Below are 113,384 nucleotides of genomic sequence, written 5' to 3'. Positions count from 1 at the left end.
CTCGCCAGCTGGAAGCCGGCGCCAAGCGTATCGAGCGACTGCAGCACCTTCAGCCGGCGGTCGGCCGTCGCCGTCAGTACCTTGTTCACAGGCAGGGTGAAGAGCGCGAAAGCGCGCACCTTCGAGCGGCCGACGCGGCCGCGCAGCTGATACAGCTGGGCAAGGCCGAACATATCGGCGCGGTGGACGATCAGCGTGTTGGCTGTCGGCACATCGAGGCCGGATTCGACGATGGTTGTCGACAGCAGCACATCGTAGCGGCCTTCATAGAAGGCGTTCATGATGTCTTCCAGTTCGCCGGCCGGCATCTGGCCATGGGCGACGGCAACCTTCAGCTCCGGCACGTCGGATTGCAGGAAGGCATGCACATCGGCGAGGTCGGCAAGCCTCGGGCAGACATAGAAGCTCTGGCCGCCGCGATAGTGCTCGCGCATCAGCGTCTCGCGGATGACAAGGCTGTCGAACGGCGAGATGAAGGTGCGCACCGCCATGCGGTCAACCGGCGGCGTGGTGATCAGCGACAGTTCGCGCACCCCGGTCATGGCAAGCTGCAGCGTGCGCGGGATGGGTGTCGCCGACAGCGTCAGCACGTGCACGTCGCTCTTCAGCTCCTTCAGCCGCTCCTTGTGCTTGACGCCGAAATGCTGCTCCTCGTCGATGACCAGCAGGCCGAGATTGGCGAATTTGATGCCGGCGCCGAGCAGCGCATGGGTGCCGACGACGATATCGGTCTTGCCTTCGGCCACTTCCTTCTTGGTCAGCGCCAGATCCTTGGCGCCGACAAGGCGGGAGGCCTGCTGGACACGCACCGGCAGGCCACGGAACCGCTCGGAAAAAGTCTTGAAATGCTGGCGGGCAAGCAAGGTCGTCGGCACGACGACGGCAACCTGGACGCCGTTCATCGCGGCGACGAAGGCGGCGCGCAGCGCCACCTCCGTCTTGCCGAAGCCGACGTCACCGCAGACCAGGCGATCCATCGGCCGGCCAGCGCCGAGATCGGAACGCACCGCGTCGATGGCATTGTCCTGGTCTTCGGTTTCGTCATAGGGGAAGCGGGCAGCAAACTCGTCGTAAAGCCCATCCGGGGTCGTCAGAACCGGCGCATGGCGAGTCAGGCGCTCGGCGGCGATGCGGATCAGTGCGTCCGCCATATCGAGCAGCCGCTTCTTGAGCTTGGCCTTGCGCATCTGCCAGGCGCCGCCGCCGAGCTTGTCGAGCTGGGCGTCGGTGCCCTCGCCGCCGTAGCGCGAGAGCAGATCGATGTTTTCGACCGGCAGGAAGAGTTTGGCCTCGTCGGCATATTGCAGTTCGAGGCAGGCATGCGGGGCGCCTGCCGCCTCTATGGTCTTCAGCCCGATGAAGCGGCCAATGCCATGTTCGGCATGGACGACGATCGAGCCTTCATCGAGGCCTGCGACCTCGGCAATGAAATCGGCGGCGCGCTTGCGGCGTTTGGAGCGGCGCACCATGCGGTCGCCGAGAATATCCTGCTCGCCGATGACGACGAGATCGCCGGCCTCGAAGCCGGATTCGAGATTGAGCACGGCCGCGGCCGCCTCGCCTTTGCCCAGCGTGGCGAGATCTTTCAGCGCCTCGACCGGCTTGACCTTTTCGAGGCCATGCTCGTTCAGCACCTGCAGCAGCCGCTCCAGCGAACCTTCGGTCCAGGCGGTGACCAGCACCTTCGCCCCGCCGGCGCGCCGGTCGGCGATGTGCTTGACGACGACGTCGAAAATATTGACGCGTTCGGCGTCACCGCCGCCTTCGGCATTCGAGCGGGCCCAGCGCTGGCCCTGGCGGGCCTCGATATTGACGACCCGCCTCGCCTCGCCCTCGATCTCGTTGAAGGGGCTGACGCGGATCGCGCGTAGCGCGTCGAGGGTTTTGGCGAAAAGCTTGCTGTCGAGATAGAGCTGGCCCGGCGTTACCGGCTTGTAGGGCGTCCCCTGCGCCATGTGGCCCTTGGCCGGCTGACCGGAATTCAGGCGGGCGTCGAAATAATCGAGGACGAGCTTGGAGCGCTCCTCCGCCGCCTCACGCACCGTGTGGTCGGTGACGACACGGAAACCGCTGAGATAATCGAAGACGGTATCGAGCTTCTCGTAGAAGAGCGGCAGCCAATGCTCCATGCCGGGATAACGGCGACCTTCGGAGACGGCGAGATAAAGCGCATCATCGCGCGTCGTCGCGCCGAAAGCCGAGAGGTAGTTCTTGCGGAAGCGGCTGATCGTATCCTGGGTCAGCGTCACCTCGCTCATCGGATTGAGATCGAGCGAGCGCACCTGGCCGGTGGTGCGCTGGCTCGCCGGATCGAAGCTGCGGATCGATTCCAGCGTGTCGCCGAAGAAATCGAGGCGGACCGGCTCTTCCGACCCTGGCACGAAGACGTCCAGGATGCCGCCGCGCACGGCATATTCGCCGACCTCGCGAACGGTCGCAACGCGGTCGAAGCCGTTGCGCTCCAGGCGCCCGGCCAAATCGTCCATGCGCAGCTGGTTGCCAGGACGGGCCGAAAAGCTCAGGCTTTCAATGACATCCTGCGGCGCCACCTTCTGCAGCATGGCATTGGCGGTGACAAGCACGACGGCCGCATGCGGCTTTTTGCGGTGGGCGATGAGGCCGCCGAGTGCGGCAAGCCGGCGGGCCGAGGTATCGGCGCTCGGCGAGACGCGGTCATAGGGCAGGCAGTCCCAGGCCGGTAGGGTGAGAACCGGAATGTCGGGGGCGACAAAACCCAGCATCTGCTCGAGATCGGCCATGCGGTGGCCGTCGGAGATGACGTAGGCGACCGGCTCTCCCGTGCGGGCGAGTTCGGCGAGCAGCAGCGGTTCGAGGCCGGCAGGCACATTGCCGATCGTCAGCGGCTCGGCAATGGCCGCAAGCTTCTTCGCATCGAAACCAGGGATCATTCCGGCGTCCTGAGGGGCTTGTCGAAATCGGGCGTATAGGCGGCAAGGCGGGCAAACATCGGTGTCTGAAAACGCTCAGGCACCGGCCAGGTTCCCATGATCCAGCGGACCAGGTCATTATCCTCTTCGGCCATGATCGTCTCGAACTCGTCGAGCTCGGCGTCCGAAAGCGTCGCGATCTCGGCTTCGGCGAACTGGCCGAAGACCAGATCCATCTCGCGGATGCCGCGATGCCAGCAGCGGAAAAGGATCCGGCGGCGGCGCGGGTCGAGACCGGCACTCGTGAGCGTGACACCTGTCATGGCATTACCTTCCTGTTGATGCGCCTCTATAGACCCTGGAAAGCGGCTTGTCAGCCTTGCCAAGGCCGCATTGTTCATCGCATTTTGACCGCATGCGCCCCGCCATTCTCGATCCGCTGTTTTCCTCCATTTCGGGCCTTCCGGGCGTCGGCCCGAAGATCGCCGAACTGCTGGTCAAGCTGCTCGGATGCGAGACGCCGGAGGATTGCCGGGTCATCGACCTTTTGTTTCACGCCCCCTTCTCACTGATCGACCGCCGCAACCAGCCGGGGATCGCCCAGGCGCCGCAGGGCGCGATCGTCACCATCACCGCACGTGTCGATCGGCATCAGGTGCCACCGCGCGGCAAAAGCAATGTCCCCTATCGGGTCTTCCTGCATGACGACACCGGCGAGCTGACGCTGGTCTTCTTCCGCGGCCAGGCGGCGTGGCTGGAAAAGCAGCTGCCCATCGATGCGGAGGTGACGGTCAGCGGCAAGATCGACTGGTTCAACGGCCGCGCCTCGATGGTGCATCCCGACTATATCGTCAGAGCGGAGGAAGCGGAGAACCTGCCGCTGGTCGAGCCGATCTATCCGCTGACGGCCGGGCTTTCGCCAAAAACGCTGCGCAAGATCATCGACGCCGCCTTGCCGCGCTTTCCGGAGATGCCGGAATGGATCGACCTGACGCTGACGCAGAAGCAGGGGCTGCCGTCGATCCGCGATAGCTTTCATATGCTGCATGAGCCGCGCGACCCCGCCGAAATCGACCCGCAGGCCCCTGCCCGCCGGCGGCTCGCCTATGACGAATTCCTGGCCGGCCAGCTATCGCTCAGCCTGGTGCGCCAGAGGCTTCGCAAAGTGGCGGGCCGGCCGGTGCATGCGACCGGCGCGGTCAGCAGCAAGATTATGAAGGCGTTGCCCTTTTCCCTCACATCAAGCCAGAACGATGCGATCGCCGAAATTCTGAAGGACATGGCCGGTCACGAGCGCATGCTGCGACTCCTGCAGGGCGATGTCGGCTCCGGCAAGACGCTGGTGGCGCTGATGGCGATGGCGGCGGTGATCGAGAGCGGCGGCCAGGCCGTGCTGATGGCGCCGACCGAAATCCTGGCGCGGCAGCACCACGCGACCATCTCGAAATTCGCCGCCTCCGCCGGCCTCGGCATCGAGGTGCTAACCGGGCGCACCAAAGGACGCGAGCGGGAAGACATCCTGGAGCGCATCGCCTCCGGTGCCGCGCAGATCATCATCGGCACGCATGCGCTGTTTCAGGAGATCGTCACTTACGCCAATCTGATGCTCGCCGTCGTCGACGAGCAGCACCGCTTCGGCGTTCACCAGCGCCTGCGGCTGACGGCCAAAGGCATCTCGCCGCATATGCTCGTGATGACCGCGACGCCGATCCCGCGCACCCTGGTGCTGGCCGCCTTCGGCGATATGGATGTTTCCAAGCTCACCGAGAAACCGGCCGGCCGCAAGCCGATCCAGACGATCACGGTGCCGATGGAGCGCACCGGCGAAATCGTCGGGCGGCTGCGCAGCGCAATCGCCGAGGGCAAGAAGGCCTACTGGATCTGCCCGCTGGTCGAAGAATCCGAGGAGCTCGATCTGATGTCGGCGGAAGAGCGGCATGCGACACTCGTCTCCTCGCTCGGGCCCGATATCGGTCTCATCCATGGCCGCATGGGCGGTGCCGAGAAGGATGCGGCGATGATGGCCTTCAAGAACGGTGAGACCCGGCTGCTCGTCGCCACCACCGTCGTCGAGGTCGGCGTCGACGTGCCGGACGCGACGATCATGGTGATCGAACATGCGGAACGCTTCGGCCTGGCGCAGCTGCACCAGCTGCGCGGCCGGGTCGGGCGCGGCGACGAGGCTTCGACCTGCATCCTGCTCTATAAGGGGCCGCTCGGCGAGACCGGTCATGCCAGACTGTCGATCATGCGGGAGACGGAGGATGGTTTCCGTATCGCCGAGGAGGACCTGAAGCTGCGCGGAGAAGGCGAATTGCTCGGCACCCGCCAGTCCGGCACGCCAGGCTTCCGCATCGCCAGCCTCGAGGCGCATGCCGACCTGCTCGAGATCGCCCGCAAGGATGCGGCCTATCTCATCGAGCGCGATCCGGAGCTGACCAGCGAAAGAGGACAGGCGATCCGCACCCTGCTCTATCTCTTCCGCCGCGATGAGGCGATCCGCTTCCTGAGGGCTGGTTAATCGGCTTTCGAAACGGCTACCGGCTTCGGCCGCGGCAAATGCTTCTGCTTCGGCTCGGACGGCTTATGCTCGGGAGCCACGAGGCCGCCTGATATCAGGTACTTGGCGGCATCTTCCGGGCTCATGTCGAGCATGACGATCTTTTCGCGCGGCACGAAAATGAGGAAACCGGCCGTCGGCACCGGCGTCGGCGGCAGGAAGACGGCCACCATGTCCTGACCCATGGCGTTGAACTTCGAGGCGATCTCGCCCTTGGCGTCGGTGGCGATGAAGACCAGCGCCCAGAGACCGGGACCCGGATATTCGATGAGGCCGACCTTCTTGAAGGAGTTCGCCTGCTCCTTCAGCACGGTTTCGAAAATCTGCTTCACGCTTTTATAGATCGTGCGCACCAGCGGCATGCGCTGGACGATCGACTCGCCGAAACGGACGATGCTCTGGCCGATGAGGTTTTTGCCGAGGAAGCCGACGACGGTGATCAGCACGACGGCGATCAGCAGGCCGAAACCGGGAATAGCGAAATTAAGATAGCTTTCGGGGTTCCAACGCGCCGGGATATAGGGCCTGACCCAGCTGTCCGACCAGTGGATGAAGGTCCAGGTCAGCCAGATGGTAATCGCAATCGGCGCGCAGATGATCAGGCCTGCGAGAAAATTGTTCCTCAGCCGGGTCGCTACCGGCATTCTGGGGGCGTTGTCGGCCATCGTTTCCTGATGAACTCCATCTCAGTCCTGGACGGGCCGGAACGCCGACCCTTCCCCCTTGTCCATTTGGTAAAATTGCCAGAATTCCAGGCGCCGCACAATATGTTTCGGCGCCGAGATCCGACCTTGCCGGCTTACTCCACAGTCACGGATTTCGCCAGATTGCGGGGCTGATCGACGTCGGTGCCCATGAAGACGGCGGTGTGATAGGCGAGCAGCTGGATCGGCAGCGAAAAGATCATCGGCGCGATGATTTCGTCGACGACAGGCAGAACAATCGTCGCCATGGTCGGCAGTTTGGAGGCCGCCGCACCCGCCTCGTCGGTGATGAAAATGATGCGGCCGCCGCGGGCTGCGACCTCCTGCATATTGGAAACGGTCTTTTCGAAGAAGCGGTCGTAGGGGGCAATGACGATAACCGGCATGTTCTCGTCGATCAGCGCGATCGGACCGTGCTTCAACTCACCGGCGGCATAGCCTTCAGCGTGGATATAGGAGATTTCCTTGAGCTTCAGCGCGCCTTCCATGGCAAGCGGGAAGCTGGTGCCGCGCCCGAGATAAAGGACGTCCTTGCACTTGGAGAGCTCACGCGACAGGCTTTCCATATGCGGCTGGATGAGGTTCAGCACCCGGCTCATGATACGCGGCATCTCGGCGAGATGGCGCACCAGCGCCCTCTCCTCCTCGACACTCACCGTGCCGCGCGCTTTGCCGGCGCCGATCGCCAGCGACGCCAGCACGGCGAGCTGGCACGTGAAGGCCTTGGTCGAGGCGACGCCGATTTCCGGGCCTGCCATGATCGGGAAGACGGCATCGGATTCGCGGGCGATCGTCGATTCGCGGACATTGACGACGGCGCCGATCTTCAGGCCGTTGTCGCGGCAATAACGCAGCGAGGCCAGCGTATCGGCGGTTTCGCCGGACTGCGAGATGAAGAGCGCTGCCTGCGAGGGCGAAAGCGGCATTTCGCGGTAGCGGAATTCCGACGCGACGTCGATCTCGACCGGCAGACGGGCATAACGCTCGAACCAGTATTTGCCGACGAGACCGGCGAGATAGGCGGTGCCGCAGGCCGAGATCGCCAAGCCGCTCACCGCCTTGAAATCGATCGCCGCGGCATTGGCGCCGATCGTGTTCTCGGCGAAATCGACATAATGGCTGAGCGCATGGGAGATGACCTCCGGCTGCTCGTAGATTTCTTTTTCCATGAAGTGTCGGTGATTGCCCTTGTCGACGACATAGGCGGTCGCCTGCGAGATCCGGCGGGCGCGCTTGACCGGTTTGCCGGCGAAATCGAGGACCGAGACGCTATCGCGGGTGATGACGGCGCAGTCGCCGTCGACGAGATAGGTGATCTCGTTGGTAAAGGGCGAAAGCGCGATGGCGTCCGAGCCGAGGAACATCTCGCCGCGGCCATGGCCGACGGCAAGCGGCGGGCCGGAACGGGCGGCCATGATCGTGCCCGGATCGGCCTTGAGCATGACGGCCAGCGCATAGGCGCCGGTCACCCGGTTCAGCATCTTCAGCATGGCGGCGCGCGGATCGAGGCCCTCGCGCAGATATTTCGCCATCAGCTGGGCGACGACCTCGGTGTCGGTCTGGGTTTCGAAGACCGAGCCCTCCTCGGTCAGTTCGTCGCGAAGCTCGGAGAAGTTTTCGATGATGCCATTATGGACGACGGCGACACCTTCGACGAAATGCGGATGGGCATTGGTCTCGTTCGGAACGCCATGCGTCGCCCAGCGCGTATGGGCGATGCCGACCAGACCCGGCAGCGGTTCTACATCCAGGCGCTTTTCCAGATTGAACAGCTTGCCTTCGGCGCGGCGGCGATCCATCACGCCCTCATGGATGGTGGCGACACCGGCGGAATCATAGCCGCGATATTCGAGACGCTTCAGCGCATCGACCAAGCGCCCGGCAACAGGCTGAGTTCCGACGATCCCCACAATTCCGCACATGCAATGTCCCCATGAGCCTCTGACAACGAGGCCAGTCCTAACGATTTTCGCTTATTTCTCAATCGCCTCGGCGGTCACTTTCAATTTCCGCCGGTTACGGAAAGCGGCCTCAAGCCTTGGCCTTCTTCGCCGCCTTGATGGCGAGCGCGCGTTCGCGCAGCAAGGATGCGCGGCCGGGCTTGATCTCCTGGCGGGCGCGGCCGAGCGCCAGCGCATCGGCCGGGACGTTGGCGGTGATGACGCTGCCGGAGCCGACATAGGCGCCGTCGCCGATCGTCACCGGCGCGACCAGCGACGAGTTGGAACCGATGAAGGCGTTTTCGCCGATCACCGTCTCGCTCTTGTTGACGCCGTCATAGTTGCAGGTGATCGTGCCGGCGCCGATATTGCTGCCGGCGCCGACGACGGCGTCACCGATATAGGTGAGATGGTTGACCTTGGCGCCCTCACCGATCCGGCCATTCTTGACCTCGCAGAAATTGCCGACCTTGGAACCATTGGCGAGTTCGGCCCCCGGCCGCAGCCGGGCGAAGGGACCGACGGTCGCGCCCTCGCTGACATGGGCGCCTTCGATATGCGAGAAGGCGTGAATGACTGCGCCGCTGTCGATCACCGCGCCGGGACCGAAGACCACGTTCGGCTCGATCAGCGCATCCTGGCCGATGACCGTATCGTAGGAGAGGAACACCGTTTCCGGTGCGATCATGGTGACGCCCGCCAGCATCATCTCGCGGCGGCGGCGCTCCTGCCAGAAGCGCTCGATGACGGCGAGTTCGGCGCGGTTGTTGCAGCCGGTCATCTCGATTTCAGGCGCATCGACGGCGGTGACGCGACCGCCGAGCGAGCGGGCGATCTCGACGAGATCGGTCAGATAGAATTCGCCCTTGGCATTGGAATTGCCGATGCGCGAGAGCAGGTCGAGCGCCTTGCGGCCGTTGATCGCCATCAGACCGCTGTTGCACCAGGTCACAGCCCGCTCGGCATCGGTCGCATCTTTCTCTTCGCGGATGGCGATGAGTTCGCCGTCCTTGACAAGCAGGCGGCCGTAACCGGTCGGGCGGTCGGTGTGGAAACCGATGACGACGATGTCGCTGCCATCGGCAAGACCCCGGCGGGCGGCTTTCAACGGGCCGTCGGTCTGCAGCGGCACATCGCCATAGGTGACGAGAATATCGTCATAACCCCTGCCGATCGCTTCGCGCGCCGCCAGCACGGCATGGCCGGTGCCGAGGCGCTGCTGCTGCAGATAGGATTCGACGCCGACACCGTCGATGCTTGCAGCCTTTGCCACCTCCTCGGCGTCGCGACCGACGACAAGGGCAACAGAGGAAATGCCGGCGGAGGCGACTGCCTCGACGACATGGGCGATCATCGGCCGCCCGGCGACCGGATGCAGCACCTTCGATTTCGAGGATTTCATCCGCGTGCTGTCACCGGCAGCTAGGATGACGGCAAGGCAAGTACGTTCCATGATCTGCTCCGCGAATCCGCGCCATGAGGCGGCTTTGTTGCCTCATACTGCATAATTCCTGAAATCGGAATCGATTTTCGGAAGCCGCGATGGAAGGATCGAAAGTGCGTTGGCGTGCTTTGCGCGTCTCCAAAGAAGGGCAAAGTCACAGCTCAGGCAAAGCCCTTACTTAGGTGAAATTTCCGGCGAAAGCGGCTCCATGACATCAGGAGAGCCGCTGGCCGCAAAGGATTCGCGCACATGATCGCGGCCGTCCAGGATGACGACTTCCATCGCCCGGCGCGCGGCGGCGCTGTCACCGGAAGCGATGGCATCGACGATGCGCATATGGGTCTCGGCAATATTGGCAAATCCGTTTTCGGAAGGCGGCGTGCTGATGCGGAACATGCCGACGAGAGCCGCCTCGATAAGGCTGCCGAGGGTGCGCATGAACGGATTGTGCGAGGCTTCGGCGAGCGCCAGGTGAAAGTGCAGGTCGGCGAGCGCCAGGCTGTCGGCCGTATGGTCTCTCGCCGCCATCTCCTCCGCCAGCCCGCGCAGCGTCTCGATTTCCTCGGCATTGGCCCGCTCGGCGACGAGGCCGGCGGCGAAGGGTTCGACGGCAAGGCGGATATCGTAAAGCTGCAACAGGAATTCTTCCGTCACACCATTGTCGAAGTGCCAGGCGATAATCTCACTGTCGAACATGTTCCAGAGGTTCTTCTCGGTCACACGCGTGCCGACGCGCGCCTTGGCGACGACCATGCCCTTGGCGGCGAGCGTCTTCATCGTCTCGCGCAAGACCGTGCGCGACACCTTGAAGCGTTGCGCCAGTTCCGTATCGCCCGGCAAGATCGAGCCGACGGGATAGGTGCCTGCGACGATCGCCTTGCCGAGCTCGTCGACCACCTGGGCATGGCTCGTCCGGGTCCGGCGCCCTGTCTTGCGTGTCTCGATCAATTTGTTGCGCAAGCGATCCGTCTCCTCCTCAGGCATACCTCTTGTTCAGACTGGAAAGGAACAGGATCGCCTTCTGCATCAGGATGAATGCAAACAGCAGAAGGCCGATCAGGATCTTCGTCCACCAACTCGACAGCGTGCCGTCGAAGGTGATGTAGGTCTGAATGAGCCCCTGGATCAGGATACCGATCAAGGTTCCCGCCACGAATCCAGCTCCTCCGGTCAGCAGCGTCCCTCCGATGACGACTGCCGCGATGGCGTCGAGTTCGACGCCGACCGCCGCAAGAGAATATCCAGCAGAGGTGTACAGCGAAAAAACGATTCCGGATAGGCCGGCGAGAAAACCCGACAGCGCATAGATCTGGATCGTCGTGCGGCCGACCGGTACGCCCATCAGCCGCGCCGTCTGCGGACCGCCGCCGAGCGCATAGACATTGGTGCCGAAGCGGGTGCGGTGGGCAATGAAAATGCCGGCGGCGAAGACGAGAAGCATGATGGCGCCGATCAGCGTCAGCCGCCCGCCTCCGGGCAGCCGCCAATAGAGGCTCGTCAGCGTCGAATAGTAGTCGTGGTTGATCGGAATGCTGTCGATCGAGAGCACGAAAGCGATGCCGCGCGCCAGAAACATGCCGGCAAGCGTGACGATGAAGGCCGGCATTTCGAGATAGTGGATGATCGCGCCCATGATGGCGCCGAAGGCGGTGGTGATGACGAGAACGAGCGCGAAAGCAAGAAGCGGATGGATCGAGGTGTTCTGCAGGATCACCGCGAGGAAGACGCCGGTGAAGGCGATGATCGAACCGATCGACAGGTCGATGCCGCCGGAAATGATGACGAAGGTCATGCCGACGGCGGCAATGCCGAGAAAGGCGTTGTCCGTCAGAAGATTGCCGATGACGCGCGTCGATAGCATGTTCGGATATTGCAGCGTGCAGCCGGCATAGGCGAGCACGAAGATGACGATGGTCGCAAGCAGCGGCAGATATTTGGAGTTCATTTCGGCTACTCCCTTCCGCCCTGCCGGCGGCTGGCGAAGATGGCGAGCGATTGCACCGCCGGCGACTGAATGACGAGGATCACGATGATGATGACCGCCTTGATGATCAGGTTGAACTCGGGCGGAAATCCGGAGGACAGGATGCCGGTGTTGACCGCCTGGATGATCATCGCGCCGATCAGCGACCCGACAATACTGAACCGTCCGCCGAGCAGCGAATTGCCGCCGACGACGACGGCGAGGATGGCATCAAGCTCCAGCCAGAGACCGGCATTATTGGCATCGGCGCCCTTGATGTCGGCCGCGACGATAATGCCCGCGATCGAGGCGCAGAGCCCGCTCAGCATATAGACGGCCATCAGAAGCACCGGCGTCTGAATGCCGGAGAGCGTGCTGGCACGGCGGTTGACGCCGACAGCCTCGAGCAGCATGCCGAGCGCCGTGCGGCGAACGAGCAGGATGACGAGCAGGCCGACGAGCAGCCAGATGACGACCGGCATCGGCAGGAGCGCCATGGAGCCGCTGCCGAAGAAGATCAAACCGTCATCGTTGAAGGTCAGGATGGCGCCCTCGGTGATGAGCTGGGCGATGCCGCGGCCGGCCACCATCAGCACCAGAGTGGCAATGATCGGCTGGATGTTGAGGATTGCCACCAGGAAGCCGTTCCAAACGCCGCAGGCAAGCCCGATCATTAACGTCAGGAGAACCGTATAAGCGACTGAATTTCCCGAAACAATCGAGGATGCGGCAACGGCACCGCAAATGGCGATGACCGCGCCGACGGAAAGATCGATGCCCTTGGTGGCAATCACCAGCGTCATGCCGATCGCCAATAAAGCCACCGGCGCGCCGCGATTGAGCACGTCGATCAGGCTGCCATAGAGGCGTCCGTTCTGAACCACCACATTAAAAAACTGCGGTGACGTTATGAAATTCAACAGAAGAATGACCAGGAGAGCGATCAACTGCGGCGCCAGGCGATAAGCCAGCGCATTCCGGGAGGATTTCATGCTTCCTCCTTGTGCTCGGCGGCGGCGATGGCATCGACGATAGCGGCGGCGGTGATGCGCTCGCCCGTGAGTTCAGCGATATGCTGCCTGTCGCGAAGCACGATGACACGTGAACTATAGGCGACAAGCTCTTCAAGTTCCGAGGAAATTACGATCAAAGACATGCCTTCGGCGCAGAGCTGTTCGATGAGCCGGATGATCTCGGCATGGGCGCCGACATCGATGCCGCGAGTTGGCTCGTCGAGGATGAGAAACTTCGGATTGGTTGCCAGCCAGCGGGCGAGGATCGCCTTCTGCTGGTTGCCGCCGGAGAGCAGCCGGATCGGCTTTTCGCGGTCGGTGGTGCGGATGTCGAGCGCCTTGATATAGCGGTCGGCGAGCGCATTCTGCTCGGCGCGCGACAGTGGTCGGGTCCAGCCGCGGCGAGCCTGCAGCGCCAGCGCGATATTTTCCCGGATCGACAGGTCGCCGACGATGCCATCGGTCTTGCGGTCCTCAGGGCAGAAGCCGAAACCCTTTTCGATTGCAGCGCGCGGGCTGGAAAGGGTGACGGGCTGGCCATCGATCGTCGCACTGCCGCTGTCGGCATGTTCGATGCCGAACAGCAATTCGGCGGTTTCGGTGCGCCCGGAACCGAGCAGACCGGCCACGCCAACCACCTCACCGGCGCGCACATCGAGATCGAAGGGCTTGACCTTGCCGCGTTTGCCGTAGCCGGAAAAACGATACCGGACCTCGCCGGCTGCGATGCTGCGCTCCCCGACCGTCTCTTCGGCCTGGGCGAGTTCCCGGCCGAGCATCATGGCAATCAGGCCCTGGCGCGGCAGTTCGGCAGCATCGCGGGTGCCGACGAGCTTGCCGTTGCGCAGCACAGTGATTCGGTCGCTGATCGCATAAACCTGCTCGAGGAAATGGGTAATGAAGACGATGCCGAGCCCGCGCTTCTTCAGGCCCTCAATGATCCGGAAGAGCAGCGCCACTTCCTGGTTGTCGAGGCTGGCCGTCGGTTCGTCGAGGATCAGCACCTTGCCGGAGAGATCGACGGCACGGGCGATGGCGACGACCTGCTGGACGGCGACGGAGAAACGTCCGAGTTCGGCGGTGACGTCAATATCGATGCCGTAGCCGGCGAGCAGTTCGCGCGCCTTGCGGTTCATCGCGCGCACGTCGGTCATACCGAACCGCCTCGGCTGGCGTCCGAGAAACAGGTTTTCGGCGACACTCAGATTGGTGAGGAGGTTGACCTCCTGATAGACGGTGCCGATACCCAGCTTCTGGGCGGCGAGCGTGTTGGCCGGATTGATTTCCTGGCCGTCAAGCACCATGCTGCCGCCGTCGCGATGATAGGCGCCTGTGATGCACTTGATCAGCGTTGATTTTCCGGCACCGTTCTCGCCGAGAAGCGCATGAACCTCACCGCGGCGCAGCGTGAAATCCACCTTGTCCAAGGCGACGGCGCCGGGAAAAAACTTGGATATGGCCGAGGCTGCGAGAATATTCTCGTTATTGTGAACCATGAGGGCTGCTGTGTCCTGATATTGCGCCGTGTGCCCGCGCCGAGACCGGGCATGACGCCCGATCCGGCACCGGCAGTTCCGCACCGGCCCATGATGGGCCAGTGCGGTTCCAGGTTCAAATCAGTAGCCCTGACCCTTCTTCTCTTCGTAGACCTTCATCGGCTCGTCGGAAGGCGTGTAGAGCTTGGACTCAGTCTGAATCCACTTCGGCGGAGCCTTCTTGTCCTTCAGATAGGCATCGAGCGCGTCGAAGGCCGGACCAGCCATGTTCGGCGTCAGCTCGACGGTGGCATTGGACTCGCCTTCGGACATCGCCTTGAAGATATCGGGCACGGCGTCGATGGAGACGACGAGGATATCCTTACCGGGCTTCAGGCCGGCTTCCTTGATCGCCTGAATGGCGCCGACGGCCATGTCGTCGTTATGGGCATAAAGAGCGCAGATATCCTTGCCGCCGTTCTCGGCCTTCAGGAAGCTTTCCATGACTTCCTTGCCCTTGGTGCGGGTGAAGTCACCGGTCTGGCTACGAACGATCTTGAGGTTGTCATGGCCGGCAAGAGCTTCTTCGAAACCCTTCTTGCGGGCGATCGCCGGCGACGAGCCGGTTGTGCCCTGCAGTTCGACGACGTTGCACTTCTTATCGCCGACAGTCTTCACCAGGAAGTCGCCTGCGACCTTGCCTTCGTGAACGAGATCCGACGTGACGGCCGTCAGGTACAGATCGTCGGGGGCCTTGATGGTGCGGTCGAGAAGGATGACCGGGATCTTGGCTTCCTTGGCTTCCTTCAGAACGTCGTCCCAGCCGGTTTCGACAACCGGAGCGATCAGAATGGCATCAACGCCCTGAGCAATGAAGGAGCGCAAAGCCTTGATCTGATTTTCCTGCTTCTGCTGCGCGTCGGCAAACTTCAGATCGATGCCGCGCTTCTTGGCCTGTTCCTTGGTGACAGTGGTTTCAGCCGCACGCCAGCCCGATTCCGAGCCGATCTGCGAGAAGCCGACCGTCAAGCCACCGGCCGAAGCCGAACCGAACATGCAGGCGACCAGAACCGTGGCACTCAAAAGTGCAGTCTTCAATTTCATGATATCCTCCCAATGCCGCTCCTTCGCGGCGCAGGGTCAAAAAATCATATAGTATTACTTTTGGCAATCACTTTTTTTAGCGTTACAGAAGAAAAAGGGCGCCCACCGGGACGCCCTTGAAAGTTGCAAAGCCTGCGGAATTATTGCGCCGGCAGCTTGTCGTCGACACCTTCGACATAGAAGTTCATGCCGAGCAGCGTGGCGTCATCTGCCTTCTCGCCGGCCTTCAGCCAAGGCGTGCCGTCCTGCTTGTTGATCGGGCCGGTAAAGGGATGCAGCTCGCCCGATTTGATCTTGGCTTCGGTTTCCTCGGCCATCTTTTTCACGTCGTCAGGCATGTTGGTATAGGGCGCCATCTTCAGGATGCCGTCTTTCAGGCCGTCCCAGCTCTGTTCCGACTTCCAGGTGCCGTCCAGCAGCGCGTGCACACGTTTGGAGTAGTAGGCGCCCCAGGTGTCGACGATCGCCGTCAGCTGCGCCTTCGGGCCGGCTGCGATCATGTCGGACGCCTGACCGAAGGCATGGATGCCGCGTTCTTCGGCAACCTGCATCGGCGCAGTTGTATCGGTGTGCTGCGTCAGGACGTCGACGCCCTGGTCGACCATTGCCTTGGCGGCATCGGCTTCCTTGCCGGGGTCGAACCAAGTGTTGACCCAGATGACCTTCAGCTTGAAGCTCGGGTCGATCGACTTCGCACCCTGCTCGAAGGAGTTGATGCCCATCACCACTTCGGGAATCGGGAAGGAAGCGATGTAGGCGGCGCCGTGGTTCTTCGAGGTCTTGGCGGCGATCTGGCCGAGGATATAGCGGCCCTCATAGAATCGCGAGTTGTAGGTCGCGAGATTCGGGCCAGTCTTGTAGCCGGTGCCATGCTCGAACTTGACCTTCGGGAACTTGGCGGCGACCTTCACAGTCGCATCCATGAAACCGAAGGAGGTCGTGAAGATCAGCTTGCAGCCGGAGCGGGCAAGGCGCTCGATGGCGCGCTCGGCGTCCGGGCCTTCCGGGACGTTTTCGAGGTATGGCGTTTCGATCTTGTCGCCGAATTCTGCCTGGACCTGCTGGCGGCCGAGGTCGTGGGCCTGCGAATAACCGCCGTCGGTGTGCGAACCGACATAGACGAAGCAGACCTTCGTCTTCTCGGCGGCCTGAGCGGCTGAGGAGACGCCGATAATGGCGGCTGCCGAAGCGGCAAGTGTGAGTGCGAACTTCTTCATGGTAACCCCTGTTGGTTTGAAGTTATTCCGGAAACCCGTCTGTTGTTGTTGCTTTATCGCTCCGGCACGAAAGCTTTTCCAAGCGATGCCGGCGTGTTGATCATCGTCGTGCGCCGATTATGAGAAATGATGATGAGAACCACAATAGTCGCGGCATAGGGCAGCATCGACAGAAACTGAGAGGGAATGCCGAGGCCGAAGGCCTGCGCGTGCAGCTGCAGGATGGTGACCGCGCCGAAGAGATACCCGCCGGCAAAGACCCGCCATGGCCGCCAGGAGGCGAAAACGACAAGCGCCAAGGTGATCCAGCCGCGGCCGGCGGACATGTTCTCCGCCCATTGCGGCGTATAGACGAGCGACAGCTGCGCGCCGGCAAGACCGGCGCAGGCGCCACCGAACATCACCGCCAGGTACCGCGTGCGGATGACACCGATGCCGAGCGCATGGGCCGACGTATGACTGTCGCCGATCGCTCTCAGTTTCAGCCCGGCCCGGCTGCGAAATAGGAACCAGCTGACGCCGATCACAAGCGCAATCGACAGGTAGAAGATCAGATCCTGCCTGAACAGCACATGGCCGATGACGGGAATATCCGACAGGACGGGAACGACGATCTCTTCGAGGCGAATGCCGGGAACGCTGACATAGGGCTCACCGAGCATGCCGGATGCGCCGAGGCCGAGAAGCGTAAGCGCCAGTCCCGTCGCCACCTGGTTGGCCACCAGCGTCAGCGTCAGGAAGGCGAACAGCAGCGAGAACAGCGCACCCGTCGCTATGCCGCAGATGATCCCGACATAGGGCGAGCCCGATAGCTGCGCGCCGGCAAAAGCGGCAACCGCGCCCATGATCATCATGCCTTCGACGCCGAGATTGAGAACGCCGGAGCGTTCCGCCACGAGTTCGCCGAGCGCGGCGATGACGAGCGGCGTCGAGGCGGTGATAACCGTCAGCAGAATGGCTTCGAAGATGCTCATACCCCCACGCCCCTGACCCGAGACCAGACAATGCGGATTTTGTAGTAGATCAGCGTGTCGCAGGAGAGCACAAAGAAAAGCAGCAGCCCCTGGAAAACACGCGTGACCTTGTCGGAGACGCCGAGCGACAGCTGCGCCGCCTCGCCGCCGAGATAGGTCAGCGCCAGCACCAGGCCGGACGCGATGATGCCGAGCGGATTGAGCCGGCCGAGGAAGGCGACGATGATGGCGGTGAAGCCGTATCCCGGCGAGATCGCCGGCTGCAGGTGGCCGATCGAACCGGAGACCTCTGATATCCCGGCAAGGCCAGCAAGCGCGCCCGAGAAGAGAAAGCTGAACCAGATCATCTTCTTCGACGAGAAGCCGGCAAAGCGCCCTGCCCGCTCCGACTGGCCGAGGACGACAATCTCGAAGCCTTTCAGCGTATAGCGCAGCATGAACCAGACGCCGATTGCCGCGATGATGGCAAAGATGAAAGCCCAGTGGGCCCGGCCGGATTCCTCCCAGATCGCCGGCAGCACGGCTTCGGGTGCGAAATCCCGCGAGACCGGAAAGTTGAATCCCTGCGGATCGCGCCAGGCGCCGCGCACCAGCCAGTCGAGGAAGAGCTGAGCGATATAGACCAGCATCAGCGATGTCAGGATCTCATTGGTGTTGAAATGGGCCTTCAACAGCGCCGGAATGGTGGCAAAAAGCGCGCCGCCGAGCGCTCCGAGCAGCAGCATCAGCGGCAGGACGAGCGGCGAATGCCAGTCGTAAAAGACGATCGGCAGATAGGAGCCGGTAATGGCGCCGATGGTGAACTGCCCCTCGGCGCCGATATTCCAGTTGTTCGAGCGGTAGCTGACGGCAAGGCCGACGGCGATCAGGATCAGCGGTGCTGCCTTGATCGCCAGCTCGTGCAGCGACCAGACCTCGAGCAGCGGCTCGACGAAGAATGCATCGAGCGCCTCGACGGGGTCTTTGCCGAGCATGGCAAACATGATGGCGCCGAAAGCGAGCGTCAGGGCAAGGGCCAGGAGCGGCGAGACGAAGGCGAAGAGCTTCGAGACGTCGGGACGTTTTTCCAGTTCAATGCGCATGGGCAGTCTCCGCGGCCGAGCTGCCCTCATGCAGGCCGCCCATCAGCAGGCCGATCTTTTCGCGGGTGAGTTCGCCGGCCGGATAGGGCCGTGAAAGGCGCCCCTCGGAGATGACGGCGATATCGGTTGCCACTTCGAAGATTTCGTCAAGGTCCTGGCTGATGACGACGACGGCGGAGCCGGCCTTTGCCAGATCGACGAGCGCCTGGCGAATGCGGCTTGCGGCTCCCGCATCGACGCCCCAGGTCGGCTGGTTGACGACGAGGACGGCCGGCTGGCGGTCGAGCTCGCGGCCGACGATGAATTTCTGCAGATTACCGCCGGAGAGCGAGCCGGCGGCGGGATCGTCACCGCTCTTGCGGACATCCATCGCTTCGGAAATGCGCCGCGCCGCAGACTTTACCGCGCCCTGTCTGATGATGCCGAGGACGCCCAGAAAGGCTTTGCGATCCGACTGGCTGCGGGCCAGCACCAGATTGTCGGACAGCTTCATGGCGGAAACGGCCGCGTGCCCGTGCCGCTCCTCCGGCACGAAACCGGCGCCGAGCAGGCGACGGGCGGTAATGCCCTGAGTGCCTATGGGCTTCTTGCGGATGACGATCGCTTCGGCGGAGGCAACCGGATACTCGCCCGACAGCGCGTCGAACAGCTCGCTCTGGCCGTTGCCCGCCACACCGGCAATAGCCAGGATCTCACCCGAACACACCGTCATGGAGACGTCGCGCAAGGGCATGGCAAAGGGCGTGCGCGCGGCAACCGACAGATTCGAAACGGCAAGCTGCACCTCGCCCCTGTCGCTGCGCTCGGGATGGGTGACGGTCGCCACTTCGCTGCCGACCATCATGCGGGCGAGCGAAGCAGGGGTTTCCTGCCTGGGATCACAGGCGCCGGTCACCCGGCCATGGCGCAGCACGGTGGCGCGATCGCAGATGCGCTGCACCTCCTCCAGGCGATGGCTGATATAAAGAACCGAACGGCCCTCGGCGCGCAGCTTGAACAGCGTCTCGAACAGCTTGTCGGCTTCCTGCGGCGTCAGCACCGAGGTCGGCTCGTCGAGAATAATCAGCTTCGGGTTCTGCAGCAGCGCCCGGACGATCTCGATGCGCTGGCGCTCGCCGACGGAGAGATCGGCGACATGGGCATGCGGATCGAGCGGCAGGCCGTAGGCGTGCGACAGCGCCCTCGCCTCCGCGGCGATCCTGTCGATCGGGATGGCGTCGTCGAGCGAAAGCGCGATGTTTTCGGCCACCGTCAGCGCCTCGAACAGCGAAAAATGCTGAAAGACCATGCCTATGCCAAGCTTGCGGGCTTGGCCCGGCGAGGTGATGGCGACCTGTCTGTCTTCCCAGCGGATCTGCCCGTGCGTCGGCTCCAGCACGCCGAACAGCATCTTGACCAATGTGGATTTGCCTGCGCCATTCTCGCCGAGAAGTGCATGAATTTCGCCCGGCGCGATGTCGAGATCGATGTCATTGCAGGCGGCAAAGCCACCGAAAAACTTCGTCAGCTTCTGGACGGATAACAACGCACCGGAATCCGGCACATTCAATGCAGACACGTTCCCCTCATTTCTTCTGCCGACCGGTCCGTTCGGATCTCATGGAATCAGCAGCGTCGTTCCTGTTGTTTTTCTTGCTTCCAGATCCGCGTGAGCCCGCCCAACCTCACGCAACGGATAGGTTTGGTTGACATTGATACGCACTTTGTTGCTTTGCACAACATCAAATAGCGCCTTTGCACTGTCGTCCAATTCCTGCCGCGTGGCGATATAGGCGAAGAGCGACGGCCGCGTCGCGAAGAGCGAACCCTTCTGAGCCAGCATGGCGAGGGTGAAATTCTCGATCGGCCCGGAAGACTGGCCGAAGGAGGCAAAAAGGCCGCGTGGCTTCAGGCAATCGAGCGACTGTGGAAAAGTGTCCCGGCCGATCGAATCATAGACGACATCGACACCCTTGCCGCTCGTTATTTCGCGGACGCGGCCGACAAAGTCTTCGCTCTTGTAGTTGATCACATGGTCGTAGCCATGGGCCAGCGCCAGCTCGATCTTGTCCTCGGAACCGGCCGTGCCGATGACGGTGGCGCCGAGCGCTTTTGCCCATTGGCCGGCGATCAGGCCGACGCCGCCGGCGGCAGCATGGAACAACAGCACCGTCTGCGGACCGACGTTGAAGGTGCGGTTCAAGAGATATTCGGCAGTCATGCCCTTCAGCATCATCGCCGCTGCCGTTTCGATCTCTATGCCGTCAGGCACATGCACCAGATGGCGCGCCTCGATATTGCGCTCGACGCTATAGGCGCCGTCGGCGCTGGCATAGGCGACACGGTCGCCGAGCTTGAAATCGGCAACATCAGGCCCGACCGCCGTCACTGTTCCGGCGCCCTCCTTGCCGGTGACAAAGGGAAAGTGCGGCACCTTATAGGAGCCGTTGCGAAAGTAGACATCGATGAAGTTGAGGCCGATCGCCGCCTGCCGGATCTGCACCTCGCCTGCCGCCGGTGGCGGAAGATCGATCTCGACATAGTCGAAAACATCAGGTCCGCCCGTCTGCGAGAATGAAACCGCATGCGTCTTCGTCATATTGCCTGTCCTAAGCTTCGCGTCCAAGGGAGGGGAAGAATTGCAGCACCGCGCCGATGACGTAAAGATACAGCCCGGTCACGATAAAGAGAATGAGAGCCCATTCCGGCGTTTCGAAATGCATCAGCAGCGAATAGACGCCGAGCGCCGACCACAGCAGGAAGACGCCGAGATTGAGCGGGCGCAGTCGTTTCACCCGGACCGGGTGGAGAAAATTGATCGGCAGGAAGGTCAGCACCACCGAAATCGTCACGACGACAAGCGCCGTCGTCGCACTCGCATCGATGACGAACAGGGTGAAGACGATCATGTTCCAGACGACAGGAAAGCCGGAGAAGAAATACTCGTCGGTCTTCATGCCCATATCGGCGTAATAGATGGCGCTGGAGACGACGATCATGCCTGCGGCGACGAAGGACCAGGGCTCGCCGATCATGCCGCTCTGATAGAGGGCGAAGGCCGGCAGCAGCACATAGGTGACGTAATCGATGATATTGTCGAGCGTATCGCCCGACCAGTTCGGAAGCACTTCCTTGACCCGTACTTTGCGGGCGATCGGCCCGTCGATGCCGTCAACGAGAAGCGCCAGTCCCAGCCACCAGAACATGTCGATGAAGCGATGCTCGGCGGCGGCAACGACGCCGAGAAAGGCGAGGAACGAGCCGGACGCCGTCAGGATATGAACGGAAAAGGCGCGCATCTCGGCGTAAGGAACACGCTTGTAGTTGAAAATCTTCATAGTCCCCCGACCGCCTGTCGCGCTCGCCCCGGCAAGCGTGTTTTTTCGCCATCATCACCGGACCCTGTTCCTGAATCGGGTTGGGTTCGACGCCGTAGGTCTTTGTTGTCGCACCGCTTTTGCCGAAAATCAGCATTACGCTGCGGTCCGCCGCTCTAATATGCATCCTTTGTCCGGCTTCGCCAGCGGGAAATATGACATTCTCCGCTCGCCATTGAATCCTGACAATGACATGCATATTTCCCTTCTGAAGCGTCGCGTGGAATGGAATGCCTTTAATTCCGGCCGGATTTGTAATATCTCGCTCCCAATCCGACAGTTCATCCGACGAAATACGGGATCCGCTACCGAAATGAACGCGCCTGCAAAGACCGAAGACTTCGCCTCGTCCATCCCCGCCGGCGTCTACGCCGAGACGGTTCTGAGCGTGACGCATTACACCGACCGGCTCTTCCGCTTCACGATGACCCGGCCGCAGGGCTTCCGTTTCCGTTCCGGCGAATTCGCGATGATCGGCTTGATGGTCGAGGGCAAGCCGGTTTTCCGCGCCTATTCGATCGCCAGCCCCGCCTGGGCCGAGGAGCTCGAATTCTTCTCGATCAAGGTGCCGGACGGCCCGCTGACCTCGCATCTGCAGGCGATCAAGCCCGGCGACCAGGTGCTGATGCGCAAGAAGCCGACGGGCACGCTGGTGCTCGATGCGCTGACCCCCGGCCGTCGTCTCTACATGTTTTCGACGGGAACGGGCGTCGCACCCTTCGCCAGCCTGATCCGCGATCCCGAGACCTACGAGAAGTTCGAGGAAGTCATCCTCACCCATACGACCCGCGATGTCGCCGAACTGAAATACGGCTTCGACCTGGTGCATGAAATCCAGAATGACGAACTGCTGAAGGAAGTTGTCGGCGACAAGCTGCGCCATTATGCGACCGTCACGCGCGAAGACTTCGAATATCGCGGCCGTATCACCGACCTGATCTCGTCCGGCAAGCTCTTTACCGATCTCGGTGTCCCACCGCTCGATCCCGCAATCGACCGCGGCATGATCTGCGGCTCCTCGGCCATGCTGAAGGATACCAAGGAGCTGCTGGAAAAGGCCGGCCTCAATGAGGGCGCCAACAGCAAGCCCGCGGAATTCGTCATCGAACGCGCTTTCGTCGGCTGACGTCTTTTTGCGACAAGCAGATCTGAAGCGGCTCCGGAAACGGGGCCGTTTTTATTTGCGGGCGAGATAATCGATCAGCGCCGCCATAGCCGCATGCGCCTCATCCGGTCTGCCCCGCTGGATGGCCCGAATGACGGCGACATGTAGCGCGATGGCGCGGTCCAGGCGCTCGGGGCTTGCGGTGGCATACCAGAGGCGACGCGCATGCGTCTGCACCGGGCCGAGCGCGGCTGTGATGAAGCCATTCGGACAGGCATCCTCGAGGATCTCGTCAAAGGTCTTGTCGGCGGCGAAGAAGCCGGTGAGATCGCCGGTGGCGGCGCATTCCTCCATGGCGTCGGCGCAAGCGCCGAGGCGGAGGCGCTGCTCGTCCGTCGCATGTTCGGCAACCAGGCTTGCCGCAATCGGCTCCAGCTCGCGGCGCACCTGCATGACATTGCCATGATCCTCCGGCGCGATCTCGGCAACCTGCAGTCCAACCCGCGGCTTCACCAGGATCAGCCCCTGCCAGGCGAGTTTCTGAATGGCTTCGCGCACCGGCGTCCGCCCGTGGCCCGCCATATCGATCAGCTTCTTTTCGGTGATAAGCGCGCCGGGCTTCAGCGCCAGCGTGACGATCAGGCGTTCCAGCGCAAGATAGGCGCGGTGGCTCTGTGACGTCTCCATGCCGAAAATCCCGCCGAACTGATATATCACATTTTGGCACGGTCGAAAACCGGTGACAAGTCGCCATTGAAATATCAAAAAAGAGACAAATAGATAACAGCGCCATGGGCTTCGGGGCCTCAGGCGTCTACGCTCCGAAGGAACTCATTGGCCAACCCCACCCTCCGTCCTCCTCGGCTCAAGGCCGAGGAGGACGGAGGGTGGGGTTGGCCTTCTCTCCAACTCGCTCGCCTACAGAGGCATTTTCCGATGGCGCATTTATCATGCGTCACTCGTGCCGCAGCGCCTCGATTGGATTGAGATGCGCTGCCCGTCTCGCCGGGAAATAGCCGAAAATCATGCCGATTGCCGCGGAGAAAAGAAAGGCGACGGTGACCATCATCGGGCTGAAGACGAAGGGCACTTTCAGGAGGGTGACCGCCACCAGACCGAGGCTCAGGCCGAGCACGATGCCGGTGATGCCGCCAAAGAGCGAGAGCGCCACCGCCTCGACCAGAAACTGGGTCAGCACCTGGCTTTCGAGCGCACCGATTGCGAGACGAATGCCGATTTCGCGGGTTCGCTCGGTGACGGAGACCAGCATGATGTTCATGATACCGATGCCGCCGACGAGCAGGCTGATGGCGGCGACCGCGCCGAGCAGGCCGGTGAGCAGCGTCGTCGTGCCGGTCATCGCCTCGGCGATCTGGGTCATGTCGTTGACGTTGAAATCGTCCTGCCGGCCGGGAATAATCTTGCGGCGTTCGCGCAGCAGATTTTCGACATCGGCCTGCACCTTGGCCGTGGGCACACCGTCGCGCGCCGAGATGATGATCTGCGGCACGTTGCTGTTGCCGCTGATGCGCCGCTGGAACACCTTGACCGGCATGATGACCACGTCGTCCTGATCGGTGCCCATGCCGGACTGGCCGCGCTTGGCAAGCACCCCGATAACTGGGCAGGAAACCTTGCCGACGCGGATCTGCTGGCCGATCGGATCGCCGGCGCCGAAGAGCTGCGAGCGAACCGTCTCGCCGATAATGCAGCGGGACTGGCCGCGCTCTTCGGCGGGGGTGAAAGTGCGGCCGAGCGCCAGGCTCCAGTCCTGCGCGGTGAAATAGTCGTTGGTAGTGCCCGAGACGCTGGTCGAATGGTTCTGGCCGCCAAATATCACCGTTGCCGTCGACTGGTTGAGCGGCGCCACCGCCCTCAAGCCGCCGATCTGGTCGCGGATGGCGGCGACATCCTTGACGCTGAAGCGCTTGGCCTCGGAACTCGCCCGGCCGGGGCCGAACTGGCCGGGACGGACAAACAGCATGTTGGTGCCGAGCCGCGACAGTTCGGTCGAAACCTGTGCCGTCGTGCCGTTGCCGATCGTCACCAGCGCGATGACGGCGGCAACGCCGATGACGACGCCGAGCACGGTGAGGAACGAACGCAGCATGTTGCGGCTGATGGCGCGCAGCGCGAGCTTCAGCGTCTCAAAGAACATGATCCGCCCTCCTCCGATGCTCCAGCTCCGTCTCGAGCTTGCCGTCGACGAAGCGCAGCAGCCGCCCGGCATAGGCGGCGATATCGGGCTCGTGCGTGACCATGACGATGGTGATGCCATGCTCGCGGTTCAGCCGCGTCATCAGATCCATGATCTCGACGCTGGTCTTGGTGTCGAGGTTGCCCGTCGGCTCGTCGGCGAGCAGCAGCGCCGGTTCAGTGACGATGGCGCGGGCGATGGCGACGCGCTGCTGCTGACCGCCGGACAGTTCTTGCGTCTTGTGGTGCTCACGCCCGGTGAGGCCGACCAGCGCCAGGGCCTCACGCGCCCGTTCACGCCGCTCGCGCACCGCCATGCCGCGATAGATCAATGGCAGCTCGACATTCTCGACCGCCGAGGTGCGCGACAACAGGTTGAAACCCTGGAAGACGAAGCCCAGCATGTGGCGGCGCAACAGCGTCAGATGGCTGCGGTCGAAGCCGCTGGTCGGAACGCCCTGGAAGATGTAATCGCCCGATGTCGGCACGTCGAGGCAGCCGAGAATGTTCATCGCCGTCGATTTGCCGGAGCCTGACGGCCCCATGATCGCGACGAACTCATGGACATCGATCGCAAGATCGACATGGTCGAGCGCGCGGATCGCCGCCTCGCCCTCGCCGTAGATTTTCGAGACCTTCCTGAATTCGATCAGCGGCGGGTTTGTCATCCGTGTCTCCGCCTAATTCGTCCGCACCGTGGCGTCGGTCACCAATGCGTCATCTGCCTTGAGGTCGCCGGAGACCACCTGGGTGAACTGGCCGTCGGACGAACCGACCTGGATAATGACGGGCGCGGCGCGGCCGTTGCGCAGCACCCAGACGCGGCGCTGCGCTCCGGTCAGTATCTCACCGGAATTGCCGCCGCGCCGGCGTGGCGGCCCGAAGATCCCGAGAATGCCGCGTCCGCGCCGTTCCGCCTGCGGCGGGGCATAACGCAAGGCGGCGTTCGGCACCATCAGCGTATCCTTGACGGCCTCGACGGTGATGTCGGCGGTCGCGGTCATGCCAGGGCGCAGCAGCAGGTCGGCATTGTCGACCGAGAGCACCGCCTTATAGGTCACCACGTTATTGACCACTTCGGAGGCGAAGCGGATCTGCTCGATCTCGGCGGGGAAGGACCGGTCGGGATAGGCATCGACGGTAAATTTCGCCTTCTGGCCGACGGCGATCTTGCCGACGTCGGCCTCGTCGACATCCACCTGCAGCTCCATCTTCTTGAGATCGCCGGCGATGGTGAAGAGAATTGGCGCCGAAAGCGAGGCGGCGACGGTGGCGCCCGGATTGACGGACCGGGTGAGAATCACGCCGTCGATCGGCGAGACGATCTTTGCCTTGGCGAGATTGACCTCGGCAAGCTGCAGGTCGGCCTCCGAGGCGAGAACCTCGGCTTCGTTGATCTGTTTGGCGGCGACGGCGGAATCATATTTGTAGGTGGCGTCGTCGAGACTCTGCTGGGTGGAGACATTGCCCCTGACCAGGCTCTTCAGCCGCTCGAGCGAGGTGCTTGCCGATTCGAGATCGGCATTGGCCTTGGCGACATTCGCCTTGGCCGAATTGACCTTGGCGCGCGAGCTCTTCACATCCGCTTCGAGCTTGTTGGTGTCGAGCAGCGCCAGCACGTCGCCTGCCTTGATCGTGCTGTTATAATCGACGTTGACGTCGCGGACGGTGCCGGAAAGTTCGCTCGATATGTCCACCTGCTCGGTCGGCTGCACCGAACCCGTGGCTGTGACGAGTACCGTCAGGTCGCCGCGTTTTACCGGCTGGGTGGCGTAGCTCACTTCGCTTTCCCCCCGGCCAGCATAGAAGTATGCGGCACCCGCGGCGGCAGCGAGGATAATCAGTAGAACGAGCAGACGCCCGCGCCAGCGGCCTCGCTTGTTCTGCCTTGCCGACGCGGCAAGAACCGCTGCGAGGTCGGGCGTCGCGCCGGCCTTTGCTCCGGTTTCATCGCCGCTTACGATTTTGTTCATGTCATCCTCGATCAGTCAGTGGCCGCATCGGCCTGCAATGAAATAATCACACCGCAGATGAACCGGGAATTAGCGTTGCCGCCGAACTGGCACGGAATTGCGGACAGGTGAAATGAAATATTGGTAAGAAAACTCAAGTTTCCGCACGGCGGAGCCTATCGCGCAAAATTCTGCAGTGCTTTCGGCTCCCCATAGGCAGCAATCGCCGACGGTCAATCGGCATCCTCGGCATGTTGCCCGGCACCCGGCAGCGGATGCAGCCACGCTTCGCGCCGCTTGATCCAGACTTCATGGCTCGGCTCAAGATCCGTCGGCGGGCTATCGAGCGAGCCGAGGCGGATTTCCACCGCCGCCTCCTGAAGGCAGAAAAGCCTGCTGCCGCAGATGGGACAGAAGCTGCGACCGGCGAAAGTGGCAATCTCGCCGCTATGGGAGAAAGCCGAGCGAGGCCAGAGCGCAAAGAAGACGAATGCGGAGCCGCTCGATTTGCGGCAATTGGCGCAGTGGCAGAGGCCGACGCGAAGCGGCTCGCCCTTCACTTGGTAGGCGATCGCTCCGCAAAGGCAGCTTCCCGTTCTGATGCTCATGGACTGCCGTCAGGAGTCGAGCTTGGTGGGGAGTCGCGGCGGGCGCCGCTTGGCCGCCATCAACAGGTCGAGCTCGGTGGCGGAGGGGCCAAATTTGTCATAGAGGCGCTTGGCCTCCTTGTCGTCCAACCGGTATTTTCTGGCAAATTCGCTCATGCTGTAGGGGCGGCCACGCAACACTCTTCGCGCCGGGGTCGCCGTTTTCGGTGCGTCGGTCATGGTTTTCTCCTTTCCTCAGCTTCCCTGTAAGTTAGAGCGGCCCATCTATTTGAAAAGAGTCGAGCGGCCTCGGCGGGGCCGTCAACCGGGACGGATGCGGCTGATTTTCCTGGAACCTTTTTGCCGAGAGACGGTTTTCGAAGCGAGGCTGCGGGCCGCGCCAAGCGGACGCGGCGGCGCTGGAGAACATCGGGATTTTTCCGCTTTCTCCCGATGGCCAACGAAATGGCAGGCGAGCTCCCTACCCGCCCGGTCCGCTTCCTCATCCTCATTCTCGGGTGAGATCACGAAATGTTAAAATGCGGAACGCATGCGCCGGGGCGAGGTTGTCAAGACGAGGTCGACGTGGCCTCAGTTCAAAACCAAGGAGAAACCAAATGGCAAACCAAGGTGGAACCCATGAACAGCACGTCAAGGCTGGGCAGCAGAGTCACAAGAACGACTCCAATACCCGCAGCGCCTCTTCAGGCAGCCGCGACGCGCAGTCCAGCGGAAGCCGCGGCGGCAGCCATGAGCAGCATGTAAAGGCTGGTCAACAAAGTCACAAGAACAGCCACTAAAGCTGTCGCGACATGAAACTCGGCCCGCGCCCTCCATTCCGGCGCGGGCTTTTTGTTTCAAGACAGACGCCGGCCGTCCTCACCGAAGAGGTGGAGAACCTGGGGGTCCAGATGCAGCGGCAGGCTGTCGCCCGATTTCATCTTCTGCTGGCCCGCAAAGACGGCGATCAGCTTCTTGCCGGCGGCTTCGGTGTGGACGACGGTTTCAGAACCCAGCTCCTCGACAAGGGTGATCCGCGTGTCCAGCCTGGCTGCGGCGGCTGCATCGGCGAGGCTGATGTGCTGTGGCCGGATGCCGATACTGATCCTTTCGCCCACGGGGCCCGCCTCCTTGGCAATGACGGAAAGACGGTGGCCGCCGACGGTTTCGACTTGCGCGAAACCGTCCTCGTGACCCACGATCGAGGCTTCCAGAAAATTCATGTGCGGCGCGCCGATGAAACCGGCGACGAAGCGGTTGGCCGGCTTGTTGTAGAGTTCCAGCGGCGTTCCCACCTGCTCGATCCTGCCGCCTCTCAGCACGACGATGCGGTTTGCGAGGGTCATCGCCTCGACCTGATCATGGGTGACGTAGATCATCGTCGCCTTCAGGCGGGCGTGGAGCGCGGCGAGTTCGGCGCGCATGCTCACCCGTAGCTCGGCATCGAGATTGGAGAGCGGCTCGTCGAGCAGGAAGGCATCCGGCCGGCGCACGATGGCGCGGCCGATCGCGACGCGCTGCCGCTGACCGCCGGAGAGCTGGCCCGGACGGCGCTGCAGAAACGGCTCGATCTCCAGCATGCGGGCGGCGTCAGCGATGCGTGCTTCGATCTCGGCCTTCGCCACCTTGGTGTTCTCCAAGCCGAAGGCAAGGTTTTCGCGCACGCTCATATGCGGATAAAGCGCATAGGACTGGAAAACCATGGCAAGGCCGCGGTCGGCCGCACCGATCGCGGTGACGTCCTTGCCGTCGATGGCGATACTGCCGCCTGTGGGCTTGTCGAGACCGGCGATCAGGCGCAGCAACGTCGATTTTCCGCACCCGGACGGGCCGACGAAAGCGACGAACTCGCCGTCATTGACCTCAAGCGAGACATCGCGGATGACCTCGACGGCGCCGAAATTCTTGACGATGTTCCTGAGCTCGAGTCCGCTCATGCACTCTCCTGTTTCATATTATTTCAGCCCCGAGCCGGCGATACCAGTCGTGATGAAGCGCTGCAGGAAGACGAAGATCAGCACGACGGGGATCATCGAGACGACGGTCATGGCGAGGATATAGTGCCATTGCACATTGAGCTCGCCGGCATAGACGTTGAGCCCGACTTGCAGCGTGTAGAGTTCCTTGCGCGACAGCACGATCAGCGGCCAGAGGAAGTCGTTCCAGCGCCAGACGACCGAGAAGATCGCCAGCACCGCCAGCGCCGGGGCCGACAGCGGCAGGATGATGCGCCAGTAGATCTGCCATTCGCTGGCCTTGTCCATGCGTGCCGCATCGATCAGCTCGTCGGGGATCGTCAGCATATATTGGCGCAGCAGGAAGACGCCCGTCGGCGTGGCGACGGTCGGCAGGATGACGCCCCAGAGGCTGTCGAAGAGGTTCAAGCTGCCGATGACCGAATAGAGCGGCACGACGATCACCGAGAGCGGCACCATCAGCGTCGCCAGGATCATCAGCATGACGGCGGTGCGGCCGGGAAACTGGTATTTCGACAGCGCGAAAGCGGCCATCGAATTGACCAGCAGGGTGATGGCCGTCGCCACCACCGTCACGAAGACGGAGTTGCGCAGGAACAGGAAGAAGTCGAAGCGTTGGAAAGGCTCGGTGTAGTTGTTAGTCGCGAATTCGACCTCACGCACCGGCGTGCGGTCCTTGATGTTGACCTTGACGATTTCGCCCGGCTGTTTCGGATCGACCATCTGGCCCATGATACCGATGCGGCGGACTTCGGCGAGAACATGGGTGCTGCCATCCGGCATCGTCACATTATAGAGCGGCAAAGGCTTGTCGTAACCCGGCACCAAGGCCTGCTCGGTGACATAGGGCAGGACGGACGGCGGGAACTCGGCAAGGGCGGCCGGTGTCTTGAACGAGGAGAAGACGAGCCAGATGGCCGGGCCGAACATCAGGATGACGCCGGAGATCAGCCAGATCCAGGTGACGACATCGGTCCAGTGCCAGCCGCGGCCGCGGCGGCGAAGCAGGAAGGTGGCGACGGCGCTCATAGACGTTTCCCCTTCTTCTCGTTGCGGCTGCTTGCGGCGAGCTGGACCAGCGTCAGGATGACGAGCACGATGCCCATCAGGATCGAGGCGGCCGATGCAAGGCCGGGATTGCGCAACGAACTGGCAAAGCCGGTCTCGTAAATAAACTGGGTGATGTACATGGTGCTGGTGCCAGGCCCGCCGCCGGTGAGCACGAAAACCTCGTCGAAGATCTGCACGGCGCGGATCAGTGCCAGGACCAGGACGACGATGAGGTTCGGCATCAGCAGCGGCAGGGTGATCCGCCGGAAGATGCGGGTGGGGCTCGCCTTGTCCATCGCCGCCGCTTCGTAGAGATCCCTCGGGATCGCCTGCAGGCCGGCGAGCAGGATCAGCGCGTAAAAACCCATATGCGCCCAGACCGAGACGAAGACAGCGAAGAAGAAGGCCCAGAAACGATCGCTGAGCCAGGAGAAGGGTTCGAAGCCGAACGGGCTCAGCGCATAGTTCAACAGGCCCTCGCGCTGAAGGATCCACTTCCAGATCAGGCCGACGACCACGGGCGACAGCAGCACCGGAAAGAAGAAGACAGCGCGCCAGAAGCCGCGATTGGAAAGTTCGCGATTGAGGATCAACGCCGTTGCGAGTGCCGCGACCAGCATTGCCGAGACCTGGAAGACGACGAAGACGGCGGTGTTGCGCACGGCGGCCCAGAAGGTGTCGGCAGCACAAGTGGAGGGGTCGAGATAAGAGCGGCAATCGAAGAGGATGCGGTACTGCTCAGCGCCGACATAGGTCCTGTTCGGCAGGAAGATGGCGCCGCCGCTCGTCGTCGAATAGATGAAGTTGATGACCAGCGGCAGGAGCACGAAGATTGAAAAGATCAGCATGTTGGGCGCCAGGAAGACGCCCGCCATGCCGCTCAGCCCCGTCAGCTTCTGCCAGGCGCGCATCGGGATGTCGATCATCCCCATGACGAGCCTGACAGGCGCAAGGAGCGCCTGCCGCAGACCGGCTTTCGCCGGTGGTTCGGAAGAAACCGTCTTCTCCGCCATTCGTTCGTCCGTCAGTTGCCGCCAACCTTGGCCTTGATGTCCTCGTCGATGCGGGCGTAGGCGTCGTCGAGCTTCATTTCGCCGGCGATGACCTGGCTGATGCGGGCAACGATGGCGCTGTAATAGGCATCCGACCACTTCCAGCCCGGCAGCTTCATCGCAGGAGCGGCTGTCTGGCCGGCCGATTCGACGAAGGCCTTCAGCGCCGCCTTCACATGCGGATTATCGGTCTTGAAGTCCACCTGGCCGGCGGCCACACCCTTATGCGCGGGAATGAACAGGCTGCGCTCGGCAAATTCCTTCTGCACGTCGGCGCTTGCCAGGTAGTCCATCACCTTGGCGACGTCCTTCGGGTTCTTGGTGTACTTGACGGCGACGAGACCCGCACCGCCCTGCATGCCGGTGCAGGCGACCGTGCCGCAGGGGCTTCCGGCCATGATCCAGTCGAAACTGTCGCCGATCTTCTGCGCGAAGCCCGAAACCTGCCAGCTGCCCGAATAATAATAGGCGAGACCGCCATTGATGAAATCTTCGGCCGCAGCGCGATAGGTGCTGCCGGCAGCACTGACCCAGACGTCCTTGTTGACGGTGCCGTCCTCGTTCCATTTGACAAAGCGGCTGAGGAATTCCTTGGAGCCCTGATCGATGGGCGCCGGCTTGCCATCAGCGGCGATATAGTTGGCGCCATAGGAAATATTCGGGCCGGAGACACGGTGGCCGGAGCGGTCGATCGCCATGGCGAAGACTTTCTGGCTGTCAGCGACCTTCCTGGCCGCCGCCGCCCAGTCATCCCAGGTTGCTTTCGGACCGGGAATTTCGACGCCGGCCTGCTCGAACAGCGTCTTGTTGACGAAGCCGCCGGTCAGCGTCAGCTGGGTCATGAAGCCGGTGATGGCGTTCGAACCATCGGGGCGCATCCAATCGGCCTGGGCGCCGAAATTCTCGTCCCAGTATTTCGCATCGGCGAGGAGCGGGCGAAGGTCGAGCCAATGCTGCGCCTGCGCCTTCAGATTGGTGACGCGGGCGATATCCGGTCCCTTCCCGGCTTCCAGCTGCACCGGCAGCTGTTCCTTGACGACGTCATAGGAGACTTCGTCGAGGATGACGTTGACATCGGGATTGGCCTTGGAGAAACGCGCCAGCAGATCCTTGATCACCTCGCCTTCGCCGCCGTCGGAATACCACATGATGCGCACGTCGCCGGCATGGGCGGCAACGGAACTCAAGAGAACCGCAGCAAAAGCCGCGCCGATCGATTTCATTCTGGTCATAGTCTCCTCCTCTTGACCGCTGAATTCCTGCGCCCGGCCGGGTCCTCCACCGGCCGAACAGTCGTCTACGAGGCAGCGCGCCGCCGCTGCCTGCCCGGTATCTCCAGATGTATCGCTTCTCCCCGCACCGACCAGTCCGAGGGTCTCAGAATACGGCCTTCGGCGCGCACGGTGCCGTCCTCTTCGAAGACGACCTGACCGTAATCTGGATCGACGATGATCAGTGCACCCTCATTGTCGCGGCGGGCTGTAAGCGTGGCGAAGCGCGCCCGCATGCCGTCGAGGCCGTCTTCGCGCCCGAGATCGGAGAGACGGACAATCCAGCGCCCCGTGCGGCCGGCCAGGCGCAACTCGACATCCGTCGCCGGCCCGTGTTTCACCGGTTCGAGCAGGCCGTTGCCGACCAGCATCGCAAGCCCATTGCCGGAGCGGGCGAGCGCCAGCTTGCCGTCGACCAGCTTCTCGTCGAAGGCTTCGAGCGGGAACCAGGCATGGGTGAAATCCGGCTGGCCCTCGTGGATGTCGAAATCGAGAATGGCGAGGTCACGATATTGATGCACGCGCGGCAGCGTTCCGCAGCCACCCCAGAAGCTCGGCCGGCCGTAGCCGAACTGAATGGTTTCGCCGGGATGGTTGATCCAGATCTGCGCTTCCGGCCGCTCGCCCAAACGCAGATGCAGAACCGTCTCCTGATAACCCCAGGCGCCTGGGCGATAATGGGCGATGGTGCCGAGTGCGGTGTCGCGCGTCTTGTAGTGATAGAGGGCGGCGAAGCGGTTCTCGCCCTGGGAAAAGGTCCATTCCTGCGCGCCGTCGGACTGGTGCGCAGCGATGGCCGCGAGCTCTTGCGGAAAACGCAGACCATGATCGCGGATGCAGACGGCCAGCTGCGGCAGCGCGTGGACGCGGCGGCCGTACCAGCCGCGGGCCCAGAGTAGCCGGGCGATGGCCGACAGCTCGACCGAGCGGCCGGGACGCAGCGTGTGTTCGTAGGAGCGGCCCTGGCTGCCGGTCAGCATGCCGTGATGAGCCGAGCGGGCGACAATTTCCATCAGGCGGACGATGCTGGCGCTCGCCCGGGCGCGGATCGCCTCATCCGGGGCGCAGGCGGCAAGCGCCGTCAGACCCTTGAGGTCGATCGGAAAATAGGGAACGGAATTCCACTCGGCCATTTCCCAGCGCTCGAAATGATCGAGCCAGGCGCGGACGCGCTCTTCACCAACCTTCATCTGCTCGGCGCCGGTGCGGCCGGAACGGACGAAGACGGCATCGGGGAACAGCCTGCCGCCGAGATAGGCGGCAGTGTGGAAGAGCAGCGCGTGGTTTTCCGAAAAATACCACTGAACGTCGTTGCCCGGCTCGTCCATCCAGTAGCGGTAATTGAGAACGGCACGCTCGATCCGCTGCCGCAGGGCTTGCGACAGCAGATCGCTCCAGCGCGTATAGGCAAACAACAGTGGAACCAGCACGAAATCAGCGCAATCGTGACATTCCTCGATGACCGGCAGCATGGCCGAAATCATCGCCTCGGTCTCCTCGCCGCCCTGCCCCAAAGCCAGGCGCGCGAAGGCGCAGACCGTATCGGGCTCGGAATGGGCGGCGACCTCGGCAAGCGCCTCGGCGACGCGATCCTCGAGCGCGGCGGGCGCCAGTCCCTGGCGCTGGGGATGGCAGATCTCGACACCGAGCGTGCGGCTGATAGAAAATTCGCCTGCTTTGAACGTGATCCGGAAATGGCGGAAATCGGCGGGCATATCGGCCGAGGGGCCGAGTTCCAGCTTCGTTGCTCCCGCTTTCAGCGCGAATTCATAATCGAAGCGCTCGACCGACATGAAGTCGCCTTCGATCTCGACATGACAGCTCAACGCCACCGGCAGCGGCGCGGGAAACAGGATCGTCACGTCTTCGCCGAGATAGGCGGTGCGGTCGAAGCGCATGCCTTCGAGGATTGCTTCCAGCTCGTCCGCGTCACCGGCCGCGATGGGGACAGGCACCGATGTTTCGACCTCCGGCCCATCGAGATAATCCAGCTGGAAATAGAAGCGGGCATCGCGCTCGGCGAGATCGTCGAAATAGATGCGGATCTCGTTGTGCCCCGCCGTCAACTCCACTTCGAAGGTCTGCTGGGCTTCCAGATTGCGCACGTAAGGCGCCATGAAACCCTGCTCGCGGCCGTTGACGAAGAGGATGGCGCCGCCGCAGGTCGACAGGCGCAACGTGGCGGAACCAGCGGCGCGAGCGTCGAGAACGGTGCGCGCCCAGCAGCCGATGCGCGTCGGGCGAAACCAGAATCCGGAGAGATCGACGCGGGGCGATGAAAAGGGAAGCCACCAGCGGACGGCCTCGAATTCGGCAGCCGGCTGCGGCCGCCGTCCGGAGAAGGATGCCTTGAATTCGGTGCGGCAGGGATATTCATGCGGGATGAAATTCTTCGTCTTGGTGACGAAGAAAAACGGATCCATGTTGCCTTCCATCGGCCGGTCGGCAACGTCGTAGCGCGCCTGTGAGAGCGAGCCGAGCTGCCAGTAGACGATCGGACTCTGTTTCGCGGTCTTGCGGCGGAGATAGGACTGCTCGGCGGCCATGCTTCAGCCCGCTTGAGCTTTAACACGCCGGGCAAAATGCCGACGCATGGACTTGCCGTCAAACCGCATCTTCAAAGCCTCCCTGCTCTGCCGCCTGTCGCTGACACGTCAATTGTGCATAGCCATTCCGTTTGCGCAATCTGAAAGATTTTTGCATACTTCAAGAGGGAGCGAGGAGATGTGATGGCCGCGGAGCAGAAAAAAGGCAGGCGCACACGCCTCGACGACATCGCCGCCCGCTGCGGCGTTTCGATCAGCACAGTGTCGCGGGCGCTGGCCGGCGAAAAGGGCGTCAGGCCCGAGATCCGCAAGCTGGTGCTGGAAACGGCGAGCGCTGTCAGTTACGCGCTACCGGCGAGCGTCGCCGGCAAGAAGGTCATGCTCGTCGCCTCCGGCGCGGCGATGATCGACTATGTCCGCAACCAGTTCACGCTCCACGTGCTCGAAGGATTGAACGCGCGCGCGTCCGCCCTCGGCATCGAGATGGCGATGCGCCCGGTCGCCGACAAGGCCGATGAAACCCGCGTCATCGCTGAGATGCGCAATGATGCAAGTTTCGGCGGCATGCTGATCCTGACGGTCGACGAGGAGGACATGCTGGCGGCCGCCGCCGATCTCGGGAAGCCCGTCGTGCTCGTCAACAGCGACGATCCCTATATGCGGCTTTCGAGTGTGACGCCCTGCAACCGCTCGGCCGCTTTCATCGCCGCCGAGCGCTTGATCGAGGCCGGGCATCAGCGCATCCTGTTCATGCTGCGGCCGGGACGGCGGACGATCGAGCGGCGCCTGGAGGGGTGGCGCGACGCGCTGCAGCATCATGGGCTGACGGCCGATGCCGACCTGGTGCTCGAGGTCGAAGACTGGTTGCCGGAACTCGGCGCCGAGGCGATCACCCGTCTCGTCGGCGACAAGGGTCTTTGCTTCACCGCCGTTCTGACGGCAGGCGACAGTCTCGCAAACGGCGCCGTGCGCGGATTGCAGGCGATGGGTTATGCAGTGCCGCAGGATGTCTCCGTCATGGGCATAGACGACCTGCCGCAATCGGCCTTTCTCAATCCGCCTCTGTCGACGGTGCACATCCCGATGCGCGAACTCGGCGCCACCGCGCTCGACCTGTTGCGCGATATGATGCTCGGCCTTGCCTTGCCGCGCCGCCGTGTCGAGCTTGCCTGCCATGTCGTCGAAAGAGGCAGCGTCGCAGCCGTCCGCCATCCGGTTGCCATGGATCACATCAAGCCAATCGCATGAGGTTATGCCGATCATGAAATTCCTGGCGATATCCGGAAGCGCCCGCAGAGCCTCGACCAATACGGCCATGCTATATGCCCTCCAGTCGGCTACCGGGCCGGCGCATACGCTCTCGGTCTATGATCGTATTGGCGAGCTCCCGGTCTTCTCGCCCGATCTCGAACTTCCCGAGCCTCCTTCCGAAGTGGCGGCTCTTGCAAAGGCGATCGCGGATGCGGATGGACTGATCCTGGCGAGCCCCGAGTATATCAGGTCAATCCCCGGCGGGCTGAAGAACGCCATCGACTGGCTCGTCTCCCGCAACGAAGTGATCGGCAAACCGATCGTGCTTGTGCACGCGTCGCATCGCGGCGACGACATGCTGCAGCAGCTTCGCACCGTTCTTGCCACGCTGAGCGAGCGCTTCAACGAGCAGCTCTTTCTTCGCCTCCATCTGATGAAGCTTTCCCCGGAAGAAATTGCCGAGCATCTTTCCGCGCCCCGGCATCAGGAGGAGATGCGCGATTTCCTCGAGGCTTTCGCACGCTATTGCAGTGCAGCCTGAGGCTCGGCTGCGCAACGACCCCGTCAAGCCTTCATGAAGCTCGCCTCGAACAGCTCCTGCGCATAGGCATCATGCGTCGTGCCGGCCTGCAGATCCGCCTTTGTGAGTTCGTCGACGAAGCCGCCGTTCTTCATGATCAGCACCCGGTCGCACATATGGGCAATGACCGCGAGATCGTGACTGACGAGCAGATAGGTCAGCCCCTTCTCCTCACGCTGATCGGCAAGCAGGTTGAGGATTTCGGCCTGGACGGAGACATCGAGCGCCGAGGTGGGCTCGTCGAGCAGCAGGATCGGCGGCGACAGGATCAGCGCCCGGGCGATCGCCACGCGCTGCCGCTGGCCGCCGGAAAGTTCGTGCGGAAAACGGTTGGCGAAGCTTGCCGGCAGGCCAACCTGGATCAACGCCCTTTCCACCTTCGACCAGATGTCGGAATGGCGCATGGCGCGCAGCGGCTCGGCGAGCGCGGTGCCGATGCGGTGGCGCGGATGCAGGGATCCGTAGGGATCCTGAAAAACCATCTGGGCTGAGGTCAATTCCTCGCGGGAGCGCTTCTTGCCGATCGGCCTTCCGCGAAGCTCGATCTGACCGGTCCAACCGGCCTCCATGCCGGCGAGGCAGCGCAGCACCGTCGATTTGCCGCAGCCGGATTCGCCGACGATGCCGAGGGTCTCACCCTGGCCCACCTGAAAACTGATGCTCCTGACGACATGATTGCTTGATTTGCCGGAGGAAAAGACGACGTCGAGGTCACGGACATTGATCATTGCGCCGTCTCCAGATCGAGTTTCGCCCGGTCGAGAACGGCAAGCCGGCGAACCGGGTGCTTCGGGTCGGGCAGCGCCGCTATCAGCCCGCGCGTATAGGGATGGCGGGCCTCTTCGAGACTGGTCAGCGTTTCGACGATGCGACCGGCATACATGACGATGATGCGCTCGCAGAAGGCTGCCACCATGCGGATGTCGTGGCTGATCAGGAGCAGGCCCGAATTGTTCTCGCGCACCAGTTCGTCGAGCAGCAGCAGCACGTCCTTGCGGACGCTGACATCGAGCGCCGAGGTCGGCTCGTCGGCAATGACAAGCTTCGGCCGGGCCAGCAGCATCATGGCGATCATCACGCGCTGGCCCATGCCGCCCGATATTTGGTGAGGATAAAGCGCCATAACCCGGTCGGGATCGCTGATGCGCACGCGCTCCAGCATGGCGCGGGCTGCATCCAACGCCTGGCTCTTGCCAAGACCGAGGTGAAGGCGTGCGGCTTCGGCGATCTGTTTGCCGATCGAGAGCACCGGGTTCAGCGAATAGCGCGGATCCTGCATGATCAGCGCGATATCCTTGCCGCGAAGCGCGCCCATCTGGCGCTCGCTCTTCGACAGCAACGGATCGCCACCGAGATCCAGACGTTCGGCGGTGACGACCGCGGCCGGCGGCAGCAGACGCATGATGGCGCGACCGGTCGTCGACTTGCCGGAACCGGATTCTCCGACGATGCCGACCCGTTCCCGCCCGACATCGAAACTGACATTAGAGACGGCGGGCACGGCCCCTCGCCCGAAGCGAACGCTCAGGTCCTTGACGGACAGAACGGGCTGCGAATCATGATCTTTCATTTCAAGATCTGGCATGGCGGGGATCCAGAATGTCGCGCAGAGCATCTCCGGCGATGTTGAAGGCAAGGCTGGTCAGCAGGATGGCGATACCGGGCATGACGGCGACCCACCAGTAATCGAGCATGAATTTGCGGCCGTTGGAAATCATCGCGCCCCATTCCGGTGCGGGCGGCTGGGCGCCGAGGCCGAGGAAGCCGAGCGAGGCCGCCGTCAGGATGATGCCCGCCATGTTGAGCGTCAGGCGCACGATGACCGACGGCACGCACATCGGCGCGATATAGAGAAGAAGAATGCGGATCGGCGAGGCGCCGTAAAGGCGGGCGGCGACGACATAGTCGGCATTTCTGACGACCAGCGCCTCGGCGCGCGCGAGCCTGGCGATCGGCGGCCATGCCGTCAGCGAGATGGCGATGATGGCCGTGGTCAGGCCAGCGCCGAGTGCTGCCGCAAAGGCGAGCGCCAGGATCAGCGACGGGAAGGACAGAACGATATCGGTGGCGCGCATCAAGAGCGCATCGGTGCGCCCGCCGAAGAAACCGGCGACCACGCCGATCAACAGTCCGATCGGCCCGACGATCAGGGAGATCGACAGCACGGTCTGAATGGTGATGCGCGTGCCGAAGATCAGACGGCTCAGAATGTCGCGACCGAATTCGTCGGTGCCGGCCCAATGTGCGAGGCTCGGCGGCTGCAGGGCGTCGCCAAGCGATTGGATGACCGGGTCATAAGGCGCCAGCAACGGCGCGAAGATCGCAATCAGGCAAAGCAGGCCGAGGATGACGAAGCCGGCAAGGCCGAGCGGCTCGGCAGCCAGCTTACGGCCGGCACGGGCAAACGACGCCGCCATGCGGCTCGGCACGCTCGGAGGACGGATCTGAATCTCGCCGCGGATAACATTGCTCATCGGGCTGGGGCTCATCGCGCCACCTCCCGCATGCGCGGATCAAATATGGCGTAGGCGACGTCGGCGAGGAAGTTCAACAGCATGAAAATGAAACCCACAATGATGGTGCCGGCCACGATGGCGTTCATGTCGCCGATCATCAGCGCATTCGTCATGTATTGGCCGATGCCCGGCCAGGAAAAGACGATTTCCGTCACGACGGCGCCTTCGAGCAATCCGCCGTAGGAAATGGCCAGGATGGTGATCAGCTGCACGGCGATGTTCGGCAGGACGTGGCGCCAGATCGTGCCGAAGGGGCTCACACCCTTGGCGCGGGCCGCAATGACGTAATCCTGGCTCAACTGCTCGAGGGTGAAGCTGCGGGTCATGCGGGTGATGTAGGCCATCGCGGCATAGGCGAGGATGATGGCAGGAAGGATGATATGGCCGAGGGCATTCCAGAAGATTTCCGTCTCGCCCTGCAGGAGGCTGTCGACCAGCAGCAGCCCGGTCTGCGGGGTGACGAGGCCTTCGTAAAACACATCGATCCTGCCTGGCCCGCCGACCCAGTTCAGGCCGGCATAGAAGATGACGAGGCCGACGATGCCGAACCAGAAAACCGGGATCGAATGACCGACGAGGGCGACTACGCGCGCGACCTTGTCGATCACGCTATCGCGAAACAGCGCCGCGACCAGGCCGAGCGGGACGCCGACAAAGGTCGAAATGATCACGGCAAGCGTGGCCAGTTCGAAGGTCGCCGGAAAGGCCTGAGCGAGATCGGAAGAGACGGGGTTGCCGGTGAGCACGGCCGTGCCGAAATCACCATGGGCGAGCCCGTTCAGATAAAGGAAGAACTGCTGATAGATCGGCAGATCGAGCCCTAGACGCGTCCGCATCGCGGCATAGGCGGCGGGATCGGCGAGTTCGCCGACGATCGCGCCGACGGGATCCGTGGGCAGGACGCGGCCGATCACGAAGGTGACGCAGAGGAGAATGAACAGGCTGACGAGCAGATGCGCCAGGCGTCGGCCGAATTCGGCTACAGAGAGTTCCTTCATGATCGGCTGCCTCGGGAGTATTACTGGGCTTCAGACTTGGTGACGCCTTCGAGGCGTGTCAGCTGAGTCGGATGGCCGACATATCCCTCAACCTTGCTCGACAGGACGATCGGCTCGAAGCGTTCGAACATAGGCAGCACCGCAGGCTTCTGTTCGACGAACATCTTCTGCATCTCGACGTAGAGCTCGCCGCGCTTCCTGGCGTCCGGCTCCATCGATGCCTTGGCCGTCAGCGCCGTCAGCTCCGGGATGTCCCAGGCCGAGCGCCAGACGAAGTTGCCGGCATTATTGGCTTCTTTCGAGTTGTCGGGGTTGGACGAGAACTGCTCCATCGAGCCGAGCACGTTCGGCATGTAGGCGCTGGTCTGCGGGATCAGCAGATCGAAGTCCCTGGCGCGATGGGCGGCGATGATTTCCGAGCCGTTGCCCTGCTGGATGTCGATCTTGATGCCGACCTGGGCGAGCGACGCCTGGATGGCCGTGGCAAGATCGATGCGCGGCGTCTGCGCGATCGTCTTCAGCGTCAGAGAGAAGCCGTCCTTGAACCCTGCTTCGGCCAACAGCTGCTTGGACTTTTCGACGTCGAGATGCCAGTCGGGATTCGGGATCGCAGATTCGAAATTCTCCGGAACCGGAACGTTTCTCGCCCGCCCGTAGGGACCCATGATCGTCTTCTCGATGCCCTTGTAGTCGATGCCATAGGCAATGGCCTCACGCACCTTCGGGTTGGACAGGTACTGGTTGCCGGCGTTCATCGACAGCACGTAAAAGCCGCCTGTGGGAATGCGCTGGATGGTAAAGCCCTGCTTGTCCTTGAAGGTCGCGAGGTCGGCTGCGGTCATGGCGCTGGCGATATCGATGTCGCCGCGTTCGAGCATCAGGCGCTCGACCTGGCTTTCAGGCACATGGCGGACGATGACGCGCTTCATCTTCGGAGCGCCGGTGACATAATCCTTGTTGGCGTCGAGGATCACAAGCTCGTTCGGGGACCAGCGGTTCAGGGTGAACGGACCGGAGCCGGCCGAATGCGTACGCATCCAGGCATTGCCGTAATCGTTGTCAGCGACATGCTTTTCGACTTCGACGCTGTCGACGACGCTGGTGGTCGAGGTCGTCAGCCGGTAGAGCAGCATCTCGGCGGTCACCTGGCCGGAAAAATCGATGCGCACCGTCTTGTCGTCGACTGCGGTGACGAGCTTGTCGACATTGTTCTTGTCATAACCGACGCGCTTGAGGTTCGCCGCAGCAGCCTGGTCGAGCTTCAGAAGCCGCCCGATGGAATAGACGACGTCCTTCGCTGTTACCGGATTGCCGGAGGCGAAATTGGCCTGGCGCAGCGTGAAGGTGATGCCCTTGTCATCGACCTTCCAGCTTTCGGCCAGCTGCGGCACGATCTTGCCATCCGGCGTGCTGTTGACCAGGCGGTCGTAGAGGTTCGACATGATCTCGACAGCCTTGCCCTCGGTCGCTTGATGCGGATCGAGCGACAGGACCTGCGCCAGCGATGTCCCGATCACCAGCTGATCCCTAGGGGTGGCGGCGTGCGAGAGCGGCGCAGCGATCGTCAGAGCGCCGATGACGGCGCCGACGAACAGGCCTTTCGAAAAATGCTTCATTGTAACTCCTCCCTGGATTACTATAAGAGACATATTATGTCGTCCGTATGTCGTATTATGATTTATCGAAGTCCGATTTGATTTGCAAGACCCGTGCGGAAGACGTGAGGCAAAGGAACTGGGGAAACGAGAATGACGACACTTGGCCGTGGTCGGCAAAGACTGGCGCAGCAGGTCATCGATCAATTGCGCGCGCAAATCGAGACGGGGAAATTGCGCGTCGGCGACCAGCTGCCGACCGAGCCTCAGCTCGAATCGACCTTCGGCGTCAGCCGCACCGTGGTGCGCGAGGCGATTGCGGATTTGAGGGCTGCGGGTTTTGTCCGGCCGATCCAGGGCAAAGGCGTATTCGTCGCGGATCCGAAGGTTCATTCGGTCATGTCGCTGACGCCGGTGGAAATTAAAAGCATTCCGGAAACTCTTGAGTTGCTGGAGTTTCGCATGGCGACCGAGGGTGAAGCGGCAGCGATTGCCGCCTATCGCCGCACGGCCGAGCAGGAAGCGGCAATCCGCGAGGCCAACCGCCGAATGGCGCAACTGATCGAAAGCGGACAGCAGACGGTCGAGGCTGATTATGCCTTTCACATGGCGATCGCCGCCGCCACCAACAACCGGTTCTATGTCGATGTTCTCCGTCATTTCGGCCCGCGCGCCATTCCCCGCGGGCAGTTTCCGACGCTGCCGGAAGCCAATGACCGCGAGTATCTGCAGAAGGTCTATGCCGAGCATGTGGAAATCCTGTCGGCAATCGCCGATCAGGATCCCGACCGTGCCCGCCAGGCGATGCGCGCGCATCTGATGGCGAGCCAACGTCGCTATCGGATGCTCGCCGAACAGCAATAGGGCTCGACACTCTCAAAAATTCATATTATGTCATATGACATTGTTGAATTTGGAGAGGGTCTCTAATGTATCTTGGAACACAGGTGGCGGCGCGCGACGATGACGATTATCGGATCTTCGCGCAATTGGGGGTGAAGCATATCAGCGCCGATCCGCCGGGACAGCCGAGCAGCTGGACGCTTGCCGACATCGAACGCCATCGCGACAAGGTCGAGAGCTTCGGCCTGATCCTCGACATGATCCAGCTGCCCCTGCCCTCGCAGCCGATCGAGAAGGCTTCCTATCCCGACATCCTGCTTGCCGGGCCTGAGCGTGACCGGCAGATCGACGCGGTTTGCCAGATGATCGAGGATGTCGCGGCGGCCGGCATTCCGGCTGTGAAATACAATCTCAACCTGATCGGCATTCCGCGCACGCCTGATGAACCCGGACGCGGCGGCTCGCTGAACGCCAGCTTCCGCTGGGAGAAGACCGATCAGCAGGCAGCCCCCGGCCTTGCCGGCGTGCTCTCCGAGGACGAAAACTGGGAACGGATCGATTATTTCCTCGAACGCGTCGTGCCGGTCGCCGAAAGCAATCGCGTCAGGCTCGCCTGCCATCCGCACGACCCCTATACGCCGCCCGGCTATCGCGGCGTCACGCGCGTGCTCGGCACGGTGGAGGGGCTGAAGAAATTCGTGCAAATGCGCGAGAACCCCTATCACGGCCTCAATTTCTGCCAGGGCTCGGTCGGCGAGATGCTCGAAAATCCACGCGAAGAGATCGACGACATCATTCGCTGGTTCGGAGAGCGCAACAAGATCTTCAACGTCCACTTCCGCAACATTCGCGGCGGCAAGCTCTCCTTCATGGAGACCTTCCCGGACGAGGGCGACATGGACATGGTCCGCTCGGCCAGGATCTACAAGGAAGTCGGCTACAAATACATGCTGATGCCCGACCATGTGCCGACCGTCAGCGGCCAGGATCCGTCCGCCACCGCATTTGCCTTCTGCTACGGCTACATCGCGGCACTTCTGCAAGTGCTCGAGAACGCCTGACACGATTTTCAACACGTAAGGAATAGGACTTGATGATGAATCCGATTGAATTGAAGAAGGCCGTCGGCAGTGGCCTGCTCTCGTTTCCGGTCACCCATTTCGACGACCAGCTGAAATTCGACGAGGCGAAATATCGCCGTCATGTCGAGTGGCTTGCCGGTTATGACGCCGCCGCGCTGTTTGCCGCTGGCGGCACCGGCGAGTTCTTCTCCCTCAATCCGTCCGAAATCCCTCAGGTCGTGCGCGCCGCCAAGGCATCGGCCGGCAATACGCCGATCATCTCGGGAACCGGCTACGGCACGTCGCTCGCCATCGAGATCGCACAGGCGGCGGAAAAGGCCGGCGCCGACGGATTGCTGCTGCTGCCGCCCTATCTGATGTTTGCCGAACAGGCCGGCCTGATCGCCCATGTCAAGGCGGTCTGCCAATCGGTCGGTATCGGCGTCATCGTCTATAATCGCGACAACGCCATCCTGACCGCCGACAGCATCGCGCGCCTTGCGGAGGAATGCCCGAACCTGATCGGCTTCAAGGACGGCGTCGGCGATGTCGACAAGGTCATCGAGATCACCACGCGGCTTGGCGACCGCCTCGTCTATGTCGGCGGCATGCCGACCCACGAGGTCTACGCGCAAGCCTATTTCGCCGCCGGCGTGACCACCTATTCCTCCGCCGTGTTCAACTTCGTCCCCGCCCTCGCCCAGCGCTTTTACGGCGCCTTGCGCACCGGTGACCAGGCGACCGTCGACGAAATCCTGAAGGGCTTCTTCTTCCCCTTCGTCGCGCTGCGCAACCGCAAGAAAGGCTATGCCGTCTCGATCATCAAGGCGGGGCTCCGGGTGCTCGGCCAGAATCCCGGCCCCGTGCGGCCGCCCCTGACGGATCTCACCCAGGAAGAGCTCGCGCTGCTCGATAAAATCGTGCAGGCCAACGGCATTTCGCAGATCGCGGCGGAATAGCGCAAGCGGCTGATCGAGGCAAGTCCGCGATCAGCCGCTCGCCGCCAGCGTCGCGAGCGCCTGCTGGCGGTCGAGCGATCCGATCTGTCTGCCGCCAGCGTCGAGAACCGGCAAAGCGCCGGCGCCAGAGACAAGCTCCGGCGCGATCTCGGAAATCGTCGAACCGGCGCTTACTCCGAAGCCGCCATTCTGCCCCTGTGCCGGGCTCATCAGCGAGGACACCCGCACCACGCGGGCCGGCGGCACCTTGGCGACGAAGCGGCGGACATAATCGGTCGCCGGCCGCGTCACCAGTTCTTCGGGCGTTCCGATCTGGACAATGCGCCCGCCTTCCATGATGGCGATCCGGTCGGCGAGCCGAATGGCCTCGTCCAGATCATGGGTGACGAAAACAACGGTGCGTGTCTGGGTCCGCTGCAGCCGCAGCACCTCCGCCTGCAGATCGGCACGGATAAGCGGATCGAGCGCCGAAAACGGCTCGTCCAGAAACCAGAATTCCGGATTGGTGGTGAGCGAGCGGGCGATGCCGACGCGCTGCTGCTGGCCGCCGGAAAGTTCGGCGGGAAAGCGGGCCTCTCGCCCCGCCAGTCCCACGGTGTCGATCAGCTCCCGCGCCCGCGCCTCGGCCTTGGCGCGCGGCATTCCCTGGACCTCCAGGGGGAAGGCGATGTTGCCGAGAACGGTGCGATTGGGCAGCAGCGCAAAATGCTGGAACACCATGCCCATTCGGCGGCGGCGGATATCGACCAGCGCCTTGTCGCTCAGCTTCAGAATATTCTCTCCATCATAGTGAACCTCACCTTCGGTGGGTTCGATCAGTCGGGTGAGGCAGCGAAGAAGCGTCGACTTTCCCGAGCCGGAAAGGCCCATGATGACGAAGACCTCGCCGCGCGCGATCCGGAAGGTCGCATCCTGCACCGCGCCCACGACCTTGGCGGCGGCCAAAGCTTCCGGCGTGCGGGCGGAGGCGGGACGCTGGCCAAAAGAGGCGGCATCCGCCCCGAAGACTTTCCAGACGCCGCTCGCTTCGAGCGCAACAGGCGCCGTCCGGCCCGGTGCATGGTGATAGGCATCAGACATGGATATCTCCTTCACGCCCGGCAGCACGCGCGGCTCCGGATTTCAACAGCGCATCGGCGATCAGCGCGATGCAGGCGACGCAGAGACCGGCGACGATGCCGGGCCCGGTTTGTCCGCGGGCGAGCGCCGTATAGACCTCCTGCCCCAGCTCCCGCGTGCCGACGAGAGCGGCGATGACAAGCATCGACAATGCCATCATCACTGTCTGGTTGACGCCGAGAATAAGCGTCGGCAAGGCGGATGGGAGGCTGATGAAGCGAAAAGTCTGCCATGGCGTGCAGCCCGACATCAGCCCGGCCTCGATGCGTTCATGCGGCACATGCGCCATTCCCGCCATGCCATAACGCACGGCCGGCGCTATGGCGTAAGAGGCAATGGCGATCAGCGCCGAAAAGTCGCCGTTGCGGAACAGCATGACGGCCGGCAGCAGGTAGACCAGGGTCGGCAGGGTCTGCAGCGTATCGAGCGCCAACTGCACCGGCCCGTGCAGCCTCGGATGCCCCGCAACCCAGATTCCGAGCGGCAGACCGATGGCAAGGGCGATGGCGACGGAGAGAACCGTCAGGTAGACCGATGACATCGCCGCCTGCCAATAGCCGGTGACGACGATGAAAAGGATCAGCAGCACGACGAGTGCGGCGGTGCGCAGACCGCCCAGCGCGTAAGCCGCCACAGCCAGCAGGAGAACAACAACGCTCCATGGTGCCGATTGAAGCAGATCGCGGAACGGGTTCATCACGCCGAGCAGCATGGCGGTGCGCACGGCTTCTAGCGGCCCATAGAAGGTCTGGTTGATGAAACTCACGGCGGCGTTCCAGAAAGGTGCCGTCGTCAACGTCCAGCCGGCCGGCCAGGCGGCAAGCGCCGGCACCGCCAAGCTGACGACCGTCGGCACAGCAAGCAGCGACAGGGCGACAACGGTATCGCGGCGGCGCCAAAGCCTGTGGCGGCCCGTCGACTGGTTGCGGGCGGCGGCCTGCGTCAGCCGGTCGAGTACGACAGCCAGCGCAACGATCCCCATACCCGCCTCGAAGCCGGCGCCGAAATCGAGCCGGCGCAGCGCGCGCAGCACGTCGTAGCCGAGGCCGCCGGCGCCGATCATCGAGGCGATGATCACCATGTTCAGCGTCATCATCACCACCTGATTGAGGCCGATCGCAAGTTGCGGCATCGCCACCGGCAATTCGACCTTCCAAAGGGTCTGCCGGCGGCTGCATCCCGTCATCCGCGCCAGTTCGAGCGTTTCCGAAGGCACGGAGCGCAACGCCAGCACGGTGGCATGCACCATGGGCGGCAGCGCATAGACCACGGTGGCAAACAGGGCCGCACTCGGTCCGTAGCCGAATAGAAGCAGCGTCGGCAGCAGATAGGAAAAGATCGGCACGGTCTGCATGATATTCATGACCGCCCGCAAACCGGCCTCCGCGCCCGGCGAACGATAGGCCCAGATGCCCATCGCCAGTCCCAAGGCAAGGCCGGTGAGCACGCACAACAGGACGGAGGCGAGCGTGATCATCGCCGAGACCCAGAGGCCGAAGACAACGAGATAGGCGCCCGCCGCCAGCGTCAGGATTGCCAGAGAACGCCCTGATATCCGCAAGGCGACAAGTGCGGTCACCAAAATCACGCCGACCCAGCTCAAGGGCGGAGCAATATGCACCTTGTTGAAGCCCGCGCCTTTCACCCAGCCGTCGACCAGCAGCATCTTCAGCCACAGGATCGGCGTCTCGGCGATTGCGGCAAGGGCCCGGGTGGCGTCGGCGATCTTCACCTCTCCGATCGCCGCGTCACGCGCGAACCAGTTCAGTCCGCGGCCGACGTAATCCGACAGCGGCAGAACCGCCCAATCGGGCAAATGCACCAGTGGTCCGGGGAGAAAGAACGCCGCAGCCATGATCGCAAGAGGCACGGCGACATAGGCCCAATGGCTGCGCCAAGCGTCATCTCCCTGCTGTGTGCGAGGCTATGGGTCATCTCGTCCTCCCAAATCGATAGCGGGAGCCGGGGTCGCCGGCTCCCGCCGCTATCCTACTTTTCCGCGCAGGCAGCCCAGGAACGCCAGGTGGCTTCGTTCTTCTTTGCCCATTCCATCGCGACGTCCTCGACTGTGCGGCCGTTGACGTCGACCTCGTAGACCAGCTGGCCGAGTTCCTTCCCGTCTATGGTGAACTTGCGCGTGATGTCGTAGGCGCAGGGCCAGACCTTCTCGCCGCCGGCCCAGGCCATCTTCTTGATCCAGCCTTCCGGCTTGCTGCAGTCATAAGCCGCTTTCGGGTTTACGCCCCAGGCCGCATCGGAATAGCAGGCCGGCTCGTAGGCAGGGAATTTGATGAAGGAGCCCCTGAAGACCGTCGGAGCCCAGTGCGGCTCATAGACCCACAGAATGATCGGCGCCTTGCGCTCATAGGCCGATTTCAGCTCGGCGAACATCGCCGCATCCGTGCCGGCATGGACGACCTCGAAGGGCAGATCCAGCGCCTTTATGCGCTCTTCGTCGTAGCCACCCCAGCTCACCGGGGCGCCGAGATACCGTCCCTTCGGCGCAGTCTCCGGCGTCGAGAAGGCTTCGGCGCAGTTCTTCAGCGCCTGCCAGTCTGGCAGTCCCGGGCACTTCTCCTCCATATAGGCCGGATACCACCAGTCCTCCTTGGCATGCGGGCCGAGCTCGCCCATGTCGAGAATCTTGCCCGTCGCGAGCGACGCGGAAAAGACCTCGTTCTGCGTGGTCTGCCAGGTCTCCAGCGCGATCGTCAGGTCGCCCGCCTCGAAACCCGGATAGCGGGCGGTATCGTCGGCGACCACCTTTTCCACCTTGTACCCGTACGTCGACAGGATGATGTTGAGGATCTCGGTGTCGATCGCCATTGACGACCAGTCGGCGATCATCAGCTTGATCGTCTGGTCGGACTCCGGCTGGAAAGCCATCGAGGGAGAGGCGGTCATGACGCTGAGCGCCATGATTGCAGAAGTGATAAGCCGTTTCATTGCATTCCCCTTTTCGTGTTGTATTGCAGTTCAACCCTTGGCGTACCAACCGTTGTCGACGTAGAGCGCCAACCCGTTGACGAAGCTCGCCTCGTCCGAAGCAAGCCAGAGTGCTGCCGCAGCCACCTCCTCCGGCTCGCAAAGCCGCCCCTGCACCGAATGCAGGTCGGCCTCGTTCCACTTCTGGCCGAGCCCGTCGAGTTCATCGATTTCGCGAAGCCCGTGGGCCGTCTTCACGAAGCCCGGGCAGACGGCGTTGGCTCGAATTCCCCGGTCGCGATATTCGATGGCAATGGAGCGGGCGAGCTGCAGGACGGCACCCTTGGTCATGCAGTAGAGGCTTTCGAGGCCGAAACCCTTCTCGCCGCCGATCGACGAGGTGATGACGATCGAGCCGCCGCCGCTTTCAAGCATGTGCGAGACTACTTCGCGGCAGACCACGAAGGATGAGCGAACGTTGATGTTCATCAGGCGCTCGTAATCGCTGTCGGTGCTTTCATGCAGCGACTTGACGATGATCGTGCCGGCATGACTGAAAAGCGTATCGACGACGCCCCATTTGGCGATGATTGCCGCAAGCGAGGCACGGACCGCTGCCGTATCCGACGCGTCGGTCTGCAGGAACATCGCCTGCCCGCCCGCCTTTTCGATTTCGGCAGCAACGCTGCGGCCGGCCTCCGCCTGGATGTCGAGGATCGCCACTCTGGCGCCGGCGGCCGCGAACATGCGCGCGGCGGCCCGCCCGATCCCGTTTGCGCCGCCGGTGATGATGGCCGTGCGCCCGCGCAGCCGTCCGGTCACCACCAGCTCCTTCGACATGTTCGCCGCGACGTTCATGATGCCTCCCAGAATGGATCAATGGTATGAGGTTAATACCATTAAATCAGAAGGCAGTTGTCAAGCGCATTTTGAATGCGGGAAACAGGATGAATTCAGGCCGGTTCGGCCCGAAATCCAAATCCTGTTCTGCATGAACGAGTTAAAGCATGACGTCGTCCGAAGACCGCGCGCAGTTTTCGGCATGCTGTCGTGAAAAGATTAGGCGGCGTTTCGGGTCAACCGACGGACGGTATCCCAGAGCTGGGCGTGCAGATCCGTCATTGCAGCCTCCGAGGAGGCGACGTCCTCGCTGCCGAGCGCTTGAAACAAATGCTCGAAGGATTTCAATGCAGTGGACGCGGTCGCTTCGGAGCCGGTCTTTTCGAAGGGCAGGAACAGCTCGGCTAGCCCATCTTCGATGGCGCGCGACAGCAGAGGGTTCTGCGCTGCGTCGCCGAGAGCGAGGAAGAACAGGGCTTCGGACTGTTTGCGCTGCGGCCCGTTCTCGGCCGATGTCATCATATCCATCGCCTGGCGCATGCGCTTGAGGTCGGCGGTACCGCGCCGAACCGCTGCCAGCCGGGCGGCCGCCAGCTGGTTGACGGTCAGGAACTCGACCACGCGCATCGTCGTCGCCGGCGCTCGGGTCATCCGGCGGCGCGCGAGCTGGCTCAGCCGCTCCTCGTCGGTCACGAAGGCGCCGCCCTGGGCGCCGCGCCGAACCGTAATATATTGATTGGTCTCAAGAACCCGCAGCGCTTCTCGCAGCGTCACGCGGCTGATGCCGAAGCGGTCGGACAGCTGGCGCTCGGCCGGCAGCCGCTCGGCCGGCAGCAGCAGCCCGGAGTGGATCTGACGCTGCAGCAGATCGACGGCGAGGCCGTGCGCCGCCTGCGGTTCGACTTGTCTCAATCCCCAAAGCACGCTTCACACCGCCGTGAATGTATTGTCGACGAAGATCTCGGCGCCGTTGACGAAACTGGACGCGTCGGAAGCAAGGAAGAGCGCGACTTCCGCCACTTCTTCGGGCTCGCAGATGCGCCCCTGCATGGCGTTGACATCGTTTTCCGACGCAAAGACACCATAGCTGCGCAATTGTTCGATCTCATGCTCGCCGTGATGGGTCCGCACGAAACTGGGGCAGATCAGGTTGGCCCTGATCCCCTGATCGCGATATTCCACCGCCAGGGCGCGCGCCATCTGATGCATCGCCGATTTCGAGGCGCAATAAAGCGCCTCCAGATGTGTCGCCGCGCGCACGCCTGTTGTCGAGGTGAAGATCAACACGCCCTTGCCGCGCTCCAGCATTTCCGGCAGCACCAGCCGGGTCATCAGGAACGCCGACTTGGCGTTGTTGTCCATCAGCTCGTCCCATTCCTCCAGCGTGCACTCCAGGAACGGCTTAACGATGATGATCCCGGCATGATTGAAAAGGATATCGACACGACCAAAAGCGTCATGCGCCGCCCGATAGGCGGTTTCAGCCTCTTGCGGCCTGGAAATATCGGCATGAACGAAATGGACATCGAGATTGCGGGCCCGCAAGGCGGCCACGAGCGTCCCTGCCGCTTTCGCATCCCGGTCGGCGATCATGACGCGAGCACCCTCTTCGGCAAACAGCTTTGCGCTCGCCGCACCCGCGCCGTTGGCACCGCCGGTGATCAGGACTGATTTGTTCTGAAGCCTACTCATGGTATAGGCTATAGACCATTGCTCGCCATGCGTCCAGCGTCGGCCGCCTAAAGCGCCACCCCGCTGCCGCGGTCGAAGACATGCACTTGGTCGCTGGCGATGCTCGCTTCGAACACCTCGCCGTAGCGGGCGGGATATTCGCCGTCGACGATGGCCGTGACCTGCTGGCCGGCGAGATCGAAGACGACATGGGTCTGGGCGCCGGTCGGCTCCACCAGCATGGTGCGGCCGGCAAGCGGCGTGCCGGCCGACAGGCCGGGAACGAGATGTTCGGGGCGCAGGCCGATGGTGACGGCCTGGCCGGGTCTGACCCGACGGTCGGGCGCAAGGCGGATAGCCGTGCCGTCTTCGAGGCGGGCGGCGGGCGCGCCGTTTTCACCATCGACGGTGCCGTCGAGCATGTTCATCGCCGGCGAGCCGATGAAGGCGGCGACGAAGAGGTTGGCTGGCTTTTTGTAAAGTTCGAGCGGCGTGCCCGACTGCTCCACCCTGCCGTGATTGAGCACGACGATGCGGTCGGCGAGTGTCATCGCCTCGATCTGGTCGTGGGTGACATAGATCGAGGTCGTCCGGACCTTCTGGTGCAACGTCTTGATCTCCGAACGCATCTGCACGCGCAGTTTCGCATCGAGGTTGGAGAGCGGCTCATCGAACAGGAAGACGGCCGGATTGCGGACGATGGCGCGGCCCATGGCGACGCGCTGGCGCTGGCCGCCCGAAAGCTGGGCCGGCTTGCGGTCGAGCAGCTTGGCGAGATCGAGCATGCGGGCGGCCTCAGCGACGCGGGCCCCGATCTCCGCTTTGGCAACGCCGGCAAGCTTCAGGTTGAAACCCATGTTTTCGGCCACCGTCATGTGCGGATAGAGCGCATAGGACTGGAAGACCATCGCGATGTTACGCTCGCGCGGCGTCATCGCGTTGACGACGTTGCCGCCGATGGCGATCTCGCCGTCGGTGATCTCCTCGAGGCCGGCAATCATCCGCAGCAGCGTCGATTTTCCGCAGCCGGACGGGCCGACGAGGGCGACGAATTCGCCATCCTCGATCTGAAGCGAAATGCCGTGGATGACGTCGACGGCGCCATAGGCCTTGCGAATATTGTTCAGCTCAACGGATGCCATGATTGCACTCCAATGGTTCGGCTCAGGACTTCACGGCGCCAGCGGTCAATCCGGCGATGATGTGTCTCTGCGCGACGAAGAAGACGATGATGGTGGGAAGGATGGTCAGCGTGATGAAGGCCAGCACCAGCTGCCACTCCGTGCCGTATTCGCCGCGATAGACCATGATGCCCAGCGGCCAGGGATATTTGGATTCCGAGTTCAGCATGATCAGCGGCAGGATGTAGCTGTTCCAGCTACCGACGAAGGAGATGATGCTGACGGTGGCGACGATCGGCCGGGAGAGCGGCAGCGAGATATGCCAGAAGAATCTCATATAACCGCACCCGTCGACGAAGGCCGCCTGAAACAATTCTTCCGGAAGATTGCGGAAATAATTCCTGAACAACAGGATGCTCATGCCGAGGCCGAAGGCCACCTGCGGCAGCACCACGCCCCAATAGGTATTGAGCAGGCCGAGATCGCGGATGCGGATGAAAAGCGGCAGGATCGCGGTTGCGGCCGGAAACATCAGGCCGAGCAGGAAATAATTGAGCAGGAAGGACGAGCCGAAAAAGCGGACATGGGCGAAGGCGAAAGCCGCCATGGACGAGACGATCAGCGTCAAGAGCACGGTGAGGGCTGCGATGACAAGCGAATTGCCGATTTGCAGCCAGTAGCGCTCGCCGAAAAGAATGTCGGTATAGTTCGCCCATTGCCATTCCGTCGGCAGGCCGAAGGGGTTGGTGCGCAGGTCGCCCAGGGTCTTGAAGCCGCCGAGCGCCGTCGTCAGCAGCGGCACCAGCACGATCGCGGCGATCAGGCTCAGCGACACGTAGAGATAGATCCGGGTGGATGTCCTCATGCGGACGGAAGAGCTCATATCAGTCATGGCGCATGAAAATCCTTTTGTAACCGAAGGCGAGCGTCACGCAGATGATGAACAGCACCACGCCGACGGCGCTGCCGAGGCCGACCTGCATGCGCATGACGCCGTAGGTGTAGAGGAAGGTGACCATCGTCTGCGTCGAGTTGGACGGTCCGCCGCCGGTCAGCGGCATGATCATGTCGAAGAGCTGCAGCGAGCCGACGACGGCGAAGAAGATCGAAAGGCGCAGGGTGGAGCCGAGCAGCGGCAGGGTGACGTAACGGAATTTTTGCCAGCCGGTGGCGCCGTCGATCTCGGCCGCCTCCAGCACGCTCTTGTCCACCGATTGAAGGCCGGCGATGAACAGCATCATGTGGAAGCCGAAATACTTCCAAACGATAACCCCGAGGATGGCATAGATCGCCACGTCCTTGTCGGCGAGCACGTAAGGATTGGCGAAACCGAAGAAGCTGGAAATGGCGGCAAACAGGCCGTAGTCGCCGTCATAGACGAAGCGCCAGATGAGGCCTGCGGCAACATCCGCCAGCACATAAGGCAGGAAGAAGATCAGGCGGTAAGCGACGACACCGGGAATGCGGTGCGCCAGCATCGTGGCCAGCCAGATGGCGAGCGGCACCTGGATGCAGATCGAAATGATGATGATCAGGCCGTTATTGACCAGCGCCTGGGTAAACGCCGCGTTGCGGAACAGGACCTGGAAATTACGGAGCGCGATGAACTCCGTCGGCGTGCCGTACCCGTTCCACTTATAGAGGCTGTACCAGGCCGCCTCGCCCATCGGCATGATGACGAAGAGCGTGAAGAGCAGCAGCGCCGGTGGCAGAAACAGCAACAGCACGGTCAGGCGGTCGTGGGCGACCGAGCTCTTCCGGTTTGCGGCTCGCCTTGCCGGCCTTGCTGCGCTCGGTGTCGATAGGACTGAGATATTGGCCATGGTTCCTGCTTTCGCCTTTCGTCGGCAGCGATGCCGGCGCTCCCGATTGGCAGGAGCGCCGGAAGGTTCTGCGGGCGCTGGTTATTGTTCCAGTTCGAAAGCGTCCTGGATCATCTGGGCGCCGTCCTTGGAGTTCATCTGTCCGGAGACGATTTCTACCGAGACGTCGTTGACGACACGGCCGACGGCCGCACCGAGATCCTGGTCGAAGAAGTTCTGATGCCAGGTCGAACCAGCAAGCTGTTTGGCCGATTCAGCCAGCAGCGGATTGACCACGCCGTCATCGGCGCCGACGGCGACGGGCAGAAGCATGCCTGATTTGGCCATCGCCCGCTCATTGTCCGCATTCGTCAGGAAAGCGAGGAAATCGACCGCTTCCTTGGAGGCCTTCTTGGTAAGCGCCCAGCCGTTCAGGCCGCCGAGCGTATCCGTCGGCTTGCCGGCGCCGCCTTCAACCGTCGGGAAGACGAAACGGCCGATATTGTCGGGCGAAAGTCCCTTGCCGTCACCGGCATTCTTGCGCTGGTTGGCCTCGGTCGCTTCAAAGCCGAGGATCATCGCCGCCTTGCCGTCACCGAAGACGCCGAGCGTCTGCGGCCAGGTTGCGCCGAGATAGCCGGGCTGGAAAGGTTCGAGCTTGCCGAGCTCGGCGAGATCGTCGCCGGCCTTGATGATCGCTGGATCGAGGAAACCTTCACCCTCGCCGTTCTTGGCCGCATCGAAGACCTTCTGGCCGCCCTCGCGCATGACGAGATAGCTCCAGTAGAAGTGGATCGGCCATTTCTCGCCGCCGCCGCCGGCAATCGGCACGATGCCGGCCGCTTTGATCTTCTTCACCGCTGCGAGAAAATCGGTCCAGGTCTTGATGTCCTCGGCCTTGACGCCTGCCTTGGCAAAGAGCGCCTTGTTGTAGAAGAAGCTGACCAGGCCGACCTTGTAGGGGACCGCCCAGGTTTTGCCGTCGAAGGTCAGGCCGTCGACCGAGGCCGGGGTATAGGCCTTGCGCAGCTTGCCGCCATCGGCATCGAGGGCTGCCGTCACATCCTGCAGCGCGCCGGTCTCGGACTGCTGCTTCAGGACGCCACCGCCCCAGCTGAAAAAGAAATCTGGCACGTCGTCGGACTGCAGCAGCGTAGGAAGCTTGGCCTTGAAGGCCTCGTTTTCGAGGAACTGCATCTGGATATCGACATCGGGATGCTGAGCTTCGTATTTCTTGACGATGTCTTCCCAGGCCGCGACATTTTTCGGATCGGTTTCGAGATGCAGCCACTTGACCACCGTCGTCGCCGAGGCAGTTCCTGCTCCGGCCAGCAACATGCCGGCTGCCGCGGCCATGGATACGATGCGCCTGCCGCCGAAAGCGGCGTTCTTCAGCATAAAATTCATGATTTTCCTCCCAGGGGACCTATCCTCACAATTTTTCCCCTATGCGGAATAATTCAGCGGAGCTTGCGCCGGATGTCAACCCGACTTCGGCTATTTTTAGCAAATGCGCTTGACAGGCCCACGGAATTGCCTGCTATTTATTTCGTAACCCGTTAAAAATATTGGCTTCCGCCCAACGAACAATGCCGGCTAGTTTTTCATGAAGACCGCAGATCCAGAATTGATGCGCGCGATCAATCGCTTGAACGTGCTCGACACTATCCGGCGGCACGGTCCGATCTCGCGCATCGAGATCAGCGAACGCACCGAGCTTTCCACCACGACCGTTTCCGCCATTACCGCCTCGCTGCTCGACGACGGACTGATCCTGCCGCGCCACGAAGGCGATATCCGTAATGAGGCGGTGCGCGGGCGGCCGCGTGTGGCGCTGGAGCTCAATCCCGACGCCGCCCGCGTCGTCGGCGGCAAGATCGCCGCCAGCCGCATGGTGTTCGTGGTCACCAATTTTCGCGGCGACGTGCTGTCGAAGCTCGCTTTACCGATCCGCATCGACCGGCAGCCGATCGGCGTCATCGCCGATCTCGTCGAGGACGGGGTCAGGCGTTGCGTCGTCGATGCCGGGCTGTCGCTGGAGGATGTCGACAGCATCTGCCTCGGCTTTCCCGGCGTTGTCGAACATCGCACCGGCTACATCAGAAGCAGCCCGATCTTTCGCGACACCAACGTCGATTTCGCCGCCGAAATGTCGACGCGGCTGTCGACGCCGACCATCGTCGAAAGCGACGCGCATGCCATTACGCTCGGCCATCACTGGTTCGGAAGAGCCAGGGATCTCGAAGATATGGTGTTGATTTCGCTGGAACAAACGCTGGGGCTCGGCGTGTTGCACGGCAATCGCCTGTTCCGCGGAGCCGGCGGCCTCAGCCACAATCTCGGCGACCTCGTGCTCGGCATGGGACCGAATGGCGTGGTGCGGCTTTTCAGCCAGGCCGGCGAAAGCGCGATCCTCGGCGAGCATCAGACCGACGGGCGTTTTGCCGAAGCCATCCGCCTCGGGCGCGGCATGACCCATGCCCAGGCGCTGATCAAGGCCGATGACGACCGGCTGATCGGCGCCGCCATCCGCGCCGGTGAAGCAGTCGGCTTGACCATCGCCAATATCGTCACGCTGTTTGCGCCGCCGCGGGTCATCCTGGTCGGCTCCAGCCTGGCGCTCGGCGAACCCTTTTTGAACAGCCTGCGCGATGCCTATGCGCTCGCCATTCCGCCGTCGCTGAAAGGCGTCAGCGAACTCGTCTTCGACGATTCGAGTGATGATTTCTGGGCACAGGGTGCTGCCGCAGTCGCGCTCTACGAACTCTACGAATCGCCCTGGAGCACCACAGGGCCGGCGCTCTGAGGAGCGCACACTCAAGATCAATGGAGGAATTCATGGACAAGGTCGGTATCGGCATCATCGGATGCGGCAATATTTCGGGCGCCTATCTCACGGCGATGGCATCCTTCCCCATTCTCGACATTCGCGGCGTCGCCGATCTCAACCGGGAACTGGCAGAGGCAAAAGCTGCCGAATTCAACGTGCTTGTCAAATCCGTCGAGGAGCTTTTCGCCGATCCCAAGGTCGAGATCATCGTCAACCTGACGATCCCCAAAGCCCATGTCGCCGTCGCGTTGCAGGCGCTCGAGGCCGGCAAGCACACCTATTCGGAAAAGCCGCTCGGGATTAATTTCGCGGAAGGGAAAAAATTGGCCGAGGCGGCACGCGCGCGCAATCTGCGCATCGGCGCGGCCCCCGACACCTTTCTCGGCGGCGGTCACCAGACGGCGCGCGCCCTGATCGACCAGGGCGTCATCGGCCAGCCGGTCGGCGGCTCGGCGACCTTCATGTGCCCTGGGCACGAGCGCTGGCATCCGAACCCGGCCTTTTATTACGAGGTCGGCGGCGGGCCGATGCTCGATATGGGCCCTTACTACATCACCGATCTCGTCAATCTGCTTGGGCCGGTTTCCCAGGTCGCCGGCTTTGCGACGACGCCGCGGGCCGAACGGCTCATTACCAGCGAGCCGCGCAATGGCGAGCGCATCCCCGTGCATGTGCCGACCCATGTCGCCGGCATGATGGCTTTTGCCAACGGCGCGGTCGTCCAGATCGCCATGAGCTTCGACGTCGCCGGCCACAAGCATGTGCCGCTGGAGGTCTATGGAACCGAGGGCACGCTTATTGTCCCCGACCCCAACAAATTCGCCGGCCCCGTCGAATATCTGAAGAAGGGCGGCGCCTTCGAGGACCAGCCGGTCACCGCGCCCTATGCCGAGGGCAATTTCCGCTCGCTCGGCGTTGCCGACATGGCGCATGCGATCCGCGCGAACCGGCCGCACCGCGCCAACGGCGATCTGGCGCTGCATGTGCTCGAAGTCATGGAAGCCTTCCAGACCGCGTCCGAGACCGGCCGGACGGTGACGATCACCACGGCGGTGGAACGCCCTGCCCCCTTGTCCCAATCCATCGTCGACGGACGGCTGGCGAAATAAGTTTCAGGAGGAAAGAGAATGCGTGAAGCACTGATCGTCTGGGGTGGCTGGAGCGGGCACGAGCCGCAGGAATGCGCCGAAATCATCAAGACCATGCTCGAGGAAGACGGCTTCAAGGTCTATCTCGAACACGGTACCGAGGCGCTCGCCGACCCCTCCGTCCACGATCTCAGCCTCGTCGTGCCGATCATGACGATGTCGAAGATCGAAAAGGAGGAGGTCAAGAACCTCGCCGCCGCGATCGAAAGCGGCGTCGGCATATCAGGCTATCATGGCGGCGCGGGCGATGCCTTCCGCGACTCCGTCGACTATCAGTTCATCATCGGCGGCCAGTGGGTGGCCCATCCCGGCAACATCATCGACTATACCGTCAACATTACCCGCCCAGACGATCCGCTGATGGAAGGGATTGCCGACTTTCCCTATACGTCAGAGCAATATTACATGCATGTCGACCCCTCGAACGAGGTTCTGGCAACGACGAAGTTCACCGGCGAGCACGCCTACTGGATCGACGGCGTCGTCATGCCCGTCGTCTGGAAGCGCAAATACGGCAAGGGCCGCGTCTTCTACTCCTCGCTCGGCCACCAGGCCAAGGAGTTCGACGTGCCCGAGATGAAGACGATCTTCCGCCGCGGCGCGAATTGGGCGGCGCGGTGAGATAGGGATTTTCGCAGGGAACCAATAGACCCATCCCCCCCGCAAGGGGGAGGGGCTAAGATGCCGCACCGCTTCACATAAACTCTATCGTTTCAATCCGTCGAACGGTAACAGCCAGCAAGACCTCTGCTTTGGTCGCCGCCGGACGCCACAGCTTAGTCCCTCCCCCTTGAGGGAAGGGTTGGGGAGGGGTTTTTGGCTCAGCGAATGATCAACGCCGTCCCAAATAGCCCCAGCGCAAACACCGTATGCGCAAGCAGATTGAAGCATCGGACCTTCATCGGCTTCGGATGCCTGGAAGCCGCCCAGCCGAGGCCGAGGCCGGGCTGCAGCAGGAACCACCCTGCCCCGACGGTGATGATGCCGAAAACCCAGGCGGCGAGAAATGTCGGTGCGGCCAACCACTCCTGCCCCATGATGATCGCAAAGATCACGCCATAGACAATGCCGACGGCGTAGTGACTGATCCAGCCGAGAGCGAGTTCATTCGCATAAAGCGCTGCATCGGCGATGTTCTCATGAAAGACCTTGCCGCGACCAAGATGCCAGAACCAGCGGCCGACCGGCGCCCAGTTCGGCGGCGTCTGGCCGAAGACCTTCGTGAGTACGATCGCCCAGAGGTCCATGAGGATGGTTGCGCCGGCGCCGATCACCAGACCGCGCCACAGAATATCGAACATCGGGAATCACCGGAAAGCGTTGCAATTGCAGAGGCGGTAGAAAACCATTGCGGACGCACTTGCGCAATGGTTTCGGCAAGACATGCCCGGAGACATCACGGCAAAGAGCCGCGCTCGACGGGGTCGTTGCTCCATCATCCGCAAAAAGGCATCGGTGCGACCGCAAATTGATGCTTTTCGCAGGTAGCGTTATTCCCTACTCACTGTCTGCAACGGCAATGAGAGGCGAACGGCAATGACAGTGCCATTTTACTGGAACGAGTTGGTCAGCGACGACTTCGCCGGACTGTCTCCCGACACCACGATCGCCATCCTGCCGATCGCCTCGACGGAACAGCACGGGCCGCATCTGCCGATCGCGACCGATGTGGCCATCGCCGAAGGCATGCTCGCCGAATTACGCAAGCAGAAACCCGTCGATCTCGATTGTCTGGTGCTGCCGACGCAGGAAATCGGTAAGGCCAATGAACATATCTACGGACCGGGTACCTTGTCGCTCAGCGCCGAACTGCTCATTCCGGTCTGGACCGCGATTGGCGCAAAGGTTGCCGAAGCCGGCATCCGCAAGATGGTGATCATCAATTCGCATGGCGGCAATGTCGATATCATGAGCATCGTGGCGCGAGAGCTGCGCGTGCGCTACGCGATGGCCGTCATCTCCACGCAATGGGGCCGCTTCGGTCACCCCGGGGGCATGATCAGCGAGCATGAGCTGAAATACGGCATCCATGGCGGCGAGGTGGAAACGTCGCTGATGCTGCATTTCCGGCCTGACCTGGTACGGATGGAGAAGGCGCAGAATTTCAAATCCAAGGCGGTATGGATGCGGGAGCAATCGAATTACATTCAGCCGCTGCCGCCGCATTCGCTCGCCTGGATCGCCCACGATCTCAATCCCAACGGGGTCGTCGGCGACGCGTCGCGCGGGATGGCCGAAAAGGGCGAAGCGATCTGCCGCCATCAGGTCAAGGGGTTCATCGAACTGCTCTGCGACCTGAAGCGCTATCCGCTTTCCAGTCTTTATTCCAAGTAGGGCCTGCCGAACCGCGGCTCAGATCGCGGAAGTATCCGCCGCGATGTGCCCCTTGGCCTGCAGTTCCTGCACCAGGCCGGCCAGCTCGGCCAGGAGATATTCGACGAACAGGCTGGTGGCGGAGTCGAGCGGCGCGCGGGCGCGGGCAAAAAGCTTCATCGGCTGGTGGCGCGCATGCGGCTCCGCGATCGGCCGGAAGACCAGTTCGCCCTGCCGGCATTCGGTGATGACGTCGAGCGGGTTCAGGATCGTTAGCCCCGCCCCCGATTTGACCAGTTTTTTCAGCATCTCCGAGGCATTGGTTTCGAGTACCGGTTCGACATGCACGTCGAGGCGCGCCAAAGCCAGATTGATCACGTCGCGCAGGCTGGTCCCTTGCTGCGCCAGCACCAGGCGCTCCTGGACGATATCGGCCAGGTTGATCGGGCCGGAACCGATCAGATGGTGACCGGGCGGCAGAACCACGCCGATCGGAATGTCGAAATTGCCGAGCGTGCGGATGCCGGGCGTTGCCGGAATATTGAAACCGAGGCCGATATCCACCTCGCCTGAAAGCACCGGGTTGACCGTCATCGTGCCGGCGTCGTTCCGCAATTGCATGAAGACGCGCGGATGTTCCGACTGGAAGCGGGCGATGATTTCCGGCAGCGGCCCTGCCGCAAGGCCGACGGTCGTCACCAGCCGAACCTTGCCCGCCTGCTGCATCTTCAGGCTGCGGATACGCCCCTCCAGCCGCTCGTAGTTCTTCAGCACCTCGCGGATATGTTCGATGCAGAGCTCGCCGGCGGCGGTCAGCCGCAGCCCGCGCGGCAAGCGCTCGAAGAGTGGCGCGCCCATTTCCTCCTCCAAGGCCAAAATCTGCCGGTTGATCGCCGAAGACGCCACGTTCAGTCGTGCCGCCGCCTTGCGGATCGAGCCCGAACGCGCGATCTCGTTGATATAGAGAAGCTTTCTGGAATGCAGCATCAGAACCTCGTTGCACAAATATCAGGCACGCAGCGCAAAATAGGCACAGGCTTTCGGTGAGATGCCGAAAAGGCATCATTGCGCACGAAATTTGATGCTTTTCAAAGAGCAAAGCAACGGCTCCTATGAAGAAAATCGGACGTCGCTGCGACGGCTGCGAAATCAGAAGGGGAACGTTGATCATGCCCATGACAAAAAAGAACAGGGTCTTTTCCGCATTGGCCGGGCTTGGCGGCATGATTGCCTCCATCGCCTCCGCTCAGGCGGCCGACAAGGTCACCTATGGCACCAACTGGCTGGCGCAGGCCGAGCATGGCGGCTTCTACCAGGCGGTCGCCGACGGCACTTATGCCAAGCACGGACTCGACGTCACCATCGTCCAGGGCGGTCCGAATGCGGCCAACAGCGCGCTGCTGATCTCCGGCAAGATCGATTTCTACATGGGCGGGCCGCAGGGCGAGATTTCGGCCGTCGAGCAGGGCATTCCGCTCGTCGACGTCGCGGCGATCTTCCAGAAGGATCCGCAGGTGCTGATCGCACATCCCGATGCCGGAATCGAGAAATTCGAAGATCTCGCCAAGCTCAAGACGCTGTTTCTCGGCAAGGACGGCTATCTCACCTATTTCGAATGGATGAAGGCGAATTTCAAAGGCTTCAGGGACGAACAGTACAAGCCCTATAATTTCAGCCCGGCGCCGTTCCTTGCCGACAAGGATTCCGCGCAGCAAGGTTATCTCACCTCGGAACCCTACGAGATTCAGAAGCAGGCCGGCTTCGAGCCGAAAGTCTTCCTGCTCGCCGACAACGGCTACTCCCCCTATTCGACGATGATCACCACCACGCAGGCGATGATCGACAGCAAGCCCGATGTCGTCCAACGCTTCGTCGATGCCTCGATCGAAGGCTGGTACCACTATCTCTACGGTGACAACACCAAGGCCAACGAGCTGATCAAGAAGGACAATCCTGAAATGACGGATGGTCAGATCGCCTATTCCATCGCCAAGATGAAGGAGTACGGCATCATCGAATCCGGCGACAGCCTCGACAAAGGCATCGGCTGCCTGACCGAGGCGCATTACAAGGCCTTCTTCAATGAAATGGTAGCGATCAAGGTGTTCAAGCCGGAAACGGATTACACCAAAGCCTTCACGACGAAATTCGTCTGCAAAGGCACCGGAATGGCGATGAAGAAGTAAGCCGAAGACTCCGTCGGAGATCCACCTCATACGGCGGATTCCATTCCCTGATGAACGAGACAGCCAATGCCCCCAGCAGAAGCTCAGGCCCTATCCCCGAAAGAGTTGCGCAAGCGGCCGCTGGTCGTCATGCAAGCTGTTTCGAAAGCCTTCTCTAGCGGAACCGTTGCCCTTTCGGAGATGTCGCTCACAGTGGAGAGCGGCGAGTTCATCAGCCTGCTCGGCCCGTCCGGGTGCGGCAAGTCGACGGCGCTGCGGATTATCGCCGGGCTCGGCGATGTCACGTCGGGCGCGATCGACTGGCCGAGTTCTCGGATCAACTCCAAGGGTCTTCCGGAGGGGGATATCGGTTTCGTCTTTCAGGAGCCGACGCTGATGCCCTGGAAGACCGTGTTCGACAATGTTCATCTGCCGCTGAAGCTTCGACATATCTCCAAGAGGGCGGCACATGATCAGATCGTGGAAGCGCTGACCACGGTCGGCCTCCAGGATTTCGCCAAGGCCTATCCGCGCGAACTGTCCGGCGGCATGAAGATGCGTGTTTCGATTGCCCGGGCTCTGGTGACGAAGCCGAAGCTGCTACTGATGGACGAGCCCTTCGCGGCTCTCGACGAGATCACCCGACAGAAGTTGAATGATGACGTGCTCAGGCTCTGGAAGACGACCGGCATCACCGTCATCTTCGTCACCCATTCGGTCTTCGAATCCGCCTATCTCTCCAACCGCATCGTCGTGATGAAGGCAAGGCCGGGGCGTGTACATGCCGATCTGCCGCTGATGACCAGTCTGGGACGCGACGCCCATTATCGCACTTCGGAAGAATACCGCAAAGCCTGCGAGACGGTCTCGCACGCGCTCATCGGAGCGATCAACGCGGCGGAGGATCGTCGATGAGTGACGAAAAATCCGCGGCGCCGCTGTTTGTCAAAGCGACTGCAAGCGCCCGTCGTCGCGAACTGGCGCTGCGCGTCCTGACGCCCTTGCTGGTCATCGCGTGCCTGGTCCTGATCTGGTATGCCTATGTCAGACTGTCAGGCGTGCCGCCCTATATCCTGCCCGGTCCGGCGGCCGTCGCCAGCACTTTCGTCACGGATTGGGGTACGCTTGCCCCTGCCCTCTGGGTCACCACCAAAATCACGCTGATATCGTTGATGCTGGCGCTGGTCGGTGGCGTCGGCTTCGCGATTTTCCTGGTGCAGTCGCGCTGGATCGAACTCGCCTTCTATCCGCTCGCCGTCATCCTTCAGGTCACGCCGATCGTCGCGATTTCGCCGCTGATCCTGATCTATGCGCCGTCAACGCAGGTGGCGCTTCTGATCTGCGCCTTCCTCGTCGCCTTTTTCCCTATTCTTTCGAATATGGTTCAGGGGCTGAAAAGCGTCGATCACAATCTCATCAATCTGTTCGAGCTCTACGGCGCCTCGCGCTGGCAGACGCTGCTCTTTCTCAAGCTCCCGGCTGCCCAGCCCTATTTCATGACCGGCCTCAGGATCGGCGGCGGCCTTGCACTGATTGCTGCCGTCGTCGCGGAATTTGCCGCAGGCTCGGCGGGTGCGGGCTCAGGCCTCGCCTTCCGGCTTCTCGAAGCGCAATACCGGCTCAACATTCCACGACTCTTTGCGGCCCTGCTGATGCTCTCGCTGCTCGGTGTGGCGATCTTCGCCGTCACCTCATTCATTTCGTGGCTTGCCCTGCACCGCTGGCACGAGAGTAGCCTGAAACGGGAAAACTGATGACCTATTCCTTCATTTCACCGCCCAATTCCGGCCGCTTCGTGCTGAGCAATGCGACCCTGCCTAGCGCCGCCGTCACCGGTTATGAGGCGCCTATTGTCGAGGGGCTCGTCAGGGCCGATATCGTCATCGCCGACGGCATCATTGCCGATGTACTGCCGCCCGGGGAAGCGCCCGTGGAACTGGCGAAGTCCGACCTGAAGGAGAGCATGGTCTGGCCTTGCTTCGCCGACATGCATACGCATCTCGACAAGGGTCATATCTGGCCACGCAACGCCAATCCGGACGGCACCTTTCCGGGAGCGCTGGAGGCCGTGCGCGCAGACCGCGAAGCGAACTGGTCGGCTGGCGACGTGAAGAAGCGCATGGAGTTTTCCCTGCGCTGCGCCTACGCGCACGGCACAAGCCTCATTCGAACCCATCTCGATTCGCTGGCGCCACAGCATCGCATTTCCTTCGAGGTCTTCGCCGAGATGCGCGAGGCCTGGAAGGACAGGATTGCGTTGCAGGCGGTGGCGCTCTTTCCGATGGAAAATATGGCGGATGCCGCCTATTTCGCCGAGCTCGTCGCGGTGGTTCGCGACAAGGGTGGCCTGATGGGCGGCGTCACCCGGATGAGCCCGGATCTCGACAGCCAGCTCGATACGCTGTTCAGAGCCGCGGCCGATAATGGCTTTGATGTCGATCTGCATGTCGACGAGACAGATGATCGGGGCGCTGAAACACTGAAGGCGATCGCGCAAGCCGTATTGCGCAACCGTTTCGACGGCAAGGTGACGGCCGGCCATTGCTGCTCGCTCGCCCGTCACGACCAAGAAACGGCAAAGCGCACGGTCGCACTCGTCGCCGAGGCGGGTATCGCCGTCGTTTCGCTACCCATGTGCAACATGTATCTGCAGGACCGCTACCCCGGCCGCACACCGCGTTGGCGCGGCGTTACCCTGTTCAAGGAATTGGCCGCGGCCGGCGTGGCAACGGCAGTCGCCTCCGACAATACCCGCGACCCCTTCTATGCCTATGGCGATCTCGACCCCGTGGAGGTGTTCCGCGAGGCGGTCCGCATCCTGCATCTCGACCATCCGCTGGATACGGCGGCGCGCGTCGTCACCACCTCACCTGCCGAGATTCTCGGCCGACCCGATAAGGGGCGCATCGCCGCCGGCGCCTCGGCCGATCTGGTGCTCTTCAGCGCCCGGCGCTGGAGCGAATTTCTTTCCCGTCCGCAGTCCGACCGCGTCGTGCTTCGCCGCGGCAAGGTGATCGACCGCCGCCTGCCGGACTACCGTGAACTCGACAGCGTCGTTGGAGCCTGACATGCCGGATTATCAGTCGATCAAGAAAGAACTCGAAGGCATCGCCATCGAAGACAATCCGGCGCTGGTGCGCCAGAAGAGCCGTGATTTCTATTGGTATTCACCGATACTGAAGGCGCAGCTCGACAACGTGACGGCCGATCTCGTCGTCACGCCAAAAAACCAAGAAGAGGTCATCCGGACGCTGAAGGTTGCCTTCGCGCATGGCGTGCCGGTCACGCCCCGCGGCGGCGGCACCGGCAATTACGGCCAGGCGATGCCGCTTTCCGGCGGCATCGTGCTGAATCTGGCGGCCATGGACAAGATCAAGGAAATCCATCCCGGCCGCGTGATCTGCGAGCCTGGCATCATCATCGCCCAGCTCGACAAGCAGACCAAGGCCCATTCCGGCCAGGAGCTGCGGTTCCACCCGTCCACGGCGCAGATGGCAACCGTCGGCGGCTTCATTGCCGGCGGCTCCGGCGGTGTCGGCTCGATCACCTGGGGCGGCCTGCGCGACCTCGGCAATATCCTGCGCCTGCGCGTCGTCACCATGGAGGCTGAGCCACGCGTGCTCGATCTCACCGGCTGGGACCTGCAGAAGGTCAGCCATGCCTATGGCACCAACGGCATCATTACCGAGATCGAAATGCCGCTGGCGCCCGCCTATGATTGGGTGGACGTTCTCGTCGGCTATGACGACTTCATGGCTGCCGTGCGCTTCTCCGATGCGCTCGCCAAATGCAACGGCATCCTCGTCAAGGAGATCGCACCGATCGCCGCCCCCATACCGCACGACTATTTCACCCGGCATAAATCCTATATCAGCAAGGGCCAGTCCGTGGTGGTGCTGATGATCGCGCCGCATTCCATGGATGCGTTCCTCGCCTTTGCCGCCGCTCACAAGGGCGAGGTCATCTTCCGCTCCGACAGGGTCGAAAGCATGAAAGGCATTCCGCATGCCTATGAGCTTGCCTGGAACCACACGACGCTGCGTGCTCTCAAGGTCGACCCCAACTTCACCTATCTGCAAGTGCAGTATCCGGGGCCGGATCATGTGGCCAAGGTCGCCAAAATGGTGGAGATCTTCGGTGATGAAGTGCCGGGGCATCTCGAATTCATCAAGTTCGACGGGCAGATCCAGTGCTCCGGCCTGCCGCTGGTACGCTACACCACAGAGGCGCGGCTCGAGGAGATCATCAAGATCCACCAGGATCACGGCTGCCCGATCTTCAATCCGCACCGCTACACGCTGGAGGAAGGCGGCATGAAGCGCACCGACAAGGTGCAGCTCGCCTTCAAGCACGAGACCGATCCCCGCGGGCTGCTGAACCCCGGCAAGATGATTGCCTGGGAGAATCCTAGTTTCGATTTCAATGCCGGCAAAAACTATCTGTTTCCGGGACTTGCGAGCGTCATGGAGGCCTGATGAACGTTCTCGTCCTTCATTCGCACCCGGTCGAGGAAAGCTACGGCAAGGCGCTTTACAAACAGACGCTGGAAAGCCTTGAGAAAGCCGGCCATGCGGTGGATGCCTGCGATCTCTATGCCGAGAAATTCGACCCCGTGCTCTCCCGCAGCGACCGGCTCAGCTATCACGACTATCCCGCCAATTCTGATCTGGTGAAATCCTATGTCGAGCGGCTGAAGCGGGCCGAGGGCCTAGTGCTGGTGACGCCGATCTGGAATTTCGGGTTCCCGGCGATCCTGAAGGGCTATTTCGACCGCGTCTGGCTTCCCGGTGTTTCCTTCGATCTCGTCGATGGAAAGGTCGAATCGCGGCTGCGCCATATCAGAAAGCTCGCCGCCGTTCTGACATACGGCGCCACGCCGTTTCGCGCCTTCGCCGCCGGCAATCCGCCGAAGAAGATTGTCAAACGTGTGCTGAGAGCGCAGATCAACCCGCTAAGATCGGTCACCTTTCTTGCGCATTATGACATGAACAATTGCACACCGCAGACACGGGCGAGGTTTCTGGAAAAGGTGAAGACGGCGATGGAGCGGTTCTAGATGAAGAGGATCTTCAATCCCTCCTCCGTTCGCCGCCCCTTCGGAAATTACAATCACGGTTTGCTGGTCCCACCGGGCGCCTCGTTGCTCGTAACCTCCGGGCAACTTGGCATTAGCCTCGAGGAGGAGGTGACGGAGGATGTCGGCGCGCAGGCAGAACTTTGCTTCGAGGCGATCAAGGCGATTCTTGGCGAGGCGGAGATGAGTTTTGCCGACGTTATCCGCATCTCGGGTTTTGTGACGAAGCGCGAGCACTTCGCCGACTATATGGAGGTCCGGGATCGATACACGCTCGAGCCGAAGCCGACCTCGACGCTAATCGTCGTCGCCGGTTTTACCCGCCCGGAATTCCTTGTGGAAGTCGAAGTTACGGCCGCAAAAGTATTTTGAGACAAGGCGCTTTCTCGACCCCCCACCTGTCAGTCGCCATCCTCCTGCGGCTTACGGGCGCTGACGCTTATCTTGCCGCTGATCTCATCTGCTAATTTGCGCATCAGCGCGTACCAATTCATTGAGATCGTGTTCCTCCAAGCTTTCGAAGAGCGTCCGACGCTTTCGCGTGCGGCATCGATGCGGTCGGCCATCGAAAAAAGGCGAACGAACATCCAACCGGAACGCCTGACACTCTGGCGGCGGAAACCGCAAAATGAGGCGCCATATCGATTGCGCCAAGGTCTTGCGCTCCTCTGCAATTTAGCCAAAAATACTGATCGAATACTTGTGCTCCGACAGCAATCCTCCTTTACGCATTCATTCGATAAATCAACGTTGAGTGCGGATTTCACAGCGTGACGGCGGCAATCTGCCTACCCGGACTGAACAATGCGAATTTGTTTCATTGGCGGCATGGATGCGACATGTCTTTCGTGGAATCGCAAGGTGACAGAAAGTATCGGACCAGCGAGCGAGTGGGTGGGCTTGTTGATTGCTCATCGCTACAGGTCGAGCTCAGACATTTCGATCCCGGCTGGCAGGTCGACCTTACACTCGAATGCACGGAAATAGCTGTCCTGCTCTCGGGGCAGTCGAAGATCAGGTGGACGGGTGACGGCCACAGGCGGGAGGCGATTGCCCGCCCCGGTGTCGCTTGGGTTTGTCCGGCGGGTGTCCATGAGAGTGCCGTGGAAATCATGGGTACCATGCCCGAGTCCCTCCACATCTTTCTCCCGCCGTCGCTCGTCGGTGAGAGCGCACTTTCAAACTTCGACATCGATCCGGCCAAGGTGCAGCTCGCCTATGCGGGAGGCGTCCCCGATCCCATGGTGCTGCAGTTCGGTCAACTCTTTCGAGGTTTGTTGAACAGAAGCCTTGAACCGACTGATCGCCTCTATCTGGACGGCATTCAGACGGCGCTGGCGGCGCACCTGCTCAGCACCTATTCGTCTGTTCGCTGGCAACCTGCCGCACGGGCGCCGACTGTCGACCCCAAAAGGCTGCAACGGGTCTTCGATTTCATTGAAGCCCGCATCGCAGCCGAAATCTCGCTGGATGACCTTGCTGCGGAGGCTTGCCTCAGCCCCTTTCATTTTGCCCGCATGTTTCGCAGGGCTACCGGCCTGACGCCGCATCGTTACGTCACCGAGCGACGGATCGAAGCGGCCAAGGAAAAGCTCAGGCTCGCACGGTCCTCGCTCGTGGAGATCGCGCTCGATACCGGCTTCGGCTCGCAGGCGAATTTCACCCGGGTCTTCCGCAAGACGACCGGCTTGACGCCCGGCCACTATCGCGCGCTCGTCACCGGTTAGCGGGTTCCGCCTGCCGGAGATAATTCGCCATTCGTGCATGCCGGCACGCCGGAGCGCAAGATTTGCGCATAGCGCAGCAAGAGCTGAAAATACCGCAATACCGGTTCCGCCTATACACCTGTCTCGTCGAGTTAGCCCCGAGCTGAAAAGAGGAGACAGGAGATGATTACTATTGCCGAAGCTCGCAGGATCATCGCCGCAGGTGAGGCGCGGGCCAATGAGATCGGTGTGCCGGTCAATATCGCGGTCCTGGACGCCGGAGCCCATCTCAAGGCGTTCAGCCGAATGGACGGCGCAGTGCTCGGCTCGATCGACCTCGCTATGGGCAAAGCCCGGACGGCCGTATTGTTTCAAACCACAAGCGAGGCCGTCTGGGATTATTGCAAGCCCGGGGCTCCCGCCCATGGCCTCGAACTATCCAACGGCGGCCTCGCTCCCTTTGCCGGCGGCATCTCGCTTTTTGCCCGCGACGGAACGGTCATAGGCGCCGTTGGCGTCTCCGGAGGAGCGGTTCCACAGGATCTCGAAATAGCGCAGGCAGCGGCTGCAGCCGCCGCGTGATGCTGTGCCAAGACTGATTTCGACCAACCCGAACCATCGAAAGGAATGTCTCATGACCAAGACCATTTTGATCACCGGCGCAGGCTCCGGCTTCGGCAAGGGTGCCGCCATCGGCATGGCCAAGAACGGCCACAGCATCATCGCAACCACGCAGGTTTCCTCGCAGGTAACGCCGCTGCGTGAGGAGGTCGCCGCCCTCGGCCTGAAGAACATCCGTGTCGAGCGACTCGACCTCACCGATTCCTACGACATCAAGCAGGCGCAGGGATGGGATATCGACGTTCTTTGGAACAATGCCGGTATGGGCGAAGCCGGCCCGGTTTGGGAAATCCCGATCGAACTTGTTCGCAAGAACTACGAAGTCAACGTCTTTCTGCCGCTGGTGCTGACTCAGGGCGTCGTCCAGAGATGGGTGCGCGAAGGCAAGAAGGGCAAGGTGGTCTTCACCTCCTCGATGGGCGGCCTGTTCACCCCGGCCAACTGGGGCACCTATGTCTCCACCAAGCACGCGTTGGAATCGATCGCCGAGGCGCTGCAGCAGGAGCTCGCCCGTTATGGCATCAAGGTCCAGACGATCAATCCGGGCGCCTATTACACCGGCTACAATGAGACGATGGCGGACAATCCGTTCCGCTGGCTGGATGACAGCAAGAACTTCACCAAGCGCGCAGATCTGCGAAAGGGCTTCGACGATTTCTTCGCGACGCCCGAAGGCAAGATGGATCCGAAGGAAATGATCGACCGGATGATCGAAGTCGTTCCGGCCGACACCGGCAGGTTCCGCAATGTCGTTCCGAAGGTTATCGAGGACATGCTGAAGGAGCATCAGCTGAGAGCTTGGGAAAACCAGATCTAAGCAGATTTCTGGCGGCGAGCCCGCAAGCGGCACCCGGCCAGCGGGTGTCGCCCCACTCACTCGACCCTCTGGAGATAACCATGTCCCACACCGCAACGGCAGCCATCTGTCGGCCGCAATCCCTGACGATGCGCGTCTTCAATGCAATCCTCGGCATCGCCACCACCATCCTTGCTCTGGGCGGGCTCGAAGCCCGCGCCGCAGCGCAGTCTCTCACCGAAACCGAACGCCGCAACAAGGCAGCCGTCGAGGCTGGCTTCGAAGCCTGGGCGGCCGGAACAGGCAGTCCTTATGATCTCCTCGCCGACGACGCCCGCTGGACAATCGAGGGCTATTCGCTGGCCTCGAAGACCTACCCCAGCCGCGAGGCATTCCTGCGTGAGGTGATCCGCCCGTTTAATGCTCGAATGAAGGCACCGCTGAAGCCGGCGATCCGCAACGTATATGCCGACGGCGACACCGTGATCGTCTTTTTCGACGCCCGCGGCATCGCCCGCGACGGAGAGCCCTACGCAAACACCTATGCGTGGTTTCTCGACATGCGCGACGGCCGTATCGTCCGTGCCTCGGCCCTCTTCGATTCGATCGCGTTCAACGCCTTTTGGACCCGTGTGACGCCGGTCGCCTAGATGTGGAGCCCGGCGACTGGCGTGCTCGTGTGTTCGGATGGCTATGTCGTCTTCGGTAAGGCCTCAGCGCTGGAGGCCTATCTGGTCGATCGTCGGCCTCGGCCTGCTGTCGAATAACCGTCTTGATGGCCATGATTGTGCTGATGGCAACAGAGGTCGCCGCAGGCATGTTTCAAAGGGAGTCGCGTTCGTATCGCGGCGTCCAGCCGCGGGCCATTCCGCGGCTCATTACGCTTTCCGCCAGCGCCAGTTGCCGGCGCAGATGTCTGCAGTCGTCGAGCAGCGAGCGGATCGCCGCCTTGGCATCGTCGTCGTGCCAGGCAAGCACGGCTTCCACTTCCCATGCAGGATCAGAGCAAGCCGGATCTGGCGGCGGCTCATCGGACTTGGATGTCTTTGCCGGCTGCATCAGTTCAACGCCAGCGGCAGTTGGACCGGGCGCGGCAGAGGCGGCAGCGGTCGGCTGAGTTCCACCTTTTTCTGCCAGGCGGCGCGGCGCTGCTGATCCCGCTCGCGGGCCGCCCGAGAGGCTTCGACAAGGGCTAGGGCGTTGGCGATCACCTGTTCCGTATGTGTCATGACCATCTCCAATGTTCCTGTTTTGTTCTAATTTAGACCTTCGCCCAAAGAAGTCAAGCGCGACGACGAGCTTGTCGTGGAAACAGGAGGAGAAACGGGGAGCTAGGATGCGGCCGCTGGTCAGTCGGCAGCTTCTATGACAGCGATGCCCGCCTCCTGCGCAGCCCTGATGAAGACGGCGCGCACATGATCCGGCGGGAGATCGCCGGTAATCGCATCCAGGCAGGCTTTGACCGCTTCGAAATATTCTTCGCCGTCATCCACCGGCCAGTCACGAAGCAGCGTGCGCGCGGCATCCCACACTGAGTTAATAACGGCATAATGGCCGAGCCCCATGGAGGCCAGGCCGACCGGTCGAAAATTTGCCGTCTGTCTCACTTTGCTACAGCTTTTCCTAATTTCGGCGAGCTAACCGATAATATGCAATTAGCATGCCGTTGGCAGCGGCCTTCGATCCTTGGCACCATGACCGTGACAGACCTGTCTCTCACGGTGGGATCCGGCAGGCGACGCTTGAAACGGGAAACGTCTGAAGCTTCTCGAGGGGGTTCCGGAAATCTGGCTATCAGCATTAAACGACCGATTATGGTAAATATCAGACAGAACCCACCACGCCTACTCATTAAAACCGCAGTATTCATGCACATTCTCTCGAATGTGCAGCAACGCGTTGCGTTTCCGGAAGCAACGCCTTGCGACGATCAGCCTTTGATTGTCCCTAAGGTGGACGGGAATGCTTCCAGATCGTACAATGCCACCTCCTGCACGCGGCGGATCTGGGAGGACGCGCGATGCCCATCTTCATGGACCGGCACTTTCTCGAAGGTACTTCGCCCGCCGAGGTTGCGCAGGCGCATCGCATGGATATCGACATTCAGGATCGATACGGCGTCAAGTTTCTGACGTATTGGTTCGACGAGCGGCGCGGGACGGCCTTCTGCCTGGTGGATGCGCCCGATGTCGAAACCGTCCACTGCGTCCATCGCGAGGCGCACGGTTTCGTCGCCAATGAGGTCGTCGAGGTGGCACTGTCGGCCGTCGAGGCTTTTCTCGGTCGCATCAATGACCCCGATCCGGCGCCAGGCCAATCCACGCCGCAGATGGATGCCGGCCACCGGGCGATCCTCTTTACCGATATTGTCGGCTCGACCGAGATGACGGCGCGCCTCGGCGACCGCATGGGGACGGAGCTGGTCAGGGCTCATGACGCGATCGTACGCCGGTGCCTCGGCAAAAATTCCGGCCGCGAGGTGAAGCACACCGGCGACGGCATCATGGCGGCCTTCGCGGCGACGACCGCCGCCGTCGAATGCGCCATGGCTATCCAGCAGGAATTCCAGCATTACAACGGCAGCAAGGCCGAGCCGATCCATGTTCGCATTGGGCTCGATTGCGGCGAGCCGGTCGAGGACAGCAACGACCTGTTCGGCTCCACCGTGCAGCTCGCAGCCCGCCTCTGCGCGGCCGCAGCCAGTGACCAGATCCTCGTGTCGGAGAATGTATTCCGGGAATATGGCGCCGGCGACCTCTTCGCCCACGCGACGCGCCGGCGCATCAAGGGATTTTCGAAACCCATGCTGGTCTTCCGCTGCGATTGGGCAGGTGCCGGCCTTGGCTAAAGCGCCTCGCGATCGGTGCGACGCGCATAGATCCGGTGAAATCCGCTGAGACTGTTGCCGTTTCCCGCGGCTTGCCGCGGTTGGCTATGACTGGAGATTCGCGACCGGACGCGCCGCTTATGACATGGCGGCACGCCGGCTCAGATCGTCACGAGCAGACTTGGCTCTTCAAGCATTGCCGACGTTTCGATCGCCCATCCCCTCGAATTTGGGGCCGCTGTCGAGCATGCCCGACATCTTCAGAAAACGGCGGAAATTCTCGCGTGCGGCGCTGAGAGGAAATGCCCCCTTGGCGGTATCCCTGCACGCCTTCAGCAGTGTGTCATATGCCAGACCTCGCTTGTCCTGCGGCCACTCATCCAGAAGTTCGAAGATTTCGTCGAGACATGTGATCTCGGCGACGAAATGCTGACGATGAAGAAAAACCGGCTCGAACCGAGCTTCCGACATAGTAACCTCCCATTTATATTACTTTTTTATGGATTTATATTACTGAAAATCGGCGATTTGTTCAAGACAAAATCGGGAATCACTCGCTTTACGACACTGCGGATTTACTTCCATAACCGCAGAATAGTCCGGCCAGATTATCCGCGAATTTTCCCATGGAGCGAAGAACGGTCCCTCGATCATCGAAGCCATTTCCCATCAGATAAGCGTGATTGATCTCACTGGTTCTCGCATCTGTTTGTGCCGGCATGATAGATTGCCGAGACCAACCTCAGGAGAAGCGCAGATGACCCGATTCCTCACCTTGTTCGCGACCAGCGCGGTAATCGGCTTGTCCACGCTCACGGCTTCCTGCACCTCGCCAGCAAGGCAGGACCGGGAGGATTATCAATATCAGCTGGATACTTCGAGGAACCCGGCCTGTGCGAGCGGATTCAGACCCGGCAATGCTCGCTCGTGCAGCTATTGAAAGATCCGTTCCGCCAATGGGCGGTTTGGCGCATCAGGAGCCGGGAAACAACCATTGCCGAGCGCTCGATCGCCAAGAGAAACATTGGAAACACCGTGAGTTCCATGCCGAACAGAGACTTCCTCGAGTTCCACTCATTGCCGTTGGACACCGTCACTGCAATTATCGACAGAGCCGGCCAGCTTGCGAAGCATTGGGCGGACCGCACCATGCCACAGTCGCTGCTGGGCAAGCGAGTTGGTGTTATCGTCGACGACACAGGATGGCGGAACACGGCGGCCTTCGATCTCGGCGTCAAGGCCATGGGTGGCGTCTGCGTGCAACCGCCGATTAGCTTCAACACCCGTGAGGCCACAGCGGACCTTGCGGGCTATCTCGATAACTTGTTCGATCTTCTCGTCGTCAGGACGAAGGAACTTGCTACCTTGCAAGAGCTCGCGGCGGTCATGGATGCGCCCGTCATCAATGCCCGGACAAAGCTAAATCATCCGTGTGAAACGCTCGGCGATCTCGCCTATATCAAGAGCGTCAGGGGATCACTGGAAGGCCTCAAGGTGGTCGGGATCGCGCCGGATGCCAACATTCTTCGTTCCTGGGTCGAGGCATCGAAATCCATGCCCATCCGCGTCGTCCAAGTCTATCCGGAGCCCTGGCACGTGGCCGATGCCAATCTCCTAAACCCGAATTTCGAAATCAGCCGGGATATCAGGCATGCCCTTGACGCGGATGTCATCATCACGGACTCGTGGCCGAAAGACGCGAGGGAAAATGAGCTGGTCGAGTACCAGGTAACGGCAACACTCCTCGACAAAGGGCGGCGCGACCTGATCTTTTTGCCCTGCCCGCCAGTCGCAAGGGGACAGGAAGTAACGGCCGATGCGATGTTGCACCCTGCGTGCCAAAGCCGTCCCGCAAAAGCATTCCTGCTGCATGCCCAGAACGCACTCATGGAGTGGGCGACCTCTTGACGATCGGGCGTTGCGCCTCGACATGATCCGGCCCGCGACCCTCGGCGCGCACGAGCTTTCCCAATCCGTAAATTGTGTCGTTTCCGCATCACTTTCCGTAGGGTTGCAAATTCCCTCTTGGCAATGCGCAATTGCTTCGCTACAAAACGCTACCGCTCAGATCGAACCAAAGGGAGGCGTTGAATGACACCAGCAATCATCGAAGTCTTCCCGTGTGGTATGTCTCGACGCTAGGTCATATCCATTCGCGCCCCGCCTTAAGCGCGCGCGAGATGCGGTTTTCTCTTTCTTCAGCCCGATTGATCTGACGGCATTATTTCGTCTTCCGCGCGGGCTGTGCCTTTCAACTCTCGATTTTGAGGACCGGTTTCAGATACGAGCCGGACTGGTTAAAATGACTCGCAAGAAGCTCGATTTCCGCGCCGATGCCTATCGTCACGTGCTCGGCTTTGTTTTTCATCATTGGACCCACCGGCCTGCATTGGTCGGCATCATCATCGTGCTGGTAATTTCGAGCACGCTGGCCGAAGTCATGGTGCCGGTGTTTTCCGGCCGGATCGTCGACGCCATTGCCGGCGGCAATGCGGCTGACGGCGCGCTCAGCGCCTTTGTTGTCGTCGTCGTTCTCGGCTTTATCAGCGTGGCACTGCGCTGGTTCATCTTCAACGGCATCATCCGGCTGACGCTGCGCATCATGGCGGATGTGGTCAATAACGGTTTCCACAAGGTGCAGCGGTTCTCGACCGACTGGCACGCCAACAGCTTCGCCGGTTCGACGGTGCGCAAGATCACCCGCGGCATGTGGGCGCTCGACTCGCTCAATGATCTGCTGCTTGTCGCGCTGCTGCCGTCCATCGTCATGCTGGTCGGCGCCAGTATCGTGCTCGGCAGCTACTGGCCGGTCATGGGCCTGATCGTGGCTCTCGGATCGCTGGTCTATATCGGCGTCACCGTGGCGCTTTCCATGGGCTTCGTATCGCCGGCGGCAAGGCTTGCCAATGCCTGGGACACCAGGCTCGGCGGCGCGCTGGCGGATGCGATCAGCTGCAATTCGGTGGTCAAGGCTTTCGGCGCCGAAAGCCGCGAAGAAGCCCGCTTGCGCCATGTGCTGGGCAAATGGGACAGCCGCACGCGCAGAACATGGAAGCGCGGCACCTTGAGCGGCACGATCCAGGGCTTCATGATGGTATCCATGCAGGCCGGCATTCTGGGAACGGGCCTGATCATGTGGCGGCAGGGGCTGGCGAGCCCGGGCGACATCACCTTCGTGCTCGCCATGTTCTTCGTTCTGCAAGGCTATCTGCGCAATGTCGGCCAGGACATCCGCAATCTGCAGCGTGCCGTCAACGACATGGAGGAGCTGGTGCTGCTCGACAGGATGCCGCTCGGCATCGAGGACAAGCCGCACGCCAAGCCGATTGCGATCGGCGCGGGCGAGATCGTCTTCGATAGCGTCACCTTCCAGTATGGAGCTCATCCCGACCCGCTTTACGAGGACTTTTCGGTCACCATCAGGCCGGGCGAGCGTGTGGGGCTGGTTGGACATTCTGGCTCGGGCAAGACCACTTTCGTCAAGCTCATCCAGCGCCTCTATGATGTGAACTCGGGCGCCATCCGCATCGACGGGCAGGACATCGCCGAGGTCAGGCAATCGAGCCTGCGCGGCCAACTCGCCATCGTGCAGCAGGAGCCGATCCTGTTCCACCGGACGCTCGCGGAAAATATCGCCTATTCCAGGCCTAACGCCTCGCGGCGCGAGATCGAGCAGGCGGCGAAACAGGCCAATGCGCACAGCTTCATCATGGACCTTCCGAAGGGCTATGAGACGATGGTCGGCGAACGCGGCGTCAAGTTGTCTGGCGGCGAGCGGCAGCGTGTCGCCATCGCCCGCGCCTTCCTGGCCGATGCCCCGATCCTGATCCTCGACGAGGCGACGTCGAGCCTCGACAGCGAAAGCGAGGTGCAGATCCAGCAGGCGATGGAACGGCTGATGGACGGCCGCACCACTCTTGTGATCGCCCATCGGCTGTCCACGGTGCGGGCGCTCGACCGGCTGCTGGTGTTCGACAAGGGCAAGATCGTCGAAGAAGGCGACCACCAGGCACTGATCCGGCTCAATGGTGGCATCTATCGCCGGCTGTTCGAGCGCCAGGCGCTGGAATTGACCAAGGGGCTGGTGGCGTAAAGGAGCGCCAGGGCTGATGCTCTGGCGCGGTTCGTTGACAAAGTCTCCTCCGTCATGCTCGGCCTTGTGCCGGGCATCTGACCACGGCGATTGTTTGACAGGAAGACATTTATTTTCAGACACTTAATTTGGCCGACGCAGATCCTCGGCACAAGGCCGAGGATGACGTTGCGGGTTTTGCAGTGGTCTTTCAGCAGCCAGCTGGTACCCTGGCGTCTCTTCTTCTGCATATGCGGTCAGCGGATGACGCTCACGACAGGGCGAAGATCCTGACCTCCCTGCCGATGCCCTGAAGCTCCGCCATTCGTGAGGCCGATGTGACGCCGCTGTCGCGCAGGATCTCCGAGACATTGGCATCTTCGACGATCGCCTCGGTCGTCATGATCACATTCGGGTCGGCAAGGCCCTGGACGCGGGAGGCGATATTGACCGTCTGGCCGAAATAGTCCTGCCTGTCGTTCAAGTTGACGGCAAGGCACGGTCCCTCATGGATGCCGATCTTCAGCAGGAGGTCTTCGCTGCCGTGTTCGGTATTCAGCCGGCGCATTGCCTCGCGCATCCTGAGCGCCGCCGCCACCGCCCGGTCCGGGCTCGGAAAGGTCGCCATCACGGCATCGCCGATCGTCTTGACGACCGCGCCGGCCTCGGTGGCGACGATCTCGTGAAGAACGCGGAAATGCGCCCGCACCAGATCGAAAGCGGCAAGATCGCCGACGCGCTCATAGAGCGCGGTCGAGCCCCTGAGATCGGTGAAGAGGAACGTCAGGCTGGTGATCTTCAGGCGCTGGTCGACGTCGAGCGTATCGGTCCGGTAGATGCCGCGGAAGCTCTGGTTCGTCAGCAGGCGCTTGGCCGTCAGAAATGGCCGCCTGCGGCCGAGGAGATCGTGCAGCTCATCGCCGGCGATGCAGACATTCGGCACCACCCGGCGATCGGTGTGGTTCTCGAGCGTGAGCCTCAGCAAGCCGGGACGCAACGTCACGGTTTCGTTCAGCGCATGCCCGCGGCTGATGACCATCGAGAGGTTCTGGCGCTCGTCGGTGGGTTCCCCCTGCACATCGATGAACTGCGCCGAATGGGTCGCCGCATCGAAGATGATGACGAATTGCGCCGGCAACTGCAGCGACACGAAGGCCTTCTCACCCGGCGCCAGCTCGATCAGTTCCAACAGGATGCGGTCGAACCTGGCTTCCAGATCCTGCGGCAGGTCGACGCCGGAGCTGAAGAAAATCTGGCGGTAATATTCGAGCGGCGGCAGCCGATCGGGCTCGTGGGCGGCAATCCTGCGCACGCGCGGACTGACCGTGAAGGTGACCTCGACCATCTCGTCGAGGGTCGGTTCGTATCCGGCCGCACAGAGGGCGCAATGATAGGTATCCTGGTTGACCCCTTTGAGGGTTGCGCCGCTGTCGAGGACGCCGCCGCATCCCGGGCAAAGCACGTTCCAGGTCATCTCGAAGGCGCCGATGCGGGCTGCATGCAGAAAGGCGGCGATGGTTTTCTCTTCATCGAGATGGTGCTTGGCGGCGAAGGCGAGCGCATTGACGCGATTGAGATCACGATCGGCGCCGTGCTTGACGACATTTTCGATGCACTCGACCGTCTGCGGGTCAGCCGCCTGTCGCAGGCTGGCAAAAAGCACGTCCACTTCGCTCATCGGACAAGTCTCTGTACTGACAACACGGCCGATAAGGCCAGTCCCGTGATCATAACACGGGACGTTGCCAATAGAAATCAAAGGGACCGGGATGCCGCTCGCTCGCGATCTGCTGGCCGGCCATCTCTGCCGGCAAGACCAGCCGCCGGCAGCTGGGAACCGCCGATCACGTCCTATTTCTGCAGCTTCGAGATCTGTGTCGTGTCATACCGCTCCCGCAGTTCCGCGATCGCGGCCGCATCCGGCGGGCTGCTTTGCGCGACAAGCTTTGCGAGCTCCTCGAAATAGTGTTCGTGTCCGGGCGGCGAGACCGTCATGATCATCCTTGCCGTCTTGCCGCTGGCATTGCCGATGTTGTGGGGCACGCCCGGCGGGATGAAGACATAGGTGCCGGGCGTCGCCGTGATCTTTCGGCCGCCGACCTCCCATTCGCATTCGCCTTCAAGCACAAAGAAGGTTTCTTCCTGGACGCGGTGAACATGGCGTCCGGTGAAAAAGCCTGGCGGCAATGTCCAGTCGAACATCGAGGTATGCCGGGTGTCTTCCCCAGCCACGAGGAACCGCAAGGGCTTGCCGGCCAGGCTCAGTTCCTTGCCCTCACCCGGCATTCGAACAACGGCTTTCGCGCTCATTTCACTCTCCTCCATTTTTCGCAACATTCGGCCTTTTCAGCCGCTTCAACGATGCCCCCTTCCCGCCTCGAAGTCGCAAAGGGCTTGCGAAATTGTTGCAAAATTTCTGCGAATGATATTTCCTCCGGCTATGGCTGCGATCCACAAGTTCGGTTCGTTTTGCCTCGATGCGGGCGCCGAAATCCTGTTTTACCGAGCAGAGCCGCTGGGGCTGGGGCGACGCGCCGTGGCGCTGTTGCGAGTGCTCCTGGAACGGGCGGGAACGCCGGTCGGCAAGGGGGCGCTGATTGAAGCCGCATGGCCGGGCCTCGCCATCGAGGACAGCAATCTTACGGTTCAAATGGCCGCCATACGCCGGGCTCTTTCGGCGGACGGAGGATCGGACTGGATCGAAACCTTGCCGCGGCGGGGCTACCGCTATATCGGGCCGGCGGTCACCAGCGAAAGTCTGCCCGCCGGCGCGGCGCATCCGACAGCACCGGTGTCTGCTCGTCCATCCAGACCGTCCGTCGCCGTGCTCCGCTTCTCGAATTCGAATGGCGACGGGGAAGATGAATATTTCGCGGACGGCGTCGTCGAAGACATCGCGGCGGGGCTTTCCCGGGTGAACTGGCTGTTCGTGGTCGCCCCAAAATCGAGCTTCACCTACGATGCTCAAACGCTCGGCCTGAAACAGATCGGCCAGGAGCTCGGTGCACGGTATCTCTTGCAAGGCAGCGTGCGCAGGTCCGGCGGTCGTGTGCGGTTGTCGGCGCAGATGATCGAGGCCGAAACCGGAAGCCTGCTGTGGACGGAACGTTTCGACCGCCCGCTCGCCGACATTTTTGATCTGCAGGACGAAATCGCCCTCAACGTCGTCAGCGCCATCGAGCCGCGCCTGCGCCGGGCGGAACTGGAGCGCGTCAAGCGCAAGCGGCCCGATAATCTCGACGCCTACGACCTCGTGTTACAGGCCCAGCCCGACGTCTATTGCGGCATGCCGACCGAGGCAGCAACGGCATTGGCGCTGGTTGAGCGCGCGCTTGCACTCGAACCCGGCTATGCGCTGGCCCATGCCTTCGCAGCCATGTGCCATCATTGCCTCTTCCTGCGCGCCGGCTTGCTTGAAGACCATCGTCTGGCATCGGTCCGGCATGCGCGGGCAGCCATTCTCTACGGCCAGGACGATGCGCTTGCCCTGACATTTGCAGCCTTTTCTATCGGCATGGACGAACATGACCGTGATGCCGCCTTCGCCGCGGCCGAGGCGGCGCTCGCCGTCAGCCCGTCTTCTGCGATCACCTATATCGTCGGCGGCGTGATGTTCGGTTGGGCTGGAAAGGCCGAGCGCGCCATCGAATGGGGCGAGCGGGCTCTGCGTCTCAGCCCGTTCGACCCCTGGGCGTGGTCGGCTTTCCATGCGCTGGTGCTTGGTCACTTTCACCTGGGACATGATGACGAGGCCGTCAAAGCGGCTTACAGGGCGGTTCAACACAATCCGCGCCATAGCATTTCGCACATGCTCCTGGCGGCCTCGCTCGCAAAACTCGGACGTCTCACCGACGCCAGAAGTGCTGCGGCTCGCGTTCTGGAGCTGCAGCCTGCGTTTCGCTACAACATGCAATTTTCCGGCGTCGACTGCGACCCGGCTCTGGCGGCCTCTCTCGGCGCCGCGCTCGATATTGCGGGGCTGCCCGGATAGCGGACGCTCCGCTGCAGAAATCCAGGGAACAATGCAGAAAACGCGAGCTTCACCGCCCCCACTTCCGCTACATTAACACGTTTCGGCCTCTCGGACCTGGTCGCAAAGGAGAAACGGTGGATCGTCTCGTCGGCGCGGATGAAGGGGCGAGCTCGGCAGATCGGGCTGACGAGGCCGGGCGTGCGGAGGGTCTTGCGCGGGACGTTACCGCGGTCAAAATCGGCGACTGCCTCCTCGGTTACAAGGCCGTGCAGCGCCGCATGCGAGGCGGCCGCTGGAATCACTTCCGCGGCCGGATGCGCGAGATCGAGAAATTGATCCGGCATCGTCATGGCGCGATCGTGCCCGAGGCGGATGACGCCTTGATCTATGTCGAGGTGATCGCCGGCCTCGCCTTTGTCGAGTTCGGAGAAGGATTTGTCGAGGTGGTTCTCGGCTGGGCGGCGCGATGGCTGCCCTGGGCTCGGAAAGCCGCGATCGAAGAAATCATCTATGAGCGGACGAAACTGCGCTTTTCTCCCCTCACCGCCGATGCGCTCGGTCACGCCCTGCATCTGAGCTATGCGGAACGCAGCGCGCTCGACATTCGCACCATCGGCGCCTTCGACGTGCCGAAGGCGAAAAGGGCGAAACTGCAGAAGGCAAAGCGGCGCCAGCGCGACCGAAGCCGAAAGGAAGAGCAGCGGCGGGCCGCCGGCGCCGTTACCAGGGCCGACTATCTCGACAATTCCCTCAGCGCAGCCCGCCCCTGGGAGGCCTTCGGCATCAGCCGCCGCACCTGGGAGCGCCGCGGCAAACCGATGCCGGAGCCAATGCCAGACGGCGCGCCGATTTCGCTGGCCGCTTAGCGCTGCCGCTTTTCCCTATTAGCGAGGCGGCCCGAACCAGGTGCTCATCGCTGCGTCGAGGCCATTCCGGGATCCCTCGCCCACCCATGCCACATATCCGTCTGGCCGGATCAGCGCCGCGGTCGGCGCCGCAACCGCCCCCAGCGCCGGCAGTTCCCATGGCCCGTCATAGCGCGCATCGACCAGAGGCACCCGGTCTGACCCTAGGCCGGTGTCGAGGCTGCCGCGCGGCCCGAGGTTCAACAACACCGGTCTTGCATCTTTCAGCAGCGTAAAGACACGCAAGGGGCCGTCCGGCGTGACGAGGTCGAGATCAGGCATGCGGCGGCCGAGCAGCGGGTGCCCCTCGCCGAAATCATAACGGATGCCGAGCCCGGACATCTCGGCGGCGATCGTCTTGCGCGCCTCCTCCAGGCCAAGCAGCTCCAACACGATGTCGCGCAGGGCTTCGGTGCGATCATCGGTCCGTTGCAACGCGACCTGCGCCATCGTCGTGCGCAGGACGCGGGCGGCCACCGGATGACGCTCGGCGTGATAGGTGTCCAGCAGGGCCTCGGGCGATATGCCCTTCACCACCTGGGCGAGCTTCCAGCCGAGATTGACGGCATCCTGCACGCCGGTATTGAGGCCCTGCCCGCCCACCGGGGAATGCACATGCGCGGCGTCACCCGCCAGCAGCACCCTGCCCTTGCGGTAGACCTCCGCCTGCCGCGACACGTCGGTGAACCGCGAAATCCACTTCAGGCCGTGGATTCCGTAATCGGTTCCGCAGGCGGCGATGAGCGCTTGCTTGAGATCGTCAAGCGTCGGCTCGCCTGCGCCGCCGGCCGTCTGTTCCGTGACCATGACGTTGATCGGACCTTCGCTGGCGAAGACCACCTTGCCGTCGCGGATCTCATATTCCTCGCGGCCGAAGGCATGCAGGCCGAGCGCCGTGCGGTGGACACCGAGCGGCGGCTCCTCCTCCATCTCGGCCTCGGCGAGAATATTGCTGGTGGTCGCATCCCATCCCGGAAAGGCGATGCCGGTGATCTTGCGAACCAGGCTGCGGCCGCCATCGCAGCCGACGAGATAGCCCGCGCGCAGCGACGATCCGTCGGAGAGTTCTACGACGACACCGACCTCGTCCTGCGCGAATCCGGTCAATTCGCGGCCGCGATAGATCGTCACCGGCAGCTCGCCGACCCAGCCGGCGAGGATGCGCTCGATATACTTCTGCCGCAGCGCCAGCCCATAGTTGTGCCGCGTCGGGAAATCGCTGATGTCAAGCCGCGTGACCGCAAATCCGGTGACCTGGGCGATCTGCCCCTCCGCCAGGAACCGATCGACGATGCCGCGCTGATCGAGCATTTCGAGCGTGCGCGAGCTCAAACCACCAGCACGTGAACCGACGATCTCCTGATTCTCGCGACGTTCGAGGATGGCGACATCGACGCCCGCCAGGGCCAATTCGGCCGCCAGCATCAGGCCCGTCGGCCCTCCTCCCGATATCACGACCGCATGGTCTCTCATCCGCGAGCTCCTTTGTTCACCCTATCCGAGCGCAAAATCCGGCATAGCGGGCCGTCCCGGCCCCGCTGCCTCCCCCTATTTCGCAATGCCTGCGCGGGTCCGATTTCCCCTGTCGCAGGTTGTTCCCCCCATAAATATAAGCTCTCTACTGGTGGGAAGGACTTGCGACAGAATTTCTGCCTTGCTTTCCAAAGCCCCAGTTGGTTGCCGCTTGCGGGCTGCCTCGCGGTGGAGCGCGGGTGTTTCAGCACGACCGGACCGGGTGGGCGCCGGATCTGGCAGGACGCTTTCCCTTTCACCATTTGTTCTCAAAGGGCGACCGATTCAATTGCTGTTGTGTCGCCTTTCACTGCGGAGCTGTCGCCTTTTGCGGAATGGACTCAGCCGCTGGTTGCTCGGACGGATCGGCGGGATGGCCGTAGAGCGTGTAAACGGCGCCCACCAGAATGCCGAGGACGAGAAGAGCGATCACGTAGGACAACATTCCGCGAATGGCCGTTTTCGGTGTTCTGTCCATCAGGGGGACCTCCAAGGTAACTCAGTGGTCAAAGTCGATGCGGGCGCTTTTGGTTCCGTGAAGGAAAGTCTAGGACCGCCCGTCGACGTCTGCACGAAGCCCATTTGGATGCCGTGTCCGGGTGTGACGCTCGCGCGTTGGGCGGAACTGTATCGAACCGAGATTCTGCGAGGTTTGAACCAGTCGCTTATTGAGCATCTCCGTCGCCATGCCACCGGCAGGCAAGCGCACATTTTACTTCTGGCTGGTCGGCTTCTCGGAGCGACGAAAGATCACCGTCAAATCGCTACCTACCCCGCCATAGTGCCGCCATAGAATTCGGCCCAATCATGATTGTATAACAAGCGGATGCGAAGAATGAGATTGCTGGTTCTCCTTGCTGCGACCCTATTTCTGACAGTGGTGCATGCCCAAGCCCAAGTTTACGCGCCGTATGATGGATACGATGAATACGACGGCTTTGGATATGATGACCCTTACAGCCCCTATCCCCCTCCTCCTGACTACGAGCCAGAGCCTGCCTACCCGGAACCCTTTCCAGAACGTCGGGAGCCATCGACGCGCGTTGGAAGAGGAACCATCGTCATTGCCACGCGTGAGCACACGCTTATCTACACGACATCAGAGGGTGAGCAGTTTGCCTACGCCATCGCCGTCGGCCGGGAAGGCAAACAATGGTATGGGACGACGCGTGTCGTGTCGAAACGACTGCATCCCGAATGGCGGCCAACAGCCAGCATGCGCCAGAAAAACCCAAGGCTCCCGGCAGTGGTCAAGCCCGGGCCCGCAAACCCGCTTGGAACCCGCGCGATCTACCTTGCCGACGGACTTCTCCGCATCCACGGTACCAACGACCCCTCCTCCATCGGCACCAATGCATCAAGCGGATGCTTCCGGATGTACCGCGAGGACGTCGAGGAGCTTTACGACATGGTCCAGCCGGGGACCCGCGTGATCGTCCAGCGGTGATCGGATCGGGTGCGTCGCAGCCCTGGAGGTGACGCTGACGAAACATCAGCTGGGCTGTATTTCGCCGGAATAGCGATTGCCACCAAATCCGTCATCTATCGTGCTGCAACGGCGACGTAACTTGGAAATGGGATGCCCGTTGCATCTTGGCCTCATAGCGATTCCAGAGCACCAGAACCAGGGTTGTCGCGATGAAGAAAGCGAGCGCTGCCAGATGGATTTTGCCGATGCGGCGCGCGAAATAAGAGTTGGCCTTGGCCTCGACAGCCTGGGCCATGGCCCTTCTCCGCCTGTCGTCTTCCAGGAGATGCCGGACTATGCGTCCATGTGACCGATCCTGCGCGCGTGACCGATCATCGTCCTTCGGCTCTGCATTCAACCCATGACGCACGGCGCTAAAGATCAGGATTACCAGCAACACCCAGAATATCAGGAAGGACAGTCCAAAGAGACGTCCGCTGGGGGTGATCATATCCATCGCAGCCTCCGGGCTAAAGAGCAATGATCGCCCCTGCCATCAAAGAGGAACTGACGCATGATTTCAACCTCGGGGCGCAACCATCGCCTCGGGTAAGATGATTCCATGGGAGACCGGTGCGGCTCTATTCTGCGTACCGACGAAGGGCCATGCCTACAAACAGCATAGCCATGAATATGAGAAGCATGGTGCCAAAGAAGACGCGAAAGAAGTTCGCGAGGGGTGAAATTTTGACCCTGGAAAGCTGCTTAACAGGCACGCCGCGCGGTTTCGTCACTACCAATCCCAGATAACCAAACAATGAGAAAACCAAAAACATGGCCATATAGGGATCCATCCAGTCGGGGACCTTGATACGGCGGTTAAGAGTGAACGCGAATGCTTGATTAGCCGAAAGCAACGTCAAAGAAGCAAATAAGCAAACTGATTTTGCGTGCTTAGAAACACTCATGAATTCCCCGCTTGTCACGACCACTCCCTATAGCTGCAGGGTGTCGGAATGCACGCAGATGTCAATTATCCTATAGGCGCACCGCCGAGGCGAAATTTACTCCGTTTGGTGTATGTGTACGGCTCGGTGCTCGCCTGCCGGATAGCTCTTGCGGGGACGAGCGTATTTTCGCAAACACGATTATTCGCAACCGTCACCGCCGGCGAGAAGTTATGCGATTTTGAGGGCGGCGTTCGTTTCGACGGCACGGGCATTGAGGAAGGACGACAACTCCGGGGAAACGGTGAGTCGATTTTCCCCAGCCGATCCGCCGGAGCAATCGCTCCGCGCATCCGATATACTATTTGTGGTTGTCTTTTGCTTGTGGTGAGAGCGTCGGGGTTCGAACCCGAGACCTACTGATTAAAAGTCAGATTCTTATTGTTCCTGCATGTTCCCTGGTGATCTCTCAATTATCTTTTTCATTGTATTTGTAGCGCTTTTTGTTCCTTGGCGTCACCGCACAATCCCTGTAGAATGGTAGCCAGGTGGTTGCCAGCGGGAAATGGCAGCTATCTTTTGAGGTGGCACGTGCTGCAGAAGATTACCAAACGGATTGTCGACCAGCTAACACCTGGTGAGACGGTATGGGACACAGAGATAAAAGGGTTCGGTGTTCGCTGCCGCCCATCTGGCGCGAAATACTATGGACTTAAAACACGCATCGGTGGCCGACAGCGGTGGATTACGATTGGCCGTCATGGATCACCTTGGACAACTGATGGTGCACGCGCAGACGCATTACGTCTTCTCGGCCAGAAAGCTGCTGGAAAAGACCCCGCCAGCGAACGTGACCATAGGAAGCAAGCGGTCACCACCCTTAGGGAACTGTGCGAGCGGTTCTTAGCGGACTATGCCGAGACGCATGTCAAAGCGAAGACTGCGAAGGACTACGAACAGCTTATCCGGAAGCTGATCATTCCCGCGCTGGGCCGGCATGGGATTGCAGATCTGAAGCGGTCAGATATCAGCCAGTTTCACCACGACCTTCGAGATAGGCCATATCTTGGAAACCGTGCATTGGCAGTGTTGTCTAAGATGTTTAACCTTGCCGAGCAGTGGGGCCTTCGTGATGACAACACCAATCCATGCCGCCACGTGCCTAAGTTCCGGGAAAGCAAGCGGGAACGGTATCTCACCAACGGTGAGTTGAAGCGCCTAGGTGAGGTGCTCGCACAGGCCGAAACGTCAAATACTGAAAGTCCTCACACGATCGCGGCGATCCGGCTTCTGATCCTGACAGGTGCCCGCCTATCTGAAATAACAAAGCTTCAGTGGGAACATGTTGACCTGGAGCATGGCCTGCTGCGCCTGCCGGACTCCAAGACAGGCAAAAAAGACATCGTGCTGAACGACGCCGCCCTCGATGTCCTCAAGAAACTGCCTAGGGCGTCGGGCAACCCCTACGTCATTGTCGGTGGGCGAAGTGGTCAACACCTTGTAAACGTGAAAGGACCATGGGGGCGTCTTCGGAAGAAGGCTGGCCTTGATGATCTGCGCATCCATGACTTGCGGCATAGCTTCGCATCGGTTGCTGCCGGTATGGGGGAAAGCCTTCCAATCATCGGCAAACTGCTGGGGCATACGCAGACACAGACGACGGCACGGTACGCTCATTTGCAAATGGACCCACTTCGCGCCGCATCTAATGCCATTGGGGCCGCGGTGAGCTCTGCGATGAATCCTGACGAAAAAGTTAGCCGGGAAACGAAAAAAAGAGTCCGGCTGTAGCGCACTGCAGCTTTCTGAATTCTTTACTTTTTCTCGTTCCTGCGAGGGTTGGGACGCGTCGCTGCGCGGCTTGAATATCGCCCAACGTATAGTGTTGAAAGCAACACCTCAAAGGAGCGGATATGAAATCGCACGAAGACACCAACAGATCTCTCGCACTACGCCGCCCAGGGCAGGAAATGCGCCGCGAACGCGTTCGGTTGAACGAGCGCGGAAGCCGCAAAAGGACTTCCTCCCGAAAGACCTGGGCACCAACGAGCGTTGTCTTTCTTACAACCGAGCAGGCTGCGGAGTACCTGAATGTGAGCCCCAAGACGCTGCATAACTGGCGCGTCAAAGGTCGTGAGGGACTCCGTTTTCACCGTTTCGGACGAGCGGTGCGTTACTCCCGCGCTGACTTGGACGCTTTCGCTGAAAAGCAATGCTACACAAGCACCTCTGTCGGCGAAAGCGGCAAGGGCACGGTGTAATGATGTGTAAAGGCCTTTTTCTTCGGGGTATCGGACGAATCCGGCCCACTTTCGACAAGATCAACATCTGCACCAATACGCCAAAAAGCATCCTAGCGACCCGACTGCCTCTCGAAGATTTGAAGGCTTGCAGCTATGCCTTTAAAATCGAGAAGAGGACCGGAAAACGCGGAAGTCGTTTGGTCCTCATAGCGTTACCAGATGGAAAGGCCCTAGACCTTCTCCGCGAGCATGAGGCCGTTCTCGGTAAGTATGAAATCACGAGGGTCGAAGTCGCAGCAGACGTAAAGCGGTCTTCGGTTGCCGAGACCAAGTGGCATCGTGACTGGTTGATCCAACGGATGGACAAGGTAAACCATCAACGAGGCCACCTCTCGTTCACGGACTCCTTCGGCGACGGGCAACGTCTTTCCGAAGATCAGTTGGCCCGCCGCGGGCTGCTAGATGAACCAACTGTGTATTTCGAGAAAGACAGGACGGCCGCTCACAGCCTGAAAGTCTACATCAGGCGTGAGAAGCTCGCGAAACACAACCATGGTGGTGACTACGTCGTGCGCCTTGAATGGACTTCAGTCGGAAGCCGAGCGGTTAAGAGACACTTTAATGGCAATCAACTATTCGATTTGCTTCATACCGACCTCGTTGCTTTTGTTCGTAAGTTCCTTGTCGTTGAGGAAATTGACTATGCAAAACTCGGGAGACTGTTTTCTCCACAAGCTATTGGACCTCGCTACCAAATCCTTAACCGGCATCATTCGGAAGCGGCGCTTTTGCGCCAATTCCTCAGCGCCGAGAACTATAGGCTAACCCGTATCGCGCATCTTGCCATTCAAATATTTGAACAGCGTCGCTGGTCATCAAATGAGGGTCGAGAGCCGATCCCGGAGGAAGTCTGGCGTTCTTCCCCAGCGCAGATAAAAGGCCGTATACGTGATCACCTGAAAAGTCGGAGAAAGCGCCCGGCGGCGAACATAACGACCAAGCGCCGCAGGAAGAACAAGCTCACGATAGAAAAATTGCAAGCGTGTTTTATTCGGGTGCCGTTGGCGTAGCGGGAAGTTCGGGGAAGCGCTACATCCAGACCCTAATGTAGTGCCCGACACCTTTCGTAGTGGAATAGTCAAATGGACTCAGGGACATAGACCGAGCAAGCCGTGCATGTCGGACGAATAATTTCTACTGAAAAGTACAAGTTTAAAAAAGGAAACGACTTCCCGGATCATCCCAACTGCTGACCACTACACGTGCTAACCGACATGAAAGAGTTGGCGCCATCACGCCGAACACAGACCAGCGAAATACTCTTTCTGGCCCTGGGAATTATCAGCTACCTCTTGTCGCCGCCGGTGATCCGGGATGGCTCGCCTACTAGACCGGGCAAATTGCAACATTGGCCGCAAGGGTGAATCGACAGCTGGGGCTGCACATGGCCTTAGCGCAGAGGCAAGGAACGTGCGAGCGGCTTTTTACTATGCATCTTTTTACTATGCATCGTCCATCCCTCTGGCCGCCCCGGTGGAGGGGGGCGGTCGGATTGGGGGAGGCATACCCACGCCCTGCCGCAGTCGCCCTTCCGACATTCGTGACCGGTTTTTTCTCGCTTCCTGACAATCACACCGCTCAACGTAGGGAGCCTCCTTCTTATGGCGAGAGCAGCGCCCACAGTGGCGCTTTGATCCTAAGCTGCACATTGGCCCGCCTAGACACACTGATCGCGGCTGTCGGGCTTTTGTCGCCGAATGCCGACGCCGTTCTCGTAATGTGTTGCTGCACTTATTGGCCGACGTGGCATCTCGCCCCAATGAATAACTATTTCTACTTACTTGGTTATTTCCTCGCGTACTTGTACTTTGCGCAATAGAGACAGGCGCACTATTTCAGCATTACTTCTAGAGGAGACCGCTAAATGCACGTGGCGCATCACACAGGAAGAAAGCAATCAGATAGCTCGGCCATTATCCCTCGCGTGACGCTGATATGCTTGGGCTTGATTATTGTTGCCCTAAATGGCACCCACAGCATCGCACAAGACTCTCCAATTGCGCCGCTGCATGAAAGCAGGTCAGCGAAGATACCAAAACAAGGGAGAGTATTCCGAGTTAATGATACTAATCAAACTGCGCAGAGACTGATCGAGGGCATGAGGAATGTAGGTCAGGCTTGGGCACGTCTTGCCGCATCTGGCGAGGTATTTGTGCAGAAATGCGCGAACAACACATATGCCGCGCAAAAACTCCAGCAGGATACGAGAATAAATATCGACGTTCAAAAAACAAACTCGGAAATGAACCCTTACGTCGGCATTGTTTACATAAGCGGAATGTCCATAACAAATGCACGCAGCCCCCACGCCAACGGATTTCTCTACGACGATGGCAGCGAACGTCACATACTTTGTTTCAAAACGGCGCAGGATGCACTTGCACACACAAAAGATTCTGATTTCATTATTGACGATCTTAGCCGTGGACTTGATTTCAAAGCATACTATAATATAGAAGGCGGAAGAATTACGCTTGTGGATGGAAATACTGTCTTTGAAAACTCATTCTTACGGAATTTCCAGGGGGCATTCATAAAACCCGATAGCGCATGGCGCTCTGTGATCTCTTTAGATGTCAGATGATTTCGTAAGCGCACCGGCGATGTCCCCGGCATCCCCGCAATTCCTTCAACGCCGGATCGGTTGCGATTGCGACGGCTGCCGTCAAGTTTTTGTTGAGAGTGACGCCGCTGAATAATGACGATGCTTCCAATCCAACCTTGCGCGACCTGGCATCTGAGATCGGTTACGTGCAGATCTACTGGAGCTTTCTCGAGAGTGCGATGCTCGCCCAACTACAGGCAGCAGGGGTACAGGTAGCGAAAGGTCCTATCATTTCTCGTTGGCGCATCCACATGCAAAAGCAGCTCTCGTCCAAAGCTGATCTCGCTGTAACCGCGTCTCACCTCAAGGCGGTCGAAGAGGTCGCGGCCCCTCGCAATCTTCTCGCGCATGGCATTCAATCTGTGACTGCCGACCCATGGGAAAAAGGTAGCGCAGTGGTGGCCTGTGCGGCGACCGATGGTTCAGTGCACAGGCTTACAGTCGAGATGATCCGTAGCTTGTCTGAAGAAATAGACAGAGTAAGGCGCTTAATCACAGGACAAATCGCCGGTCTGTGAGATGCTGTCACATCGCGATAGCAGCGCAACTCCGCGACGCCAGCAGAAGCATGATCAGAGCTTGGCATGACCCCGCCTGTAATGTAGCTAGCTTGGCTCGCTGTTTGACGTTTGACGACAGACGCGACGACGCGGCGCTCTAATCTCAGCTGCCTGCCCGATTTACCCGCGTACAGCGATTGGCGGCCGTCGGGCTTTTATCGGCCGGACGGCGGTGGTGGCGAGCCAAGGGTCCGGCATGGCAGTCACTCGAGGATTTTCCACTGGTAGGAGCCGGCATTTGCCATCTTCTGCTGCGCTCCAGCTACCTCGTCGCAAACAAATCGGCCCCATGCCTTACCATAGGGCCATTTTCCAACCTCGATCTTTTCGACAATGAAGTAGCTGGTCGGCCCCCATGTCCAGCGGACCACTTTGAAAGGAAGCCTTTCCCCGCCTTCTTTCCAAAGCTGAAAGACGTTTTTATTGCACTCAGGATCGAGCATCGTCATTCTAGTCCTGCGCTGCCTAAAGAAAATTGCCTCTTAATGTCGCCGACACTGAGCCATTGCCCAGTAGAGGCAATCGCCTTGTGAATTAGACGGTGGCAACACGCACAAAGCAATGCCAGGTCCGACACCTTCGTCAGACGTTCTCCGGTCTCGGCAAGTGGTCGTATGTGATGCGCTTCAAATAGGGCCTCCTGAAATTCGAGTGGCATTTCGGGTCTGCGCAAGTCGCACATTTCACATACGAGCCCCTTTGGGCGCCGTTCTTGAAGCAAGAGCATTCGCATCTTTGGATGACGTTCACGCCGCAAATGTAGCGCCGTGAGGACGCGGCCTTCGCAGAATTCGTCCAGGTCAATGGAAGCCTCTTCCGGGCGCAGCGTAGGTATGCCTGCGCGAATAGCTGCGGCGACTCGATGTACCTCCTGGGGTCGATCTTCATATTCCGCCCATGTATCGCGATCCATTTTGGACACGTTGGCTAGACCCTTACCAGTCGCCACTTGGCGAAGATTCATCAGCTTAAAGCCTACGCCGTCAGCGTTGCGGAAGGACGGCTGTTTCGCTGCTTCTTGATGATAGGGCATTGATCGCAAAAGCTCTGATAGCTGCGCTATGCGCTTATCACTCGGCGATGGAATGTTCCCGCCAAGTTGAAAGTACAGATCCAGCGCTAGGATTGTCTCGTCGCGTGTCCAGTTGGGGTTGCCGTGCCCCTTTGTTCTTGCCATTTCGCCCCGCCTCGACTCAGCCGTTCCAATAAGTCCACACAGATTGTAGATCAGTGGCTCATGCGGCCAATTTGGCCGCAATTAAAGTGCGGTTAGCACACCACTAAGAAAGAAGAGCTAGGTAACGTGCACCCTTACGTCATAACCGAGTGACCTAAGAGCCTTGCTTGTTCTACCATTTCGCGGCGGGAACCTCTCAGGCATCGCCCAGCCAACGATTTCACCGAATGCGCTGACGCCAAGCAAATCGATCTTAAGTTTGGGATTCGTCAGGGCGTCCCAAAGCCGTTGCGGGAGATCGTCGGGCTTGCCGCCATACAGAACATAAGAAAGCGTATTGATCGCTGAGTTTCCGCCGCGCAAGGGGGCTCGATATATTTGGGTGGTCAGCGCCTTCACTTTCTCCGGAATGTCATAGGATCGGCCATCCTTAAGGCCAATCAATTTGTTTGATGCACGCCTGGCGTATTCCCTGACGGCATGAACTTTTCCTAAGGCGTTCGCGAACTCGACTTCAGTTAGTTTTCCCACGCTAGATTCAGAAAAGGCATTCTGAAGCTGGGGTGCGATCAGGTTCAGCATCGTATTTTCTGCGGACGACGGCGGAAGTGTCTTCCACCATTTCATCGCCTCTTCGACAGCCCCGTCGGGGTCTTTTCGGTGTAGCTCGAAAAACCGCTCATAGTCCGCTCGCCGACCGTCAAAAGTCCGTTGGTAGTAATGAGCATGAAGGAACTGGTCAGCCTGAGCGCCTGAAGGCGCTGCTGGCCCAATCCAGTTAGGCCGGTTCTTATCGAGGACCAATCTAGCAGAAATATTCCTGATGACCTGCAGCGTCTCGTTCCACTCCTTCAGGAACTCCGCCTTCTGTCGATCGCGGGCAGATTTCTTGTCTTGGTGCGCCAAGCCTTGCCAGGGCGGAACGAAGCCCGTTGCCCAGAACCGCCTGGCGTCATCCTTGTCATCCTGCTTAATACGAGTCAGTTCACTTGCACGGTTTTTAAGAAAGTCGAAAAGCTCCTGCGTGAGCGGAGCAGCCTGTTTGTCAATTCCATGGAAAAGGTCTTCGAGTTCAAGATCATGTCCTGCAAGGACCAATTCCCCCTCCGGAATGAAAACTCCCGCTTCCACATTATTGTACCAAGCGCTTTGCGTCAGATTCGCGGAGCCTAAGTAGACGCCGTATCCGCGCCACCATATTACCTTAGGGTGGAAATGCCTCAGCAGCTTGCAAACGTAACTGCCGGATCGCCGGGTTAGAAACTTTTCTAGAACATGGATGCTAACTGGAACCTGATCGTCAAATCGTCCCCAGTAACGCAGCGGTAGTTTATTAGTCCAGCACCACTCAAATAGAAGATCGTTCTCGGTTGCATATGCAACCGCGGCGTCGACTCGCTCGCAGTGACCTACCGCATTTAGCAGAATGTTCCTGAGATAATTGCCGTTTAGGCCGTTCAAAATCAGCTGCATGTCCACTCCCACCGCGGATCATGTGAGAACAACATGCTTTGGTAAATATTCTACTTATAGGTGTTACCGGTGCGAGTGCATATTGTGAACAACCGAACCCAGCCCTTAATGTGATTAGGTTGACGGCTTTAGATAGTAGACGGCCCCCGTCGAGAACAAGTTGCCTTTTGCAACACGCTTCTTTGCAGAAGCGTCCGTAGTCCAGCCGTGCTTCTCCATCACTTCGCCCACCCAGCGCCCGATTTGCTTTTTATCATTGTCTGTCACTGGCATCCCAAACGCCATAATGGGTTTTCCCAAATCCTGCACGGCGGGAATACCATGGCGGCTTAGTGCGATCATATCGGTGACCACCCTCGGATTGCTCAGCAATTCACCCACTTTCGTGCCAAGAGTCGTATTCTTAAAGCGATCCATTCCAAAGCTCATATCAATTCTCCTTGTTAGATTGCATAATGCAATGTAACGGAACGATAACATTGATGCAACGACATATGGTCACGCCCTCAGAATATGCGAATGAAGCATGCAACTGAGGCGTCCGACGCCCTTTCTCTTGCCACCGCGTGCCACGTTTGATTACCTTTGATTAATTTCAACTAGCGAGCGATTCCCGGTGGCCGAGTACTTCAGAATTGGTCAAGCCTGCCTCAATGGCCATAAAATCACTGGGGAGTACGGCGACGCCGACACCTCGAAATTTTGCCCTACCTGCGGCGAACCCGAAATTCATGCTTGCCCCAATTGCGAGAGTAAGTTGCGCGGCGATCACATCTACGACGGATACGTCTCGTTCACCGACCCATTTAAGGTGACAAGCTTCTGCCATGACTGCGGCAAACCCTTCCCCTGGACAGAGCGCCAGATTCAGGCAGCCCAAGAATTGGCGGATGAGATCGTGGAAATTGATCGAGCTGACCTTGATAGAGCAAAGGCAGCTCTCATAGCGCTCACTTCAGATACCCCACAGACTGCTGTGGCGGTCGTGCGTGTGAAGAAGATGCTTGAGAAGGCAGGTCCCATCATTGGAGGTGGTATAAAAGACATTCTTGTTGGCATCGTTACAGAAGCTGCAAAGAAAGCGCTTGGCTGGTAGCCTCAGGATGCCGCGCGTGGCCATACGAAACCCGTCAGGGGCCCGATGTGGCAGTGCAGTGTGCAGAGGGCTGGATTGCAATTGGAGTCATTGTGCTTTTGTGCCCATACGAGCTTTGGGCGTTCCGACCCATGGGAAATAGGTAGCGCAGTGGTGGTCTGTGCGGCGACTGATGGCTCAGTGCACACTCTTACGATCGAGATGATCCGAAGCTTGTCTGAAGAGATAGACGGAGTAAGACGCTTAATAACAGGACAATGCGTCGGGCGTCATCCGCGTCAGAATTCTGGACGATAAGCTGAACAGTCGACCGCTCAGTTTAGCCCGACTTTAGCTCGCCAATCCACAAACGCTACATCAAGAGTATCCGTAATAGCCAAGAAGCGCTCTTTCCAACAATGCGCCACCTGCACCCAATCCAGCAGACCATGCTCCTGATGCCGCTTTACCCAACATCTTGCCAACCCATTTCGTTACCTTTGGACCAAACGTCTTATTTCCTTCGATTGTCCCCTCTGCATTGACTGCGGCCTCAAGTTCGATCAGGTCATCCTCTTCCACGCCATGTTGAGCGAGTTGGTTGCGAAGGTCTTGCATATTCCCCTTATTGACAGTGACGTTCACCGTCGAATTATTGGCCGTTCCGATCACACCGGCATTCCCATTAATGGTGGTGTGAAAGATTTGGCTGATGGCCTGTTGTACCGCTGGTTCGCTCGTCTTCATGCCGTCCACCTCGCCTGCGCTGGGATATCTCTTTTGTAATGCCAATGTAAATTCGAGAACTCGGTTCTTTACAGCGTCGATTATGCCGATAACCCCCGATGATGGCACTTCCGCCCAGAACCGTTGAATACTATAACTCTCATCGTACACCTTCCCATGTAATATCAGTGCGTAGTTGTCCAAATTAATCGTCACCTTGTTGTCGCTGCCTTTGATCTTGTCGACGTCTATCGTGCCAACTGCTTGGCGACATTTAAATATGTGAAATTGATCATTGCCCACGGCCTGATTTACAAGCAATTGCGGGACGGGTTGATTTGTCGCCTGCCACGCTCGGTTACTTGCGCTAATTTTGAAGTTTAGGCCCATTTCCCGATAGTCGGGCACTTCGGCATTCTCGGGATAGCCCTTTAATTCGTAACGAACCCAGTCCTCCAAAAGTTCACTGTCGAGTTGATGTGCAAGCAACATGCACTTTCGGAGAAGCGTAGCGACGTTGGCATTGTCGGAAACGGCGTCGCTTTGTATGTCGGCCAGCAAACCCATATATCCCCCTCAAATTGTCTCAGCAAAATATAGGTCTGCGTAGTTACAACCACTAGGGGCTGATTATAATCCCTCTTGTTTTAATACGCTTCGGGTCAGGACGACCAAAGAGCAGCAGATGGAATTTTCTAATATGGTCAGCATAAAAGACCTGATGCACGCCGCCGACGCAGGTCTGCTCGTGAACTTCACTTGCCCTAACGCGGGTTGTCAGAACATTCTGGAATACCACGTTGAGGATGCAACGTTCGACATCACAACGGATCGGGCCTCTGACGGAATAGGTTATGCTGAGACCAGCATTGTTTGTGAAGATTGTAACGAGCAATTTGCAGTAGTCGTCCGCGCTTCTGGCGTTGGCAAAGAGGTCTCCATTAAAGGGTATCCAGACACGCAGGTAGAATTCTCCGACAACACCTTTGAGCAGGAGTACGACGACTATCTTGCCGAGTACAAGCCTGACGACCCGTATGGCGTCTACAACGCTACCATCCGGGAGTTGGATAATCTCCAACACGGCTCCGAGATCATGCCAAGCGCTCGACCTGCGTTTTACAAAATGGTCTGCCTCCAGCACATTATCGCGGTTGAGGCGTATCTAAGCGACCGGCTCATCAAGACGGTAACCAGCGATAATGACAAACTGCTTGCGCTGGTCGGGGCAACTCCTGCCCTTCGTGATACGCAACCAAAACTCATCGATATCGCCAAAGACCCCAACTATGTGGCGACCGCTACTAAGAACTACCTGCAGCGCTTTTCATTCCACGACCTCGCCAAAGTTGCCGAATTCTACAAGGCAGTGCTGAAAATCAAACTGTTTGAGAACGAGGAACACGAGAAGGAATTACTCGACATCATCAAGATGCGTCATGACCTCGTACATAGGAGTGGCCGCGACAACGAAGGCAGAGACACTCTCATAGAGGATGAGCATGTAACCATCCTGAAGGACCTGATGATGGGTGTCGTAACGCGTATCGAAGCTGCTCACACCGCATACGTGACAAAACGTTTCCTCAAAGGCGGGTAGGGAAACCTAACTTGCTTGCGAACTCTGAACAAAGGGCCAATAGCTGGCTACTGAAATGACCGCTCGGGTACTGGGCGATCCGGGCTGGATGCGGTTCCTGCGTTTTCGCGCGGCACGTGACTCGGGGTGCGCCGGTCTAAGGCGCCTGAGTCTCGCATGAAATATGCCAGCGGCTCGCCGCTTTCTTTTGGCGAAAGCAAATGTATCTCAAGGGCATCGTTCGCCGCCGTATCTAACCGCTGGCAGTGGCCGAGTTTCGATCGTCAGCCGCTACGACACTTCAGCGATTTAGCTGGTTGAGCTTGGTGACCGCAGCCGCCTCATCGCCCGCGAGCGCAGCAGCTATGGGACCGATTGCTGGTCCAGGGATTTTAAAAGAAGTCGCAGGAATTACATCATTGCCATTGGGCAACGCGTGCATTTCGTTTGGGCTTTCGGCTGCGATTGGTTGCCATGTGGTTGCCGGCATAAATCCACTGACGCCGCATGATCTACCTATGTTATTGAAATATTTGGTGAGAGCGTCGGGGTTCGAACCCGAGACCTACTGATTAAAAGTCAGTTGCTCTACCGGCTGAGCTACGCTCTCCCTCTCCGCAGGTGTGAGGCACCGCGGCTGGAAGTGGGCGGAACATAGGCAGGTGACCCATTGCGGTCAACCGAAAAATTCGGCTTTTGCGAAGCTAGGGCATATTTCTCTCGCACGCAAAGGCAGATTTCTCGCCCACGCAAAAAGGTGATTGGCAATCCCGAGCCTGCGACGCTAGGAACAGGGCGCAGATGCAGCCGGAGAGAATGCGTGTCGATTGCCGATATTTCCCTGTGGAGCGCCTTGATAGCAGGGGCGCTTTCTTTCCTTTCACCCTGCGTACTCCCCCTCGTCCCGCCCTATCTCTGCTATATGGCCGGCATATCGGTAGAGCAGTTCCGGGGAGGCTCCGCGGTGGCGGTGGCGCCCGACGTCAGGCGCGGCGTGCTGTTCTCGGCGCTATTCTTCACGCTCGGCTTTGCCACCGTTTTCGTGGCGCTCGGCGCCGGAGCTTCCAGCATAGGCATGGCGCTTCGCCAGCATCTCGACCTGCTCTCCAAGATCGGCGGACTGATCATCATCGTCATGGGGCTGAATTTCCTCAGCCTCTTCCGAATCGGATTTCTGGGCCGCGAGGCGCGCTTCCAGGGCGGCGGCAAACCGGCGACACTGACCGGCGCCTACGTCATGGGCCTTGCCTTCGCCTTCGGCTGGACGCCCTGCATCGGGCCGGTGCTCGGCGCGATTCTCGGTGTCGCCGCCTCGCGCGAGACGGTCGGCTCCGGCGCCGGGTTGCTCGCCATCTATTCGCTGGGTCTTGCGATTCCCTTCTGGATCGCCGCCGGCTTTTCCGGCGCCTTCATGCGCTTCCTGTCGCGCTTCCGCCGCCATCTCGGCACCGTGGAAAAGGTGATGGGCGTCTTCCTCATCCTCACCGGCCTCGCTTTCCTGTTCGGCTGGGTCAGCGATGTGGCGATCTGGTTCCAGCAGACCTTTCCGATCCTGATGCAAATCGGCTAAACCGGTGTTAGCCACCGATTATCGCCGCGCACTCAAAATGCGTGGACTCCTCAGAAATAGCGGTGCCCAGATAACAGTGCACATTGCTCCGATAAAAAAGTCAGACTAGCCGCAGCCCACAGACTGAGCGAGACAACACGGAAGCTGCCCCGCCGCAGACAAATTGGCCCTAAGCTGCGATAATCACACGATGAATATATCTGTATATCTAAGCAAATGGCCTGCATCCATTGCAACGAGCTCCAAAGCTTGATCGGAGCCACTGCCGTCCGCATCGTAGTAAAGGACGTCATTGGCGGTGTTGAACCAGAAAACTTGGTCCGCATTGACCGATCCTGTATCGTTCGCAACGAAGTGGGACGAGTCTAAGATACCAACATCGGCGCCGCCCCCTGCAAGACCCCCGCCGTATTGGGTGTGGCCGAATTGGAAGATATCGCCTGACGTGAAACCAATCGCGTAATCCAGTCCATCATCGGGTGACCCGAGCCGAATGGCCGTGTTGGAGCCAAGCAGATTGACGGTGTTTCCCGCGCCGTTCAGGACGACGTTGTCACTGTTCGCCGAGACGTTCACGGTATTACCGTCACCGGTAATGTTTGCAACGTCGCCATCAGCCTGCAGTTTCACGATGTTGCTGTTGCCCGAGAGTGTCACCGTATCATTGGAACCGATAATGTTGGCGGTGCTGTTGCCCAGAGTGAGGTTAAGCGTCGTATTCAGGGCCGTGAAATCCACGGTGTTTTGCGGACCGACGAGCGAGATTGTATCGCCGCTGCCGGTCACGGTGAGGTGGTGTCTTCCTGATGGGTTGCCTGGGTCGGGATCGGTGATGAAGTTTAGCGTTAGATCGTTGCCGCTTACGCTTATCGTATCGTTATAGGCATACAGGGTCTGCGTCGTATTGCTGGACGAGACCGAAACCGTGTGCCCGTAGCCGTAAAGCTTTGAGGTGCCGTCGGTGCCGGAGATGTTGATCGTGTTGTAGAAGCCGCCCACCCGCAGTTGGTCGCCGGCACCTTCCATGCTGATGATATTGCCGAAGCCGCCTATGAACGCCAAGCTGTCGTTGCTGCCGGTGACATGGACTTCGTTCGCGTCGCGATTGTCGTAGTAGGTTCCTACCGTGATGGCATTGTTGTCGCCTGAAACGGTCACAAGGTCGTGGGTGCCCGCAATGGAAACGGTATCATTGGAGCCGATCATGTTGGCGGTGCTGTCGCTTAGAGTGAGGTTAAGGGTCGTATTCAGGGCTGTAAAATCCACGGTGTTCTGCGGACCGACGAGCGAGATTGTATCGCCGCCGCCGGTCACCGTGAGGTGATTGCTGCCGGATGGGTTGCCAGGGTCGGGATCGGTGATGAAGTTTAGCGTGAGACCGTTGCCGCTGACGCTTATCGAATCGTTATAGGCATACAGGGTCTGCGTCGTGTTGCTGGACGAGATCGAAACCGTGTGCCCGTAGCCGTAGAGCTTTGAGGTGCCGCTGGTGCCGGAGATGCTGATGGTGTTGTAGAAGCCGATCACCCGGAGTTGGTCGCTGGCGCCTTCCATGCTGATGATATTGCCGAATCCGCCCACGAACACCAGACTGTCGTTGCTGCCGGTGACATGGACTTCGTTCGCGTCGGGATTGTCGTAGTAAGTCCCCACCGTGACAGCATTGTTATCACCTGAAACGGTCACACGGTCGCGGGAGCCTGCAACGGAGACGGCGTCGTTGGAGCCGATGATGTTGGCGGTGCTATCGCTCAGAGTGAGGTTAAGGGTCGTATTCAGGGCCGTGAAATCCACGGTGTTCTGCGGACCGACGAGCGAGATTGTATCACCGCCGCCGGTCACGGTGAGGTGATTGCTGCCGGATGGGTTGCCAGGGTTCGGGTCAGTGATGAAGTTTAGAGTGAGACCGTTGCCGCTGACGCTTATCGTATCGTTATAGGCATAGAGGGTCTGCGTCGTGTTGCTGGACGAGACCGAAACCGTGTGCCCGTAGCCGTAGAGCTTTGAGGTGCCGTCGGTACCGGAGATGTTGATGGTGTTGTAGAAACCGCTCACCAGCAGTTGATCGCTGGCACCTTCCATGCTGATGACGTTGCCGAAGCCACCCTGGAACACCAAGCTGTCATTGCTGCCGGTGACGTGGACTTCGTTCGCGTCGGGATTGTCGTAGTAGGTTCCTACCGTGATGGCATTGTTGTCACCTGAAACGGTCACACGGTCGTGGGTGCCTGCAACGGAGACAGTATCGTTGGAGCCCATGATGTTGATCGTGTCGGTGTCACCGGCAATGCTGATAGTCACTCCATTGTCCGATGCTCCCAAAGTGACGGTGTTGCCGCTACCCGCGTTGATGGCCAGGTTCTGCCCATTTTTGAGAGTCAGGCTCTCGCCCGTGCCAGTGAGGTTGACGTTCTCAAAACCGGTGAAAGCGATAAGGCTGTTGAGGTCGACAGACCCCGACCCGGAGATCACCAGCATGTCGGTGCCGAGGCCACCAGTGAGGCGATCCCCATTGTTCAGCGTCGCGCCGGCGCCGATCGTGCCGCCGACCGTGTTGGTGCCGCCGGCGAAGCCGACCGTGTCATTGCCGGTCCCGAGCGTCACCGCGTTGCCGCTACCGGCGTTGACCGCAAGGTTCTGACCATTCTTCAGCGTCAGGCTCACCCCCGCGCCGGTCAGATTGACATTCTCAAAGCCGGCGAAAATTGGGAGGCTGTTGAGGTCGAACGAGCCCGCGCCGGAGATGACGAGCGTGTCGGTGCCACTGCCCCCGCTCAGACGGTCGCTGCTGTTCAATGTCGCGCCGGCCCCGATGGTGCCGGTCACCGTGTTGGTGCCGCCGGTGAAGCTGACCGTCTCATTGCCGGTCCCAAGCGTCACCGTGTTGCCGCTACCCGCGTTCACAGCCAAGTTCTGACCATTCTTAAGCGTCAGGCTTTTGCCCGTGCCGGTCAGATTGACGTTCTCAAAACCCGTGAAGACGGCGAAGCTGTTGAGATCGAATGAGCCCGAGCCCGATATGACGAGCGTGTCGGTCCCGCTGCCGCCGGTCAGACGGTCGCTGCTGTTCAATGTCGCGCCGGCGCCGATCGTGCCACTGACCACGTTGGTGCCGCCGGTAAAGCTGACGGTGTCATTGCCAGTCCCGAGCGCCACCGTGTTGCCGCTGCCCGCGTTCACAGCCAGGTTCTGGCCGTTCTTGAGCGTCAGGCTCTCGCCCGTGCCGGTCAGGTTGACGTTCTCATAGCCGGAGAAAATGGCGAGGCTGTTGAGGTTAAACGAGCCCGCGCCGGAGATGACGAGCGTGTCGGTCCCGCTGCCGCCGGTCAGACGGTCGCCGCTGTTGAGCGTGGCGCCGATCGTGCCGTTCACCGTGTTGGCCCCGCCGGTGAAGCTGACCGTGTCATTGCCGGTCCCGAGGGCCACCGTGTTGCCGCTACCCGCATTCACGACCAGGTTCTGGCCGTTCTTCAGCGTCAGGCTCTCGCCCGTGCCGGTCAGATTGACATTCTCGAAGCCGGTGAAGGTGGCGAGGCTGTTGAGGTCGAACGAGCCCGCGCCGGAGATGACGAGCGTGTCGGTCCCGCTGCCACCGGTCAGACGGTCGCCGCTGTTGAGGGTCGCGCCCGCGCCGATCGTTCCGAACACGGAGTTCGAGGCGGCTCCTCTGAGAGTTACGATGTCGCTAGCGGTGGTCAGGGTTCTCGATGGCATTTCTTGTCCCCCCTCAATTCTATCCGAATTGTCATGCCAAAATTGATTAGAGGTACTAGGCGCCTCTACGCCGACGCACATCGATATACTGAGACCAAAGAAGGGCGGGGCGACCCAAACGTGCGGTCGGCGGCTGGATCGCAAAGGCGCGCCCACGAGCCCATGCTCCTAGAGAGCACCGCCACTGATTATAGCCAGCCGTTCATATCAGCTAAAGCTACACAATTGGACTACACGACGAATGATTCTCCGTATCCTTTTGGTCGCAAGCGAATTGGATAGCTTCTTGCCGAGATAATGACATTCGGGGGACAGGACGTGGTTGCTTGGGTCGCCGCGGTGCACTGCCCGGCTTCCTGCCGCGCTTCCGCCGCCATCTCGGCACGGTGGATCTCACCGGCCTCGCCTTCCTGTTCGGTTGGGTCAGCGATGTGGCGATCTGGTTCCAGCAGACCTTTCCGATCCTGATGCAAATCGGCTAAACCCGTCTTACCCACTGAACATCCCCGGGAAGTGCGTGGGCTGCTTAAAAATAGCGCGGTGTCCAGATAACAATGCACATTGCCGCCTGAGGCCCAAATAGCCGTTCCAATCCGCGATCCTACCGATTGGTCCAGCGTGGGCGTGGCCTTACATAAGCGAAGACGAACGCATGCGGTGCCACTTTAATCGCCGAGGGTGGCCAGCGCCCTTTGCGCCGCAATGAGGTCGACGATTGGATACTTGGTGTTGAACGTGCGGACCACCGATTGCAGACGCCTCGTCGCCTCGTCAACACGACCTTGTCCCGCTAAAACTGGTGCGAGTTGGGTTGTGGCGCGAAGCTCGAAGAACCTCGCCTGCTGCCGATGGGCAATCGCAATTGACTGTTCGAATAGCTGTGTCGCACCCGTCAGGTCGCCTCTGCCCGCGGCGATTTGGCCACGAAGGCGAACACATTCTGCCAAGTAGCTCGCTTCATCCGTATCGGAAACGAGTGTGTCGATGTCATCAAGCATTTGAGACGCCTCTTCGAGGCGACCGGCTCGCAGGAGTAGATCGCACAGTGCGCATGTTTTCTCGGGAGTATGAAAAACAACGCCCTGTCCACGCCAAAGGATAATACTCTCCCCGACATCATCGATACCAGCGTCTAGTTCGCCCAGTTGCGCGCGGGCATGGCCACGCCACCTAAGGCCGCTGCCTCGACGTGCCGTGTAGCCGTGCAGTTCACAAATTTCGACTATCTCCCTAGCGTTTTCAAGCAGTTGTTCATATTGGCCGAGTAGCGCGTCCAATTGGCACCGCTCAAGAAGATACCAGGCGATGTCGAAGGGCTTATCGAGCTGACCGACATTTTGAAACGCGCGTTGCTTCGCTTCGATTGCAGCGTCAAAGAAACCCAATATCATCAGTGCCTCGCTAAAATAGCCCAGGGCCGAGATACGCTGATCCGCGCCGGCGAACAAAATACGACGGTCTGGGTCGACACCATCAAGCAGATCCAGCGCATTCCGCAAGGCATCCTGCGCCAGCGACTGTTCTCCCCGGTTGAAATGAGCCATTCCCTTTGAGGCCAGAAGGCCACTCAGATAGGCCTTTGGCAGGAGAGTGGAAGTGTTTGCGAGCTGCTCTTGTACCAAAGCCAGGTAATCGTGGTTGTGGCCAGAAGCATAATGAAATGGCGCGAGTGAAAGCGCAGCTTCACATCGCAATTCGACGCCTGTCGTGTTTGCGGCGGCAAGACGTGCATCTTCGAGCGTCTTAGCAAGGCGCTCGGAACGATAGCCTTCCGCCTGCATCAAGGCATTCGCCATCGCAAGGTAGAGCGTTGTCATCCGCTCCGCGCCGCCGGTGACATTGCCTAGCCGCCTGCAGCACTCGATAGCACTGGCATAATGCGAAACTGCTTCCCGTGTGGCAGCCCTTGCCAAGGCGGCTGCACCTGCTTTTTGCCAGTAATCGAGTGCGCCCGCCAAATCCCCGGCTTTGTGAAGGTGATGTGCAAGCAATTCGGGTTGCACTTCCGTGATTTCAGACCATTGTTCCTCCAACGCGATTGCGACACGCCTGTGCAACTCCTGGCGCTTGGCACGCAACAGGGTGCCATACGCTGCGTCCTGAACGAGGGCGTGCTTGAAGAGGTATGTGGCCAGTGGTCGCGTCCCGCGACAGAACGCGAGGCCTGCGGCAGCTAGCTGATCCAGGGCGCCATCCAGCTCAACCGCGTTCCGCCGTGCAACTGCGGCCACCAATTCGTAGGAGAATTCACGCCCGAGAACAGCGGCGATCTGGGCAACCTCCTTGGCGACAGGGCCAAGACGATCGAGCCGCGCCATCAGTGACGCCTGTAGTGTAGCCGGGACGTTCAACACGGTCATGTCCGCCCGCGAAGGTGCAGTACTGGTGCTGCCGCTCTCCAGCACTGCCTTCGTCAGTTCCTCGACGAAGAGTGGCACCCCATCAGTACGCTCAATGATCTCGGCGACGACTTCGTTCGGCAGCTCTCCGTTGCCGACCACTTGTTGAACGAGCGCAGCGCGTTCCCGGCGATCGAGCCGATTGAGCACGAGCATCGTGACGTGGGCCTGCCCGGTCCACGGCGCCTGAAACTCGGGACGAAAGGTCACGACAAGCAGCGCCGGCAAGCGTTGCACACGGTCGATAACAAGGTCGAGCAGCTCGCGCGAACTGGGATCGATCCAGTGCACGTCCTCGTAAATCATCAGAACCGGACCTTGTCGCGCCAGATGTTCGAGCTGCTCGAGCAGCGCCTCGAAGGTTCTCTCCTTCTTACGTTGGGGCGTCAGCAGAAGAGGTGGGAAGCGGCCCTCGGTCGACAAGGACAACAGCTCGGCCAGCAGCGCTCCGTCCTCCGGGGAGGTGGGGGGCAGCAGCGTCGCAAGCTTTTCCAACTTGCTCTCGAGGGTGTCGTCGCGCTCCAATCCGGCGGCGCGTTCGAGCTGCACAATGATCGGACGGAGTGCACTGTCCTGGTGGTGCGGTGAGCAAAAGTAACGTAGCCGGGTGTGCGGCTCATTCTGGATACGCTCCTGCAAAGTGACGGTGAGACGTGATTTTCCGATGCCCGGTTCGCCTGACAGCAGCACGACGCGCCCTTCACCACTTTTGGCGCGCCGCCAAGAGCGTTGCATCAGTTCGATCTCCTCTTCACGCCCGACCAGCGGCATCGGCGTTGCTCCGTGCAGCGCCTCGAACCTGCTTTCGACAACGCTTTCGCGAAGCACTCGATAGGGATGGACAGGATAGGCAAATCCTTTGACTTCGACGGCCCCAAGATCGCGGTATTCGAAAAGATCACCCAGCAACTGCCTCGTCTGCGGCCCGATCACTACCGCGTCTGGTTCGGCCAGTGCCTGAAGGCGGGCGGCGAGATTAGGCGTCTCGCCAACGACACCGCGCTCTTGCCCTTCACCGGAAATGATCAAATCGCCGACGACGACTTCACCGGTTGCGATACCAATGCGAACCTGCAATCTCTCCGACCCCTGCAGCCGCCCGACAGCGTCGACGAGCGCAAGGCCGGCGCGCACCGCCTGCTCCACCGCGTTCTCATCTGCCTGTGGATAGCCGAAATACACCAGCACCCCATCACCCATGTACTTGGCGACGAAGCCGCCGAAGCGGGAGACCGCATTGGCCACAGATAAGTGATATGCTCCAAGGATCTCACGCAGGTCCTCAGGATCCACGCGCGACGCGAGAGCGGTCGAGCCGACAAGATCGACGAACATGACCGTCAGCTGTCGACGCTCTGCGACGGGTTCTGCAGCACGACTTTGATCTGCTGGCTCCTCAGGGCCGGGACGCGGATGGCTGGTCGATAACCGCAGCTCCACTATCGCTTTGAGCAGGCGCTTGCGATGGCCGAGTAGCACACCGAGCTGCTGGAGGTCGGCGTCGGTCAACTCGGACACGACCTCGGCGTCAATCGCGTTGTCGCGAAACGCCTGCTCGTAGCGCTCCAGCCCGAGACCTTGCAGCCAATCGGCAACGTCCATAGCAACTCTCCAAAGGCTGAACTCGGCCGTCGACCTCATATTAGCCCATACCGATGCGAATTGCTCGCGCGTGGAAGACCAATATCGCGGGAAGTATCGAGGTGGGTTCTGGTCTAGGAGGCTCGACGGATTCTGCCCACAAGCAAGCATCAAATTCACGGGGCAGTAAAACCAAGCCTCAAGCCCTTGGCGCGTCTATGGGTGCCAATTTCGAATTCAAGGGCGTGACATTTTTAACGGGACAAACAGCAACTTTTCTGCGATGCAGCCGAAAAATAATGCTTCGCAATCGATGCCCGACAAAATCAAAATGACATTTGTGTCGAGCCCATTCAGGAAGACCTTTGGCCGATATCGTCAGCCTGCTCCTGCCGTTCTTCGGCCTGATCCTGATCGGTTACGTCGCCGCAAAGGCGACGAAGCAGCCGGCCGCGGCGCTCGGCTGGCTGAACACCTTCATCATCTACGCCGCCCTGCCCGCTTTGTTCTTCAAGCTCGTCTCGCGCACGCCGATCGAAGAGCTGACGCGAGTCGATTTCATTGTCACCGATATCGCCGCGACCTATGCGGTCTTCGTCCTGCTCTTTGTCATCGGCTGTTTCGTGCGCCGCAATCCGCTTGATGAATGCACCATCCAGTCCTTTGCCGGCGCCTATGGCAATATCGGCTACATGGGGCCTGGGCTGGCGCTGCTGGCGCTCGGCGAAGGCGCTGCCGTGCCGGTGGCGCTGATCATCTGCTTCGAAAACGCGCTGCATTTCATCGTGGCGCCAGCGCTTATGGCGGCAGCCGGCGACGACAAGCGCTCGCCCGGCCGGCTCGCCGCCGATATCGCCCGCAAGGTGGCGCTGCATCCGTTCATCCTGTCGACGACGGCAGGCTTTGCCGTCGCCGCCTTTCACATCGACCAGCCCCTGGCCTTTCAGCGGCTTGTCGACTACCTCGCTCAGGCAGCTGCTCCCTGCGCCCTCTTCGCCATGGGCGTCACGCTGGCGCTGAGGCCGCTGAAGCGGATTCCGGCGGAGATTTCCTATATCGTGCCGGCGAAGCTGATCCTGCATCCGATCGCGGTTTTCATCGCGCTGACCGCTGTCGGCGGTTTCGAGCCGGTCTGGATCCAGGCGGCCGTGCTGCTCGCCTCATTGCCGACGGCGACCAATGTCTTCGTCATCGGCCAGCAATATGGGGTGTGGCAGGAGCGCGCCTCGGCGACGATCCTGATCACGACAGTGCTTTCGGTGGCCACCGTTTCGCTCTGGCTGATTACGATCCGCTCAGGCCTTCTTTCGCTTCAGCTTTTCCCGTAGAGCATCGGGAATATCGCGAAAACCACGGCCGGGCTCGATGCCTTCGCGCATGACGAGGTTGCGCAGCGGCGGAATGGCCGAGAGGATGTGCAGGCCTGCGGCGCGCAGCACCTGCACGGGGAGGAAATCGGAAAGCAGCGAACGGTTGAGCAGATCGACGCTCGCCGTGCGCGTCATGATGTCGGCGCGGCGGCGGCGGTCGAAGCTTTCGCCGGCATCGGCCGGCACCGGCAGTTCCGCCCGGTCGCAGAGAATGTCGGTGAGCGCCAGGATATCGCGCAGGCTGAGGTTCAGCCCCTGCGCCCCGATCGGCGGGAACACATGGGCGGCCTCGCCGATCAGCGCGATGCGGCCTTTGCCGAAACGATGGGCCATCATGCCCGACAGCGGCCAGACCTGGACGCCTTCCTCGATGCTCACCTTGCCGAGCATCGACTGCATCTGCGTCTCGACGAGAGAGCCCAGCTCGGCCAGCGGCAGCTCCAGGCGGGCGGCCGCTTCGGCGGGATCCTGCACCCAGACAAGGCTGGAGCGGCTTCCTGGCAGTGGCACCTGGGTGAAAGGGCCGTGTTTGGTATGGAATTCGCTCGAAATGTTCTGGTGCGGCAGCGAATGGGCGAAATTCAACACCATGGCCGATTGCGGGTAGGACCAGTTGCGCACGCCGATACTTGCCGCCTCGCGCAGCTTCGAGCCGCGGCCGTCGGCGCCAACGGCGAAATCTGCCGTCAGCGTCTCGCCGCCGGCAAGCGTGATCGACACTCTCTCGGTTGATATCTCAATCGATTCGGCCATATCGGTGAAGCGGGTGATATTGCCCTCGCCGGCCGTGGCCGCTTCGAGAATCTCGGTTAGCGCCTTGTTGGGGAAATTGTAGCCGAAGGCACCGAGGCCGACCTCGGCCGCGCGGAACGTGGTGGTCGGCGCGCGCAGCAGCCGGTCGGTGCCGTCGATGATGCGCATGCTGGTGAGAGGCGCCGCCGCCGAGCGCAGCTTTTCCCAGAGCGTCAGGCGGTCGAGGAAGCGGATCGACTGATCCATCAGCGCCGTCGTGCGCCGGTCCTCCTTTGCAGCAACGGGAGCCACCAGCGCCACGCTGCGGCCGCCGCGGCCAAGCGCAATGGCGGCGATCATGCCGGCGAGGCCGCCACCGATCACCGCGATTTCGAATGTCTTCATGCTATATTCCGCCATCGTAAAGAGGCGGACCCGTCGCTTATGCGGCCGGCTTCGCCTGACGGCGCCAACTATAGCCCTTGCCGGCTTCGGCGTCACGCACCGCCGGCTGATAATGATGGGGAATGGCGGGCAGACGGTTTTCGGCAAGCCGCTTCAGCGCCGTGGCGTTGGTCACGGCAAAGCTGTCGATGCCGACACGCAGCATCAGCGGCACCTGGTCGATCAGCACGTCGCCGACGGCGCGCAGCTCGCTGGTGTAACCGAGGCGCTGGCGCAGCAGCGAGGCATGGCTGAAGGCGCGGCCGTCGTTGAAGGCAGGAAAGGCGACCGCCACGATTGCGAGGCGATCGAGATAAGGCTCCAGCCGGCGCACGTCGTCGGCCGGCTTGATCAGCACGCCGAGGCCGGCATCGTTGCTTCCATCGGCCTTTGCGATCAGTTCATCGAGGCTGAGCAGCGGCTTCTGCTCGCCTGTTGCCTTCACCTCGTCGGTTTCGATCAGCCAGGGATCGTTGTCGACAAAACCGGTTTCTCTCCAGATCTTCGTCATCATCCCCTCCTTAAGCCGCTTCGGCGGCCGAGCCGTAGAGCGCATCCTTGAAAGGCTGCGGCCCAACGCGGCGATAGGCGGCGAGGAAGGTTTCGGATTGATCCAGACGCAGGCCGAGATAGGTGTCGACGATCGTCTCGATCGCATCGGTCACCCGGTCCGGCTCGAAGCCGCGGCCGATGATCTCGCCGATCGAGGTATGTTCGTCGCCGGAACCGCCGAGCGTGATCTGGTAGAGTTCGGCGCCCTTCTTCTCGACACCGAGCAGGCCGATATGGCCGACATGGTGATGGCCGCAGGCATTGATGCAGCCGGAGATCTTGATCTTCAGCTCGCCGATCTCGGCCTGGCGTTCGGGATTGCCGAAACGACGGGAGATTTCCTGCGCGACCGGAATGGAGCGCGCATTGGCGAGCGCGCAGTAGTCCAGCCCCGGACAGGCAATGATATCGGTGATCAGGCCGGCATTGGCTTCGGCCAGATCGATGGCGACGAGGCCGCGATAAACGGCTTCGAGATCGGCCAGCGCCACATGCGGCAGGATCAGGTTCTGCTCATGGCTGACGCGGATTTCGTCGAAGGCATATTCCTCGGCGAGATCGGCGATCGCATCCATCTGCGCGTCGGTGGCGTCGCCCGGAATGCCGCCGATCGGCTTCAGCGAGATCGTCACCATGCCGTAATCGGGGTTCTTGTGCGGCTGCACATTCTGCTGGACCCAGCGGGCGAAAGCCGGATCGGCCTTCTTCCAGCGGGCGAGATTTTCCCAGCCCTCGGCACGCTCGGGCAGGTCAGGCAGCGCGAAATAAGCGGCGATCGCCTCGACATCCTGTTCGGGCAGCTTCAGCTCGCTATCCTTCAGAGCGGCGAATTCGGCCTCGACCTGACGCGCCAGTTCCTCGGCGCCGGTCTCGTGCACGAGGATCTTGATGCGGGCCTTGTACTTGTTGTCGCGCCGGCCGTGCAGATTGTACACCCGCACGATCGCCGTGGTGTAGGAGAGCAGATCTTCCTCGGGCAGGAAGTCGCGGATCAGCTTGGCGATCATCGGCGTGCGGCCCTGGCCACCGCCGACATAGACGGCAAAGCCGATCTCGCCCTTGTCGTTCTTCTTCAGGTGCAGGCCGATATCATGGACCTGGATGGCGGCGCGGTCGCGCTCGGCACCTGTCACGGCGATCTTGAACTTGCGCGGCAGGAAAGAGAATTCCGGGTGGACGGACGACCACTGGCGCAGGATTTCCGCATAGGGCCTGGGATCAGCGATCTCGTCGGCGGCAGCACCGGCGAAGTGGTCGGCGGTGACGTTTCGGATGCAGTTGCCCGAGGTCTGCAGCGCGTGCATCTCGACGCTTGCCAGATCGGCCAGCGCATCGGGAATGTCCGACAGCTTCGGCCAGTTGAACTGGAGGTTCTGGCGCGTAGTGAAGTGGCCATAGCCGCGGTCATAGGTGCGGGCGATATGGGCGAGCATGCGCAACTGACGTGCGCTCAGCGTGCCGTAGGGAATGGCGATGCGCAGCATGTAGGCATGAAGCTGCAGGTAGACGCCGTTCATCAGGCGCAGCGGCTTGAACGCATCCTCGGCTAGCTCGCCGGAAAGGCGGCGCTGAACCTGGTCGCGGAACTGCTCGACGCGCTCGCTGACAAAGGCATGATCAAATTCGTCGTAACGGTACATCGTCTTCCTCAGACTGCAATGAATTCGGGATCGGCAGGAGCGTAGCCCGGCGCATATTCCATGGTCGGCCCTTGCGCGCGGATGCGCTCGCGCAGGCGAAGCGGCCAGAGAATGCCGTTGGTTTCCTGAACGTCGACGACGGCCACGTCAACGACCTCATTGTCGGCATAGGACTTTTTGCCAATGGCTTCCAATGCTTCGACGGCTTCGTTGTGACGGGCGACAAGCGCCTCCTGCAGCGAGGTCGACCATTTGCCGTTGGCATCCAGCCAGACGGCAATGCCGTCCGTCAGCCGGTTGGCGGTCAGGACCTTGTCACCCATATTCAGCTCCTTGCAAGTTCCTCGAGCGGGGCGTTCGCACGCACTAGCGGCTCGGACAGTTCGAAATTGGCGCCGGCGACCGCATCGCCGATAATGACCATCACAGGGCCAGTCAGCTCGTCGCGGTGCTGCAAATCGGGCAGATCGGCGAGCGTGCCATGCAGCAGCCGCCGCTCGGTGCGGCTGGCATTCTCGATGACGGCGACGGTGGTCTCGGCGGGAATGCCGGCCTGCATCAGCCGCTCGGCGACCGAGGCGGCAACCGTGCGGCCCATATAGACGGCGATCGTCGCGCCCGAGACGGCAAGGCTTGCCCAGTCGGGCAGCACGTCGCCGGTGAGATCGTGGCCTGTCGTGAAGACGAGCGAGGAGGCGACGCCTCGCAGCGTCAGCGGCAGCTCGAAATCGGCAGCGGCTGCGAAGGCCGAGGTGATGCCGGGCACGACCTCATAGGTAACGCCGGCGGCGCGCAAGGCGGCCATCTCCTCCCCTGCCCGGCCATAGACCAGCGGATCGCCTGACTTGAGC

Annotated in this window: 105 protein-coding genes, 2 tRNA genes and 1 pseudogene (2 of these 108 only partly in view); 39 read left to right on the top strand and 69 right to left on the bottom strand. The window is 60.9% G+C overall.

All coding sequences use genetic code 11. The features are described 5' to 3' along the window. Both mfd and AMK02_RS10605 read right to left on the bottom strand, forming a co-directional pair. Positions 1-2,909: the 5' portion of a transcription-repair coupling factor gene (mfd, locus tag AMK02_RS10610; protein ID WP_064802559.1), read on the bottom strand. Its footprint begins 595 nt before the window's first position; only the first 2,909 of its 3,504 coding nucleotides appear in the window; it begins with the start codon at positions 2,907-2,909; its stop codon lies beyond the left edge, outside the window. Further along, positions 2,906-3,211: an FAD assembly factor SdhE gene (locus AMK02_RS10605; RefSeq protein WP_004680228.1), complete on the bottom strand. Its 306-nt coding sequence runs from the start codon at positions 3,209-3,211 to the stop codon at positions 2,906-2,908. The genes mfd and AMK02_RS10605 overlap by 4 nt, the downstream gene beginning before the upstream one ends. A gap of 92 nt (positions 3,212-3,303) precedes the next feature. Between AMK02_RS10605 and recG the strand changes: the two genes are divergently transcribed. Then, entirely contained in the window at positions 3,304-5,409 is a 2,106-nt protein-coding gene (gene recG, locus AMK02_RS10600; RefSeq protein WP_064802557.1) for an ATP-dependent DNA helicase RecG, read from the top strand. Here the strand turns inward: recG and AMK02_RS10595 are convergent. From AMK02_RS10595 to pcsA, 14 genes are all read right to left on the bottom strand, one after another. Continuing rightward, positions 5,406-6,113: a DUF502 domain-containing protein gene (locus AMK02_RS10595; RefSeq protein WP_064802555.1), complete on the bottom strand. Its 708-nt coding sequence runs from the start codon at positions 6,111-6,113 to the stop codon at positions 5,406-5,408. The genes recG and AMK02_RS10595 overlap by 4 nt on opposite strands. A 134-nt stretch (positions 6,114-6,247) precedes the next feature. Beyond that, positions 6,248-8,074 (bottom strand): glutamine--fructose-6-phosphate transaminase (isomerizing), encoded by a 1,827-nt coding sequence (gene glmS, locus AMK02_RS10590; protein ID WP_064802553.1) that lies wholly within the window; start codon positions 8,072-8,074, stop codon positions 6,248-6,250. Positions 8,075-8,183: 109 nt separating this feature from the next. Continuing rightward, positions 8,184-9,545: a bifunctional UDP-N-acetylglucosamine diphosphorylase/glucosamine-1-phosphate N-acetyltransferase GlmU gene (gene glmU, locus AMK02_RS10585; protein WP_064802551.1), complete on the bottom strand. Its 1,362-nt coding sequence runs from the start codon at positions 9,543-9,545 to the stop codon at positions 8,184-8,186. Between the two features lie 165 nt (positions 9,546-9,710). Continuing rightward, complete coding sequence (locus AMK02_RS10580; RefSeq protein WP_064806131.1) at positions 9,711-10,496, bottom strand: FadR/GntR family transcriptional regulator; 786 nt, start codon at positions 10,494-10,496, stop codon at positions 9,711-9,713. A gap of 16 nt (positions 10,497-10,512) precedes the next feature. Then, positions 10,513-11,481: a galactofuranose ABC transporter, permease protein YjfF gene (gene yjfF, locus AMK02_RS10575; protein ID WP_064802549.1), complete on the bottom strand. Its 969-nt coding sequence runs from the start codon at positions 11,479-11,481 to the stop codon at positions 10,513-10,515. A 5-nt stretch (positions 11,482-11,486) separates the two neighbouring features. Beyond that, positions 11,487-12,491, bottom strand: coding sequence for an ABC transporter permease (locus AMK02_RS10570; protein WP_064802547.1), 1,005 nt, complete (start codon positions 12,489-12,491; stop codon positions 11,487-11,489). Beyond that, positions 12,488-14,008 (bottom strand): galactofuranose ABC transporter, ATP-binding protein YtfR, encoded by a 1,521-nt coding sequence (ytfR, locus tag AMK02_RS10565; protein ID WP_064802545.1) that lies wholly within the window; start codon positions 14,006-14,008, stop codon positions 12,488-12,490. The genes AMK02_RS10570 and ytfR overlap by 4 nt, the downstream gene beginning before the upstream one ends. Before the next feature lie 120 nt (positions 14,009-14,128). Next, positions 14,129-15,091, bottom strand: coding sequence for a galactofuranose ABC transporter, galactofuranose-binding protein YtfQ (ytfQ, locus tag AMK02_RS10560; protein WP_064802543.1), 963 nt, complete (start codon positions 15,089-15,091; stop codon positions 14,129-14,131). Between the two features lie 140 nt (positions 15,092-15,231). Beyond that, the gene (locus AMK02_RS10555; RefSeq protein ID WP_064802541.1) at positions 15,232-16,308 is read right to left on the bottom strand and encodes a BMP family ABC transporter substrate-binding protein; all 1,077 of its coding nucleotides are present in this window, start codon (positions 16,306-16,308) and stop codon (positions 15,232-15,234) included. A gap of 53 nt (positions 16,309-16,361) precedes the next feature. Beyond that, a complete protein-coding gene (locus AMK02_RS10550) occupies positions 16,362-17,282 on the bottom strand; it encodes an ABC transporter permease (protein WP_064802540.1) in 921 nt (306 codons plus the stop codon). Beyond that, complete coding sequence (locus AMK02_RS10545) at positions 17,279-18,364, bottom strand: ABC transporter permease (RefSeq protein WP_064802538.1); 1,086 nt, start codon at positions 18,362-18,364, stop codon at positions 17,279-17,281. The genes AMK02_RS10550 and AMK02_RS10545 overlap by 4 nt, the downstream gene beginning before the upstream one ends. After that, positions 18,354-19,922: an ABC transporter ATP-binding protein gene (locus AMK02_RS10540; protein WP_064802536.1), complete on the bottom strand. Its 1,569-nt coding sequence runs from the start codon at positions 19,920-19,922 to the stop codon at positions 18,354-18,356. The genes AMK02_RS10545 and AMK02_RS10540 overlap by 11 nt, the downstream gene beginning before the upstream one ends. Positions 19,923-19,961: 39 nt before the next feature. Continuing rightward, a complete protein-coding gene (locus AMK02_RS10535) occupies positions 19,962-20,942 on the bottom strand; it encodes a quinone oxidoreductase family protein (protein WP_064802534.1) in 981 nt (326 codons plus the stop codon). A gap of 10 nt (positions 20,943-20,952) precedes the next feature. Then, a complete protein-coding gene (gene pcsA, locus AMK02_RS10530; RefSeq protein WP_064802532.1) occupies positions 20,953-21,681 on the bottom strand; it encodes a phosphatidylcholine synthase in 729 nt (242 codons plus the stop codon). A 352-nt stretch (positions 21,682-22,033) separates the two neighbouring features. Here pcsA and AMK02_RS10525 point away from each other — a divergent pair, with 352 nt between their 5' ends. After that, positions 22,034-22,846: a ferredoxin--NADP reductase gene (locus AMK02_RS10525; protein ID WP_064806129.1), complete on the top strand. Its 813-nt coding sequence runs from the start codon at positions 22,034-22,036 to the stop codon at positions 22,844-22,846. A 51-nt stretch (positions 22,847-22,897) separates the two neighbouring features. On the opposite strand, the gene AMK02_RS10520 is transcribed toward AMK02_RS10525, so the two are convergent. The 6 genes from AMK02_RS10520 to AMK02_RS10495 form a co-directional block, all read right to left on the bottom strand. Beyond that, positions 22,898-23,512: a GntR family transcriptional regulator gene (locus tag AMK02_RS10520; protein ID WP_064806127.1), complete on the bottom strand. Its 615-nt coding sequence runs from the start codon at positions 23,510-23,512 to the stop codon at positions 22,898-22,900. Positions 23,513-23,780: 268 nt separating this feature from the next. Continuing rightward, a complete protein-coding gene (locus tag AMK02_RS10515) occupies positions 23,781-24,983 on the bottom strand; it encodes an ABC transporter permease (protein ID WP_064802530.1) in 1,203 nt (400 codons plus the stop codon). Beyond that, positions 24,973-25,689 (bottom strand): ABC transporter ATP-binding protein, encoded by a 717-nt coding sequence (locus tag AMK02_RS10510; RefSeq protein WP_064802528.1) that lies wholly within the window; start codon positions 25,687-25,689, stop codon positions 24,973-24,975. The genes AMK02_RS10515 and AMK02_RS10510 overlap by 11 nt, the downstream gene beginning before the upstream one ends. A 12-nt stretch (positions 25,690-25,701) precedes the next feature. After that, on the bottom strand, positions 25,702-26,994 hold the full coding sequence (locus tag AMK02_RS10505) for an efflux RND transporter periplasmic adaptor subunit (protein ID WP_064802526.1): 1,293 nt from the start codon (positions 26,992-26,994) through the stop codon (positions 25,702-25,704). Between the two features lie 212 nt (positions 26,995-27,206). Then, positions 27,207-27,581: a GFA family protein gene (locus AMK02_RS10500; protein ID WP_064802524.1), complete on the bottom strand. Its 375-nt coding sequence runs from the start codon at positions 27,579-27,581 to the stop codon at positions 27,207-27,209. Between the two features lie 9 nt (positions 27,582-27,590). Continuing rightward, a complete protein-coding gene (locus AMK02_RS10495; protein WP_064708964.1) occupies positions 27,591-27,800 on the bottom strand; it encodes a hypothetical protein in 210 nt (69 codons plus the stop codon). Between the two features lie 377 nt (positions 27,801-28,177). Here AMK02_RS10495 and AMK02_RS10490 point away from each other — a divergent pair, with 377 nt between their 5' ends. Next, positions 28,178-28,360 (top strand): hypothetical protein, encoded by a 183-nt coding sequence (locus AMK02_RS10490; protein ID WP_064802522.1) that lies wholly within the window; start codon positions 28,178-28,180, stop codon positions 28,358-28,360. Positions 28,361-28,417: 57 nt separating this feature from the next. On the opposite strand, the gene AMK02_RS10485 is transcribed toward AMK02_RS10490, so the two are convergent. From AMK02_RS10485 to AMK02_RS10465, 5 genes are all read right to left on the bottom strand, one after another. After that, positions 28,418-29,497, bottom strand: a complete 1,080-nt coding sequence (locus AMK02_RS10485) for an ABC transporter ATP-binding protein (RefSeq protein WP_064802520.1) — start codon at positions 29,495-29,497, stop codon at positions 28,418-28,420. Positions 29,498-29,515: 18 nt separating this feature from the next. Further along, on the bottom strand, positions 29,516-30,565 hold the full coding sequence (locus AMK02_RS10480; RefSeq protein WP_064802518.1) for a carbohydrate ABC transporter permease: 1,050 nt from the start codon (positions 30,563-30,565) through the stop codon (positions 29,516-29,518). Further along, positions 30,562-31,599 carry a carbohydrate ABC transporter permease gene (locus AMK02_RS10475; protein ID WP_064802516.1) on the bottom strand — a complete coding sequence of 346 codons (1,038 nt, stop codon included), beginning with the start codon at positions 31,597-31,599 and terminating at the stop codon, positions 30,562-30,564. The genes AMK02_RS10480 and AMK02_RS10475 overlap by 4 nt, the downstream gene beginning before the upstream one ends. An 11-nt stretch (positions 31,600-31,610) precedes the next feature. Continuing rightward, complete coding sequence (locus AMK02_RS10470; RefSeq protein WP_064802514.1) at positions 31,611-32,870, bottom strand: ABC transporter substrate-binding protein; 1,260 nt, start codon at positions 32,868-32,870, stop codon at positions 31,611-31,613. A 65-nt stretch (positions 32,871-32,935) separates the two neighbouring features. Beyond that, positions 32,936-35,455 (bottom strand): hypothetical protein, encoded by a 2,520-nt coding sequence (locus tag AMK02_RS10465; RefSeq protein WP_064802512.1) that lies wholly within the window; start codon positions 35,453-35,455, stop codon positions 32,936-32,938. Positions 35,456-35,638: 183 nt separating this feature from the next. Between AMK02_RS10465 and AMK02_RS10460 the strand changes: the two genes are divergently transcribed. Next, the gene (locus AMK02_RS10460; protein ID WP_064802510.1) at positions 35,639-36,703 is read left to right on the top strand and encodes a LacI family DNA-binding transcriptional regulator; all 1,065 of its coding nucleotides are present in this window, start codon (positions 35,639-35,641) and stop codon (positions 36,701-36,703) included. A gap of 13 nt (positions 36,704-36,716) precedes the next feature. Further along, complete coding sequence (locus AMK02_RS10455; RefSeq protein ID WP_064806126.1) at positions 36,717-37,247, top strand: NADPH-dependent FMN reductase; 531 nt, start codon at positions 36,717-36,719, stop codon at positions 37,245-37,247. A gap of 23 nt (positions 37,248-37,270) precedes the next feature. Here the strand turns inward: AMK02_RS10455 and AMK02_RS10450 are convergent, their stop codons facing one another. From AMK02_RS10450 to AMK02_RS10430, 5 genes are read right to left on the bottom strand one after another with little or no spacing between them, the layout of a single operon-like run. Then, positions 37,271-38,014: an ABC transporter ATP-binding protein gene (locus AMK02_RS10450; RefSeq protein ID WP_064802508.1), complete on the bottom strand. Its 744-nt coding sequence runs from the start codon at positions 38,012-38,014 to the stop codon at positions 37,271-37,273. Next, a complete protein-coding gene (locus tag AMK02_RS10445; protein WP_064806124.1) occupies positions 38,011-38,856 on the bottom strand; it encodes an ABC transporter ATP-binding protein in 846 nt (281 codons plus the stop codon). Before AMK02_RS10445 ends, AMK02_RS10450 begins: the two co-directional genes overlap by 4 nt. Before the next feature lies 1 nt (position 38,857). Next, positions 38,858-39,760 carry an ABC transporter permease gene (locus tag AMK02_RS10440; RefSeq protein WP_064806121.1) on the bottom strand — a complete coding sequence of 301 codons (903 nt, stop codon included), beginning with the start codon at positions 39,758-39,760 and terminating at the stop codon, positions 38,858-38,860. Positions 39,761-39,771: 11 nt separating this feature from the next. After that, complete coding sequence (locus tag AMK02_RS10435; RefSeq protein ID WP_064802506.1) at positions 39,772-40,800, bottom strand: ABC transporter permease; 1,029 nt, start codon at positions 40,798-40,800, stop codon at positions 39,772-39,774. Positions 40,801-40,820: 20 nt separating this feature from the next. Continuing rightward, positions 40,821-42,416, bottom strand: coding sequence for an ABC transporter substrate-binding protein (locus AMK02_RS10430; protein WP_064802504.1), 1,596 nt, complete (start codon positions 42,414-42,416; stop codon positions 40,821-40,823). 132 nt (positions 42,417-42,548) lie between these two features. Here AMK02_RS10430 and AMK02_RS10425 point away from each other — a divergent pair, with 132 nt between their 5' ends. The 3 genes from AMK02_RS10425 (at position 42,549) to kdgD (ending at position 45,258) form a co-directional block, all read left to right on the top strand. Beyond that, a complete protein-coding gene (locus tag AMK02_RS10425; protein ID WP_064802503.1) occupies positions 42,549-43,259 on the top strand; it encodes a FadR/GntR family transcriptional regulator in 711 nt (236 codons plus the stop codon). 65 nt (positions 43,260-43,324) lie between these two features. Then, positions 43,325-44,299: a mannonate dehydratase gene (locus AMK02_RS10420; RefSeq protein ID WP_064802501.1), complete on the top strand. Its 975-nt coding sequence runs from the start codon at positions 43,325-43,327 to the stop codon at positions 44,297-44,299. Positions 44,300-44,331: 32 nt separating this feature from the next. Continuing rightward, positions 44,332-45,258, top strand: a complete 927-nt coding sequence (kdgD, locus tag AMK02_RS10415; RefSeq protein WP_064802499.1) for a 5-dehydro-4-deoxyglucarate dehydratase — start codon at positions 44,332-44,334, stop codon at positions 45,256-45,258. Positions 45,259-45,288: 30 nt separating this feature from the next. Here the strand turns inward: kdgD and AMK02_RS10410 are convergent, their stop codons facing one another. From AMK02_RS10410 to AMK02_RS10365, 10 genes are all read right to left on the bottom strand, one after another. Next, a complete protein-coding gene (locus AMK02_RS10410; RefSeq protein ID WP_064802497.1) occupies positions 45,289-46,338 on the bottom strand; it encodes a quaternary amine ABC transporter ATP-binding protein in 1,050 nt (349 codons plus the stop codon). Further along, entirely contained in the window at positions 46,331-48,199 is a 1,869-nt protein-coding gene (locus AMK02_RS10405) for an ABC transporter permease (protein ID WP_237358348.1), read from the bottom strand. The genes AMK02_RS10410 and AMK02_RS10405 overlap by 8 nt, the downstream gene beginning before the upstream one ends. A gap of 167 nt (positions 48,200-48,366) precedes the next feature. Next, positions 48,367-49,323: an ABC transporter substrate-binding protein gene (locus AMK02_RS10400; RefSeq protein WP_064802496.1), complete on the bottom strand. Its 957-nt coding sequence runs from the start codon at positions 49,321-49,323 to the stop codon at positions 48,367-48,369. Positions 49,324-49,353: 30 nt separating this feature from the next. Beyond that, positions 49,354-50,160: an SDR family NAD(P)-dependent oxidoreductase gene (locus AMK02_RS10395; RefSeq protein WP_064802494.1), complete on the bottom strand. Its 807-nt coding sequence runs from the start codon at positions 50,158-50,160 to the stop codon at positions 49,354-49,356. A gap of 201 nt (positions 50,161-50,361) precedes the next feature. After that, complete coding sequence (locus AMK02_RS10390) at positions 50,362-51,054, bottom strand: FadR/GntR family transcriptional regulator (protein ID WP_237358347.1); 693 nt, start codon at positions 51,052-51,054, stop codon at positions 50,362-50,364. Between the two features lie 15 nt (positions 51,055-51,069). After that, a complete protein-coding gene (locus AMK02_RS10385; protein WP_064802490.1) occupies positions 51,070-51,834 on the bottom strand; it encodes an SDR family NAD(P)-dependent oxidoreductase in 765 nt (254 codons plus the stop codon). Between the two features lie 47 nt (positions 51,835-51,881). Beyond that, positions 51,882-52,955: an ABC transporter ATP-binding protein gene (locus AMK02_RS10380; protein ID WP_064802489.1), complete on the bottom strand. Its 1,074-nt coding sequence runs from the start codon at positions 52,953-52,955 to the stop codon at positions 51,882-51,884. Between the two features lie 22 nt (positions 52,956-52,977). Next, positions 52,978-53,826 (bottom strand): carbohydrate ABC transporter permease, encoded by an 849-nt coding sequence (locus tag AMK02_RS10375; RefSeq protein WP_064802487.1) that lies wholly within the window; start codon positions 53,824-53,826, stop codon positions 52,978-52,980. Further along, on the bottom strand, positions 53,819-54,757 hold the full coding sequence (locus AMK02_RS10370) for a carbohydrate ABC transporter permease (RefSeq protein WP_064802485.1): 939 nt from the start codon (positions 54,755-54,757) through the stop codon (positions 53,819-53,821). The genes AMK02_RS10375 and AMK02_RS10370 overlap by 8 nt, the downstream gene beginning before the upstream one ends. A gap of 81 nt (positions 54,758-54,838) precedes the next feature. Further along, positions 54,839-56,143: an ABC transporter substrate-binding protein gene (locus AMK02_RS10365; protein WP_064802483.1), complete on the bottom strand. Its 1,305-nt coding sequence runs from the start codon at positions 56,141-56,143 to the stop codon at positions 54,839-54,841. Between the two features lie 199 nt (positions 56,144-56,342). Here AMK02_RS10365 and AMK02_RS10360 point away from each other — a divergent pair, with 199 nt between their 5' ends. The 3 genes from AMK02_RS10360 to AMK02_RS10350 are packed head-to-tail and all read left to right on the top strand — an operon-like array spanning position 56,343 to position 59,335. Further along, on the top strand, positions 56,343-57,542 hold the full coding sequence (locus tag AMK02_RS10360) for an ROK family transcriptional regulator (RefSeq protein ID WP_064802481.1): 1,200 nt from the start codon (positions 56,343-56,345) through the stop codon (positions 57,540-57,542). A gap of 32 nt (positions 57,543-57,574) precedes the next feature. Further along, entirely contained in the window at positions 57,575-58,675 is a 1,101-nt protein-coding gene (locus AMK02_RS10355; protein WP_064806119.1) for a Gfo/Idh/MocA family protein, read from the top strand. 18 nt (positions 58,676-58,693) lie between these two features. Next, entirely contained in the window at positions 58,694-59,335 is a 642-nt protein-coding gene (locus AMK02_RS10350; RefSeq protein ID WP_010065671.1) for a ThuA domain-containing protein, read from the top strand. Positions 59,336-59,535: 200 nt separating this feature from the next. Here the strand turns inward: AMK02_RS10350 and AMK02_RS10345 are convergent, their stop codons facing one another. Continuing rightward, complete coding sequence (locus AMK02_RS10345) at positions 59,536-60,015, bottom strand: DUF2938 domain-containing protein (RefSeq protein WP_064802479.1); 480 nt, start codon at positions 60,013-60,015, stop codon at positions 59,536-59,538. 235 nt (positions 60,016-60,250) lie between these two features. Between AMK02_RS10345 and AMK02_RS10340 the strand changes: the two genes are divergently transcribed. Beyond that, positions 60,251-61,048, top strand: a complete 798-nt coding sequence (locus AMK02_RS10340; protein ID WP_064802477.1) for a creatininase family protein — start codon at positions 60,251-60,253, stop codon at positions 61,046-61,048. A gap of 18 nt (positions 61,049-61,066) precedes the next feature. On the opposite strand, the gene AMK02_RS10335 is transcribed toward AMK02_RS10340, so the two are convergent. Then, on the bottom strand, positions 61,067-62,014 hold the full coding sequence (locus tag AMK02_RS10335; RefSeq protein WP_064802475.1) for a LysR family transcriptional regulator: 948 nt from the start codon (positions 62,012-62,014) through the stop codon (positions 61,067-61,069). 182 nt (positions 62,015-62,196) lie between these two features. On the opposite strand from AMK02_RS10335, the gene AMK02_RS10330 reads away from it, so the two are divergent. The 7 genes from AMK02_RS10330 to AMK02_RS10300 all read left to right on the top strand — a co-directional run bounded on the left by AMK02_RS10330 (position 62,197) and on the right by AMK02_RS10300 (position 68,638). Beyond that, on the top strand, positions 62,197-63,213 hold the full coding sequence (locus tag AMK02_RS10330) for an ABC transporter substrate-binding protein (RefSeq protein WP_064806117.1): 1,017 nt from the start codon (positions 62,197-62,199) through the stop codon (positions 63,211-63,213). 66 nt (positions 63,214-63,279) lie between these two features. Further along, positions 63,280-64,107, top strand: a complete 828-nt coding sequence (locus AMK02_RS10325) for an ABC transporter ATP-binding protein (RefSeq protein WP_064802473.1) — start codon at positions 63,280-63,282, stop codon at positions 64,105-64,107. Beyond that, a complete protein-coding gene (locus AMK02_RS10320; protein WP_064802471.1) occupies positions 64,104-64,946 on the top strand; it encodes an ABC transporter permease in 843 nt (280 codons plus the stop codon). The genes AMK02_RS10325 and AMK02_RS10320 overlap by 4 nt, the downstream gene beginning before the upstream one ends. Continuing rightward, a complete protein-coding gene (locus AMK02_RS10315; protein ID WP_064802469.1) occupies positions 64,946-66,259 on the top strand; it encodes a cytosine deaminase in 1,314 nt (437 codons plus the stop codon). Before AMK02_RS10320 ends, AMK02_RS10315 begins: the two co-directional genes overlap by 1 nt. A gap of 1 nt (position 66,260) precedes the next feature. Continuing rightward, on the top strand, positions 66,261-67,667 hold the full coding sequence (locus AMK02_RS10310) for an FAD-binding oxidoreductase (RefSeq protein WP_064802467.1): 1,407 nt from the start codon (positions 66,261-66,263) through the stop codon (positions 67,665-67,667). Then, on the top strand, positions 67,667-68,248 hold the full coding sequence (locus AMK02_RS10305) for an NAD(P)H-dependent oxidoreductase (RefSeq protein WP_064802464.1): 582 nt from the start codon (positions 67,667-67,669) through the stop codon (positions 68,246-68,248). The genes AMK02_RS10310 and AMK02_RS10305 overlap by 1 nt, the downstream gene beginning before the upstream one ends. Beyond that, positions 68,249-68,638: a RidA family protein gene (locus AMK02_RS10300; protein ID WP_064802462.1), complete on the top strand. Its 390-nt coding sequence runs from the start codon at positions 68,249-68,251 to the stop codon at positions 68,636-68,638. Positions 68,639-68,667: 29 nt separating this feature from the next. Here the strand turns inward: AMK02_RS10300 and AMK02_RS31705 are convergent, their stop codons facing one another. Then, entirely contained in the window at positions 68,668-68,832 is a 165-nt protein-coding gene (locus AMK02_RS31705; protein ID WP_167377193.1) for a hypothetical protein, read from the bottom strand. A 273-nt stretch (positions 68,833-69,105) separates the two neighbouring features. Here AMK02_RS31705 and AMK02_RS10290 point away from each other — a divergent pair, with 273 nt between their 5' ends. From AMK02_RS10290 to AMK02_RS10275, 4 genes are all read left to right on the top strand, one after another. After that, the gene (locus tag AMK02_RS10290; protein ID WP_064802458.1) at positions 69,106-69,993 is read left to right on the top strand and encodes an AraC family transcriptional regulator; all 888 of its coding nucleotides are present in this window, start codon (positions 69,106-69,108) and stop codon (positions 69,991-69,993) included. Between the two features lie 162 nt (positions 69,994-70,155). Next, positions 70,156-70,554 carry a GlcG/HbpS family heme-binding protein gene (locus tag AMK02_RS10285; RefSeq protein ID WP_064802457.1) on the top strand — a complete coding sequence of 133 codons (399 nt, stop codon included), beginning with the start codon at positions 70,156-70,158 and terminating at the stop codon, positions 70,552-70,554. A 52-nt stretch (positions 70,555-70,606) separates the two neighbouring features. Then, positions 70,607-71,410, top strand: coding sequence for an SDR family oxidoreductase (locus AMK02_RS10280; protein WP_064802455.1), 804 nt, complete (start codon positions 70,607-70,609; stop codon positions 71,408-71,410). 80 nt (positions 71,411-71,490) lie between these two features. After that, the gene (locus AMK02_RS10275; RefSeq protein WP_064802453.1) at positions 71,491-72,039 is read left to right on the top strand and encodes a nuclear transport factor 2 family protein; all 549 of its coding nucleotides are present in this window, start codon (positions 71,491-71,493) and stop codon (positions 72,037-72,039) included. A 172-nt stretch (positions 72,040-72,211) separates the two neighbouring features. Here the strand turns inward: AMK02_RS10275 and AMK02_RS10270 are convergent, their stop codons facing one another. From AMK02_RS10270 to AMK02_RS10265, 3 genes are all read right to left on the bottom strand, one after another. Further along, positions 72,212-72,448, bottom strand: coding sequence for a hypothetical protein (locus AMK02_RS10270; protein ID WP_064802451.1), 237 nt, complete (start codon positions 72,446-72,448; stop codon positions 72,212-72,214). Then, the gene (locus AMK02_RS31115) at positions 72,448-72,618 is read right to left on the bottom strand and encodes a hypothetical protein (protein WP_164517744.1); all 171 of its coding nucleotides are present in this window, start codon (positions 72,616-72,618) and stop codon (positions 72,448-72,450) included. Before AMK02_RS31115 ends, AMK02_RS10270 begins: the two co-directional genes overlap by 1 nt. Positions 72,619-72,738: 120 nt before the next feature. Further along, positions 72,739-72,996 (bottom strand): DUF982 domain-containing protein, encoded by a 258-nt coding sequence (locus tag AMK02_RS10265; RefSeq protein ID WP_011425300.1) that lies wholly within the window; start codon positions 72,994-72,996, stop codon positions 72,739-72,741. 413 nt (positions 72,997-73,409) lie between these two features. Here AMK02_RS10265 and AMK02_RS10260 point away from each other — a divergent pair, with 413 nt between their 5' ends. Next, positions 73,410-74,237 (top strand): nickel-binding protein, encoded by an 828-nt coding sequence (locus AMK02_RS10260; RefSeq protein ID WP_064802449.1) that lies wholly within the window; start codon positions 73,410-73,412, stop codon positions 74,235-74,237. A 168-nt stretch (positions 74,238-74,405) separates the two neighbouring features. Here the strand turns inward: AMK02_RS10260 and AMK02_RS10255 are convergent, their stop codons facing one another. Continuing rightward, the gene (locus AMK02_RS10255; protein ID WP_064802447.1) at positions 74,406-74,687 is read right to left on the bottom strand and encodes a DUF982 domain-containing protein; all 282 of its coding nucleotides are present in this window, start codon (positions 74,685-74,687) and stop codon (positions 74,406-74,408) included. A gap of 573 nt (positions 74,688-75,260) precedes the next feature. Here AMK02_RS10255 and AMK02_RS10250 point away from each other — a divergent pair. Together AMK02_RS10250 and AMK02_RS10245 are read left to right on the top strand one after the other, a co-directional pair. Next, a complete protein-coding gene (locus tag AMK02_RS10250) occupies positions 75,261-76,124 on the top strand; it encodes an ornithine carbamoyltransferase (RefSeq protein WP_064806115.1) in 864 nt (287 codons plus the stop codon). Positions 76,125-76,518: 394 nt separating this feature from the next. Beyond that, positions 76,519-78,309: an ABC transporter ATP-binding protein gene (locus AMK02_RS10245; protein WP_064802445.1), complete on the top strand. Its 1,791-nt coding sequence runs from the start codon at positions 76,519-76,521 to the stop codon at positions 78,307-78,309. Positions 78,310-78,559: 250 nt separating this feature from the next. Here the strand turns inward: AMK02_RS10245 and AMK02_RS10240 are convergent, their stop codons facing one another. Further along, positions 78,560-79,966, bottom strand: a complete 1,407-nt coding sequence (locus AMK02_RS10240) for an adenylate/guanylate cyclase domain-containing protein (protein WP_064802443.1) — start codon at positions 79,964-79,966, stop codon at positions 78,560-78,562. Between the two features lie 173 nt (positions 79,967-80,139). Next, positions 80,140-80,598: a cupin domain-containing protein gene (locus AMK02_RS10235; RefSeq protein ID WP_064802441.1), complete on the bottom strand. Its 459-nt coding sequence runs from the start codon at positions 80,596-80,598 to the stop codon at positions 80,140-80,142. 130 nt (positions 80,599-80,728) lie between these two features. Between AMK02_RS10235 and AMK02_RS10230 the strand changes: the two genes are divergently transcribed. Beyond that, on the top strand, positions 80,729-82,279 hold the full coding sequence (locus AMK02_RS10230; RefSeq protein ID WP_064802439.1) for a winged helix-turn-helix domain-containing protein: 1,551 nt from the start codon (positions 80,729-80,731) through the stop codon (positions 82,277-82,279). Positions 82,280-82,395: 116 nt separating this feature from the next. After that, positions 82,396-83,127: a hypothetical protein gene (locus AMK02_RS10225; RefSeq protein ID WP_064802437.1), complete on the top strand. Its 732-nt coding sequence runs from the start codon at positions 82,396-82,398 to the stop codon at positions 83,125-83,127. 18 nt (positions 83,128-83,145) lie between these two features. On the opposite strand, the gene AMK02_RS10220 is transcribed toward AMK02_RS10225, so the two are convergent. Both AMK02_RS10220 and AMK02_RS31700 read right to left on the bottom strand, forming a co-directional pair. Continuing rightward, entirely contained in the window at positions 83,146-84,639 is a 1,494-nt protein-coding gene (locus tag AMK02_RS10220) for an FAD-dependent monooxygenase (protein WP_064802435.1), read from the bottom strand. 346 nt (positions 84,640-84,985) lie between these two features. Then, positions 84,986-85,156, bottom strand: a complete 171-nt coding sequence (locus tag AMK02_RS31700; protein ID WP_189637012.1) for a hypothetical protein — start codon at positions 85,154-85,156, stop codon at positions 84,986-84,988. A 357-nt stretch (positions 85,157-85,513) separates the two neighbouring features. Between AMK02_RS31700 and AMK02_RS10215 the strand changes: the two genes are divergently transcribed. Further along, entirely contained in the window at positions 85,514-86,125 is a 612-nt protein-coding gene (locus AMK02_RS10215; RefSeq protein ID WP_064802433.1) for a L,D-transpeptidase, read from the top strand. A 91-nt stretch (positions 86,126-86,216) separates the two neighbouring features. Here the strand turns inward: AMK02_RS10215 and AMK02_RS10210 are convergent, their stop codons facing one another. The 3 genes from AMK02_RS10210 to AMK02_RS10200 form a co-directional block, all read right to left on the bottom strand. After that, on the bottom strand, positions 86,217-86,603 hold the full coding sequence (locus AMK02_RS10210) for a hypothetical protein (RefSeq protein ID WP_064802432.1): 387 nt from the start codon (positions 86,601-86,603) through the stop codon (positions 86,217-86,219). Between the two features lie 124 nt (positions 86,604-86,727). After that, positions 86,728-87,054 carry a hypothetical protein gene (locus AMK02_RS10205; RefSeq protein ID WP_145924229.1) on the bottom strand — a complete coding sequence of 109 codons (327 nt, stop codon included), beginning with the start codon at positions 87,052-87,054 and terminating at the stop codon, positions 86,728-86,730. Between the two features lie 364 nt (positions 87,055-87,418). After that, a tRNA-Ser gene (locus AMK02_RS10200) sits at positions 87,419-87,492 on the bottom strand. A 132-nt stretch (positions 87,493-87,624) separates the two neighbouring features. Between AMK02_RS10200 and AMK02_RS10195 the strand changes: the two genes are divergently transcribed. The 5 genes from AMK02_RS10195 to AMK02_RS10180 all read left to right on the top strand — a co-directional run bounded on the left by AMK02_RS10195 (position 87,625) and on the right by AMK02_RS10180 (position 92,459). Beyond that, positions 87,625-88,824, top strand: a complete 1,200-nt coding sequence (locus AMK02_RS10195; RefSeq protein WP_210184071.1) for a site-specific integrase — start codon at positions 87,625-87,627, stop codon at positions 88,822-88,824. A gap of 122 nt (positions 88,825-88,946) precedes the next feature. Then, complete coding sequence (locus tag AMK02_RS30025) at positions 88,947-89,294, top strand: helix-turn-helix domain-containing protein (protein WP_335726443.1); 348 nt, start codon at positions 88,947-88,949, stop codon at positions 89,292-89,294. Further along, positions 89,294-90,346, top strand: a complete 1,053-nt coding sequence (locus tag AMK02_RS10190) for a hypothetical protein (protein WP_082929656.1) — start codon at positions 89,294-89,296, stop codon at positions 90,344-90,346. Before AMK02_RS30025 ends, AMK02_RS10190 begins: the two co-directional genes overlap by 1 nt. Positions 90,347-91,200: 854 nt before the next feature. Further along, on the top strand, positions 91,201-91,920 hold the full coding sequence (locus AMK02_RS10185) for a hypothetical protein (protein WP_064802426.1): 720 nt from the start codon (positions 91,201-91,203) through the stop codon (positions 91,918-91,920). Between the two features lie 98 nt (positions 91,921-92,018). Further along, a complete protein-coding gene (locus AMK02_RS10180; protein WP_145924228.1) occupies positions 92,019-92,459 on the top strand; it encodes a hypothetical protein in 441 nt (146 codons plus the stop codon). 245 nt (positions 92,460-92,704) lie between these two features. Here AMK02_RS10180 and AMK02_RS10175 read toward each other — a convergent pair whose 3' ends face one another. The 4 genes from AMK02_RS10175 to AMK02_RS10160 form a co-directional block, all read right to left on the bottom strand. Beyond that, entirely contained in the window at positions 92,705-92,950 is a 246-nt protein-coding gene (locus AMK02_RS10175) for a hypothetical protein (protein WP_237355012.1), read from the bottom strand. After that, positions 92,947-93,678, bottom strand: coding sequence for an HNH endonuclease (locus tag AMK02_RS10170; protein WP_064802422.1), 732 nt, complete (start codon positions 93,676-93,678; stop codon positions 92,947-92,949). Before AMK02_RS10170 ends, AMK02_RS10175 begins: the two co-directional genes overlap by 4 nt. Positions 93,679-93,795: 117 nt before the next feature. Next, positions 93,796-95,151: a phospholipase D family protein gene (locus AMK02_RS10165; protein WP_064802420.1), complete on the bottom strand. Its 1,356-nt coding sequence runs from the start codon at positions 95,149-95,151 to the stop codon at positions 93,796-93,798. 114 nt (positions 95,152-95,265) lie between these two features. Next, on the bottom strand, positions 95,266-95,580 hold the full coding sequence (locus tag AMK02_RS10160; RefSeq protein WP_064802418.1) for a hypothetical protein: 315 nt from the start codon (positions 95,578-95,580) through the stop codon (positions 95,266-95,268). Between the two features lie 187 nt (positions 95,581-95,767). Here AMK02_RS10160 and AMK02_RS10155 point away from each other — a divergent pair, with 187 nt between their 5' ends. After that, positions 95,768-96,247 carry a DUF2321 domain-containing protein gene (locus tag AMK02_RS10155; protein ID WP_064802416.1) on the top strand — a complete coding sequence of 160 codons (480 nt, stop codon included), beginning with the start codon at positions 95,768-95,770 and terminating at the stop codon, positions 96,245-96,247. 357 nt (positions 96,248-96,604) lie between these two features. On the opposite strand, the gene AMK02_RS10150 is transcribed toward AMK02_RS10155, so the two are convergent. Further along, the gene (locus AMK02_RS10150) at positions 96,605-97,519 is read right to left on the bottom strand and encodes an AbiTii domain-containing protein (protein ID WP_064802413.1); all 915 of its coding nucleotides are present in this window, start codon (positions 97,517-97,519) and stop codon (positions 96,605-96,607) included. Between the two features lie 118 nt (positions 97,520-97,637). Here AMK02_RS10150 and AMK02_RS10145 point away from each other — a divergent pair, with 118 nt between their 5' ends. Beyond that, positions 97,638-98,552, top strand: coding sequence for a hypothetical protein (locus AMK02_RS10145; RefSeq protein WP_237358346.1), 915 nt, complete (start codon positions 97,638-97,640; stop codon positions 98,550-98,552). Positions 98,553-99,065: 513 nt separating this feature from the next. Here AMK02_RS10145 and AMK02_RS10140 read toward each other — a convergent pair. Continuing rightward, positions 99,066-99,141 (bottom strand) — tRNA-Lys (locus AMK02_RS10140). 210 nt (positions 99,142-99,351) lie between these two features. On the opposite strand from AMK02_RS10140, the gene AMK02_RS10135 reads away from it, so the two are divergent. Next, positions 99,352-100,101 (top strand): cytochrome c biogenesis CcdA family protein, encoded by a 750-nt coding sequence (locus tag AMK02_RS10135; RefSeq protein ID WP_064802410.1) that lies wholly within the window; start codon positions 99,352-99,354, stop codon positions 100,099-100,101. A 183-nt stretch (positions 100,102-100,284) separates the two neighbouring features. Here the strand turns inward: AMK02_RS10135 and AMK02_RS10130 are convergent, their stop codons facing one another. Beyond that, positions 100,285-103,749 (bottom strand): beta strand repeat-containing protein, encoded by a 3,465-nt coding sequence (locus tag AMK02_RS10130; RefSeq protein WP_064802408.1) that lies wholly within the window; start codon positions 103,747-103,749, stop codon positions 100,285-100,287. A gap of 395 nt (positions 103,750-104,144) precedes the next feature. Between AMK02_RS10130 and AMK02_RS30020 the strand changes: the two are divergent. Continuing rightward, a pseudogene (locus AMK02_RS30020) lies at positions 104,145-104,297 on the top strand (cytochrome c biogenesis protein CcdA); the annotation flags it as partial. A 183-nt stretch (positions 104,298-104,480) separates the two neighbouring features. Here the strand turns inward: AMK02_RS30020 and AMK02_RS10125 are convergent. After that, on the bottom strand, positions 104,481-107,816 hold the full coding sequence (locus AMK02_RS10125; RefSeq protein WP_189637011.1) for an AAA family ATPase: 3,336 nt from the start codon (positions 107,814-107,816) through the stop codon (positions 104,481-104,483). Positions 107,817-108,160: 344 nt separating this feature from the next. Here AMK02_RS10125 and AMK02_RS10120 point away from each other — a divergent pair, with 344 nt between their 5' ends. Next, positions 108,161-109,123, top strand: coding sequence for an AEC family transporter (locus AMK02_RS10120; protein WP_064802404.1), 963 nt, complete (start codon positions 108,161-108,163; stop codon positions 109,121-109,123). Here AMK02_RS10120 and AMK02_RS10115 read toward each other — a convergent pair. The 5 genes in view from AMK02_RS10115 to cysG are tightly spaced (at most 37 nt apart) and all read right to left on the bottom strand, a layout consistent with a single transcriptional unit that may run on beyond the window. Then, entirely contained in the window at positions 109,091-110,302 is a 1,212-nt protein-coding gene (locus AMK02_RS10115; protein WP_064802402.1) for a UbiH/UbiF family hydroxylase, read from the bottom strand. The two genes, AMK02_RS10120 and AMK02_RS10115, sit on opposite strands and share 33 nt — an antisense overlap. Positions 110,303-110,339: 37 nt before the next feature. After that, a complete protein-coding gene (locus AMK02_RS10110) occupies positions 110,340-110,852 on the bottom strand; it encodes a DUF934 domain-containing protein (protein ID WP_011425236.1) in 513 nt (170 codons plus the stop codon). Between the two features lie 10 nt (positions 110,853-110,862). Next, entirely contained in the window at positions 110,863-112,533 is a 1,671-nt protein-coding gene (locus AMK02_RS10105; protein WP_064802400.1) for a nitrite/sulfite reductase, read from the bottom strand. Positions 112,534-112,541: 8 nt separating this feature from the next. Continuing rightward, a complete protein-coding gene (locus AMK02_RS10100) occupies positions 112,542-112,856 on the bottom strand; it encodes a DUF2849 domain-containing protein (RefSeq protein WP_010014500.1) in 315 nt (104 codons plus the stop codon). Positions 112,857-112,858: 2 nt separating this feature from the next. Then, on the bottom strand, positions 112,859-113,384 hold the final stretch of the coding sequence (gene cysG, locus AMK02_RS10095; protein WP_064802398.1) for a siroheme synthase CysG. 911 nt of this gene lie beyond the right edge of the window; 526 of the gene's 1,437 nt are visible here — the last part of the coding sequence; its start codon lies off the right edge, out of view; the stop codon is at positions 112,859-112,861.

Source organism: Rhizobium sp. N731, from assembly GCF_001664145.1.
Lineage (GTDB): Bacteria > Pseudomonadota > Alphaproteobacteria > Rhizobiales > Rhizobiaceae > Rhizobium > Rhizobium esperanzae.
This window is presented reverse-complemented; position numbering and strand designations above follow the sequence as displayed.

Coding starts and splice junctions, on each gene's coding strand:
- AMK02_RS10300 (WP_064802462.1), top strand. CDS start 68,249: ATGAAGAGGATCTTCAATCCCTCCTCCGTTCGCCGCCCCTTCGGAAAT.
- AMK02_RS10280 (WP_064802455.1), top strand. CDS start 70,607: ATGACCAAGACCATTTTGATCACCGGCGCAGGCTCCGGCTTCGGCAAG.
- AMK02_RS10240 (WP_064802443.1), bottom strand. CDS start 79,966: ATGAGCGAAGTGGACGTGCTTTTTGCCAGCCTGCGACAGGCGGCTGAC.
- pcsA (WP_064802532.1), bottom strand. CDS start 21,681: ATGAAGATTTTCAACTACAAGCGTGTTCCTTACGCCGAGATGCGCGCC.
- AMK02_RS10215 (WP_064802433.1), top strand. CDS start 85,514: ATGAGATTGCTGGTTCTCCTTGCTGCGACCCTATTTCTGACAGTGGTG.
- AMK02_RS10260 (WP_064802449.1), top strand. CDS start 73,410: ATGCCCATCTTCATGGACCGGCACTTTCTCGAAGGTACTTCGCCCGCC.
- AMK02_RS31115 (WP_164517744.1), bottom strand. CDS start 72,618: ATGACACATACGGAACAGGTGATCGCCAACGCCCTAGCCCTTGTCGAA.
- AMK02_RS10165 (WP_064802420.1), bottom strand. CDS start 95,151: ATGCAGCTGATTTTGAACGGCCTAAACGGCAATTATCTCAGGAACATT.
- AMK02_RS10360 (WP_064802481.1), top strand. CDS start 56,343: ATGAAGACCGCAGATCCAGAATTGATGCGCGCGATCAATCGCTTGAAC.
- AMK02_RS10480 (WP_064802518.1), bottom strand. CDS start 30,565: ATGAGCGCCGTCGCCACCTTCCTGCTTCGCCGCCGCGGCCGCGGCTGG.
- AMK02_RS10310 (WP_064802467.1), top strand. CDS start 66,261: ATGCCGGATTATCAGTCGATCAAGAAAGAACTCGAAGGCATCGCCATC.
- AMK02_RS10375 (WP_064802487.1), bottom strand. CDS start 53,826: ATGACTGATATGAGCTCTTCCGTCCGCATGAGGACATCCACCCGGATC.
- AMK02_RS10490 (WP_064802522.1), top strand. CDS start 28,178: ATGGCAAACCAAGGTGGAACCCATGAACAGCACGTCAAGGCTGGGCAG.
- AMK02_RS10210 (WP_064802432.1), bottom strand. CDS start 86,603: ATGGATATGATCACCCCCAGCGGACGTCTCTTTGGACTGTCCTTCCTG.
- AMK02_RS10470 (WP_064802514.1), bottom strand. CDS start 32,870: ATGACCAGAATGAAATCGATCGGCGCGGCTTTTGCTGCGGTTCTCTTG.
- AMK02_RS10420 (WP_064802501.1), top strand. CDS start 43,325: ATGTATCTTGGAACACAGGTGGCGGCGCGCGACGATGACGATTATCGG.
- AMK02_RS31705 (WP_167377193.1), bottom strand. CDS start 68,832: ATGGCCGACCGCATCGATGCCGCACGCGAAAGCGTCGGACGCTCTTCG.
- AMK02_RS10150 (WP_064802413.1), bottom strand. CDS start 97,519: ATGGGTTTGCTGGCCGACATACAAAGCGACGCCGTTTCCGACAATGCC.
- AMK02_RS10445 (WP_064806124.1), bottom strand. CDS start 38,856: ATGAAAGATCATGATTCGCAGCCCGTTCTGTCCGTCAAGGACCTGAGC.
- AMK02_RS30025 (WP_335726443.1), top strand. CDS start 88,947: ATGAAATCGCACGAAGACACCAACAGATCTCTCGCACTACGCCGCCCA.
- AMK02_RS10525 (WP_064806129.1), top strand. CDS start 22,034: ATGAACGCGCCTGCAAAGACCGAAGACTTCGCCTCGTCCATCCCCGCC.
- AMK02_RS10370 (WP_064802485.1), bottom strand. CDS start 54,757: ATGGCCAATATCTCAGTCCTATCGACACCGAGCGCAGCAAGGCCGGCA.
- AMK02_RS10315 (WP_064802469.1), top strand. CDS start 64,946: ATGACCTATTCCTTCATTTCACCGCCCAATTCCGGCCGCTTCGTGCTG.
- AMK02_RS10335 (WP_064802475.1), bottom strand. CDS start 62,014: ATGCTGCATTCCAGAAAGCTTCTCTATATCAACGAGATCGCGCGTTCG.
- AMK02_RS10440 (WP_064806121.1), bottom strand. CDS start 39,760: ATGAGCAATGTTATCCGCGGCGAGATTCAGATCCGTCCTCCGAGCGTG.
- AMK02_RS10395 (WP_064802494.1), bottom strand. CDS start 50,160: ATGAACGTCGCGGCGAACATGTCGAAGGAGCTGGTGGTGACCGGACGG.
- AMK02_RS10455 (WP_064806126.1), top strand. CDS start 36,717: ATGAAATTCCTGGCGATATCCGGAAGCGCCCGCAGAGCCTCGACCAAT.
- AMK02_RS10495 (WP_064708964.1), bottom strand. CDS start 27,800: ATGACCGACGCACCGAAAACGGCGACCCCGGCGCGAAGAGTGTTGCGT.
- AMK02_RS10475 (WP_064802516.1), bottom strand. CDS start 31,599: ATGGCGGAGAAGACGGTTTCTTCCGAACCACCGGCGAAAGCCGGTCTG.
- AMK02_RS10170 (WP_064802422.1), bottom strand. CDS start 93,678: ATGGCAAGAACAAAGGGGCACGGCAACCCCAACTGGACACGCGACGAG.
- AMK02_RS10365 (WP_064802483.1), bottom strand. CDS start 56,143: ATGAATTTTATGCTGAAGAACGCCGCTTTCGGCGGCAGGCGCATCGTA.
- AMK02_RS10345 (WP_064802479.1), bottom strand. CDS start 60,015: ATGTTCGATATTCTGTGGCGCGGTCTGGTGATCGGCGCCGGCGCAACC.
- AMK02_RS10305 (WP_064802464.1), top strand. CDS start 67,667: ATGAACGTTCTCGTCCTTCATTCGCACCCGGTCGAGGAAAGCTACGGC.
- AMK02_RS10320 (WP_064802471.1), top strand. CDS start 64,104: ATGAGTGACGAAAAATCCGCGGCGCCGCTGTTTGTCAAAGCGACTGCA.
- AMK02_RS10380 (WP_064802489.1), bottom strand. CDS start 52,955: ATGGCATCCGTTGAGCTGAACAATATTCGCAAGGCCTATGGCGCCGTC.
- AMK02_RS10160 (WP_064802418.1), bottom strand. CDS start 95,580: ATGAGCTTTGGAATGGATCGCTTTAAGAATACGACTCTTGGCACGAAA.
- AMK02_RS10105 (WP_064802400.1), bottom strand. CDS start 112,533: ATGTACCGTTACGACGAATTTGATCATGCCTTTGTCAGCGAGCGCGTC.
- AMK02_RS10340 (WP_064802477.1), top strand. CDS start 60,251: ATGACAGTGCCATTTTACTGGAACGAGTTGGTCAGCGACGACTTCGCC.
- AMK02_RS10605 (WP_004680228.1), bottom strand. CDS start 3,211: ATGACAGGTGTCACGCTCACGAGTGCCGGTCTCGACCCGCGCCGCCGC.
- AMK02_RS10385 (WP_064802490.1), bottom strand. CDS start 51,834: ATGAGTAGGCTTCAGAACAAATCAGTCCTGATCACCGGCGGTGCCAAC.
- AMK02_RS10100 (WP_010014500.1), bottom strand. CDS start 112,856: ATGGGTGACAAGGTCCTGACCGCCAACCGGCTGACGGACGGCATTGCC.
- AMK02_RS10535 (WP_064802534.1), bottom strand. CDS start 20,942: ATGACGAAGACGCATGCGGTTTCATTCTCGCAGACGGGCGGACCTGAT.
- AMK02_RS10285 (WP_064802457.1), top strand. CDS start 70,156: ATGATTACTATTGCCGAAGCTCGCAGGATCATCGCCGCAGGTGAGGCG.
- AMK02_RS10250 (WP_064806115.1), top strand. CDS start 75,261: ATGCCGAACAGAGACTTCCTCGAGTTCCACTCATTGCCGTTGGACACC.
- AMK02_RS10325 (WP_064802473.1), top strand. CDS start 63,280: ATGCCCCCAGCAGAAGCTCAGGCCCTATCCCCGAAAGAGTTGCGCAAG.
- AMK02_RS10145 (WP_237358346.1), top strand. CDS start 97,638: ATGGAATTTTCTAATATGGTCAGCATAAAAGACCTGATGCACGCCGCC.
- yjfF (WP_064802549.1), bottom strand. CDS start 11,481: ATGAACTCCAAATATCTGCCGCTGCTTGCGACCATCGTCATCTTCGTG.
- AMK02_RS10110 (WP_011425236.1), bottom strand. CDS start 110,852: ATGACGAAGATCTGGAGAGAAACCGGTTTTGTCGACAACGATCCCTGG.
- AMK02_RS10450 (WP_064802508.1), bottom strand. CDS start 38,014: ATGATCAATGTCCGTGACCTCGACGTCGTCTTTTCCTCCGGCAAATCA.
- AMK02_RS10485 (WP_064802520.1), bottom strand. CDS start 29,497: ATGAGCGGACTCGAGCTCAGGAACATCGTCAAGAATTTCGGCGCCGTC.
- ytfQ (WP_064802543.1), bottom strand. CDS start 15,091: ATGAAATTGAAGACTGCACTTTTGAGTGCCACGGTTCTGGTCGCCTGC.
- AMK02_RS10115 (WP_064802402.1), bottom strand. CDS start 110,302: ATGAAGACATTCGAAATCGCGGTGATCGGTGGCGGCCTCGCCGGCATG.
- AMK02_RS10235 (WP_064802441.1), bottom strand. CDS start 80,598: ATGAGCGCGAAAGCCGTTGTTCGAATGCCGGGTGAGGGCAAGGAACTG.
- AMK02_RS10520 (WP_064806127.1), bottom strand. CDS start 23,512: ATGGAGACGTCACAGAGCCACCGCGCCTATCTTGCGCTGGAACGCCTG.
- AMK02_RS10570 (WP_064802547.1), bottom strand. CDS start 12,491: ATGAAATCCTCCCGGAATGCGCTGGCTTATCGCCTGGCGCCGCAGTTG.
- AMK02_RS10555 (WP_064802541.1), bottom strand. CDS start 16,308: ATGAAGAAGTTCGCACTCACACTTGCCGCTTCGGCAGCCGCCATTATC.
- AMK02_RS10355 (WP_064806119.1), top strand. CDS start 57,575: ATGGACAAGGTCGGTATCGGCATCATCGGATGCGGCAATATTTCGGGC.
- AMK02_RS10410 (WP_064802497.1), bottom strand. CDS start 46,338: ATGTCTGATGCCTATCACCATGCACCGGGCCGGACGGCGCCTGTTGCG.
- AMK02_RS10290 (WP_064802458.1), top strand. CDS start 69,106: ATGTCTTTCGTGGAATCGCAAGGTGACAGAAAGTATCGGACCAGCGAG.
- AMK02_RS10350 (WP_010065671.1), top strand. CDS start 58,694: ATGCGTGAAGCACTGATCGTCTGGGGTGGCTGGAGCGGGCACGAGCCG.
- AMK02_RS10255 (WP_064802447.1), bottom strand. CDS start 74,687: ATGTCGGAAGCTCGGTTCGAGCCGGTTTTTCTTCATCGTCAGCATTTC.
- AMK02_RS10550 (WP_064802540.1), bottom strand. CDS start 17,282: ATGAGCATCTTCGAAGCCATTCTGCTGACGGTTATCACCGCCTCGACG.
- AMK02_RS10435 (WP_064802506.1), bottom strand. CDS start 40,800: ATGAAGGAACTCTCTGTAGCCGAATTCGGCCGACGCCTGGCGCATCTG.
- AMK02_RS10400 (WP_064802496.1), bottom strand. CDS start 49,323: ATGAAACGGCTTATCACTTCTGCAATCATGGCGCTCAGCGTCATGACC.
- AMK02_RS10545 (WP_064802538.1), bottom strand. CDS start 18,364: ATGCGCATTGAACTGGAAAAACGTCCCGACGTCTCGAAGCTCTTCGCC.
- AMK02_RS10190 (WP_082929656.1), top strand. CDS start 89,294: ATGATGTGTAAAGGCCTTTTTCTTCGGGGTATCGGACGAATCCGGCCC.
- AMK02_RS10245 (WP_064802445.1), top strand. CDS start 76,519: ATGACTCGCAAGAAGCTCGATTTCCGCGCCGATGCCTATCGTCACGTG.
- glmU (WP_064802551.1), bottom strand. CDS start 9,545: ATGGAACGTACTTGCCTTGCCGTCATCCTAGCTGCCGGTGACAGCACG.
- AMK02_RS10230 (WP_064802439.1), top strand. CDS start 80,729: ATGGCTGCGATCCACAAGTTCGGTTCGTTTTGCCTCGATGCGGGCGCC.
- AMK02_RS10425 (WP_064802503.1), top strand. CDS start 42,549: ATGACGACACTTGGCCGTGGTCGGCAAAGACTGGCGCAGCAGGTCATC.
- AMK02_RS10205 (WP_145924229.1), bottom strand. CDS start 87,054: ATGAGTGTTTCTAAGCACGCAAAATCAGTTTGCTTATTTGCTTCTTTG.
- AMK02_RS10125 (WP_189637011.1), bottom strand. CDS start 107,816: ATGGACGTTGCCGATTGGCTGCAAGGTCTCGGGCTGGAGCGCTACGAG.
- AMK02_RS10185 (WP_064802426.1), top strand. CDS start 91,201: ATGCACGTGGCGCATCACACAGGAAGAAAGCAATCAGATAGCTCGGCC.
- AMK02_RS10220 (WP_064802435.1), bottom strand. CDS start 84,639: ATGAGAGACCATGCGGTCGTGATATCGGGAGGAGGGCCGACGGGCCTG.
- AMK02_RS10275 (WP_064802453.1), top strand. CDS start 71,491: ATGTCCCACACCGCAACGGCAGCCATCTGTCGGCCGCAATCCCTGACG.
- kdgD (WP_064802499.1), top strand. CDS start 44,332: ATGATGAATCCGATTGAATTGAAGAAGGCCGTCGGCAGTGGCCTGCTC.
- AMK02_RS10510 (WP_064802528.1), bottom strand. CDS start 25,689: ATGACAAACCCGCCGCTGATCGAATTCAGGAAGGTCTCGAAAATCTAC.
- AMK02_RS10460 (WP_064802510.1), top strand. CDS start 35,639: ATGGCCGCGGAGCAGAAAAAAGGCAGGCGCACACGCCTCGACGACATC.
- AMK02_RS10515 (WP_064802530.1), bottom strand. CDS start 24,983: ATGTTCTTTGAGACGCTGAAGCTCGCGCTGCGCGCCATCAGCCGCAAC.
- AMK02_RS10330 (WP_064806117.1), top strand. CDS start 62,197: ATGCCCATGACAAAAAAGAACAGGGTCTTTTCCGCATTGGCCGGGCTT.
- glmS (WP_064802553.1), bottom strand. CDS start 8,074: ATGTGCGGAATTGTGGGGATCGTCGGAACTCAGCCTGTTGCCGGGCGC.
- AMK02_RS10500 (WP_064802524.1), bottom strand. CDS start 27,581: ATGAGCATCAGAACGGGAAGCTGCCTTTGCGGAGCGATCGCCTACCAA.
- AMK02_RS10505 (WP_064802526.1), bottom strand. CDS start 26,994: ATGAACAAAATCGTAAGCGGCGATGAAACCGGAGCAAAGGCCGGCGCG.
- AMK02_RS31700 (WP_189637012.1), bottom strand. CDS start 85,156: ATGGACAGAACACCGAAAACGGCCATTCGCGGAATGTTGTCCTACGTG.
- AMK02_RS10465 (WP_064802512.1), bottom strand. CDS start 35,455: ATGGCCGCCGAGCAGTCCTATCTCCGCCGCAAGACCGCGAAACAGAGT.
- ytfR (WP_064802545.1), bottom strand. CDS start 14,008: ATGGTTCACAATAACGAGAATATTCTCGCAGCCTCGGCCATATCCAAG.
- AMK02_RS10595 (WP_064802555.1), bottom strand. CDS start 6,113: ATGGCCGACAACGCCCCCAGAATGCCGGTAGCGACCCGGCTGAGGAAC.
- AMK02_RS10270 (WP_064802451.1), bottom strand. CDS start 72,448: ATGCAGCCGGCAAAGACATCCAAGTCCGATGAGCCGCCGCCAGATCCG.
- recG (WP_064802557.1), top strand. CDS start 3,304: ATGCGCCCCGCCATTCTCGATCCGCTGTTTTCCTCCATTTCGGGCCTT.
- AMK02_RS10430 (WP_064802504.1), bottom strand. CDS start 42,416: ATGAAGCATTTTTCGAAAGGCCTGTTCGTCGGCGCCGTCATCGGCGCT.
- AMK02_RS10175 (WP_237355012.1), bottom strand. CDS start 92,950: ATGACGATGCTCGATCCTGAGTGCAATAAAAACGTCTTTCAGCTTTGG.